The 115,343-nt window shown below is 58.7% G+C and carries 107 protein-coding genes (2 of these 107 running past the window's edge); 39 read left to right on the plus strand and 68 right to left on the minus strand.

Annotated elements, in window-relative coordinates; translation table 11 throughout:
* Nucleotides 1-1,792, plus strand: partial view of a bifunctional proline dehydrogenase/L-glutamate gamma-semialdehyde dehydrogenase PutA gene (gene putA / locus HUW35_RS16620; protein ID WP_181253325.1) — the 3' portion only. Its footprint begins 1,367 nt before the window's first position; only the last 1,792 of its 3,159 coding nucleotides appear in the window; its start codon lies off the left edge, out of view; its stop codon occupies nucleotides 1,790-1,792.
* A 96-nt stretch (nucleotides 1,793-1,888) separates the two neighbouring features.
* Here the strand turns inward: putA and HUW35_RS16625 are convergent, their stop codons facing one another.
* The 9 genes from HUW35_RS16625 to HUW35_RS16665 all read right to left on the minus strand — a co-directional run bounded on the left by HUW35_RS16625 (nucleotide 1,889) and on the right by HUW35_RS16665 (nucleotide 10,733).
* The gene (locus HUW35_RS16625; RefSeq protein ID WP_181253326.1) at nucleotides 1,889-3,739 is read right to left on the minus strand and encodes a metallophosphoesterase family protein; all 1,851 of its coding nucleotides are present in this window, start codon (nucleotides 3,737-3,739) and stop codon (nucleotides 1,889-1,891) included.
* Nucleotides 3,740-3,935: 196 nt separating this feature from the next.
* The gene (locus HUW35_RS16630) at nucleotides 3,936-4,331 is read right to left on the minus strand and encodes a glycine zipper family protein (protein ID WP_181253327.1); all 396 of its coding nucleotides are present in this window, start codon (nucleotides 4,329-4,331) and stop codon (nucleotides 3,936-3,938) included.
* A 134-nt stretch (nucleotides 4,332-4,465) separates the two neighbouring features.
* The gene (locus HUW35_RS16635) at nucleotides 4,466-5,245 is read right to left on the minus strand and encodes a hypothetical protein (RefSeq protein ID WP_181253328.1); all 780 of its coding nucleotides are present in this window, start codon (nucleotides 5,243-5,245) and stop codon (nucleotides 4,466-4,468) included.
* 61 nt (nucleotides 5,246-5,306) lie between these two features.
* Nucleotides 5,307-5,879: a DUF2878 domain-containing protein gene (locus HUW35_RS16640; RefSeq protein WP_181253329.1), complete on the minus strand. Its 573-nt coding sequence runs from the start codon at nucleotides 5,877-5,879 to the stop codon at nucleotides 5,307-5,309.
* A 4-nt stretch (nucleotides 5,880-5,883) separates the two neighbouring features.
* On the minus strand, nucleotides 5,884-7,218 hold the full coding sequence (locus tag HUW35_RS16645; RefSeq protein ID WP_181253330.1) for a cyclopropane-fatty-acyl-phospholipid synthase family protein: 1,335 nt from the start codon (nucleotides 7,216-7,218) through the stop codon (nucleotides 5,884-5,886).
* Between the two features lie 178 nt (nucleotides 7,219-7,396).
* A complete protein-coding gene (locus HUW35_RS16650; RefSeq protein WP_181253331.1) occupies nucleotides 7,397-8,149 on the minus strand; it encodes a DUF1365 domain-containing protein in 753 nt (250 codons plus the stop codon).
* A complete protein-coding gene (locus tag HUW35_RS16655) occupies nucleotides 8,149-9,441 on the minus strand; it encodes an NAD(P)/FAD-dependent oxidoreductase (RefSeq protein WP_181253332.1) in 1,293 nt (430 codons plus the stop codon). Before HUW35_RS16655 ends, HUW35_RS16650 begins: the two co-directional genes overlap by 1 nt.
* Nucleotides 9,441-10,229 carry an SDR family oxidoreductase gene (locus HUW35_RS16660; RefSeq protein ID WP_181253333.1) on the minus strand — a complete coding sequence of 263 codons (789 nt, stop codon included), beginning with the start codon at nucleotides 10,227-10,229 and terminating at the stop codon, nucleotides 9,441-9,443. The genes HUW35_RS16655 and HUW35_RS16660 overlap by 1 nt, the downstream gene beginning before the upstream one ends.
* Before the next feature lie 51 nt (nucleotides 10,230-10,280).
* Complete coding sequence (locus HUW35_RS16665; RefSeq protein ID WP_181253334.1) at nucleotides 10,281-10,733, minus strand: nuclear transport factor 2 family protein; 453 nt, start codon at nucleotides 10,731-10,733, stop codon at nucleotides 10,281-10,283.
* A 245-nt stretch (nucleotides 10,734-10,978) separates the two neighbouring features.
* Between HUW35_RS16665 and HUW35_RS16670 the strand changes: the two genes are divergently transcribed.
* Complete coding sequence (locus HUW35_RS16670) at nucleotides 10,979-11,575, plus strand: sigma-70 family RNA polymerase sigma factor (RefSeq protein WP_181253335.1); 597 nt, start codon at nucleotides 10,979-10,981, stop codon at nucleotides 11,573-11,575.
* A 6-nt stretch (nucleotides 11,576-11,581) separates the two neighbouring features.
* The gene (locus HUW35_RS16675) at nucleotides 11,582-12,298 is read left to right on the plus strand and encodes a ChrR family anti-sigma-E factor (RefSeq protein ID WP_181253336.1); all 717 of its coding nucleotides are present in this window, start codon (nucleotides 11,582-11,584) and stop codon (nucleotides 12,296-12,298) included.
* A gap of 70 nt (nucleotides 12,299-12,368) precedes the next feature.
* Here the strand turns inward: HUW35_RS16675 and HUW35_RS16680 are convergent, their stop codons facing one another.
* Entirely contained in the window at nucleotides 12,369-15,905 is a 3,537-nt protein-coding gene (locus HUW35_RS16680; RefSeq protein ID WP_181253337.1) for an indolepyruvate ferredoxin oxidoreductase family protein, read from the minus strand.
* A gap of 404 nt (nucleotides 15,906-16,309) precedes the next feature.
* Between HUW35_RS16680 and HUW35_RS16685 the strand changes: the two genes are divergently transcribed.
* Nucleotides 16,310-16,792, plus strand: a complete 483-nt coding sequence (locus HUW35_RS16685; RefSeq protein ID WP_078085797.1) for an Lrp/AsnC family transcriptional regulator — start codon at nucleotides 16,310-16,312, stop codon at nucleotides 16,790-16,792.
* Between the two features lie 6 nt (nucleotides 16,793-16,798).
* On the opposite strand, the gene HUW35_RS16690 is transcribed toward HUW35_RS16685, so the two are convergent.
* The gene (locus HUW35_RS16690; protein WP_181253338.1) at nucleotides 16,799-17,005 is read right to left on the minus strand and encodes a DUF2905 domain-containing protein; all 207 of its coding nucleotides are present in this window, start codon (nucleotides 17,003-17,005) and stop codon (nucleotides 16,799-16,801) included.
* Nucleotides 17,006-17,353: 348 nt separating this feature from the next.
* Here HUW35_RS16690 and HUW35_RS16695 point away from each other — a divergent pair, with 348 nt between their 5' ends.
* On the plus strand, nucleotides 17,354-19,006 hold the full coding sequence (locus HUW35_RS16695; protein ID WP_181253339.1) for an amidohydrolase: 1,653 nt from the start codon (nucleotides 17,354-17,356) through the stop codon (nucleotides 19,004-19,006).
* A gap of 113 nt (nucleotides 19,007-19,119) precedes the next feature.
* Here the strand turns inward: HUW35_RS16695 and HUW35_RS16700 are convergent, their stop codons facing one another.
* The 5 genes from HUW35_RS16700 to HUW35_RS16720 form a co-directional block, all read right to left on the minus strand.
* Nucleotides 19,120-21,339 carry a M3 family metallopeptidase gene (locus tag HUW35_RS16700; protein WP_181253340.1) on the minus strand — a complete coding sequence of 740 codons (2,220 nt, stop codon included), beginning with the start codon at nucleotides 21,337-21,339 and terminating at the stop codon, nucleotides 19,120-19,122.
* Between the two features lie 386 nt (nucleotides 21,340-21,725).
* Nucleotides 21,726-22,409 (minus strand): glutathione S-transferase family protein, encoded by a 684-nt coding sequence (locus tag HUW35_RS16705; RefSeq protein WP_181253341.1) that lies wholly within the window; start codon nucleotides 22,407-22,409, stop codon nucleotides 21,726-21,728.
* Between the two features lie 42 nt (nucleotides 22,410-22,451).
* The gene (locus tag HUW35_RS16710; RefSeq protein ID WP_181253342.1) at nucleotides 22,452-23,849 is read right to left on the minus strand and encodes a class II 3-deoxy-7-phosphoheptulonate synthase; all 1,398 of its coding nucleotides are present in this window, start codon (nucleotides 23,847-23,849) and stop codon (nucleotides 22,452-22,454) included.
* A 90-nt stretch (nucleotides 23,850-23,939) separates the two neighbouring features.
* Complete coding sequence (locus HUW35_RS16715) at nucleotides 23,940-25,136, minus strand: amino acid aminotransferase (protein ID WP_181253343.1); 1,197 nt, start codon at nucleotides 25,134-25,136, stop codon at nucleotides 23,940-23,942.
* A 102-nt stretch (nucleotides 25,137-25,238) separates the two neighbouring features.
* Nucleotides 25,239-25,760 carry a MarR family winged helix-turn-helix transcriptional regulator gene (locus HUW35_RS16720; protein ID WP_181253344.1) on the minus strand — a complete coding sequence of 174 codons (522 nt, stop codon included), beginning with the start codon at nucleotides 25,758-25,760 and terminating at the stop codon, nucleotides 25,239-25,241.
* 370 nt (nucleotides 25,761-26,130) lie between these two features.
* On the opposite strand from HUW35_RS16720, the gene maiA reads away from it, so the two are divergent.
* Nucleotides 26,131-26,766, plus strand: coding sequence for a maleylacetoacetate isomerase (maiA, locus tag HUW35_RS16725; RefSeq protein WP_181253345.1), 636 nt, complete (start codon nucleotides 26,131-26,133; stop codon nucleotides 26,764-26,766).
* 9 nt (nucleotides 26,767-26,775) lie between these two features.
* Here maiA and HUW35_RS16730 read toward each other — a convergent pair whose 3' ends face one another.
* On the minus strand, nucleotides 26,776-27,801 hold the full coding sequence (locus HUW35_RS16730; protein ID WP_219932613.1) for a mechanosensitive ion channel family protein: 1,026 nt from the start codon (nucleotides 27,799-27,801) through the stop codon (nucleotides 26,776-26,778).
* Between the two features lie 94 nt (nucleotides 27,802-27,895).
* Nucleotides 27,896-28,813 (minus strand): 2OG-Fe(II) oxygenase, encoded by a 918-nt coding sequence (locus HUW35_RS16735; RefSeq protein WP_181253347.1) that lies wholly within the window; start codon nucleotides 28,811-28,813, stop codon nucleotides 27,896-27,898.
* A gap of 344 nt (nucleotides 28,814-29,157) precedes the next feature.
* Here HUW35_RS16735 and HUW35_RS16740 point away from each other — a divergent pair, with 344 nt between their 5' ends.
* Nucleotides 29,158-29,721, plus strand: coding sequence for an LEA type 2 family protein (locus tag HUW35_RS16740; RefSeq protein ID WP_181253348.1), 564 nt, complete (start codon nucleotides 29,158-29,160; stop codon nucleotides 29,719-29,721).
* A gap of 80 nt (nucleotides 29,722-29,801) precedes the next feature.
* On the opposite strand, the gene HUW35_RS16745 is transcribed toward HUW35_RS16740, so the two are convergent.
* From HUW35_RS16745 to HUW35_RS16755, 3 genes are read right to left on the minus strand one after another with little or no spacing between them, the layout of a single operon-like run.
* Nucleotides 29,802-30,170, minus strand: a complete 369-nt coding sequence (locus tag HUW35_RS16745) for a hypothetical protein (RefSeq protein ID WP_181253349.1) — start codon at nucleotides 30,168-30,170, stop codon at nucleotides 29,802-29,804.
* Between the two features lie 40 nt (nucleotides 30,171-30,210).
* Complete coding sequence (locus tag HUW35_RS16750; protein WP_078085785.1) at nucleotides 30,211-30,765, minus strand: sigma-70 family RNA polymerase sigma factor; 555 nt, start codon at nucleotides 30,763-30,765, stop codon at nucleotides 30,211-30,213.
* Nucleotides 30,766-30,777: 12 nt separating this feature from the next.
* Entirely contained in the window at nucleotides 30,778-31,632 is an 855-nt protein-coding gene (locus tag HUW35_RS16755; RefSeq protein WP_255463356.1) for a DUF6249 domain-containing protein, read from the minus strand.
* A gap of 327 nt (nucleotides 31,633-31,959) precedes the next feature.
* On the opposite strand from HUW35_RS16755, the gene HUW35_RS16760 reads away from it, so the two are divergent.
* The 3 genes from HUW35_RS16760 to HUW35_RS16770 all read left to right on the plus strand — a co-directional run bounded on the left by HUW35_RS16760 (nucleotide 31,960) and on the right by HUW35_RS16770 (nucleotide 33,644).
* Nucleotides 31,960-32,601: a DUF924 family protein gene (locus HUW35_RS16760; RefSeq protein WP_181253350.1), complete on the plus strand. Its 642-nt coding sequence runs from the start codon at nucleotides 31,960-31,962 to the stop codon at nucleotides 32,599-32,601.
* Nucleotides 32,601-33,227, plus strand: a complete 627-nt coding sequence (locus HUW35_RS16765) for a LysE family translocator (RefSeq protein ID WP_181253351.1) — start codon at nucleotides 32,601-32,603, stop codon at nucleotides 33,225-33,227. The genes HUW35_RS16760 and HUW35_RS16765 overlap by 1 nt, the downstream gene beginning before the upstream one ends.
* Before the next feature lie 114 nt (nucleotides 33,228-33,341).
* The gene (locus HUW35_RS16770) at nucleotides 33,342-33,644 is read left to right on the plus strand and encodes a YebG family protein (protein WP_181253352.1); all 303 of its coding nucleotides are present in this window, start codon (nucleotides 33,342-33,344) and stop codon (nucleotides 33,642-33,644) included.
* A gap of 144 nt (nucleotides 33,645-33,788) precedes the next feature.
* Here the strand turns inward: HUW35_RS16770 and HUW35_RS16775 are convergent, their stop codons facing one another.
* The 3 genes from HUW35_RS16775 to HUW35_RS16785 are packed head-to-tail and all read right to left on the minus strand — an operon-like array spanning nucleotide 33,789 to nucleotide 36,970.
* Nucleotides 33,789-34,181, minus strand: coding sequence for an MAPEG family protein (locus HUW35_RS16775; protein WP_255463357.1), 393 nt, complete (start codon nucleotides 34,179-34,181; stop codon nucleotides 33,789-33,791).
* 51 nt (nucleotides 34,182-34,232) lie between these two features.
* Nucleotides 34,233-35,528 carry an amidohydrolase family protein gene (locus HUW35_RS16780; protein WP_181253353.1) on the minus strand — a complete coding sequence of 432 codons (1,296 nt, stop codon included), beginning with the start codon at nucleotides 35,526-35,528 and terminating at the stop codon, nucleotides 34,233-34,235.
* Nucleotides 35,528-36,970, minus strand: coding sequence for an amidohydrolase (locus HUW35_RS16785; protein ID WP_255463358.1), 1,443 nt, complete (start codon nucleotides 36,968-36,970; stop codon nucleotides 35,528-35,530). The genes HUW35_RS16780 and HUW35_RS16785 overlap by 1 nt, the downstream gene beginning before the upstream one ends.
* 211 nt (nucleotides 36,971-37,181) lie before the next feature.
* Between HUW35_RS16785 and HUW35_RS16790 the strand changes: the two genes are divergently transcribed.
* Nucleotides 37,182-38,819, plus strand: coding sequence for a PAS domain S-box protein (locus HUW35_RS16790; protein WP_181253354.1), 1,638 nt, complete (start codon nucleotides 37,182-37,184; stop codon nucleotides 38,817-38,819).
* A 48-nt stretch (nucleotides 38,820-38,867) separates the two neighbouring features.
* Here HUW35_RS16790 and HUW35_RS16795 read toward each other — a convergent pair whose 3' ends face one another.
* Nucleotides 38,868-39,203 (minus strand): hypothetical protein, encoded by a 336-nt coding sequence (locus HUW35_RS16795; protein ID WP_181253355.1) that lies wholly within the window; start codon nucleotides 39,201-39,203, stop codon nucleotides 38,868-38,870.
* Between the two features lie 164 nt (nucleotides 39,204-39,367).
* Between HUW35_RS16795 and HUW35_RS16800 the strand changes: the two genes are divergently transcribed.
* From HUW35_RS16800 to ppnN, 3 genes are all read left to right on the plus strand, one after another.
* The gene (locus HUW35_RS16800; protein ID WP_181253356.1) at nucleotides 39,368-39,763 is read left to right on the plus strand and encodes a YchJ family protein; all 396 of its coding nucleotides are present in this window, start codon (nucleotides 39,368-39,370) and stop codon (nucleotides 39,761-39,763) included.
* Nucleotides 39,735-40,592, plus strand: coding sequence for a pseudouridine synthase (locus HUW35_RS16805; protein WP_370464604.1), 858 nt, complete (start codon nucleotides 39,735-39,737; stop codon nucleotides 40,590-40,592). Before HUW35_RS16800 ends, HUW35_RS16805 begins: the two co-directional genes overlap by 29 nt.
* Nucleotides 40,593-40,682: 90 nt before the next feature.
* Complete coding sequence (gene ppnN, locus HUW35_RS16810) at nucleotides 40,683-42,056, plus strand: nucleotide 5'-monophosphate nucleosidase PpnN (RefSeq protein ID WP_181253357.1); 1,374 nt, start codon at nucleotides 40,683-40,685, stop codon at nucleotides 42,054-42,056.
* A gap of 58 nt (nucleotides 42,057-42,114) precedes the next feature.
* Here the strand turns inward: ppnN and gcvP are convergent, their stop codons facing one another.
* The 5 genes from gcvP to glyA are packed head-to-tail and all read right to left on the minus strand — an operon-like array spanning nucleotide 42,115 to nucleotide 49,279.
* Nucleotides 42,115-45,009 (minus strand): aminomethyl-transferring glycine dehydrogenase, encoded by a 2,895-nt coding sequence (gene gcvP / locus HUW35_RS16815; RefSeq protein WP_181253358.1) that lies wholly within the window; start codon nucleotides 45,007-45,009, stop codon nucleotides 42,115-42,117.
* A 24-nt stretch (nucleotides 45,010-45,033) separates the two neighbouring features.
* Complete coding sequence (gene gcvH, locus HUW35_RS16820) at nucleotides 45,034-45,408, minus strand: glycine cleavage system protein GcvH (RefSeq protein ID WP_181253359.1); 375 nt, start codon at nucleotides 45,406-45,408, stop codon at nucleotides 45,034-45,036.
* A gap of 40 nt (nucleotides 45,409-45,448) precedes the next feature.
* On the minus strand, nucleotides 45,449-46,564 hold the full coding sequence (gene gcvT / locus HUW35_RS16825; RefSeq protein WP_181253360.1) for a glycine cleavage system aminomethyltransferase GcvT: 1,116 nt from the start codon (nucleotides 46,562-46,564) through the stop codon (nucleotides 45,449-45,451).
* A 13-nt stretch (nucleotides 46,565-46,577) separates the two neighbouring features.
* Nucleotides 46,578-47,978, minus strand: a complete 1,401-nt coding sequence (locus HUW35_RS16830) for an L-serine ammonia-lyase (protein ID WP_181253361.1) — start codon at nucleotides 47,976-47,978, stop codon at nucleotides 46,578-46,580.
* A gap of 2 nt (nucleotides 47,979-47,980) precedes the next feature.
* Entirely contained in the window at nucleotides 47,981-49,279 is a 1,299-nt protein-coding gene (gene glyA, locus HUW35_RS16835; protein WP_181253362.1) for a serine hydroxymethyltransferase, read from the minus strand.
* Between the two features lie 93 nt (nucleotides 49,280-49,372).
* On the opposite strand from glyA, the gene HUW35_RS16840 reads away from it, so the two are divergent.
* The 4 genes from HUW35_RS16840 (at nucleotide 49,373) to HUW35_RS16855 (ending at nucleotide 53,053) form a co-directional block, all read left to right on the plus strand.
* A complete protein-coding gene (locus tag HUW35_RS16840; RefSeq protein WP_181253363.1) occupies nucleotides 49,373-50,242 on the plus strand; it encodes a LysR family transcriptional regulator in 870 nt (289 codons plus the stop codon).
* A gap of 34 nt (nucleotides 50,243-50,276) precedes the next feature.
* On the plus strand, nucleotides 50,277-50,759 hold the full coding sequence (locus HUW35_RS16845; RefSeq protein WP_181253364.1) for a GNAT family N-acetyltransferase: 483 nt from the start codon (nucleotides 50,277-50,279) through the stop codon (nucleotides 50,757-50,759).
* 24 nt (nucleotides 50,760-50,783) lie between these two features.
* A complete protein-coding gene (locus HUW35_RS16850) occupies nucleotides 50,784-51,431 on the plus strand; it encodes an SOS response-associated peptidase family protein (protein ID WP_181253365.1) in 648 nt (215 codons plus the stop codon).
* Between the two features lie 167 nt (nucleotides 51,432-51,598).
* Nucleotides 51,599-53,053, plus strand: coding sequence for a sodium/proline symporter (locus HUW35_RS16855; protein WP_181253366.1), 1,455 nt, complete (start codon nucleotides 51,599-51,601; stop codon nucleotides 53,051-53,053).
* 124 nt (nucleotides 53,054-53,177) lie between these two features.
* Here the strand turns inward: HUW35_RS16855 and HUW35_RS16860 are convergent, their stop codons facing one another.
* The 11 genes from HUW35_RS16860 to HUW35_RS16910 all read right to left on the minus strand — a co-directional run bounded on the left by HUW35_RS16860 (nucleotide 53,178) and on the right by HUW35_RS16910 (nucleotide 63,049).
* Complete coding sequence (locus HUW35_RS16860; RefSeq protein WP_181253367.1) at nucleotides 53,178-54,347, minus strand: aromatic ring-hydroxylating dioxygenase subunit alpha; 1,170 nt, start codon at nucleotides 54,345-54,347, stop codon at nucleotides 53,178-53,180.
* Nucleotides 54,348-54,440: 93 nt separating this feature from the next.
* Nucleotides 54,441-55,556: a CaiB/BaiF CoA-transferase family protein gene (locus HUW35_RS16865; RefSeq protein WP_181253368.1), complete on the minus strand. Its 1,116-nt coding sequence runs from the start codon at nucleotides 55,554-55,556 to the stop codon at nucleotides 54,441-54,443.
* Nucleotides 55,557-55,596: 40 nt separating this feature from the next.
* Nucleotides 55,597-56,790 (minus strand): CaiB/BaiF CoA-transferase family protein, encoded by a 1,194-nt coding sequence (locus HUW35_RS16870; RefSeq protein ID WP_181253370.1) that lies wholly within the window; start codon nucleotides 56,788-56,790, stop codon nucleotides 55,597-55,599.
* A complete protein-coding gene (locus HUW35_RS16875) occupies nucleotides 56,790-57,962 on the minus strand; it encodes an acyl-CoA dehydrogenase family protein (RefSeq protein ID WP_181253372.1) in 1,173 nt (390 codons plus the stop codon). The genes HUW35_RS16870 and HUW35_RS16875 overlap by 1 nt, the downstream gene beginning before the upstream one ends.
* Nucleotides 57,963-57,990: 28 nt before the next feature.
* Nucleotides 57,991-58,509 carry a MaoC family dehydratase gene (locus HUW35_RS16880; protein ID WP_181253374.1) on the minus strand — a complete coding sequence of 173 codons (519 nt, stop codon included), beginning with the start codon at nucleotides 58,507-58,509 and terminating at the stop codon, nucleotides 57,991-57,993.
* 19 nt (nucleotides 58,510-58,528) lie between these two features.
* Nucleotides 58,529-59,362: a CoA ester lyase gene (locus tag HUW35_RS16885; protein WP_181253376.1), complete on the minus strand. Its 834-nt coding sequence runs from the start codon at nucleotides 59,360-59,362 to the stop codon at nucleotides 58,529-58,531.
* Nucleotides 59,362-60,261 (minus strand): polysaccharide deacetylase family protein, encoded by a 900-nt coding sequence (locus tag HUW35_RS16890; protein ID WP_181253378.1) that lies wholly within the window; start codon nucleotides 60,259-60,261, stop codon nucleotides 59,362-59,364. The genes HUW35_RS16885 and HUW35_RS16890 overlap by 1 nt, the downstream gene beginning before the upstream one ends.
* A gap of 25 nt (nucleotides 60,262-60,286) precedes the next feature.
* Nucleotides 60,287-61,141 (minus strand): SDR family NAD(P)-dependent oxidoreductase, encoded by an 855-nt coding sequence (locus HUW35_RS16895; RefSeq protein ID WP_181253380.1) that lies wholly within the window; start codon nucleotides 61,139-61,141, stop codon nucleotides 60,287-60,289.
* A gap of 26 nt (nucleotides 61,142-61,167) precedes the next feature.
* Nucleotides 61,168-61,479, minus strand: a complete 312-nt coding sequence (locus tag HUW35_RS16900) for an REDY-like protein HapK (RefSeq protein WP_181253381.1) — start codon at nucleotides 61,477-61,479, stop codon at nucleotides 61,168-61,170.
* Between the two features lie 231 nt (nucleotides 61,480-61,710).
* A complete protein-coding gene (locus HUW35_RS16905; RefSeq protein WP_181253383.1) occupies nucleotides 61,711-62,367 on the minus strand; it encodes a glutathione S-transferase family protein in 657 nt (218 codons plus the stop codon).
* Between the two features lie 16 nt (nucleotides 62,368-62,383).
* Nucleotides 62,384-63,049, minus strand: a complete 666-nt coding sequence (locus HUW35_RS16910; RefSeq protein WP_181253385.1) for a hypothetical protein — start codon at nucleotides 63,047-63,049, stop codon at nucleotides 62,384-62,386.
* A gap of 218 nt (nucleotides 63,050-63,267) precedes the next feature.
* Between HUW35_RS16910 and HUW35_RS16915 the strand changes: the two genes are divergently transcribed.
* The 4 genes from HUW35_RS16915 to HUW35_RS16930 all read left to right on the plus strand — a co-directional run bounded on the left by HUW35_RS16915 (nucleotide 63,268) and on the right by HUW35_RS16930 (nucleotide 66,722).
* Nucleotides 63,268-63,933 (plus strand): isochorismatase family protein, encoded by a 666-nt coding sequence (locus HUW35_RS16915; RefSeq protein WP_181253387.1) that lies wholly within the window; start codon nucleotides 63,268-63,270, stop codon nucleotides 63,931-63,933.
* A complete protein-coding gene (locus tag HUW35_RS16920) occupies nucleotides 63,933-64,928 on the plus strand; it encodes a polysaccharide deacetylase family protein (RefSeq protein ID WP_181253388.1) in 996 nt (331 codons plus the stop codon). Before HUW35_RS16915 ends, HUW35_RS16920 begins: the two co-directional genes overlap by 1 nt.
* On the plus strand, nucleotides 64,925-65,869 hold the full coding sequence (locus HUW35_RS16925; protein WP_181253389.1) for a polysaccharide deacetylase family protein: 945 nt from the start codon (nucleotides 64,925-64,927) through the stop codon (nucleotides 65,867-65,869). The genes HUW35_RS16920 and HUW35_RS16925 overlap by 4 nt, the downstream gene beginning before the upstream one ends.
* 70 nt (nucleotides 65,870-65,939) lie before the next feature.
* Nucleotides 65,940-66,722 (plus strand): GntR family transcriptional regulator, encoded by a 783-nt coding sequence (locus HUW35_RS16930; protein ID WP_181253391.1) that lies wholly within the window; start codon nucleotides 65,940-65,942, stop codon nucleotides 66,720-66,722.
* Between the two features lie 6 nt (nucleotides 66,723-66,728).
* Here the strand turns inward: HUW35_RS16930 and HUW35_RS16935 are convergent, their stop codons facing one another.
* Together HUW35_RS16935 and HUW35_RS16940 are read right to left on the minus strand one after the other, a co-directional pair.
* Nucleotides 66,729-67,478: a hypothetical protein gene (locus HUW35_RS16935; protein WP_181253393.1), complete on the minus strand. Its 750-nt coding sequence runs from the start codon at nucleotides 67,476-67,478 to the stop codon at nucleotides 66,729-66,731.
* On the minus strand, nucleotides 67,475-69,172 hold the full coding sequence (locus HUW35_RS16940) for a carbon-nitrogen hydrolase family protein (protein WP_181253395.1): 1,698 nt from the start codon (nucleotides 69,170-69,172) through the stop codon (nucleotides 67,475-67,477). The genes HUW35_RS16935 and HUW35_RS16940 overlap by 4 nt, the downstream gene beginning before the upstream one ends.
* 131 nt (nucleotides 69,173-69,303) lie before the next feature.
* Here HUW35_RS16940 and HUW35_RS16945 point away from each other — a divergent pair, with 131 nt between their 5' ends.
* Genes HUW35_RS16945 through HUW35_RS16965 form a run of 5 tightly spaced genes read left to right on the plus strand, consistent with a single transcriptional unit; the run spans nucleotide 69,304 to nucleotide 74,695 of the window.
* The gene (locus tag HUW35_RS16945) at nucleotides 69,304-70,101 is read left to right on the plus strand and encodes an SDR family oxidoreductase (protein WP_181253397.1); all 798 of its coding nucleotides are present in this window, start codon (nucleotides 69,304-69,306) and stop codon (nucleotides 70,099-70,101) included.
* Between the two features lie 51 nt (nucleotides 70,102-70,152).
* A complete protein-coding gene (locus HUW35_RS16950; protein ID WP_255463359.1) occupies nucleotides 70,153-71,487 on the plus strand; it encodes an MFS transporter in 1,335 nt (444 codons plus the stop codon).
* Nucleotides 71,488-71,496: 9 nt separating this feature from the next.
* Complete coding sequence (locus HUW35_RS16955; RefSeq protein ID WP_181253399.1) at nucleotides 71,497-72,309, plus strand: hypothetical protein; 813 nt, start codon at nucleotides 71,497-71,499, stop codon at nucleotides 72,307-72,309.
* A gap of 33 nt (nucleotides 72,310-72,342) precedes the next feature.
* Nucleotides 72,343-73,209: an oxaloacetate decarboxylase gene (locus HUW35_RS16960; RefSeq protein ID WP_181253401.1), complete on the plus strand. Its 867-nt coding sequence runs from the start codon at nucleotides 72,343-72,345 to the stop codon at nucleotides 73,207-73,209.
* A gap of 13 nt (nucleotides 73,210-73,222) precedes the next feature.
* Nucleotides 73,223-74,695, plus strand: a complete 1,473-nt coding sequence (locus tag HUW35_RS16965; protein WP_181253402.1) for an aldehyde dehydrogenase — start codon at nucleotides 73,223-73,225, stop codon at nucleotides 74,693-74,695.
* A 27-nt stretch (nucleotides 74,696-74,722) separates the two neighbouring features.
* On the opposite strand, the gene HUW35_RS16970 is transcribed toward HUW35_RS16965, so the two are convergent.
* From HUW35_RS16970 to HUW35_RS17040, 15 genes are all read right to left on the minus strand, one after another.
* Entirely contained in the window at nucleotides 74,723-75,169 is a 447-nt protein-coding gene (locus tag HUW35_RS16970) for a DUF2141 domain-containing protein (protein ID WP_181253404.1), read from the minus strand.
* Between the two features lie 62 nt (nucleotides 75,170-75,231).
* Entirely contained in the window at nucleotides 75,232-76,149 is a 918-nt protein-coding gene (locus HUW35_RS16975) for a hydroxymethylglutaryl-CoA lyase (RefSeq protein ID WP_181253405.1), read from the minus strand.
* A 54-nt stretch (nucleotides 76,150-76,203) separates the two neighbouring features.
* Nucleotides 76,204-77,403 (minus strand): CaiB/BaiF CoA-transferase family protein, encoded by a 1,200-nt coding sequence (locus HUW35_RS16980; RefSeq protein ID WP_181253407.1) that lies wholly within the window; start codon nucleotides 77,401-77,403, stop codon nucleotides 76,204-76,206.
* Between the two features lie 185 nt (nucleotides 77,404-77,588).
* Nucleotides 77,589-78,479: a hypothetical protein gene (locus HUW35_RS16985; protein ID WP_181253408.1), complete on the minus strand. Its 891-nt coding sequence runs from the start codon at nucleotides 78,477-78,479 to the stop codon at nucleotides 77,589-77,591.
* A 254-nt stretch (nucleotides 78,480-78,733) separates the two neighbouring features.
* Nucleotides 78,734-81,337, minus strand: a complete 2,604-nt coding sequence (locus HUW35_RS16990; protein ID WP_181253410.1) for a TonB-dependent receptor — start codon at nucleotides 81,335-81,337, stop codon at nucleotides 78,734-78,736.
* Nucleotides 81,338-81,574: 237 nt separating this feature from the next.
* Nucleotides 81,575-82,351 (minus strand): Asp/Glu racemase, encoded by a 777-nt coding sequence (locus HUW35_RS16995; RefSeq protein ID WP_181253411.1) that lies wholly within the window; start codon nucleotides 82,349-82,351, stop codon nucleotides 81,575-81,577.
* Between the two features lie 73 nt (nucleotides 82,352-82,424).
* Complete coding sequence (locus HUW35_RS17000; protein WP_181253413.1) at nucleotides 82,425-83,633, minus strand: MFS transporter; 1,209 nt, start codon at nucleotides 83,631-83,633, stop codon at nucleotides 82,425-82,427.
* 51 nt (nucleotides 83,634-83,684) lie between these two features.
* Nucleotides 83,685-84,518 carry an Asp/Glu racemase gene (locus tag HUW35_RS17005; protein WP_181253414.1) on the minus strand — a complete coding sequence of 278 codons (834 nt, stop codon included), beginning with the start codon at nucleotides 84,516-84,518 and terminating at the stop codon, nucleotides 83,685-83,687.
* Between the two features lie 68 nt (nucleotides 84,519-84,586).
* A complete protein-coding gene (locus HUW35_RS17010; RefSeq protein ID WP_181253415.1) occupies nucleotides 84,587-85,801 on the minus strand; it encodes an NAD(P)/FAD-dependent oxidoreductase in 1,215 nt (404 codons plus the stop codon).
* Nucleotides 85,802-85,847: 46 nt separating this feature from the next.
* The gene (locus HUW35_RS17015; protein ID WP_181253416.1) at nucleotides 85,848-86,468 is read right to left on the minus strand and encodes an isochorismatase family protein; all 621 of its coding nucleotides are present in this window, start codon (nucleotides 86,466-86,468) and stop codon (nucleotides 85,848-85,850) included.
* Between the two features lie 49 nt (nucleotides 86,469-86,517).
* Nucleotides 86,518-87,384, minus strand: coding sequence for an alpha/beta fold hydrolase (locus HUW35_RS17020; protein WP_181253417.1), 867 nt, complete (start codon nucleotides 87,382-87,384; stop codon nucleotides 86,518-86,520).
* Nucleotides 87,348-88,790 carry an aldehyde dehydrogenase gene (locus HUW35_RS17025; RefSeq protein ID WP_255463360.1) on the minus strand — a complete coding sequence of 481 codons (1,443 nt, stop codon included), beginning with the start codon at nucleotides 88,788-88,790 and terminating at the stop codon, nucleotides 87,348-87,350. Before HUW35_RS17025 ends, HUW35_RS17020 begins: the two co-directional genes overlap by 37 nt.
* 6 nt (nucleotides 88,791-88,796) lie before the next feature.
* Nucleotides 88,797-90,071: an acyl-CoA dehydrogenase family protein gene (locus tag HUW35_RS17030; protein WP_181253418.1), complete on the minus strand. Its 1,275-nt coding sequence runs from the start codon at nucleotides 90,069-90,071 to the stop codon at nucleotides 88,797-88,799.
* Nucleotides 90,072-90,140: 69 nt separating this feature from the next.
* Nucleotides 90,141-90,887, minus strand: a complete 747-nt coding sequence (locus HUW35_RS17035) for a hypothetical protein (RefSeq protein WP_181253419.1) — start codon at nucleotides 90,885-90,887, stop codon at nucleotides 90,141-90,143.
* 108 nt (nucleotides 90,888-90,995) lie between these two features.
* Nucleotides 90,996-92,717 carry a nitrilase-related carbon-nitrogen hydrolase gene (locus HUW35_RS17040; protein WP_181253420.1) on the minus strand — a complete coding sequence of 574 codons (1,722 nt, stop codon included), beginning with the start codon at nucleotides 92,715-92,717 and terminating at the stop codon, nucleotides 90,996-90,998.
* Nucleotides 92,718-92,916: 199 nt separating this feature from the next.
* Here HUW35_RS17040 and HUW35_RS17045 point away from each other — a divergent pair, with 199 nt between their 5' ends.
* Nucleotides 92,917-94,242 carry an MFS transporter gene (locus HUW35_RS17045; RefSeq protein ID WP_181253421.1) on the plus strand — a complete coding sequence of 442 codons (1,326 nt, stop codon included), beginning with the start codon at nucleotides 92,917-92,919 and terminating at the stop codon, nucleotides 94,240-94,242.
* A gap of 85 nt (nucleotides 94,243-94,327) precedes the next feature.
* On the opposite strand, the gene HUW35_RS17050 is transcribed toward HUW35_RS17045, so the two are convergent.
* Together HUW35_RS17050 and HUW35_RS17055 are read right to left on the minus strand one after the other, a co-directional pair.
* Entirely contained in the window at nucleotides 94,328-94,999 is a 672-nt protein-coding gene (locus HUW35_RS17050) for a hypothetical protein (RefSeq protein ID WP_181253422.1), read from the minus strand.
* A 36-nt stretch (nucleotides 95,000-95,035) separates the two neighbouring features.
* Nucleotides 95,036-95,842, minus strand: coding sequence for an SDR family oxidoreductase (locus HUW35_RS17055; RefSeq protein ID WP_181253423.1), 807 nt, complete (start codon nucleotides 95,840-95,842; stop codon nucleotides 95,036-95,038).
* Nucleotides 95,843-95,953: 111 nt separating this feature from the next.
* On the opposite strand from HUW35_RS17055, the gene HUW35_RS17060 reads away from it, so the two are divergent.
* The 4 genes from HUW35_RS17060 (at nucleotide 95,954) to HUW35_RS17075 (ending at nucleotide 99,799) form a co-directional block, all read left to right on the plus strand.
* Nucleotides 95,954-96,598: a hypothetical protein gene (locus HUW35_RS17060; protein ID WP_255463361.1), complete on the plus strand. Its 645-nt coding sequence runs from the start codon at nucleotides 95,954-95,956 to the stop codon at nucleotides 96,596-96,598.
* A 142-nt stretch (nucleotides 96,599-96,740) separates the two neighbouring features.
* Entirely contained in the window at nucleotides 96,741-98,192 is a 1,452-nt protein-coding gene (locus HUW35_RS17065) for an FAD-dependent oxidoreductase (protein ID WP_181253424.1), read from the plus strand.
* Between the two features lie 112 nt (nucleotides 98,193-98,304).
* The gene (locus tag HUW35_RS17070; RefSeq protein ID WP_181253425.1) at nucleotides 98,305-99,276 is read left to right on the plus strand and encodes a hypothetical protein; all 972 of its coding nucleotides are present in this window, start codon (nucleotides 98,305-98,307) and stop codon (nucleotides 99,274-99,276) included.
* On the plus strand, nucleotides 99,266-99,799 hold the full coding sequence (locus HUW35_RS17075) for a flavin reductase family protein (RefSeq protein WP_181253426.1): 534 nt from the start codon (nucleotides 99,266-99,268) through the stop codon (nucleotides 99,797-99,799). The genes HUW35_RS17070 and HUW35_RS17075 overlap by 11 nt, the downstream gene beginning before the upstream one ends.
* 144 nt (nucleotides 99,800-99,943) lie before the next feature.
* Here the strand turns inward: HUW35_RS17075 and HUW35_RS17080 are convergent, their stop codons facing one another.
* Nucleotides 99,944-100,897, minus strand: a complete 954-nt coding sequence (locus tag HUW35_RS17080; protein ID WP_181253427.1) for a hydroxymethylglutaryl-CoA lyase — start codon at nucleotides 100,895-100,897, stop codon at nucleotides 99,944-99,946.
* A 142-nt stretch (nucleotides 100,898-101,039) separates the two neighbouring features.
* Here HUW35_RS17080 and HUW35_RS17085 point away from each other — a divergent pair, with 142 nt between their 5' ends.
* From HUW35_RS17085 to HUW35_RS17100, 4 genes are all read left to right on the plus strand, one after another.
* A complete protein-coding gene (locus HUW35_RS17085) occupies nucleotides 101,040-102,251 on the plus strand; it encodes a CaiB/BaiF CoA-transferase family protein (protein WP_181253428.1) in 1,212 nt (403 codons plus the stop codon).
* A gap of 73 nt (nucleotides 102,252-102,324) precedes the next feature.
* Nucleotides 102,325-103,014: a Crp/Fnr family transcriptional regulator gene (locus HUW35_RS17090; protein ID WP_181253429.1), complete on the plus strand. Its 690-nt coding sequence runs from the start codon at nucleotides 102,325-102,327 to the stop codon at nucleotides 103,012-103,014.
* Nucleotides 103,015-103,169: 155 nt separating this feature from the next.
* A complete protein-coding gene (locus HUW35_RS17095; protein WP_181253430.1) occupies nucleotides 103,170-104,357 on the plus strand; it encodes a class I SAM-dependent methyltransferase in 1,188 nt (395 codons plus the stop codon).
* A 38-nt stretch (nucleotides 104,358-104,395) separates the two neighbouring features.
* Nucleotides 104,396-104,791: a hypothetical protein gene (locus HUW35_RS17100; protein ID WP_181253431.1), complete on the plus strand. Its 396-nt coding sequence runs from the start codon at nucleotides 104,396-104,398 to the stop codon at nucleotides 104,789-104,791.
* A 5-nt stretch (nucleotides 104,792-104,796) separates the two neighbouring features.
* Here HUW35_RS17100 and HUW35_RS17105 read toward each other — a convergent pair whose 3' ends face one another.
* From HUW35_RS17105 to HUW35_RS17135, 7 genes are all read right to left on the minus strand, one after another.
* Nucleotides 104,797-105,618 carry an enoyl-CoA hydratase/isomerase family protein gene (locus HUW35_RS17105; RefSeq protein WP_181253432.1) on the minus strand — a complete coding sequence of 274 codons (822 nt, stop codon included), beginning with the start codon at nucleotides 105,616-105,618 and terminating at the stop codon, nucleotides 104,797-104,799.
* A gap of 22 nt (nucleotides 105,619-105,640) precedes the next feature.
* Nucleotides 105,641-107,005: an amidase gene (locus HUW35_RS17110; RefSeq protein ID WP_181253433.1), complete on the minus strand. Its 1,365-nt coding sequence runs from the start codon at nucleotides 107,003-107,005 to the stop codon at nucleotides 105,641-105,643.
* 28 nt (nucleotides 107,006-107,033) lie between these two features.
* A complete protein-coding gene (locus HUW35_RS17115) occupies nucleotides 107,034-108,434 on the minus strand; it encodes a phenylacetate--CoA ligase family protein (RefSeq protein ID WP_181253434.1) in 1,401 nt (466 codons plus the stop codon).
* A gap of 77 nt (nucleotides 108,435-108,511) precedes the next feature.
* On the minus strand, nucleotides 108,512-109,906 hold the full coding sequence (locus tag HUW35_RS17120) for an MmgE/PrpD family protein (protein WP_181253435.1): 1,395 nt from the start codon (nucleotides 109,904-109,906) through the stop codon (nucleotides 108,512-108,514).
* On the minus strand, nucleotides 109,899-111,260 hold the full coding sequence (locus tag HUW35_RS17125; RefSeq protein WP_181253436.1) for an MmgE/PrpD family protein: 1,362 nt from the start codon (nucleotides 111,258-111,260) through the stop codon (nucleotides 109,899-109,901). Before HUW35_RS17125 ends, HUW35_RS17120 begins: the two co-directional genes overlap by 8 nt.
* Entirely contained in the window at nucleotides 111,257-111,907 is a 651-nt protein-coding gene (leuD, locus tag HUW35_RS17130) for a 3-isopropylmalate dehydratase small subunit (RefSeq protein WP_181253437.1), read from the minus strand. The genes HUW35_RS17125 and leuD overlap by 4 nt, the downstream gene beginning before the upstream one ends.
* Nucleotides 111,904-113,340, minus strand: a complete 1,437-nt coding sequence (locus tag HUW35_RS17135; RefSeq protein WP_181253438.1) for a 3-isopropylmalate dehydratase large subunit — start codon at nucleotides 113,338-113,340, stop codon at nucleotides 111,904-111,906. Before HUW35_RS17135 ends, leuD begins: the two co-directional genes overlap by 4 nt.
* A gap of 102 nt (nucleotides 113,341-113,442) precedes the next feature.
* Between HUW35_RS17135 and HUW35_RS17140 the strand changes: the two genes are divergently transcribed.
* The 3 genes from HUW35_RS17140 to HUW35_RS17150 all read left to right on the plus strand — a co-directional run.
* Nucleotides 113,443-114,327, plus strand: a complete 885-nt coding sequence (locus HUW35_RS17140) for a hypothetical protein (RefSeq protein WP_181253439.1) — start codon at nucleotides 113,443-113,445, stop codon at nucleotides 114,325-114,327.
* 66 nt (nucleotides 114,328-114,393) lie between these two features.
* Nucleotides 114,394-115,167 (plus strand): hypothetical protein, encoded by a 774-nt coding sequence (locus HUW35_RS17145; protein WP_181253440.1) that lies wholly within the window; start codon nucleotides 114,394-114,396, stop codon nucleotides 115,165-115,167.
* Between the two features lie 98 nt (nucleotides 115,168-115,265).
* Nucleotides 115,266-115,343 carry the beginning of an NAD(P)-dependent oxidoreductase gene (locus HUW35_RS17150; protein WP_181253441.1) on the plus strand. The gene runs 789 nt beyond the window's last position, so the window shows 78 of its 867 coding nt (coding positions 1-78); it begins with the start codon at nucleotides 115,266-115,268; the stop codon falls past the right edge of the window.

Here is a 115,343-nt window from a genome sequence, read left to right on the forward strand (position 1 = left end):
GGTCTACGCACCGGTGGGCGCACACAAAGACCTGTTGCCTTACCTGGTCCGCCGTCTGCTCGAAAATGGCGCCAACAGCTCCTTCGTCAACCGCTTCATGGACGAGAAGACCCCGGTCAATGAACTGGTGCGCGATACCCTGAAGCTGAGCGAAGCGTGCAACCCGTACCGCCACCCGGAAATCCCGGTACCCGCGGACATCTATATCGGCCACGAAGCCCTGCCGCGTAAAAACTCCCACGGTATTGAGCTGACCGACCCCGTCTCCGCGGAGCCTCTGATGCAGGCGGTATCCGCATCTAGCGGCGCCTCCTGGAAAGGCGGCCCGATCATTGCTGGAGAATCCATTTCCGGCGACCAGCCCGTGCTCAACCCGGCCACTGGCGAAACCGTGGGCCATACCACCGATGCTGATCCGGCATTGATCGAAAAAGCCTTCTCCTCCGCGCAGCAGCACCAACGCGCCTGGAACCGTCTGGGTGGTGACGCGCGCGCGAAGATTCTCGACAAGGTCGCCGATCTGTACGAGCAGCACCTCAACGAACTGGTTGCAATCATCTGTCGCGAAGCCGGCCGTACCCTTAACGACGGCATCTCGGAAGTGCGCGAGGCGGTGGACTTCTGCCGTTACTACGCCAACGGCGCGCGCAAGCACTTCAGTGAGCCCACCGTACTGCCCGGGCCCACGGGCGAGACCAATGAGCTCAGCCTCTGCGGCCGCGGTGTATTCGTGTGTATCAGCCCGTGGAACTTCCCGCTGGCGATTTTCACCGGCCAGGTTGTGGCGGCCCTCGCTGCCGGTAACGGCGTACTCGCCAAGCCCGCAGAACAGACCCCCTGTATTGCCCACCGCGCGGTACAGCTGATGCACGAAGCCGGGGTACCCCGCGAGATTCTGCATCTGGTAACCGGCACCGGTGCCGCCATTGGTAAACCGCTGCTGGACGACCCGCGGGTTGCCGGCGTGGCCTTCACCGGCTCCACCGAAACCGCCAAGCACATCAATATGCAGCTGGCAGCCAAAGACGGCCCCATCGTTCCGCTGATCGCCGAAACCGGCGGCCAGAACGTGATGATCGTGGACTCCACCGCCCTGCCCGAGCAGGTCGTGGACGATGTCATCCAGTCCGCATTCCTGAGCGCCGGCCAGCGCTGTTCCGCACTGCGCATCCTATGCGTACAGGACGTGATTGCAGACAACCTGCTGAACATGCTGAAAGGTGCCTGTGACGAACTGACCCTGGGCGATCCGTCCAAACTGGAAACCGATATCGGCCCGGTGATCGACGAAAAAGCGCTCGGTCTGCTGCAGAAGCACAGCGAACGCATGCAACAGGAAGCCAAACCGCTGTTTGCCTTTGACGAAGCCAAGCGTCCGCAGAACGGCACTTTCTTCGGCCCGCAGGTAGTGGAGATTGAGGACTTCAACCTGTTGAAGCGCGAAGTGTTCGGCCCCTTCCTGCACGTGGTGCGCTTCAAGGCGGAAGAGCTGGAAGATGTGGTGCACCGCATCAACGCCACTGGATACGGCCTGACCTTCGGCCTGCACTCCCGTATCGAGGGCCGCGCCGGCGCCATCTTCAAGCGCATTGACGTGGGCAACTGCTATGTAAACCGCGATATGGTCGGTGCTGTGGTCGGGGTCAACCCGTTCGGCGGCATGGGTCTGTCCGGCACCGGCCCCAAGGCCGGCGGGCCGCACTACCTGTTCCGTTTTGCCAACGAGAAAACCAAGACGGTCAATATCGTGGCGACCGGAGGCAACACCCAGCTGTTCACCCTGGGAGAGTAATCACCCTTAGCGAACCTGCAAAAAAGCCCGGGATTCCCGGGCTTTTTTGTATCTGAGCAATTAAGCATCTGCTGCCGGGTATCGGCCCGACGTCTGTTAACGTTTTGCCTGTGTGGTGGTCAAAGGTTTTTGCAGGGAAAACTGATCGACGGTATTACCCTCATCATCAATCGCCCGGTAATTGAGCGAGCCCGACAGCGGATCGATGTCGATCACCTGGTAAGTGCGGGTATTGACCGCGCCAAAGGCGGCAAACTCGGGTAACGCCTGCTCGTACATTTTTGTACCGGATACCGAAACAAGGTAAACGGTCCCCTGTTCCCCTTTGGCTACCGGTTCATTGCCGCGCATGGGCACTGTGCGCATGTAGGCGTGGTCGTGCCCCTGGAAAGCGATATCCACGTTGTGCTTGTCAAAAATCGGCCCCCAGGCATCCCGTATCATCTTGTTGTCGCGACCTTCGCGGGAGGCGTAGAACGGGTGGTGGTATATCACCACTTTCCAGCGCGCATTGCTTTCGTCCAGCACGCGATCCAGCCAATCCACCTGCAACTCGGGTTCAACCAGGTGGTAATTGGAGTCCATAACCACCACCAGCAGGTCCTGGTAGGTAACGTGATAGGTACGACCGGGATCCAGCTTGCTGCTGCCATTACCCAGCAACGCAAACTGCTTCAGGTACAGGGTGGGATGACCGCCGTGGCTGTCGTGATTACCGAGCGCCGGAACCACCATGGAACGGTCGAATACCGAGCTGCCCTCGTGGAAGAACTGGTCCCAGTTGTCCTGCTCCTGGCCGTGATCGATCAGATCTCCGGCGATCATGTAAAAGCGCGCATCGGGAAATTCAAAGTCGGCCTGGCGAATCAGCTGGCCCCAGCGGTCCAGGCCATTCTGCGGGTCCCCCAGATAGACGAAGGAAAACGGCTCCGAGGGCGAACTCGCGGCGGTGCGAAACTCGCGCGGAGCCGACCAGCTTTTACCGTTGTCCGCGCTGACCGCATACAGGTAGTCCGTTGCCGGCGACAGATTCTCAAGCGCCACCCGGTGCAGGCGCACCACCGGATCGTTGACCACCTGCAGGCTGTGTAACTCGGTATAGGTGGCTTTCTTCCGCTGCACTGCCTTGCCGCCCGCACTGAAAAACTGGTCCCTGGGAGCAAACCAGAGAATTGCATTGTCGACGCTTCCATCCGTGCGCCATTGCACGGTGGCAGAGCTCGCCGGGTCTCCCTGCCAGGTCAGCTGCAAGTGATCGGGTTGTGCCGAGGACGGATAGCGGGTTTCCCGAAAATACCCAACAAAGCGGGACACCAGCTCCCAGCTCTCGAAGCTACGCAACACTGGGAGGCCGACAAGCGCCTGCGGCAGAGTATTGAAGTAATCGTTGTCGTCGACAAACGGCAGGCCACCTACTTTCGCAACTGCCACATCCACGCCGGATACCAGCGGTGTTATCTCGACAGCCCGCTTGCCCTCTGCGGGCGCAGCAAACACCAGATAGGGTTTGAGCTCACCGGAAAGGCTGGGCACGCCCAGGTTGATCTCGCCTGCGTGCACGCGCTTAGACCAGACGTGGTAAGGATCTTCCTCGTCCACAATAAAATCGAGGGACCTCGATCGGGTAAACCCCTGGTCGGCGAGCCAGAATGGTGTCTCGCCGTATGTGGAATCAAAAGCGACATGAATGACAGCGGGACGGTCTACACGGAAGCGGGAAAACGCCGTACCGAGATATTCGCGCTCATCCCGTGACAGAAATGCAGTGGCTGACTCCGGTGTCAGGGCGATACGCTCCGCCGGGGACAGCTCCCGTGACATGCGCTGAATAATCTCAGTCACACGCTTCTCCAGCGCCCCGTGTACATCTTCTGAAGTGCCGGCGGTGGCGAAAGGAATGGTACATACCAGCAGCGCGGCCAGTATCAGATTGGAAAATAGTCGCATTAAACCCCCCTATATTTTGCGGGAGATTTTAACGACATAAATTGGCAGGTGGCGTCAGGGAAATGAATTTTTGGTGACAGTTTGATGACGAGCGCCGATCTTGCGTGCGGGGCCAAAACCTGGGAGCACAAAAGGAAACGCAAAAAAGCCGGGCCAAAGCCCGGCGCAACATCCTGTGGTTTGCCGAATAATTCTGCTAATTCAACACCCGATAACCCCGACCTCGCAGGCAGTTGCGGGCGATGTAATTTTCTTCAGCGTGCGCACTGCCCACGCCACTCACGCCGCCGATCAATGCGCCGGCGCCGGCGGCGGCTGCAGCCGCACTACTGGTATCGCCAATGATCGCGCCCAGCGCACCGCCCAGCAGTGCCCCGCCCGCAGCGCGGGTCACCCCGCGGCGCCCGGCATCGTTGCGCGCCGCCATCGCCATGGTTTTGCAGTCCGCAAGATCCAGCTGGTATTGCCGCATGTTCACGCCGTAGGTATCAATCACGATATTGCCTGCACCGTATACCTGTTCCTGCTGGTAGGCGCATCCAAATAGGGTTGCTGCACTTAGGCCCACAGCGGCCACGATCTTCGATCTCATTGGCGCTCCTCACCACATTTGTCGCCCGTGTCTACTTAGGTTTAGACGATGGTGGAGAAGCGCGCCAATGCGTGTAGAAATAACGAGGGATTGGCTAGGAACGGATAGTTAGGATATATGCCTCAGACCCGGACTCAACGATAGAAGTAGTCCAGCTGCAGGCGCTGTGGCTCGCCGGCATTGTTCAGCAGGTTGGTAACGCCGACAAATCGCGTCAACCTGGCGGAACCCGGCTTGCCGTCTGCGCCGGCAATATATTCAAGGTCGATCTCCCCTCCGGCAATCCAGCGCAAAAATGCCTGCGCAAGCTCTACACGCAGGCAGAGATCCGACTCTGCTCGCGTACAGGGGATCGACCTGGCTCGCAGCTTGATCGAGCGGCCGTGCACCGGGGAGGCGAACTGGAACTGCACAGTCTCCCCCGCCTTTAGCTGCTGCCAGTGTTGGCGGACATACGGGTCAAAACCGGCATCGATCACATCCAGCTTATCCATGGGCAGAGTAGATTCGGTAAGGCGGGACTTCCGGTCAGCCCGATAGCGCATTCGCCACCCGGTTTCGGATCGAGTAACCTCCCGGACTTCCCCGAGTCGGAAATCTTCCTGGGAAATCTGCGGACGAGTGGACAGCAGCACCCCCGACTCATCGATAACGCCGTTGATCCGCTTCTCGGCAAGCTTGCTACCTTCGAGACCATCCGGTGCGTAATACACCACGCGTATATTGCTCGCATCCCCATTGGTCTGCGGCGCTCCCTGGGGCTCCAGAAAGTACTCGCAATAGCGCACTTGTGGCGCGCTGCCTGCGGGCTCTACTAACTGCGCCCTTCCTATCACGGCTGCCTGCGCGGTCACCGATTCAGGTGCGCTACAACCGGACACCACTAGAGTAGCCACCGCCAACCAGATACCCATGACCACCTCCGGGAAAATTACTCAACGGGTAAATTCTTGAAAACACCAACGATTTGAGAGTTTATTGGCGAAACAAAGGCGCCCTTGCGCACCGCATCACTAACGGCAGATAGACAGTCCAGAGTCCTGCAAGTATCGCCAGCGATAGCCCAAGCGGTTCAGCGAGACTAACGGAGCCATTGATTTTCGCCCCAACCAGGTAGCTTGCAGGTCCGCCAAACGCGCCAAACAGGGCTGCCATCCACAACTTACGCTGCAAGAAATGAAACGCAAACCTCAGTGCCAGGGCAAAATTCACCCAAAGCAGCAATAGCCAGGCAGGCAAAAACACGACTTCCGTAGAGGTCTCGAAAAGCCCAAAGCGGAAGAGTAGCGAGTCCATCACACAGCCGGAGAGCGTCACAGCCGCTACCCATAGCAGGGTACGCGCAGCCCCCCTGGCACCGTGCGAGCCAGGGCCTGAGAGGTCAAACAACCATACGTGAAACAACAGGTTACACAGGGTGACAACAGCCACCAGTGCAGTCCCTGGCGAGACCACACACAGAAACCACACCACTTCAAACAGCAAGCCACTAAGCAGTAGCTTGCCGAAATTGCGCGGTCGGGATTGCACGCTGGCTACAGAATCCATCAGCTTAATTCAGGGAGGGCAAGGTATTGCATCGGGGCTTGGCAAAGGTGAACTGCGCAGTGCTGATCACCCGCTCGAGGAAACCACCTTCGCAGTAGCAGAAGTAGAAATCCCACATATTGATAAAACGCTCGTCAAAGCCCTGCTGACGCACTTCATCAATCCTCTCAAAGAAGGCTTTTCTCCACGATCGCAGCGTCATCGCATAGTCGAAGGTAATATCGTCCAACCCGACAATCTGCATATCCGTGTGAGCCGCAATATTGTCCGCAACGACCTTGTTGGAAGGCAGGCAGCCTCCTGGGAAAATATACCGCTGAATAAAGTCGACACTGTTTTTGTACTGCTCGAAACGCTGGTCCTGAATGGTAATGGCCTGCATCACCATCAAACCGTGCGGTTTCAACAGTGCGCTGCAACGCGAGAAGAAGTCTCGATAGTACTGGTAACCCACTGCCTCGACCATCTCGATGGAAACCAGCTTATCGAACTGCCCTTCCAGTTCCCGATAATCCTTGAGCAGCAAGGTTACCCGGTCCTCAAGTCCCTCGCGCGCTACCCAGGCTTTTGCGTACTCATACTGCTCTTTTGAGATGGTGGTGGTGGTTACCCGGCAGCCATACTTCTTGGCCGCATACACCGCCATCCCACCCCAGCCGGTGCCGATTTCCAGCAGGTGATCCGTTTCCTTGAGCTGCAACTTGCGGCAGATTCGCGCCAGCTTGAACTCCGACGCCTCGGCGAGGCTCGCATCTTTGGACGGGAACACCGCCGAGGAGTAGAGCATTGTCGGGTCCAGAAACAGACCAAAAAAGTCGTTCCCCAGGTCGTAGTGGGCAGAGATATTGCGACGGGAGCCGCGCAGTGAATTGCCGTTCAGTGCATGCAATGCTTTAAGGGCAATTTTATTCAGGAAGTTCCATTTTGAATCGAGGCTTTCCAGCAACGCCATATTGGCGGTCATCAAGCGGATCACCTGCACCAGATCTGGTGAGCGCCAGGCACCATCCATATAGGCCTCGCCAGACCCGATTGATCCATTGAGCACCACCTGCGCATACAGGGTCGGATCTGTCACAACGATATGCGCTTCGATATGAGAAGTACCGGCGGGTGCACCAAACACCAGTGGACCACCGGATTCGGAATGGTTCCCTTGATTTGCCGAGGCCAATGCATACTGCTCGTGCACGAACAGTGTCCCCACGCTCACGCTCTTTAGCTTTTCCAGGAGCAGCCATCTGCACAGGCGCTCGAACCGGGATATCGGGGTTGTACGGCGAGCGCTGGAAAGATTGTCCTGCTCGTTCGCGGCATCAAGTACAACACCTGTTTTCATCCCCGCTTGCCCCGCGACGTTTTCTGAAAGTTCCCTGTTCGCTTGGGCGAGGAAATCTGCCCCGCTGGCAGGGGCCGATTTGTATCCAGACTTCATATCGATTGCTCTCCGGCTCTAAATTGATATTCGATTGCGTCACAGCTAGTGGGCACTCTTGCTTGCTGCCCAACAATAGCAGCTATAAAGGCCGCTTCTTCCCCGGATGGGTAAACAGGGGAATACGCTTCACCAGAAGCTTCAGTGCCTGCCAGTATATTGAGATGATGATTTTTACGGTGTGAAGAGGAAACTGGATCAGTTTTTTGCGCAGCGCCGCCCCACTGATCTCCTCGCGCTTCAGGGTCATACAGGCGTCAAACACCCGCTCCTGCCCCTGCACGGATTGGATACGGATGGAAAGCCTGTCACCGGGCAGCGTGCTTCGCCACAGGTAGCGCTGGTCCAGCGGCATAAACGGGGATACATGCAGTTCCTTGCGGAATTCGGTCTTATGCACCCCCTCCTGGGACCGCACGTCCAATACGTAGCCGTGCCGCTCGTTCCAGGGCGTGTTGTGCACATCCACCAGCAAGTATTCCACCGCCTGACCGGCACGATCAAAGCAGTAATACACGCTGATGGGATTCATGTTGTAGCCGAAATAGCGCCAGTTCGCGAGTAGCGCAATGGGACCTTCAGGGCGCACACCACTCTCTTCATACACCCGCGCCCGCACGGCCTGCTCCAGCGGGACAGACGGGTCTCCGTAGAAGTCACCCCGACAGAATCGCGCCGGCGCTCCGGGCTTGTCAGACCATAATCGCGTTTGCGCAAAGAGCATTGGCAGTTCGTCGAGAAACGCATACACCATAAAGCCCCGATAGCGGAAGCTGTGCTCCCGGGGCTGTATGCGTCTGTGCTGGATCCAGCCAGTGTAAAGTCCACTGCGCACTAGAAATCGACTCCCAATCCTCTTGCCACACGAATCGCACTTACCACCCCGTCCTCATGGAAGCCATTGGCCCAGTAGGCGCCGCAGAACCAGGTACGCTTGACACCATTAATTTCCGACCAGCGGGACTGTGCATGGGTGCCATCTACCGAAAACTGGGGATGGGAGTACTCGTAGCGGCCAATGACTTTTTCCGGGTCAATGGCATGGTCCGCATTCAGGGTGACGCAGTAGGTTTTGTCTGTATCCAACCGCTGCAGGATATTCATGTTGTAGGTGAGCGCCGGCAGGCTGTCGTGGGCACCCTGCAGCCGGTAATTCCAGCTTGCCCAAGCGCTGCGGCGACGGGGCAACAGGCCGATATCCGTGTGCAACACGACGGAATTTTTCTCATAGGGAATCTGCCCGAGGATGTCCTGCTCTTGTGCATCAGCATCGCCAAGCATTGCCAGCGCCTGGTCGGAATGACAGGCAAATATCACCTGATCAAACACCTCCTGTCGGGATTCACCCAGGTCGTTCCGATATTCCAGGATCACCCCCTCCTCCTGCCGGACCAGCTTCTGCACCGGCGAGGACAGTCGGATACGGTCAGAAAATCCACGCACCATTGGCTCGATATAGCTTCGAGATCCCCCCTGAATCACGCGCCACTGCGGCCTGTTGAATATGTTCAGCAAACCATGGTTGTAGAAGAAGCGGATAAAGAAATCCACGGAGAAATCCAGCATCCGGGACATACTCGCAGACCAGATGGCCGATCCCATAGGCACCAAATAGCGCGAAGAAAATTCAGCCGAATAACCGTTGCTATCAAGATAGTGACCCAGGGTCATCGACGGGCTCAATTCACCATCGCGCCAGTCACTCACCGCGTCGCGGTTGAAGCGCACAATATCCTTGAGCATCCGCCAGTGCCCGCCATCCAGAAGATTGCGGCGCTGGGCAAACAGGGAATTGAGGCTATTACCCGCATACTCAAACTCGCGTCCACCCTGCTCTTTGCCCGCCTCATGTAATTGCGGTGTCGACACACTGAAGCCCATATCCGTAGGCTGGGATTCCACACCGAGCTTGTTCATCAGCTTGATGAAATTCGGGTAGGTCCAGTCGTTAAAGACAATAAAACCGGTATCTATTGCGAGCGTCCTGTCACCTTCGCTCACATCAATAGTGGCGGTGTGCCCGCCGAGGCGGTCATCTGCCTCGAACAGGGTGATGTCATATTTTTCGTGTAACAAATGTGCCGCGGTCAATCCTGAAATACCACTGCCAACGATGGCGATTTTCATCAACCTCTCCTCAATTTTTTAATTCTGGTCATACGAGGCGCACACACAGCAAACCACACGGGCCGCAGAAAACCCAGTAACCGCAAGGGCCAACTCATTCGACGGGGAAAATCGATCACACTCTTGCCACGCCTTATTCCGGAAAGAATCCGACGGGCCGCCTCGTCTGGCGCCATCAGGAATGGCATCTCGAAGTCATTTTCTCGGGTCAAGGGTGTATCGATAAAGCCGGGGCGAACCAAAACGGACCGCAGGGCAACATTTGATGTATCCGCGCGCAGCGCATCCATAAAATATTGAAGTGCCGCCTTTGACGCACCATAGGCCTCAGCACGCGGAAACCCCACCACCGATGACAGACTGCCCAGCGCCACAAATACGGGCGCTCGCACATTGTTAAGTAGCGGCAAAGCCACACGCAGAGTATTCACTACGCCAAAGAAATTACTGTCGAACACCCTGCGGTAGCTCGCAATATCCAGGGATAGATCGTCGTCATACTCGCAGGTGCCGGCACAGGCAATCACCAGATCAAGCTGGTCCGTAATGTCTCTCAGCAATGCGCCCGCTTCGGCCATGGAAGCATCATCGCCCACATCACAGGGCAAAACCTTGACCAATTTGGGAGCCGGCTTCTGTAGCTCCAGCAGTGCGTCGCGATTCCGACCGCTGATGATTACAAAATGCCCCTCACCGGTCAGCATGTGTACCAGCGCAGCGCCAATACCCGAACTTGCACCGGTAATCCAGATAGTCTGCTTGTCAGCAGGGTGAACACTTTTAGGCATAAGTGCACCTCCCGCGGCCATCTCTCAGCGGTTCATGATGTAGATGGCCGGTCATTGGCTTTGCGCTCCATTACCGCCGGCGATGCCCCGCTTCACGTAGCGCAGCACCGATCCCAGTAGTGGCACCTGCTCGTACACCATGGCGCCGAGATCATAGATATCTTCGTGTGCCAGCACGCGATCCTGCTCCAGGTCCAGGCGCAACAAGGATGCGCCCCTCAGGCTCAGCAGCTTGCCGCCACTCAGGCGGGGATGGCGATAATGCATGGTCCACCAGAGATTCAGGGTATTGCCTTCGATCAGGGTTTGATCGAATTCGAACCTGCACTCCTGCAGGTTCTTGGCGACACCTGCAAAATACCCCTGCATGTCACCAAGCCCGTGAATTCGATGAACCGGATCAGAGAACTCCACATTTTCCGCGTAAACTTCGGCGATTGAGCCGGGATCTGCCGCCAAAAAATCGGAGTACAGCCTTTTAATGCGATTTACCAGCGATGCCATATTGCCCCTCCCGGGCGTCACGTAAGGACGAGTACCTTTGATTACGCCGCCAAATGCCAATCAGATTACCACCCGGTCACAATATTCCTGCGCCCGATATCGGCCCCGGGAGCTGGGCTTGGTAAAGAGTGTGACCCGCAATTGATCCAAACCGGAAAATGCTGCGTAGAACACCGTGAACAGTAGGTAAGCCAAGCAGCTGAAGACCATTGTCAGTACAATGGTCGAAATGGAACACATAAACAGTGAGTCAAACAATAGTGCAGGCTTCTGATCAGGCCAGAAATGACGAGTGGAGCAAACTGCTGATCCGCGTTGGGCGACATCGAGATCGCGCAGCGTTCGAGCAGCTGTATTGCCATTTCTCTCCCTTGATAAAAGGGTTCCAGTTCAGTCGCGGAGGGCAGAGTTCAGCGTCGGAAGCGGCGGACGAACTTGTGCAGGAGGTGATGTTCAAGGTGTGGCGTAAGGCACCGAGCTTCAATCCCGACAAGGCCGCTGCGAGCACATGGATATACACCATCATGCGCAACTGTCGCATCGACGCGTTGCGTCGCCATGGCCGGCAGCCAGATACCGATGAAAGCCTGAACGTAGAGGATATTTGGGATGACAGCCAGGACGACCAGCCCCTGATCTACCTGCAGCAGTCACGCAGTGAAAGCGCAGTAGCAGACGGCTTGCAGAGCCTCCCGCCGGAGCAGAGCCATGTGATTGAGAAAGCCTATATAGAGGGCAAATCACACAGTGAGATCTCCGAGGAACTGGGTCTCCCCCTGGGCACTGTAAAGTCGCGAGTACGACTGGCCCTCAAGAAACTACAAAGCACCATTGTCAGGTAGGTCACTATGATTCATCACCATCCAGACAACAACATGCTCCTGGAATACGCCAGCGGAAGCCTGAACTGGGCCCACAGTATCGTGGTAGCGGCCCACCTGCAGCTGTGCCCGAAATGCGCAGCCGATCTCAAGCTTCTCAATGGTATCGGCGGCAATTTGCTGGCAACCAGTGCGCCCGTGCCTGCCAGCGCCCCGGATCAGGAAAAACAATCTTTCGAGCAGCTGATGCGCCGGATCGACTCCGATAACCAGTCGTCCGAGCCGTCAGAAGCACCCAAGGAAAAGGCACCGAGACCCGCCCTGCCCCGCAAACTGGCAAAAGATCCGGTGTTCGCATCTGTTCCCCCGGTAGTCGGAAAGTTGCTCGGGCAAAACTCAGCATTGCGCTGGCGTCGCCTCTCCAAGGGGTTGAAGGAAGCGCGCTTGAAAACCGGACAATGCCAGCACGAAGTCGCCTTCCACCGTATCGCGCCGGGTAATAAGGTGGCCGAGCACGATCACCGCGGCACGGAGATCACTATGGTGCTTTACGGCAGCTTTTCTGATGCCGATGGCATTTATTCTCCCGGGGACTTCCTGGTACGCGAGCCGGGCGAAACCCATCGCCCCACCGCCACCCAGGATCACGAATGCCTGTGCCTGTCCGTGGTAGAGGCACCGGTGGCACTGACCGGGCTGATGGGAAAACTGGTCAACCCGTTTCTCTCTTTCCGGCCGCAGTAGCCGCGAGTCAAGAAATTCAGCAGGCAAAAAAAATCCCGGGGTCTACCCGGGATTTTTTATTGCATTCGCGTTAATTCATCTCTGCCAGTTCAACGCCACTACCACTGCTGCCATTGCGCTGGAAGCGACTGCGCAGGGTATCCCAGCGCTCGCGCACCGCGTCCAGCTTTGCCGCACGCACATGGCCAAAGCCCCGCACCTGTTGCGGCAGTGCCAACAGCTCCGCGGCAAGCTCCCTGTTGCCAGTGCCCAGACCTGCAGCCACGTCCAGCACGGACTGACGCACTTCCCGCGCCCAGCTGCGCTCCTGACGACGCTCCTGGGTATAGCCGAACACATCCAGCGGGGTACCGCGCAAGACCTTGCCCCTGGCGAGCATTGGTAACAACTTGGCCAGCCAGGGCCCAAGGGCGATTTTGCGAATGCGCCCACTTGAATCCGGACGCGCAAGCAGCGGCGGCGCCATCAGGAATTTCAGTTTGTAGTCACCGCTGAAGGTTTCGCGCAGCTGACGCTGGAACGCCTCGCCACTGTACAATCGCGCCACCTCATACTCATCCTTGTAGGCCATGGCCTTGAACAGGCTCAGGGCTGCGGTGCGGGTAAGCGTATCTCCGGTCACCGCACTCCCGGACGCCATCAGCTTGCGTTCGGCGGCGTGTAACTTTTCGATCACCGCGGTGAAACGGCGGGCATAAGCGGCATTCTGGTATGCAGTCAGCTCTCCGGCCAGGCGCGCCACCAGCTGGTCGACGCCCTCCTCGGGCTCCACCAGCTTGACCACCTGTGCAGGGCTGAGCAGCTGCTCGATGGCCTGCGGGTTTTCCACCAGCAGACGGCCGGCGCGGAATGCGCGCAGGTTGTTTTCAACCGCCACCCCATTCAACTCCACCGCGCGCTCGATGGCATTTTGCGATACCGGCAACAGCCCCTGCTGGCAGGCATAACCCATCATCATCAGATTGGCCGCCACCGTATCGCCAAACAGCGCTTCCGCGTAGCGGTTGGCATCCAGCGCGTGGTATTCCCCAGCCACAGACTCAATGCTCTGTGCAGTTTCATCGGCGGGGAACGCCAGTTCGTTGTTGCGCACAAATGCCGCTACCGGAACTTCCGCAGTATTCACCAGCGCCTTCATTCTGCCGCTGGCAAATTTGGGACGCTGCCCGGCCGCAGTCACCATATCGCAACCCAACAGCAGGTCGGCCGCGCCGTCGCGAATACGAGCCGTGGTGATATCTTGCGGGCGGTTACCCACTTTGACATGAGCAACCACCGCGCCATTTTTCTGCGAGAGCCCGGTGAAATACAGCGTGGTGCTGCCTTTTTCCTCGAGATGGGCCGCCATTCCGAGCAGCGCGGCCACGGTGAGCACTCCGCTTCCGCCAATACCTGCCACCAGAATGCTCAGCGGCTGATCCAGTTGTGGTTTCGGGGCGTCGGCCAGTCCTTGACTGGCCTCGTCGATCGATTGCGCCAAAGATTTCAGCGCCGGCTTTTTCAGTTCGCCGCCTTCCACACTGACAAAGCTGGGACAAAATCCATCCGCGCAACGCATATCCTTGTTACAGCTGGATTGATTCACCTGACGCTTGCGCCCGAACTCTGTTTCCAGTGGTTCTACGGCAATGCAACTGGACTGAACACTACAATCGCCACAGCCCTCACATACCCGGTGATTGATCAGCAGGCGCTTGGCAGGATCTACCATCTGCCCTTTCTTGCGACGGCGACGCTTTTCCGCTGCGCAAACCTGTTCGTAAATAATCGCCGTTACGCCTGCGGTATCACGTAGCTTGCGCTGCACTTCATCGAGGTCATCACGGTGGAAGACCTGGACCTCTGCCGGTACCAGGTTGCGATGGGAAGCCCAGTAATCGGGATTTTCGCTCACCAGGCAAACCTGACCCACGCCCTCTGCCAGCAACTGACGGGACAGCGTGGGCACGGTGACTTCCCCATCCGCGGGCTGACCACCGGTCATGGCGACTGCGTCGTTAAGCAGAATCTTGTAGGTGATATTGATCTTGCTTGCCACCGCCTGACGGATGGCAAGCAGGCCGGAGTGGTTGTAGGTACCGTCGCCCATATTCTGGAAGATGTGCTTGTCGCTGGAGAAGCGGTGCAGCCCCACCCAGTGAGCCCCTTCGCCACCCATATGGGAGTAGGTATCCGTACGCAGGCCCTTGCCCAGCGCCATGATGTGACAGCCAATGCCCGCACTGCCGGTACTGCCCTCAGGTAACTTGGTGGAACTGTTGTGCGGGCATCCGGCACAGAAAATCGGCTCCCGCGCCAGCAGGCCGCTGGCCTTTTGCAGAACACCGCTGCCCAGCTTTTCCGCCAGCGGAATCAGTTTCGCCGCCAGTTCGGTGTCCGCCAGCCAGCGGGTGATGGCCTTGGCGACCTGGTCGGGTCCAAACCCCCAGATCGCCGGCAGCAAATCATTGCCGTCGAGGTCTTTCTTGCCGATCACTTTCGGGCGTTCACTGTCCGGCCAGCTGTAGAACAGGTTCTTCATCTGGTCTTCCACCAGCGGACGCTTCTCCTCGACTACCAGTACACGCTCCATACCACGGGCAAACTCACTCATGCCCCGCGGTTCCAGCGGCCAGCTCATGGCCACCTTGTGAATCGAAATACCCGCTTCGAGCAGATCCCGCTCGCTGAGGTCCAGCAGTTTCAGCGCTTCCAGCAGATCCCCGTGGGCCTTGCCCACCGTGACGATACCGAAGCGTTTCTGTGGAGCATCCACGATGGTTTTGTCCAACCCGTTGGCATAAGCGAATGCCTTTGCCGCGGGCAGCCGCTCCTCGAGCATACGGCGTTCGTACTCCATGCGCTCGGCGGGCCAGTTCAGGTGTGGATCGTAGTTGAGACCGTGTGCGGGAATCGGGAAGGATTCCGGCAAGACAAAGTTGGGCAGCGGCGGCACAACAATGGAAGCACCGGATTCCACGGTTTCGGTAATCGTCTTGAATCCAACCCACAAACCCGAGAACCGCGACAACGCGATCCCCGCAAGGCCGAGGGTCAGGTATTCATCGATGGTCGCGGGAAATAGCAACGGCATCATGACCGACTCGAATATCTGGTCGGTATTGTGGGAGAACATGGAGGATTCCGCGGTGTGATCGTCACCACAGAGGGCAAGCACGCCGCCGAGCCTGGAAGTACCCTGAATATTTGCCTGGCGGAATACGTCGGCACTGCGATCCACGCCGTGGCCCTTGCCGTACCAGATGGAGAAGACCCCATCCCGTGTCGCCTGCTGGCGATAGTGGTCCAGCAGCTGGGTCCCCCAGATATTGGTGGCACCAAGGTCCTCATTGATACCCGGTTCAAAATGGATATCCCGCTCCGCCAGCAGCTTTTTGTGGCGCCACAGCGTCTGGTCGTAACCGCCGAGGGGAGAACCGCGGTAACCGGAAATAAAGCCCGCGGTATTCAAACCAGCCTGCTCATCCAACTGCTTCTGCATCAAGGGCAGGCGTACCAGGGCATCAATACCGGTTAGGAAAACGCGTCCGGAGTCTCGGGTAAATGCTGCTTTGAGGGAATACTCCCGGTCAAAGCCCAGTTCCTGATCAGTTTCGACCATCGCCATCGGTTAGGACCTTCTCGCAATATCTGGCAAGTACCTGACACGGGTGCGCGGTGCCCCGCAGTGTCAGTTCCAGCGTTATTGTTTTGATGCCAGTAAACTATCACCGGCAAGTCAGGCAGGTCATACCAAAATCACCACAAAAAGTGCACACAGCAGAAAGAATCCACCACACAAGGATAATTTTCTGCAATAATTCATAACTGAAAGCGATTAGGTGAGAATATTTATCAACTTCTGGCCGGACGGCCGCCCGCAGGCCTATAGCGGGACAGGAATAGTGAATTTCTGCTATGTCTTGGTCACATAATGTATTCTTCCCCTGTGCCGCGACCCGCGGTAGATCGCTTAATTTCACTGAATTTGGCACTCTCAACTACAGAGAATCAGGAACACCGGGAAACTATATGGCCTATCTACTGGACGCCATCGACAAACACATTCTGGAGATCCTTCAGCAGGATGCGACCATCCCCAACATCGAGCTGGCGGAAAAGGTTCACCTGTCACCCTCCCCCTGCTCCCGCCGGGTAAAGAATCTGCACGAACAAGGCTTTATCAAGCGCGCTGTCACCCTGCTGGAACCGGATATGGTCGGCCTGCCGGTGAGCGTGTTTATTCAGGTGACCCTCAACCACCAGGTCAAAAAAGAGCTGCAACACTTCGAATCCACCATTGGCCAGTGGCCGGAAGTGATGGAGTGTTACCTGATGACCGGGGACTTCGATTATCTGTTGCGGGTGGTGGTACCCAATCTGCATGCTTACCAGGAGTTTCTGGACAAGAAGCTGACCGAACTCCCTGGAATCGACCACATCAAGAGTAGCTTTTCCCTCAAACAGGTGAGATATCGTACAGAACTTCCGCTGGACCAACTGCTGGAAAAGTAACACGCACTAGCGTCGGAACAAGGACAAAAGGATACTCAGCACCACGCTGACGACGATCATCGTGGTAATAGGGAAATAAAAGCGACTGCGCCCGGATTCGATACGGATATCGCCGGGCAAACGCCCAAACCAGTTCAGCAGCCACGGCGCATAATGCAAGATCAAACCAATCCCGGTCAGCATAATCCCCGCGACAATTAACCACCGCGCCATTACTCCACGCTCCTCTGTTCGTTACTGGATTTGACCGCATTGGACAATTTGCCCCCAGCACATACAGCTGAACCTTTCCTGTAGTACTCACATCCCACTTGCACTTGCCGCCGTGCGGCGATGCAAGACGATGTCGGCCAGGGTAAAGAATAGCTATCAACTGCTATTGACGTTCGGCGCATCAGACCCAGCCGACAGCAAAAAACATGGCAAGCCAGACTCTTCTTTCTACCTGCGTTTTAAGACGGGACATCGATACGTGCAGAAAGTCGACAAATTGGCAGCACCTTGTTGCGCTGATACCATCAGAGCGACCCTCTGACAGACGCTTCTACAAGGCTAATAACTATGCGCCTCTCTCATACCCTCGTTGGCGTGTGCGCTATCCTCGCATCCTGGAACCTCCAGGCCACGACGATCGTACATAACTTCTCCGGTTATCAGACAACCGAACGCGACCTTAACCAGTTCAACACGTTGGTGTTTGACCAGGGCAAGGTACTGGCCACCGGTGATTTCGCCGCACTCAGTCAAAAATACCCGCAAGCGACAAAAGTCGATGCCGGCGGCAAGGTGCTGTTACCGGGTTTAATCGATGCCCACGGCCACGTTCTGGGACAGGGAAGACTGCAGCAGCAACTGGATCTGCGTGACCTCGACCTCTCGAAGACACTCGATGCGATCAAACAATTTTCACGCAATCAACAATCCGGCGATTGGCTGATCGGACGCGGATGGAATCAGGTCCTGTGGCGCGGCAAGCAATTCCCGACACGCCAACAACTCGACGCACTGGATATCGACCAACCGATCTGGCTGCGCCGTATTGACGGACATGCAGGGTGGGCCAACAGCGCGGCAATGGAGCGCGCGGGAATCACCCGCCAGTCAAAGGCGCCCGCAGGCGGCGAGATCATTCGCGATAAAAACGGCGAGCCGACGGGTGTACTCGTGGACAATGCAATGGCTCTGCTGGAAAGGGTAATCCCGCAGCCAGACCTCCAGGAAGAAAAAGCAGCTCTCGGCACCGCATTTGAACTCGCCCTCTCCCTTGGCTTGACCGGCGTCCACGACGCTGGTGTTGAAAAGCAGACACTGGAAGCCTACCGCCAACTAGCCGCGGAAAAAGCGATCCCGCTACGCATATACCCGATGATCTCCGGCGACGACAAACACCTGCCGGAGCTCCTTGATGCTGGTTATGTCGGCGCGCCCGATGAAAAGCTCTATGTGCGCAGTATCAAGGTCTATGCCGACGGAGCGCTGGGCAGTCGTGGCGCCGCCCTGCTCCAGCCCTACCATGATCGTCCGGGCGAAAAAGGCCTGCTGATCCACCAGAAGGATGCGCTGCTAAAGCAAATCAAAATGGCCGCGGACAACAAGTTCCAGGTGAACGTGCATGCCATTGGCGATCGCGCAAACCACATTGTGCTGGATATATTCCATACACTGAATAAGGAAAATGACCAGAAGCCATTCCGCCACCGCATCGAACATGCCCAGGTTCTGACGCTGGAGGATATCGAGCAGTTTCCCACTTTGAACCTGATCGCTTCCATGCAACCGGTGCACGCAACCAGCGACAAGAATATGGCCGGAGATCGCCTCGGGAAAGAGCGTCTTGAAGGCGCTTACGCGTGGCGGAAATTCCTCAATCAGGGCACCAAAATTGCTTCCGGCTCGGATTTCCCGGTAGAGCCCGTGAACCCACTATTCGGACTACACGCCGCAGTCACGCGACGCGACCGGCAAGGGCAGCCCGAAAAAGGCTGGCACGTGGAAGAAGCAATGACAATGGAAGAAGCACTACGCTCTTTCACCCTGGACGCTGCCTACGCCAGCCACCAGGAGCAGTTCATCGGCAATCTGGAGCCTGGCAAGTTCGCAGACTTTGTTCTACTAGATCGCGATATTTTCAAGATTGACCCGCAAGAGATCTGGAAAGCACAGGTACTGGAAACCTGGGTGGAAGGTGAAAAGGTTTACGCGCGACCCGAATAACATTCAAATATCATCCGTATTTGCCCCCCGTATCTGAAGCGAGGGAATAAAAAAAGCCGCACTCCGAACGGAGCGCGGCTTTTTATTTTACACCTGAGCTATAAGGCTATCTTTTACTCACCCGTCACTGCGGCGGTGCCTTCCTCGCCCGGCACCGGGAAACCGCGGTCGCGCATCAGCGGTTCGATGCCCGCATCACGGCCGCGGAATTTTCGATAGGCTTCAGCCGGATCCATTGCGTTACGCGGTGCAAACAGGTACTTCACCAGCTTGCCGGCCACTTCCTTATCGTAGAAACCACCTTCGGCTTCGGCAAATGCTTCAGAAGCGTCGGAGGTCAGCACATCCGCCCACATGTAGCCGTAGTAACCCGCGGAGTAACCTTCACCGGAGAAGATGTGTCCGAAGTGCGGCGTGCGGTGACGCATCACCAGCTCAGACGGCATACCCAATGCATCCAGGGTTTCACGCTCAAACTTGTCGGGATCGATACCCTCAGGATTCGTGGTGTGCAGCTTCATATCGACCAGTGCCGACGCCAGGTATTCGGTAGTTGCGAAGCCCTGGTTGAAGTTGGCGGCCTTCTTGATTTTGGCTACGAGCTCTGCCGGAATCGGCTCGCCAGTTTTGGCGTGCACCAGGTAGTTGTCGATGATCGGGTCGGTGCTCAACCAGCGCTCCAGCAACTGGGACTGGAATTCGGTGTAATCGCGCACGCCACCGTTCAGGGTCGGGTAGCTCACATTGGAAGCCAGGAAGTGCAGAGCGTGGCCGAACTCGTGGAAGAAAGTCTCTGCATCATCCCAACTAACCAGGACGGGCTCGCCGGGTGCACCCTTGATGAAGTTCGAGTTGTTGGAAGCCAGTACGGTTTCCTTGCCATCAAATGTGGTGTGATCGCGATACATGCTCGCCCAGGCGCCGGAACGCTTGCCGGAACGCGCGAACGGATCCAGGTACCACAGACCAATGTGCTCACCGGTGGTCTTGTCTTTCACTTCCCAGACTTTAACGTCTTCATGGAAGACCGGCACACTGCCCTCTTCTACCGGCGTAAAGCTGAAATTGAACAGCTCGCCGGCAACGTAGAACATGCCTTCACGCAGCTTATCCAGTTGCAGGTACTGCTTCACTTCATCGGAGTTCAGGTCGTACTTCGCCTTGCGCACTTTCTCGGCGTAGTAGCGGTAGTCCCAGGGCTTGATCTTGATGCCGGCCTTTTCCGCATCGGCAACGGCCTGCATATCCGCCACTTCTTCATGCACACGGGCAACAGCCGCCGGCCACACCGCTTCCATCAGCTCGATGGCATTTTCCGGGTTCTTCGCCATGCGGTTCTGCAGGCGCCACTGGGCATAGTTGTCGAAGCCCAGCAATGCTACACGCTCATCGCGCAGCTGCAGGATCTCGGCGATGATTGCATTGTTGTCGTGCTCACCGCCGTTGTCGCCGCGGCTGTAGTAGTTGGTCCACACCTTCTCACGCAGCGCGCGGTCTTCGGAGTAGGTCAGGAACGGGTCCATGGAGGAGCGGGTGTTCTTGATCGCGTACTTGCCCTTCTGACCTTTTTCTTCAGCCATGGAGGCAGCCGCTTTGACGAAAGATTCGGGCAGTCCTGCCAGCTGATCTTCGGTCAGGAAAATATCGTAGCCTTCCTCATCCGCCAGCACGTTGTTGGCAAACTTGGTGTGCAGTTCGGCCAGGCGGTTATTGATTTCCGCGTAGCGCTTCTTGTCTTCACCAGACAGGGTCGCACCGTTGGTCGCGAATTCGTCATACACCAGCTCGACAACGCGCTTCTGCTCGGCGTTCAGATCGGAATCGTTGCGAGACTCGAACACTGCCTTCACACGCTGGAACAGTTTGTCGTTCTGAATAATCTTGGAGTTAAAGGCGGCCAGTTTCGGGGCCATTTCCGCCTGTACGGCACGGAACTCCGGAGAAGACATGTTGCCACTCCAGATACCCCAGTAGGTGAATACCTGGCTCAGCGCTTTGCCACTGCGCTCCATCTCTTCGATGGTATTGGCGAAGGTCGGCGCTTCCGGATTGTTGGCTATCTTGTCGATTTCGGCCAGATTCTGGGCCATGCCGTATTCCAGGGCTGGCTTGAGGGCTTCCACATCCATCTTGTCGAATGCAGGAACACCGCCGTATGGGCCTACCCACTCCGCCAGCAAGGGATTGCTTTTGGCAACGTCCGCAACGATTTCTGCAGAAGCGGATACCTGCTCCGCCGGTTTCGCGGCCTGGACTTGTTCGGGCTCTTTACTGCAACCGGCAACCGTTGCCAGGGCAGCAGCGATGGACATCGCGATCAGTGTTTGACGCATCGACTCGATCCTCTAGTAGTTTGCTTAATTAGAATTATGAGTGCCCGGAGTGTACCGCGGGGTGCTAGATCCCGCTATGCACTGCGCACCACCCCAAAACTTCCTGTCGCGAAGTGCATTGCCCGCAGCACTATCCCCCACCGCTGATCAACCTTTCGGAGGATTTGGCGAGATGGCATTTTTTGCGCCATTTGATAACGACTTAATAAGTGCATAGTTTCAATGCAGATGCAGAACCCGCAGCAGACTGCGCGCTGCGGGAAACCGTCGAATGAGGAATGCTTAAGGGGAGTTGTGGAACCAGGGACCAGAGGGATTGAGGAGTGGAGAGATTAAGGAGCGGAAGATTCATGCGCGTCCGCGGCGCAATAGATACAACCGGGCCATCAGGCCCGGCGCCGGTCCTCTACGACACTGCCAACCGCGAGTAATTCTTCTTCGTGCTCTGTCTCCCGCCAGGGCTCATCCAGAGCCGCTTCAATCCAGGACTGCACAGCGGGAAGTGCGAGGATTCTCTGGCAATAATCCATTGCCTCGCGCCCCAGAGAGAGCTGGTAACCGGTAATGCGGATTACTACCGGTGCAAAGAATGCGTCCACGGCGGTGAACCCCTGCCCCGCCAGAAATGGGCCACCGAACCGCGATAAACCCTGCTTCCACAGCTCCTCAATTCGATCCAGGTCTTTCTGCAGAGCCTGATCCACCTCTTTGAGAGCAACGGTGACCCCGCAGCTCATGCTGCACTGATTGCGCAGCGCGAAGAATCCGGCGTGCATCTCCGCAGCCGCACAACGCGCCCAGGCCCTCGCCTGCTTGTCTTCAGGCCAGACTGCGGGATGGGATTCGTAGAGATACTCGGTGATGGCAAGGGAATCCCACACGGTGGTATCGCCATCGACCAGACAGGGCACCAGGCCGGTGGGGGAAAACTTGCGGAATTTGTTCCAGCTGCCGCCCTCGTCGAAGGGCACCAGCTGCTCTTCAAAGGGAATGTCCAGTTCGGTCGCAAGCAGCCACGGGCGCAGAGACCAGGATGAATAATTTTTGTTGCCGATAAATAACTGATACATCCCGATCTCCCTGTTCGGTGGATATTACTGAGTGCGGCCCGATTAATTGCCGCCGTTACGCCCGTCACGCAGCATTTCGGAAATACAGAAAGCCAGCTCAAGGACCTGATCCGCATTCAGCCGCGGGTCGCACTGGGTGCGGTAACAGCTGGCCAGATCGGCATCAGAGATCTTCCACGCGCCGCCGGTGCATTCGGTCACGTGCTGTCCGGTCATCTCCAGGTGAATACCGCCCGGATGCGTACCTTCGGCGCGGTGCACCGCAAAGAAGTCACGAATTTCCCGCAGGATATTATCGAAGTTGCGGGTCTTGAAACCGCTGGATGCTTTCTCGGTATTGCCGTGCATGGGGTCGGTACTCCATACAACGGAGCGCCCTTCCCTCTCCACGGCGCGCACCAGAGCGGGCAATTTGTCACCCAGGGTGTCGGCGCCCATGCGGGTAATCAGAGTCAATCGCCCGGGCTCGTTGTTCGGGTTCAGGCGGTCGATCAGGCGGATCAGCTCATCGGTATCCATACCGGGGCCAACTTTGACACCGATGGGATTCCAGACTCCGGAAAGAAACTCGATATGCGCGGCATCCAGCTGGCGCGTGCGCTCGCCGATCCACAGCATGTGTGCGGAGCAGTCGTACCACTTGCCGGTGAGACTGTCGGTACGCGTGAGTGCCTGCTCGTAATTCAGCAGCAATGCCTCATGGGAGGTGTACAGCGTGGTCTCGCGGATGGCCGGTGTATTTGACGAGTTCACCCCGCAAACCGCCATGAATTCCAGCGCGTCCTGCAGACGCTCAGCCAGCTGCGCGTAGCGATCCCGCTGCGGATTGTTTTCCAGGAAACTCAGGTTCCAGGCGTGTACCTGGTGCAGATCCGCAAGCCCACCCTGGGCAAAAGCGCGCAGCAGGTTGAGGGTTGCGGCAGACTGATTGTAGGCAGTCAGCATCCGCTGGGGATCCGGCACCCGGGCTTCAGCGGTAAAGTCGATGCCGTTGATGATGTCACCGCGATAACTTGGCAGCTCGACACCATCCACGCTTTCCATGTCCGCAGAACGCGGCTTTGCATACTGCCCGGCCATGCGCGCCACTTTCACCACTGGCAGACTGCCGGCAAAGGTAAGCACCACCGCCATTTGCAACAACACCTTGAAAGTGTCACGAATCCGGTTCGCATTGAAATCCGCAAAAGATTCCGCGCAATCCCCACCCTGTAGTAAAAATGCTTTCCCCTGAGCCACGTCAGCCAGGTGGCTGCGTAAATCTCTGGCCTCCTGGGCAAATACCAGCGGCGGATAACTGGCCAGCTGCTGCTCAACTGACTCAACCGCTGCCGCCTGCGGATACTTGGGCTGCTGGTGCGCCTGCAATTTGCGCCAGCTGGCGGGATCCCAGGGTTTGACTAGGGGCTCTGACACGGGCTTTTCTACCTCAACTTCCATTTTCGGCTCTACATCAAAATAGTTACACCAGTGCGCTGCAATTCAGCAGCGCACTTTACTGGCATTTCGCGACTGTCGCCGCGACTGCCATCAGGACTCCAGTACCTCTGCCACGGATTTGCAGAAATACGCCATGTTGCCCTGACTCAGGCCAGCAATGCTGATACGGCTGGAATCTACCATATAAATGGAATAATCCTGCTGTAGCTTTTGCACCTGCTCCGGAGTAATTCCCAAGAATGAGAACATGCCCTTCTGCCGCTGGATAAAGCTGAAATCTCCAGCGGCACCAGCGGCCCGCAGGCTTTCAACCACGCCACTGCGCAGACTGTTGATACGCTCGCGCATTTCGGTCAGCTCTGCTTCCCAGTTGGCGCGCAAGCTGGCGTCGGTAAGGATGGATTCAACAATGGCACCACCGTGGTTCGGCGGCATGGAATAGTTGCCGCGCACGACGTTCAGCAGCTGGCTCTGGCCGCGATCTGCCGCCGCCGCATCGCTGTAAATCACCATCGCCAGCCCCACGCGCTCACGGTAGAGACCGAAATTTTTGGAGCAGGAAGCCGCAACCAGCATTTCGGGCACAGATTCTGCCATCAGGCGCAGGCCGTACGCATCCGCATCAAGACTGTCACCAAAGCCCTGGTACGCCATATCGATAAACGGTGTAAAGCCCTGCTTCTGTGCCATTTCCGCCAGTACTTTCCACTGCTCACGGCTCAGGTCCGCACCGCAGGGGTTGTGGCAGCACGCGTGGAACAGAACGAGATCTCCCTCGCCCACCTGCTTCAGGGTTTCCACCATGGCATCAAACTGCAGGCTGCTGGTGGCGCGATCGTAATAGGGATAGCTCTTGATCTGCAGGCCGGCATTGCCCAGCAGGGGCACGTGGTTGGCCCAGGTCGGGTCGCTCACCCAGATGGTTGCACCCTCTTTGGCGCGATTGGAAAACTCTGCCAGCACACGCAGTGCACCACAGCCGCCCGGTGTCTGGGCGGAACGCACCCGATTACCCACCAGTGCCGCATGTCCGGCACCCAGCACCAGTTCCTGCATGGCGGTGTTGAAACCGGGTGTACCCGCAGGTCCGACATAGGCCTTGGTATCTTCGCTCTGCAGCAGGCGGGTTTCGGCCTCTTTTACCGCTTGCAAAACCGGGGTGTGGCCTGCTTCGTCTTTATAAACGCCCACCCCCAGGTCGATCTTGTTGGGGTTTTCGTCGGCGCGGTAGGTGGCCAGCAGGCCGAGGATGGGATCCGCAGGAAGGCTGCTCAGGTGGTCAAACATGGTAACTCCTGGTAATTCGTGCAGGTGCACTACGCAGGGTGCACCGGTCGGTAAAATCCAATTCAGTGATTATGGGATGAAGCGTGGCAGAAGGTTCGGGAATCAGTCGATCAGGCCGCGATTGGCCCAATCCTGGGCGCGCGCCATCAGCTTTTCGATAATGCTATCGAGCTGATTGCGCTCCTCCGCGGACAGCGACCCCATGAGATCGTTTTCGTACTGCTGGGCCAGCGGCACAATGCGTTCGTAGACGTCGCGGCCGAGCTCCGACAGGTTCAGCACCTGGCGACGACGGTCAGCCAGATCTTCACTGCGGGTGATGTAGTCATTCTTGATCAGAATGGAAACGGCGCGACTGATGGCAACCTTGTCCATTGCCGTCCGCTCTACCAGCTCAGCGGCTGAGAGATTCGGGAAGCGCCCGAGAATGGCCATTACCCGCCAGGCAGGAATGGTCAGATCGAATCGCGCGCTGTAGGCATCAGCGATCGCATTACTGACCCGGTTGGAAAGCACAGACAGACGATACGGCAGGAATTTCTCCAGGCGCAGATCGTCCGGACGCACTGCATCGATCGGATCAGAAAACTCAGTGATATCGCTCTTGGTATTATCTATTGTCATCGCGGTCCATTCACCTGCTGCTGGACGGGTTGTACCAGGTTTCAAATGTAACTAAGATTGGTTTCAATTGTAACCACTATTGCAGGAAATTTTTGGCAGCCTTGGGGATTGGGTAGCTGCCACCGATGAAACTTCAAGCATCGGGTACGCCTGTACAACTACAGGCGAGATTGGGCGCGCATTATACGGCGTTTGACGCCATTTTTGTTACCCTCTGAGGGTTTCTACGAAAACTATTTGCGCGCTGAGCGCGCGCTCTCCCGGAGCCTCCCGTAAAAGTACCCACCCCCAACAAATTTTCACACTTTTCGCGCGCCCCCTTGCCCGACACCCCCGGCGTAACGGGGCCACTCCATACAGGGAATCATTTATGGAACTACACGGCTACTTTCGTTCATCCGCCAGCTATCGCGTACGCATCGCACTGAACCTCAAAGGACTTAGCTACGACTATCATCCGGTAAACCTGCTGAAAGGGGAACAAGTAGAGGCGCGTTACCGCAGCCTGAACCCCCAGGGGCTGGTTCCCGCATTGATCGAGAGCGGCCATGTGTTTACCCAGTCCCTCGCCATCCTGGAATGGCTGGACGAACAGCACCCGGAGCCTGCACTGCTACCCCACGACGCCCTCGGCAGAGCCCGTGTCCGTGCCCTCGCCTACAACGTCGCCTGTGATATCCAGCCGGTGCAGAACCTGCGCGTGCTCAAATATATCCAATCGGAACTGGGTGCCAGCGATGAACAGAAAGTGGAGTGGATTCGCCACTGGGTTACCGGCGGCTTTCAAGCGCTGGAAACCCAGCTGGATGGACAGGGCGGCACCTTCGCTGGTGGTGATACGCCCGGACTGTTTGAATGCTGCCTGATTCCGCAAATCTACAACGCGGAACGTTTCGGCGTGTCACTCGATGCCTTTCCCCGCATAGCGACAATCGCAAAAGCCTGCGCGGAGCTTCCCGCCTTTGAACAGGCGCGCCCGGAGAATCAGCCGGACAGCACCATCTGATCGCGAGCGCTACTCACCCTGCGAAGGAGCCTCTGTGGGATCACCCGCAATCGGCAGGGGCTCTTTGAAGGTAAGCGTGCGGTAGGGAAAGGGAATCTCTATACCGGCTTCATCCAGTGCCCGCTTCACTGCGGTGACCACCTCGCCCCGGGATCGACGCTCCTCAAACGGTGTCGAGCCCGCCCACCAGGTGACCTCGATATCGATACTGCTGTCGCCAAAAGCCTGCGGGAACACCTGAATCGGCTCGTCATCCCGCACGGTTTCGCACTCGCCAACCGCCCCCTTGATCACTTCCACCGCACTGGCAACGTCTTCACCGTAGGCGACACCGGCAATGATGGTGATACGACGCTTGTTGCGATCGGTGAGGATTTCGCAGGGATTTTTGAACAGGAACAGGTTGGGCACGATCACCAGCTCACCGGTGGTGCGGCGAATCGTGGTATTGCGCACTTCCACTGCCTCTACCCTGCCCTCAACGTTCTCACACTTGATAACGTCGCCCGCCTCGAACGGGAACCGCCACAGGATCAGGATACCGGCAAAGAAATTCTCGAAAATATCCTTGAATGCGAACCCTACCGCCACCGATAGCAACCCCAACCCTCCCAGCGCCTTGGCGGGGGTCAAACCAGGAAATAACACCATGGCGGTAAACAGTAGCCCGATCAGCCAGATAAAGATTCTGGTCAGACGAACCATCAGATCTTGCAGGGACGGACGCGGGGTAGTCTTTCTTGCAAATCGGCGGGCAAATTTTCCCGCTACGGTAGCGATTCCCCAGGTCACCACCAGCATCAAAACACTGGCAATAAAGAATGGAATATGCGCGAGAAACCCTTCCCAGATATTGCTCAGGGAAGCCATCACTGTTTCCACCACACTGCTCAGCGAGGATGGATCGGCCTTGGCAAGCTCCAGCGATTCCGCCAGCTCTTTCGCCTTATCAGTGTCTACTGGCAGAGTGGGATTGGACTGTATCGACCCGCCAGTGGAGAGCAGATCGGAAGCAGACAAAGAAAGGCGGGTCACAAACATGGCCGGTTACAGTCGCGCTCAGATTCAGTCGAACTTGTACCAGCCTAGCAAATTGCCAGCCGGGGGCATTCAGGTCGGGGCGGGTAATTCACGCCTCGTCACACACATAGTCCTCGAGCCTCAGCCACTTGGTGGCGATCCACTTCTCACCAGCAATGACGGGACTCCCTCCATGTAGCGTTCGCTGGTCCAGCTCCCCGTGCTCGTTGGCGTAAGAGAAAAACAGCCCGCAACCCTTTCTGGGGAGAACATCCAGCGAGACCCGCGGAAACACCGTCGATCCCCCCGCCTCTACATCATTCAGATACATGATCATGGTACCAACGCGCTGCCCGCCCCTGGACAACACCCGCTGGTTACCCGCTCTCTCGGGATTGAAGTAATCGAAATGTGGTCGGTATTCGGCACCCGGCTCATAGTGCAGGATCTGCATCGACTCACCGCGGCTTGCCGGTATCCCCAACAGCCGTTCAATACGGGATTCGATACCTGCGATCAGTGGATTGGCGCCTGGCCGGTAATAGGTTCCGGAACTGGTGCGCGCCGCTTCCACGTCATAGGTGCCGCGATCGGCGTTAACTACACGGGAGGGGGTGAGCTTTGCCCGCGACATCTCGATCAGCGCGTCGCACTCGATATCCGATAACAGACTGCCGAACATCACGATATTGGGTTGCTTGATCGAAAGCAGGACTTCTACCTGGCGATCGCCAAGGTCGTAGAGGTTCTTGGTGGGCTCAAACAGGCGAAAGCGCTCTCCGTCATCCGACTTGCCGGTAGCGCCGGGGGCACTTGTGGTGTCTACCCCTCCGCCGGACACTAAAGGTTGCCGAGTAGCGGGCTGCGCCGCCCGATAGTCAGCAATACACTGCTCCACTGCATCCGCAATGGATGTTTGATATCCCGCCTTCAGCAGCGCATCAATCATCGCGGACTGGCTCTGGCCTCGCCTGACCGCATCGCGCATCCACTGCTGAAGGTCCGATTGAAGCTCAGCAAACTCCACAAGACACTCCTTTGTCTTCGTTTCGGCTATACGTCACCTTGACGATAGAGGTCAATTTTCGACCTCAGTATAGTTCTATCCCGTCGGCCCATTTCCCCAGGGCATCGCGAACATTTACAGCACGAAGCCCGAAAGATTCCGGGGTTGAACCCACTGCTGCCACAGCTGTCTATCGGTGGGCACCATCTTCGGAAAAAGTTCGTGCCACATGTGAACTGGGGCAACAAAAATTCCGTGAGGATCGCGTCGATTCAGAATAACCTTTGTTTAAGAAAAATTGTACCGGCGTCTAATTGACCGCCAAACTGCCCATCTACTGACCATGCTACTCGAGGGGAACCCGCTTGATTTACTCGCTCCGTCACTCATTTCACACCCTGTCCCGCAAACGGCTTCGCAATCGCCAGCAGCCCGGAAACTCCCCGGCAACGGGCAAGCGGTTGTGGGCTGCCCTCCTCCTGCTGCTCCCGCTGGCGGTGCTCCCTGGGTGCGCCGTACTGTCGCCAGACTTTGAAAAGCCGGAGGTACAGGTAACTGCACTGGAACCCCTGCCCAACAACCACAGTGGCGATCTGCGCTTTCGTATCCACTTGCGTGTATTCAACCCTAACAATAGCGAGCTCGCCCTGTCCGGCCTCTACTACACCCTGAAGCTGGCCGGCCACAAAGTGGTCACCGGCACCTCCAGCAACCTGCCGGTGATTCCCGCCTACGGTCAGCAGGCGATCAGTGTCGACGCGTCAGCAAATCTGATGGGGTCATTTATGGCGGCCGCAGAGTTGCTTCGACTACAGGGGAACACAGTGCCCTACGAGCTGGAGGCGAAGCTGGGCCTGCAGCGGTCCATCCTGCCGGCGATCCGGGTCAGCAAGCAGGGGAACATTCAGCTGGGGCAATATCAGCGCTGATGCGCAGGAAGTGAGATCAAAGGGAAAGTGCGGGCCGGTGGAATCACCGGCCCGCAGAAACAGGACAGGGCTAGCGGGCGCTAGCCGCGGCGTGCAGCCAGGATGCCCCCGGTCATGGCGGCCATGGAGCTGACAATACCAATTCCCACCAGGCTGTAGAGACTGATGCTCTGCGCAGCCATCACGGTGAGGACTTCTTCCAGGGGAAACTGCCAACAGACTATCGCCGAGGCCGCAACCACTGCGCCGTACTGGTAGCGGTTCGCCCTGCGCTCAGCCCGCTTGGCCGGCGCCGGCGGCAACTCCGCCATCACCCGTTCGCAGAAGCCGTCATTGTCCAGGTGTGGCTCATTGAACTGCAATTGCTGAGACAACCAGGTGTCAAAGTCCGGCTCATCACCCCCAAACGTATCGGGAGCGGGCCTTACAACACCGTCTGTAATTACCATACCTGTAATACCTGCAGTATCACTGTTCGAATTTCGGGAATCAGCCACTGGCTACCTCCTCTCGCCAGGCCTGCAGTAGAGTCTGCAATTTGGCCCTTGCGCGATTTACGTGGGATTTTACCGTGCCCAGCGGCAACTTCATAATAGTGGCCGCTTCCTCGTGTGAAAAGCCGCGCTGCATACACAGATGCACCGCCTGTCTCTGGGCGTCACTCAATTCCCCCATTGCCGAATTCAGATCCCTGGCCATACCCAACTGCTGTGCTTCTTCGACACTCTCCTGGGCTTGCGCGCGGTCCACTGCCTCCTGATCCACATCTGGTGCATTCTTGCGCTTGTGGCTCATGACCAGATTGTAGGCGATGCGGTACAACCAGGTACTGAAACGCGCATCCCCACGAAACGCAGGCAGCGCCTTGTAGGCCTTGATAAAAGCCTCTTGCGCCATGTCGTCGGCGAGTCCCTGGTCGCCATTGCACAGCTGGCGGAGCGAGAAACGCAGCTGTGACTGATAGCGACGAACCAGCTGGGCGTAGGCCCGCTGGTCCCCGTCGTCGACGACGCGCTTGATCAGATCCTCATCATTGAGGTCCATGGATGGCTGTCCTTAACCCGCTTGCTGTTGGTCGTGCTTCCAGTTGATATAGCGGGCGATCCCGATAAACAGGGGGATCAACCCGAGACTACCGACACCAACACCCGCTGAGGCAGACAGCCAGATAAAGATCGCGGCGCCGATGGCAATCAGGGTGATCCCCCGGTCCTTGGTGGTAGCCGTGCTCTGACCATCCAGGGCATCCAGCAGTTCCGGCGGGATATCGCGTCCCTCAGACACCATACGGTTGATGTTTTCCATCACCAGTTGCTTCTTGCGATAGCTGTTGCGCGTCACCAGCCACACGATCAGGATCGGGGTACCAAAGACCGCGAGAATCGCGACAATCCCGATCAGCCAGTCCATATCCGGCCCCCTGGAGCGACCACCGCGCTCTTGTGACACGTGGATTTCGTGGGTGCGCTCGTGCATACGCTCGGCACGTTCCTTAGCGCGCTCGGCCCGTTCCATATCGGCATTGATCCCGATGCTGATATTGCGCGGCACCGACTCCAGCGCCTCTTCGACGACCACTCCCGTGTCGTCGAGCACACCTTTCTCCACGAGCTGCTCGTAGATGCGACGAGTCACTGCACCGCCAAACTCCTCGCCGAGGTCGATCTCCACATTAGCGCTCTCGCCGTGCTCATCCCGCGTATGAATCCGCAGGCGGCCATCTTCCTGGCGCAGAATCCGCACCTGTTTGGTCACCTTGTCCTTCGCAGGAGGCTCCGGCGCCACCGCGGGGGCCGGCGGCTCGGGTGGCTGCGGCGCTACGGCGTCCTCCTGTGCCAGCAAAGTGCCAGAGACTCCCATCGCCAGGGTCGCTGCGATCGCGAGCGCCCAGCCGGGCAGTCGGTTACGCACAATTGATTCTTTCGCTCTCATTGGTGTTATCTCGCTCTTACTAGTCTGACCCGAGGTAAACTGGCCCCTTGCAGGGACCCGGGACCTTTCTCGCGTCAGAGTGTACCTTTTTCGAGCACCCTGTATCAGGGGCACAATCCGGGTTACCTTACTGACTGTGACTTGGCCGGGCTTTACCCTTCCCCTGATGGACGCCGGAGATGCGCCCTTTGGATGCAAAGCCGGCGCAAATAATTCAGCGGGCCCGGAATCACGACCGATCTGCCAGGCAGGTGACCGGGCCTGAGGCCGGTCAATCGCCGCAACATAGCCATAAACGGGGTATTCATGACTTCAGACGCGCTCACCGTCACCTCAATCACCCACCCTGCCGACATTCTCTCTTTCTGGTTCGGCAGCCCTGCGCTGGACGGAGAAACCCCGGAGCAACAGCGCGCCCGCTGGTTCCAACGCAATGACGAATTTGACCGTGAGATCCGCAATCGTTTCGAAAAGGCCATCGACGCAGCACTGGCTGGGGAGCTGGTCAGCTGGAGCGACACCGCCGAAGGCCAGTTGGCCCTGGTCCTTCTCTGCGACCAGTTCACCCGCAATATCTACCGAGGTTCGCCCAAAGCCTTCGCCGGAGACCCGATTGCGCTGGAGATCACCCAGGCAATGATTCGCAACAATCACCAGTGCAAGCTGGGGCTGCACCAGCGCGCATTTGCCGGCATGCCACTGGAGCACTCGGAGCTGGCTGAGGTACAGGCCCAGTCGGTGGCCTACTTCGACCAGTTGCGCACGGATTACAGCGAGGACAACGCCGGCCCGCAGGCCGCCAAGCTGGCCGGGGACTACTATCGCTTTGCCGTGGCCCACCAGAAAGTCATCGAGCAGTTCGGACGCTACCCCCACCGCAACGCCGCGCTCGGCCGAGAGAACACTCCGCAAGAGCAGGAATGGCTGGACAGCGGGGGTGGTTTTTAATGGACTGGTTAGCCTGGCTTTCTCTCGCTGGCGTCTGTGCCCTGGGTGCCATGTCCCCGGGGCCGAGCCTGTTGATCGTGGTGCGCAATGCCAGCACCGGTTTTGCCCACGGGGCCGCCTGCGCCATCGCCCACGGTGCCGGCATTGGCGGTTACGCGCTGCTGACGGCCCTGGGACTAAGCCTGGTGCTGACGAATTCCCCGGTACTGTTCACCGGCCTGCAATGGGGCGGCGCCCTGTTTCTAGTGTATCTGGGCTGGAAGTCCATACGCGCGCCCGCGCCAAAGGCGTCTGACGCGGCGACTTCGGAGACCGACGTCCCCCGTCAATCCATTGCTGCAGCCGCAGCACAAGGCTTCGGGATCGCCCTGTTCAATCCCAAGGTGGCGCTGTTTTTCGCAGCCCTGTTCAGCCAGTTTGTCGGTGCCGAGCAGGCCACGGCCACCAAGTTCGCCATGGCCGGTGTGGCCGCAGGTATCGATACACTCTGGTATTTGCTGGTCAGTGCGGCCATCTACTTTGGCCGCCGCAGGGGCATGCGCCCCGGGCGCTGGAGCCATCGCCTGCAGCAGCTGTTCGGCATTCTGCTGATTGCCCTCGCCGGTCGTCTGCTGTGGCAGATTTGACGGTTGACACTGGACAGGCATACAGATACTGTACATTCATCCAACTCAATAACAATTTACGGTTATTGTCCGGATTCAGCCCGGAATCACTGTATAAGACAACAGGAGGCCATTATGGCGGTAGTAGCGGTTTGGAAATGCGATAGAGACGGAGCCATGTTCGACAACAAAAAAGATGCCGAAGAACACGACAAGATGCTGGAACTGGCTGCCAATATTACTGCGCTGATCGAGCGCAATATTGAAGGCGTTTCGGAAGAAGCCAGCGAAGAAATCGGCCTGATGCTCGCCAAGCGTCGCGAAGTGCTGGCCAAGGCCTGTAAAGGCAAGCCGGAAGAACTGCTCGCCGCAGAAGAAACCAGCGAGCAATCAGATAACAGTGGTGAAAACGTCACCCCGCTCGCTGCCAACCAGTAATTCTGGCAGCTCGCGCAACCGGCGCCCCCACCGGTTGCGCATATTCCCCAGAAATTCCATCCCTGTACTCTGCCCGGCTTGCCGGGCTTTTTTTATACTGCGCCAGGCAGTCTCTGCCTGGCGCGTTCAGCCGGAATAGCTGGTTTAGAACACTGCACTTATATCGATCACCGCGAGGATGATAATGACCAGCCAGGTCAACGAGGTGCCGATAAAACGACCGGGGTGATAGCCGCCGCTACCCGCAGACAGGCCGATTGCATGCAACAGACGGCCAAATAACAGCGCAGCGCCCAGGCAGTGCAGCCACAGATGAGACAGGCCGTTGATTTCCGCAATCAACATCAGGATCAGGGCCAGCGGGATATATTCGACCGCGTTGGCGTGGATCCGCACCGCGATCTCCCCCTGCTTGTCGCCGCCCGTCCCCAACCCCACTTTCTTGCCGCGACGAAACGCGACCACCTTGAACGCCAGGGCTATGACCAGCAGCGCACAAAGTCCTGCGTAAAGTGCGGTTACATCAATACTCAACATATGCTCACCATTTCGCTTGAAACTCCTGTTAACGTTTTTTCGGATTGATCGTTATTTTTTGTAACCGTGTCCGGTACCGGACTGTGGATGCAGATAACGGTCGCGCAGGCGCGTCGAGCGGTTCACCAGGGATTGTGGCTTGCCATCAATCACCACCAGCTCTGCGTAGCTGGTGACCTCGAGGGGATCTCCGCTCCACAATACCAGGTCGGCGACGCCGCCCGGTGCCAGCACACCGCCCTCGAGGCCGAATACCGAAGCCGCGTTGGCGGTGATCGCACGCACCCCTTCTTCAAAGGGCAGGCCATACGCCACCGCATTGCCCGCCCCCTGTCGTGACAGATAGCTGTTGTGGGACCCAGCGTAACCTGGCCCACTGATCACCACCGTCACACCCGCCTTTTGCAACAGCGCTGCGTTATCCATACGCGCGCCCAGTTTCTCAAAGGCATCCGGGGAATTCCCCATGACATCCACGATCACAGGTACCCGTGCTGAAGCCAGTTGCTCAGCCACCATCCAGCCCTCGGCAGCGCCCTCCACAATCAGTTTCAGTTTGTACTGCTCTGCAAGCGCGAGTAATTGCAGGATATCACTGGCCCGGTTCGCCGTGATCAATAGGGGCTGCTCTCCCGTCAACAGTGGCTGCAGGGATTCAAGATCATCAATGGAATAATCCAGTTCGCGCCACTCTCCGCGACGGATAGCATCGCGGTTATCGGCATATTCTTTCGCCTGCGCCAGGGCGCCTTCAATCTGCGCATAGGCCCGGGCCCGACTGCCGCCTGCCAGCTCCGCCCCGTACTCGCCGAAATAGACTTTCTGCACCAGCGCATCGTTGATAATACTGTCGAATTCACCGGTGAGCTTGATAGCGAATCCCTGCCCGGCAAATATCTTCTCCTGGCTGCTCGGTACCACAACTGCGCGGGTGACGCCGCCGGCGCGATTGAAGGGGATCAGGGTAGAGTGCGGGTTAAAAGCCACCGATGGATTGAACCCGGCACCGATGGATACGTCCTCGATCGCGCTGTCGTTGGTGGAAGCTGCCGCGCCGATTTCGGTAAGCCCCAGTTCACTGCTCGGGGCAATGATGCCCGGGGTCACCACCTTGCCGCGGCCGTCGATAACCAGGTCTGCATTCAGATTACCGAGGTCTTCGGCCACCTGCTCGATACGCCCGTCTTTTACCAGCAGGTCCCCCATCTGCAGGGTGCCCTGATCGCCCAGGGTGATAACCTTGGCGTCCTTGATGAGCAGTGTCTGTGCAGTTGCCAGTGGTACAGCAACCACCGCAGAAACCAGAGAGGCGACGGCGCCAATTTTGAATGCCTGCTTAATACCCATTAGCGCTGCCCTCCTTCCGGCAGGCGTTCGCCTTCCGCGTTGAGAATACCCAGTTCAAAATCACTGTGCGGCTGTCGCTCGGGGTTGTCCCGGTCGTACATCAGCACACCGTCGATAAACACTTTTTCCGCTTTGCTGTACACACTGAATGGGTTGCCGGACCAGACCACCACATCGGCCATCTTGCCTTTCTCCAGGCTGCCGGTAACTTCATCGACGCCGAGCGCGCGCGCAGGGTTCAGGGTCATCCAGGCCACCGCATGGCGGGGTTCAATATGGAAGCCGGCGCGCTGACCAGCGAGCATGGCTTTGGCGGTTTCTTCATTGAGGTGCTGGATACCGATGGCGGAATCCGAATGGATCATGGCGCAGGCCTTGGCCTGGTCGACGATAGCGATATTGGCTTCGGTCATATCAAAGGCTTCGTGTTTGAAGCCCCACCAGTCTGCCCACATCGCTGCACACACTTTGTTTTCGGCGAGCAGATCTGCCACCTTGTAGGCCTCGACCGCGTGGTGGAAGGTGGAGATCTGGAAATCGAACTCCTTGGCAATGTCCATCATGATGGCCATTTCCTCACCGCGATAGCAGTGGTTATGCACCAGGATATCGCCGTTTAATACCCCCGCCAGGGTCTCCATCTGCAGGTCCCGCTCCGGCTCCTCACCGCCGTTCTCGTGGTAACTTTCCCACTTGTCGCGGTAGGCGGCTGCGGAGATCCAGGCCTGTCGATAGCCCGCCACATTTCCCATACGCGTGGAGGGCAAGGTGCCCTTGCCGCCATATACGCGTTTCGGGTTCTCGCCGCAGGCCATTTTCAAGCCGTAGGGCGCACCGGGAAATTTCATATCCTGCACACTGCGCCCGGGTACATTCTTGAGGGTCACCCCGCGGCCGCCAAACAGGTTGGCTGAACCCGGCAGGATCTGCAGCGTGGTAACGCCTCCCGCAAGTGCCAGTGCGAACTGGGGATCCTGGGTCCACACCGAGTGCTCGGCCCACACCTGTGCGGTGTTCGGTGCAGTCATCTCGTTGCCGTCCTGGGAGGATTCAATGGCCGGCGCCGGATAGTCGCCCAGGTGGGAGTGAACATCGATAATACCCGGGGTTACCCATTTACCGGCACCTTCCACCACCATGCCTTTTTTGGGCACTTTCAGCTCTTCACCAACCGCTGCGATTTTTCCGTCCTTCAGCAGCACATCGGTCTTGTTCAACTGCTCCCCAGTGCCGGTCAGCAGCGTAGCACCACGAATCAGGACCGGACCGGCTTCGTCCGCTTTATAAGTAGAGGGGAAAGCATCCTGCCGGGAAAAATCAGCCCCTTTTGACTTGGCTTCGTCATCTCCCCCGCAGGCAGTCAATGTCAGTGCCATAGCTGCACTGCAGGCCGTTGCCAACAGACGTCGCACCACCTTTGTCGATTCCAGAGCTGGCCGCATCGCCCCTCCTACTTGTTTTACTGTTATTAGGAAATTTTCATAAACAGATCCCATGCTATCAGCAATTCAGGAATCCGCCAGTCTGCCAACTGGTACTGCCCAGTGAATTCTATTTGCGCTGCAGGTCACAGAATGCACGAGAACCCGCCCTAGACAAGGGCAAACCACCATGATGCAATTTAGATTCTCTCCTTGAATCCAGGATGGGCGGATGGAAAAACCAATAAATACAGGCGCAACTCAGCCTGCGGTGCACACTGGACAACCCGGTTTACAGGGAGATTCGCGAGAAGTATACGAAGCACTGCGCAAAAGTGAGGAGCGCTACCGGGAACTGGTGGAACACGCCAACTCCATCATCCTGCGTTGGGATAAAAACGGTGTCATCAGCTTCTTCAACGAGTATGCGCAGAATTTTTTTGGATTCAGCGAAGAAGAGATCATCGGTAAACACGTGGTTGGGACTATCGTCCCCGAGAGTGAAAGCACCGGCCGCGATCTGCGCCCTCTGATGGACCATATCTGCAATCACCCCAACGAACACCGCTACAACGTCAATGAAAACATTACCAAGGACGGCTCTCGCGTCTGGGTAGCCTGGACCAATAAAATCCTCACCGATGACACAGGTAACGCCATCGGTGTACTCAGTATCGGCAGCGACATCACCAAACAGCGACAGCTGGAAGAAGAATTGCGTCAGGCCCAGAAAATGCAGGCCATCGGTGAGCTCGCCGGGGGGATCGCCCACGACTTCAACAATATGGTGCACGGTATTGCAGGCTTTGCCGAAGTCATTCACCAGATGACCGTCGATAAAAAGATTGCACAGTACGCCAGCCAGATCCTTACCACGGCACACCACGCCGCGGAACTTACCAAGCAACTGCTCACCTTTGCCCGCAAAGGTTCCTACCAGCTCAACGACTGCAATACCCACGATATCGTGCGCGACGTGTGCGCCATGCTCAAACGCACCATTGATCGCAGAATCGTCATCCGACAACAGCTGTCGGCAGGGCTGCCCCATATCAAAGGGGATTCCGCGCAATTGAAGAGTGCCCTGCTGAATCTGGGAATCAACGCGAAAGATGCCATGCCCTCAGGAGGTGTGCTGGAATTCAGTACCCGCAATATTACCGTGAACGAGCCCCTGGCGATCTCCGACTTTCAGCTGGAGCCGGGCCAGTATCTGCAGATCCATGTAAGTGACAACGGAATGGGTATGACGGAAGAAGTCCGCCAGAGAATTTTCGAGCCGTTTTTCACCACCAAATCCAGCGGGCGCGGTGCCGGATTGGGACTAGCCGCAGTTTACGGCACCACTCACATGCACCGGGGCGCCATCCAGTGTCGATCCGAAATCGGCAAAGGCAGTAGCTTTGATCTCTACCTGCCCATCAGCAAGGATTGCAGCAAACACCTGAAAAACAAACAGGACAACGAGATACCGGAACGGCCCATTCGCATGATGGTCGTGGACGACGAAGCAATCGTACGCAGTTACTCGAAAACCCTGTTTGAAATGCACGGCCACCACGTGGACACCTTCGCCACCGCCAGTGAAGCCATCGCATTCTATGGGCATAATTATGCGGAAATTGACCTGGTGCTACTGGACATGATCATGCCGCATATGGACGGCCAGCAGTTGTTTGCCGAATTGAAGCAGATCAACCCGGATATCAAAGCCATGCTGGCCACCGGGTACAGTGTGGAAAGTAAGGTACAGGAAATTGTCGAAGACGGAATCCTCGACTGCCTGAAGAAACCCTTCACCTACGATCAGCTGCAGCGGAAAATCACTGACATGCTGTCTGAAGGGCATCTACAGGCAGCACCATCCTGAGTCTGCGGTGGATGAATGGGAGACATGGAATGGCAAATCGATCAGCCGCTAGTAATGCATGATCTTGATGACTTTTTCACCGCTGTCGCACTCCCCCACCACTTCCGGTTCGGTAATCTTTGATCCGAGCTGGATGACCTTGTTGGACGGGTAGGAGACAAAACACGCGTAGTTGAAATTGACCGCCCAATTGCAGCGTATCAGCCCGTCATCCTCCTCGTAGAATCGCTCCTGACAGAAACTCAGATACGGGCTCTGCCCACCCCCCAATTGCGTCTGGCCGGGATCTTCCGTCTGCGCCAGGGCGTACCCGGCAGCGATCAGTACCCCGGCAATCAGCGTACCAACGCTGATGGCTCCGGGAATTCGATTACAGCGACTCATCTCAACACCTGAAAAGTGCCCACTACTCCCTTGAGACTAGCAGCTGCGGCGCCTGTTTCCTTGCCTTGTTTAACCAGAATGTTTGACCAGCCAGTTCCCCCCTTCCGCTGTTATCATACCCCCAGCCATTCCACGCCCACGAAGTACGGACCCCCTCAACGACCATGTCAGCCTCCTGTTACTGCTGCTCCGGCAAGCCATTCAGCCAGTGTTGTGAGATCTATCTCTCCGGCAAGGCCTATCCCAACACCGCCGAGGCGCTGATGCGCAGCCGCTACAGTGCTTACGTGACCGGCAACCTCCCCTACCTGCGCAAGACCTGGCACCCCGACACCTGCCCCGAGCTGGACAGCAATGACCTGCAGACGCGCTGGACCAGACTGGAAGTCATCAAGAGTAAACAGGGGCTGAAAAAGTCCATCGTCGAATTCAAGGCGTGGTTCAGTGACGAGCGCGAAGGAGGTGCTGGAAGTGAGGAACGTGCGCTGCATGAAATCTCCCTGTTCAAACTGAACAAGAAGCGCTGGGTCTATGTGTCACCGCTGGACGCGTGGCCGTGAGTCGCCAATTGGCCGTTACCGGGTGCGTATCGACATGACCAGCCACCTCGAGCCCACAATCCTGTTTGAGGATGAACACCTGCTCGCCGCCTACAAGCCGGAGGGCTGGCTAGTGCACCGTTCGGGGATAGATCCCCACGAAGACCGAATCCTGCTCCAGTACCTGCGGGATCTCGCCGGCGCTCACCTGTACCCGGTCCACCGCCTCGACAAGCCTACCTCCGGCGTTATCGTGTTCGGTAAAACCAGCGAGGCCGCGGCGGGCCTGCAGGCACAACTGGACAGCGACAGCTCGGTCAAACACTACCTGGCCGTCTGCCGCGGCTACTGCCCGGAAGAGGGAGTAATCGACCACCCCCTGCCGCCGGTGGCGGACTTCAAACACCAGCGCAAACGCCCCAAAAGTGAGCTGCCCCGCCAGGACGCGATTACGCTGTTCCGCCGCCTCGGTACCGTCGAACTGCCCTACCTCGTGGATCGATATCCCACGAGTCGCTACTCACTGGTGGAAGTACAACTCAAGACCGGGCGTCGCCACCAGATCCGACGGCACTTCAAGCATATTTCGCACCCGCTGATCGGGTGCCCGAAATACGGGAAGTCCACCCATAACCACTTCTTTGCCGCTCAGTTTGGCTGCGCCCGATTGCTTCTGCATGCGCACAGGCTGCAACTGGAACACCCGGTAACCGGCGAGGCCATGCTGTTGCAATCCGAGCCCCAGGGCTGTTTTCAGCAGTTGATCCAGCAGTTTGGCTGGACGCTTACACCGGAAATTTTGGCGCCAGATTTCACCGCCGGGACGCGCAAAATCCCGCCAGTGTCGTAAGGTTAAAGCAAGCGCAATCAATAATTTGGTTATAACAGCTGTACAGCAATGATTGCGCCGTAGAAGCTTACAGCGCCGCTTGAGGCTTGCATGTCTACAGATCTCGTTGATGCACAGGTATCCCCCACCGGACAGTTCGATATCCTGTCCAAATACGAAATTCATAAACTGACCCGCCACAGCCACGGCCCGCATTACCAGACCTTCCGCAATTGCTCCCTCGCCGTTCTGAACTGCGGGAACTACATGGATGACGGCAAGGAGCTGCTGGAAAAGTACGCAGACTTTGACATCGCGGTGGTGCCCACAGAACGCAGTGTCAAACTGGAGGTGAAAAACGCCCCCGCGTCGGCGTTCGTCGATGGCAAGATGATCCAGGGAATCGCCGAGCACCTGTTTGCGGTGCTGCGGGACATCATTTACGTCAACAGCGAAATTACCGGCGACCCGCGCTACGACCTGGTATCCGCGCAGGGTGTTACCGATGCGGTTTTCCATATCCTGCGCAATGCCGGCACCTTTGATGGGGACCGCACCCCCAGGCTGGTGGTGTGCTGGGGCGGTCACTCCATCTCTCAGGAGGAGTACGACTACACCAAGCGCGTGGGTTACCAGCTGGCGTTACGGCATCTGGATATCTGCACCGGCTGCGGTCCCGGTGCCATGAAAGGCCCCATGAAAGGCGCCACCATTGGCCACGCCAAGCAACGCTACCGGCACGGGCAGTATCTGGGAATCACCGAGCCCGGTATCATTGCCGCGGAAGCGCCCAACCCGATCGTCAATGAACTGGTGATCATGCCGGATATCGAAAAACGCCTGGAAGCGTTTGTACGCACCGGCCACGGCATCATTGTATTTCCTGGCGGTGCCGGTACCGCCGAGGAAATCCTGTATCTGCTGGGCATACTCCTGCACGAGGACAACCGGAACCAGCCCTTCCCGGTTATTTTTACCGGGCCGGCCAGTGCCGCTGACTATTTCATCCGCATCGACCAGTTTATTGCCTCCACCCTCGGGGAAGCGGCCCGCTCCAAGTATCAGATCATCATCGACGACTCGGAGGAAGTGGCCCGGCAAATGGCGAAAGGTATCCAGGCTGTGCGGCAATACCGCAAGGAAGGGGGTGATGCATATTACTTCAACTGGCAATTGAAGGTTTCCACGGAGTTCCAGAGGCCTTTTGCCCCCACCCACGAAAACATGCGCAACCTGGCCCTGCACACCAATCAGGAGCCCTACCTGCTGGCTGCGAATTTACGCAGGGCTTTTTCCGGCATTGTCTCGGGCAATGTGAAAGACGAAGGTATCCGCAATGTTGAGAAAAACGGTCCCTACGAGCTGTATGGGGACCCGGAGTTGATGCGCAGTATGGATACCCTGCTGGAATCCTTTGCCAAACAGCACCGCATGAAACTGCCAGGCAAGGAGTACGTACCCTGCTATCGGATTACCCGCGACTGATCACTCGCGGCAAAAACAAAAGGTAAAAAAAGCGCAGCCCGAGGGCTGCGCTTTTTTTTCAGTCTTCCATGTAGTCCGCCATCGGCGGGCAGGAACACACCAGGTTTTTATCCCCGTAGACATTATCCACCCGCCCCACCGGTGGCCAGTATTTTCGCTGGCGCAGGCTTTCCAGCGGAAACACCGCTTCAACACGGCTGTAGTCATGCTCCCAGGACTCCGCAGCCAACACTTCCGCAGTGTGCGGTGCGTTGACCAGCGGATTGCTGTGTAGGGACCACTCGCCCCGCTCCACCCTGGCAATCTCCTCGCGAATCTGAATCATCGCGTCACAGAAACGGTCCAGCTCTTCCACCGACTCACTTTCCGTAGGCTCGATCATCAGCGTTCCCGCCACCGGGAATGACATGGTGGGCGCGTGGAAGCCGTAGTCGATCAGGCGCTTGGCCACGTCGTCGACGGAAATACCACTGCTTTCCTTCAGCGGTCGCAGGTCCACGATGCACTCGTGGGCCACGCGGCCATTGGCACCGCGATACAGAATCGGATAGCTGTCCTGCAGGCGCGCGGCGATATAGTTCGCGTTCACGATCGCCAGCTCGGTAGCCTTGCGCAATCCATCGCGCCCCATCATGCGGATATACATCCAGGTAATCGGCAGGATACTCGCACTACCTGCAGTGGCTGCGGAAACCGGCGCGCCGTTGCGACCGGCCTGGGCCATGCCCTTGCTGCTGGCGGATACCGCGCCCGGCAGGAATTCCGCCAGATGCGCACCAACCGCCACCGGCCCCACGCCCGGACCACCACCACCGTGGGGAATACAGAAGGTCTTGTGCAGGTTCAGGTGGGAAACATCACCGCCAAACTTGCCCGGCTGGCACAGGCCCACCATGGCGTTGAGGTTGGCACCGTCGATATACACCTGGCCACCATGGCTATGTACGATCTCGGCGATCTCGCTGATGCCTTCCTCGAACACGCCGTGGGTGGACGGATAGGTGACCATGATCGCGGCCAGTCGCGCGGCGTGTTCACTCGCTTTCGCGCGCAGATCTTCCAGGCTGACATTGCCGTTTTCGTCACACTTCACCACCACCACGCGCATACCACACATCTGCGCGGAGGCCGGATTGGTGCCATGGGCAGAGCTGGGAATCAGACAGATATCGCGCTCCGCTTCGCCGCGGCTGGCGTGATAGGCGCGAATCGCCAGCAGCCCCGCGTACTCCCCCTGGGAACCCGCATTGGGTTGCAGGGAAATGGCATCGTAGCCGGTGATCTCACACAGCATGGACTCGAGGCTATCGATCATCGCGCTGTAACCATGCACCTGCTCTGCGGGCGCAAGCGGATGCACGTTGGCAAATTCAGGCCAGGTCACCGGCAGCATTTCTGCGGTGGCATTCAACTTCATGGTGCAGGAGCCCAGCGGGATCATCGAGCGATCCAGGGCGATATCCCGATCCGCCAGGGTGCGCAGGTAGCGCAGCATTTCGGTTTCGGAATGGTAGCGGTTGAACACCTCGTGACTGAGTAGCGAACCGCTGCGCAGCAGGTTGCCCGGCAGCACCGGTGCTTCGCGGGCCTCAATGGCGTCGAAGCTCAAGCGGTTATCCGCATCAAACAGCGACCACAGCACTTCGACATCTTCGCGGGTTGCGGTTTCATCCAGGGAAATCCCCACGTACTCGCCGTCGATATTCCGCAGGTTGAGCCCCCGGCTCTTCGCTGCTTCGTGCACCTTTGCGCTGCCGGCTTGAACACGCACAGTAAGGGTGTCAAACCAGGTATCGTTATCCAGCTCGAATCCGAGCTCCTGCAATCCCAGCGCCAGCACGCTGGTCAGGTAATGCACCCGGGCGGCAATGGTACGCAGCCCCTTGGGACCGTGATACACCGCATACATGGAAGCCATTACCGCCAGCAGAACCTGCGCGGTACAGATATTGGAAGTGGCCTTTTCACGGCGGATATGCTGTTCACGGGTCTGCAGGGCAAGGCGGTATGCCGGTTTGCCATTGGCATCGATGGACTGCCCGACCAAACGACCCGGCAGCGAACGCTTGTAGGAGGCGCGCGTCGCCATGTACGCCGCATGCGGGCCACCAAAGCCCATGGGAACACCGAAACGCTGCGTGGAACCGACAGCGACATCCGCACCCAGCTCGCCCGGCGAGGTGAGCAGCACCAGGCTCAGGATATCTGCCGCCATCACCGCCAGGCCGCGCTGCTCGTGTACCGCGTCGATCACCGCGCGGTAATCGCGCACTGCGCCACTGGCACCGGGGTACTGCAACAGCACACCAAACACGGAACTCGCATCCAGTTCTGTGGTGGGGTCACCGACAATCACCTCAATGCCCAGCGGCTCCGCGCGGGTCTGCAGCACTTCGATGGTCTGCGGCAGGCAATCGCGATCCACAAAGAATACCTGCGCCCTGGATTTCGACATACGCTGACACAGGGTCATGGCCTCGGCCGCGGCAGTGGCTTCATCCAGCATTGACGCATTCGCCAGGTCCATACCGGTGAGATCACTGACCATGGTCTGGAAGTTGAACAGCGCCTCCAGCCGGCCTTGGGAAATCTCCGGCTGGTAAGGCGTATAGGCTGTGTACCAGGCGGGATTCTCAAGGATATTACGCAGCACAACATTGGGCGTGCGGGTCCCGTAATAGCCCTGGCCGATAAAGGAGCGGAATGGCTTGTTGTCACTTGCCAGCGCGCGCAACTCGGCCAGCGCTTCGTGCTCGGGCATGCCCTCTTCGAGCGCCAGGGCGCCCGACATACGGATACCGCCGGGCACCACCTCATCGATAAACGCCTCGAGGCTGTCGTGCCCCAGCGCTTTCAGCATGTGCGCAAGATCGCCGTCCGCAGGGCCGATATGACGATGGGTAAATTCATCGCGACGCTCCAGGGCGCGCAGGGTTTGCTTGGCTTGCAACATTTGGGTCTCCTCCGCTCCGGGAAATTACTCGCCGTCGATCAGCGCGGTATAGGCATCCGCACTCAGCAGCTGGTCCAGGTCCGCGGGGTTTTGCGGGCGCACACGCATAAACCAGCCCTCGCCCATGGGATCGCTGTTGACCAACTCCGGATCGTCCGGCAGTGCGCCGTTGATCGCGACCACGGTAGCGGCGAATGGCAGGGATATATCACCTGCGGCTTTTACCGATTCGATCACCGCGACCTCATCACCGGCCGCCAGCTCGGCGCCCTCCTCCGGCAGCTCCACAAATACCACATCACCCAGCTGTGACTGGGCAAAATCGGTAATGCCTACGGTGACTTCATCGCCGTCGACGGAGAACCACTCGTGGCTTTCGGTGTATTTCACGTTACTCATGTTCTTTTTCCCTGAAATTCAAATGTGATGTTGCAGCCGCTTAACCGCGGTAGTAGCGCTGGGGTACGAAAGGCGTCTTGGTCACGACGATCGGTACCGTCTTGCCGCGTACCAGGGCCTGCAGGTCGGTGCCGACTTTCTCGTAGCCGCGATCCACATAACCCATGCCGACAGCAGCACCCAGGGTGGGGCCGTATCCGCCACTGGTGACCTTGCCCACGACATTGCCGGCCTCGTCGATAATGTCGGCACCGGCGCGTACCGGGATCTTGCCCTGTACCGAGAAGCCCACGCGCTTGCGCGCAACGCCGTCGGCAATCTGCCCAAGTACGACCTCTGCGCCGAGGAAACCACCCGCCTTGGCGCCGTCGGCGCGGCGGGACTTGGCGATGCTCCACAGCAGGCTCGCTTCTACCGGCGTTTTGTCGCTGTCCATATCGTTGCCGTACAGACACAATCCGGCTTCCAGGCGCAGGGTGTCGCGGGCACCGAGACCAATCATCTGCACACGACCATCTTCCAGTAGCTTGCGGGCAACTTTTTCCACGGCACTGGCAGCAACGGAAATTTCAAAGCCGTCTTCGCCGGTGTACCCGGAGCGCGTCACATAACAGTCTTCGCCAAACAGCTCGACGCGCGCACCGTGCATAAACGTCAGCGCGCGGGTTGCCGGTGCCAGCGCGCCGATCAGCTCACCGGCCATGGGGCCCTGAACGGCGAGCAGTGCCTGCTGGCCGAGCACGCGGATATCACAGCCGCGCAGGTGTTGCTGCAAGTGTGCGATATCCGCTGCCGCGGTGGCTGCGTTCACCACCAGGAAAAATTCATCATTGCCCCAGCGGGTAATAATCAGGTCATCGAGAATCCCGCCCGTTTCCGAAGTCATCACGGCGTAGCACTGCTGGTTGATCTCCAGGGCCTGCACGTCGATCGGCAATAGCTTTTCCAGCGCGCTCGCCGCATCGCTGCCGCTGACCACCAGCTGGCCCATATGGGAAACATCGAATACACCGACCGCTTCGCGGGTGTGCAGATGCTCCTGGACGATACCGGCGCGGTATTGAACCGGCATGGCGTAGCCGGCAAACGGCACCATCTTGCCGCCAAGTTCCTTATGCAGGTCGTACAAGGGAGTCTTGCGTACTTCGTTATTCATGGTTCTCTAGTCCTTAGCATTCGATAACGCTGACGGGCAGATCGATGGCGTTCACCGCCAGGCCACCGCGCGCGGTTTCTTTGTATTTGTCCTGCATGTCGCGACCGGTATCGCGCATGGTGCGAATGACTTTGTCGAGGGAGATAAAGTGTTCGCCATCACCGCGCAGGGCCATGCGCGCAGCGCTGATCGCCTTTACCGAAGCCATGGCGTTGCGCTCGATACAGGGCACCTGCACCAGGCCGCCCACCGGATCGCAGGTGAGCCCCAGGTTGTGCTCCATGGCGATTTCCGCTGCGTTTTCCACCTGTTGCGGGGTACCGTCCAGCACCTCTGCCAGCCCGGCCGCAGCCATGGAACAGGCGGAGCCGACCTCGCCCTGGCAACCCACTTCGGCGCCGCTGATGGAAGCGTTCTTCTTGAACAGAATGCCCACCGCGGCGGCGGTGAGCAGGAAGCGGATAACATCCTCTTCCGTGGGATTTCTGGAAAAGCGCATAAAGTAATGCAGCACCGCCGGAATAATTCCGGCCGCGCCATTGGTGGGAGCGGTGACGATGCGACCCCCCGCTGCGTTTTCTTCATTCACTGCCAGCGCATACAGGGTCACCCAGTCCAGTGCCGACAGGGGGTCGGACAGACAGGCTTCCGGGCGGCTGCGCAGCTGCTGGTAAAGGTTGGCCGCACGGCGTTTTACCTTGAGGCCACCGGGCAGGATGCCCTCGTTGTGCATACCGTTGGTCACGCAGTCCTGCATCACCTGCCAGATTTTCATCAGCCCCGCACGGGTGTCCGCTTCGCTGCGCCAGGCGGCCTCATTGGCCAGCATCACGTCGCTGATCTTGAGGTTTTCCCGCGTACAGATCGCCAGCAATTCTTCCGCAGTATCGAACTCGTACGGTACCGCCAGTGCCTGTTCCAGCGCATTCTCCGATTGCGCCTCGGCTTCAGTCACCACAAAGCCACCACCGATGGAGTAATAAACTTCCTCCGCCACAACCCGCTCGCGCGCATCCAGCGCGGTAAAGCGCATGCCATTGGCGTGCAGCGGCAGTTCTTCCTCACCGATCAGCAGGAGATCCTGCTGCGGGTCAAAGGCGATTACCCGTTCACCGTCCAGATTCAGGCTGCAGCACTGCTCTATCGCCGCAACACGCTCATCGACGGTATTGGTATCCACCAGCTCCGGTTGCTCACCTTCCAGCCCCAGCATTACCGCCTTGGTAGTGCCGTGGCCGACACCGGTGGCACCGAGAGAGCCGAACATGTGTGCGGTCACCCGGGACACATCCGCGAAGCAGCCCCTGTCGCGCAACAATTGCAGGAACAGGGCCGCCGCCTTCATCGGCCCCACGGTGTGGGAACTGGAGGGACCGATACCGATTTTGAACAGGTCAAAGACACTCAGCGACATGTTCAGCCCGCTCCGTCAGTCTTCGCGGGATATACCGGGAAGCGTGCACACAGTGCCTGCACATCGGACCGCACGCGCGCCTGAACTTCGGCCAACGCCGCTTGTTGCGCGTCTGTCTGCTCGAGTTTTTCGAGGATGTCGCACATCCAGTCCGCCAGCTGTTCCGCCTCTGCGGTGCCCATGCCACGCGCGGTAATCGCGGGCGTACCAATACGGACGCCGCTGGTAACAAAAGGCGACTGCGGATCGTTGGGTACCGTGTTTTTGTTGACGGTGATATGTGCCGCGCCCAGCGCTGCATCCGCGGCCTTGCCGGTCACGCCGCGCTTGCTGAGGTCGATCAGCAATAGATGGTTTTCGGTACCGCCGGACACGATGTCAAAGCCACGCCCGATAAATACCGCTGCCATGGCTTTCGCGTTATCAATCACGCGCTGCTGGTACGCCACGAACTCCGGTGCCAGCGCCTCCTTGAGGGCCACCGCCTTGGCGGCGATCACGTGCATCAGCGGGCCGCCCTGGATACCGGGGAAGATCAGCGAGTTGAATTTCTTACCCAGCCCCTCGGGATCGCGGGCCAGAATCAGGCCGCCGCGGGGGCCGCGCAGGGTTTTATGGGTAGTGGTGGTGACCACATCGGCCACCGGTACCGGGTTCGGGTACAGCCCCGCTGCCACGAGGCCCGCCACATGCGCCATATCCACGAACAGATAGGCGCCGACCTTGTCGGCGATGGTGCGGAAACGGGTCCAGTCCATCACTTGGGAATAGGCAGAGAAGCCCGCCACGATCATCTTCGGCTTGTGTTCCAGCGCCAGCCGCTCGACTTCGTCGTAATCGACTTCACCGGTCTCCGGATTGAGACCGTACTGCACCGCGTTGTACAGGCGGCCGGAGAAATTCGGCTTTGCGCCATGGGTCAGGTGGCCACCGTGATCCAGGGACAGCCCCAGGAAGGTATCCCCCGGCTGCAGCAGGGCCATGTAGACCGCGGCATTGGCCTGGGATCCGGAGTGCGGCTGCACATTGGCGTACTCGGCACCGAACAGCTCGCAGGCGCGGTCAATGGCCAGTTGCTCCACCACATCCACGTGTTCGCAGCCACCGTAGTAGCGCTTCGCCGGATAGCCCTCGGCGTACTTGTTGGTAAGTACCGAGCCCTGCGCCGCCATGACCGCCTGGCTGGTGTAATTCTCGGAAGCGATCAGTTCAATATGTGCTTCCTGACGCGCGCGCTCGGCTTCGATTGCGGCAAAAACCTCGCCGTCGACGGCTTTGAGGTGGGTCTCTACGGGGTCCATGGCTCTCTCCTGATTCTTATGTATTGAGCGATGCTAGCCCCGCCGATAGAATCTGTTAAATTTATACTTCTGATCCTCCTATAAGATTTTCTTATGCAACTCTCCCACAAGAACCTCCCTACCGAATGGCTGCGCACCCTGGTCACTGTGGTGGACTGCGGCGGCTTCAGCCAGGCAGGGGAACTGCTCGCACGCACACAGCCTGCGATCAGTCGGCAGATCAAGGAGTTGGAAGAACGGCTGGGCAGACAGCTGCTGCTGCGCTCGGGGCGCACCCTGAACCTGACCGAGAGCGGCCTGCGGGTCTACGACCAGGCGAAGAAGATACTCGCCCTCAACGACGAGCTGGTATTCGAGTTCAGCGGCGCCTCGGTAACCGGCAAACTGCACCTGGGGATTCCCAGTGAATTCGCCTCGGTGCTGCTGCCGCGCATTATCGGCCAGTTTTCCCAGAGCTACCCGGAAGTATCCCTGGAAGTCACCAGTGACCTCAGCCGCAACCTGCTGGCCAAAGGACACAGGGATACGTTTGACCTGATACTGGCGCTGCAGGAAAAACCGGACGCCGCAGAGGGACAGCTGGTAATACGCGACGACCTGGTGTGGGTCGCCAGCCACAAGCACTCGGCGCACCTGCTGAAGCCGCTGCCACTGGTACTGGCTCCCGAGGGGTGTATCTATCGCAAGCGGGCGCAATCGGTGCTGCAGTCTGCGGGTATCGCGTCGCGCAATGTATTTACCATTCCCGACCTGAACGGTATCCAGTCAGCACTGGAAGCGGGACTCGGGATCACGGCTCTCACCCGCAGCACCGTGCCGGAGTCCCTGCGTATACTCCGCCCCTCCCGCGCCCTGCCGAAACTGGGAGAGATATCCATCGGGCTCCACTTCAAGAACCGCCGTCCCAGCGAGGCCGCGATGCGGCTTGCGGAGCACCTGCAGAGTGGGCTTAGCCTGAGCTAGACAGTCATTAGCATTTACGCCCTACAATAGACATATGCCAAATCCGACACCTAACCACCAATACTGCTGGTCAACCTTCGATGAGCTGACGACCTGCCAACTCCATGAAATCCTGCAAGCACGCCAGGAAGTCTTTGTCGTAGAACAAGACTGCGCTTATCAGGACGTAGACGGCAAAGATCCCGTTGCCTGGCACCTCGCCTGCTGGGACGGCCATGCCGATACCCCCAGCCTCCTCGCCTACCTGCGCGTGGTGATGCCAGGGAGAAAATATACCGAGCCCTCTATCGGCCGCGTGCTGACACGCAAACACGTACGGGGCGCAGGCGTCGGCAGAGAGCTGATGCGACTGGGAATTGAATACACCCTGTGCGAACTCCCACGGGCTTCTATCCGTATATCCGCGCAGTTATATCTGAAGCGCTTTTACGAAGAGCTTGGCTTTGTACAAACTTCAGAACCTTACGACGAGGACGGGATTCCGCATATCGAAATGTTGCGTACCGAGTCCGAGTGAGCGCAATCCTTAAACAGGACTATCATGTGCAGCCTATTTGACGCAGATGACGATGCCGGCCTGGAGCGATTTATTGAAGAGCACGGCATCCACCACCCGCAGCAGATGATATTCGGCCGCCGGCGGCGCCCTACGTCCAAAATCAGTATCGTCACCGCTCGCCACGGAGAACCCGCGGTGGAGAACGCCATCTGGCACCTCTATCTGCAGCGCGATGGCGATGGCTGGAAACCCCACAAGAAATACTGGTCCATTAACAGCAACTGGAAAAAACTGGGCCAGCGCCCGGAATACCGAAAATCCCGCTGCCTGATTCCCGCCACCGCCTGGGTAGAAAGCCAGCATGGTAAAAACCCCGTTGAATTCACCTTTGGCGATCACAAACCATTCTTTTTCTGCGGGCTGTATAAAACCTGGGGCGAGACCCTGAGTTGCAGCATCATCACCCTGGATGCGCATCCGGATACCGCCAGGTACCACGAAAAGAGCTTCCCGATGATCGCGCCGGATAACGAAGAATTTATTGCGCGGTGGCTGGGGCCGGATGAGGACACCCATCCATTCGAACCCTATTTGCGTCCGGATACCACGGCGGGCGGCGCCCCGCTTTACGTTCAGCCCGTCACGCGCGCGACCGCGACGGAATACACCGGTCCCCGACTGCAGGTTTGAAACCGCTGGTACGCAGCTTGGGACGATATCCGCCTCGGCCTCAGTCACTACGTTGCCGCGCCTACTCTGCAAACGACCCCGCCACAATAAATCTATTGTTATATCTATAGATTTTTTATACCTTTCTGACTCAACCCTCTCTCACGCTATACAAGTGGGGAATCCCCATGGACGTTTCCGTTGCTGTATATACCCTGATCATCTACAAGATCATTCTGATATTCATCGGCTTCTGGAGCCAAAGACGTACCAGGGATACCGAAGACTATTTTCTCGGTGGGCGAAACCTGGGACCGGTAGTGGCAGCCATCAGCTACGGCGCCAGCAGTGCCTCTGCGTGGACGCTACTCGGGATGAGCGGTGTTACCTACATGCTGGGCCTACCCGCCATCTGGATAGCCGCGGGGGCAATTTTGGGCTGCGCTGTCGCCTGGATCTGGATCGCCCCGCGACTGATGCAATATACCCGCGCCAGGAACCAGATTACCCTCACGGAATTTCTTGCTGAGAACCCCGAACAAGCTTCAACAGGGAATTCAGCACAGGTCGCCAAAATTGCGTCTGCAATCATCCTGCTCTCATTCATTTTCTACATAGCCGCACAATTCCAGGGCTCGGCAACCACCTTTGCGAACGTGTTCGGACTGCCACTGGCAGAAAGCCTGATTGCAGGTGCAGCCATCATTACCATATATACCTTTCTCGGCGGCTTCTGGGCCGCCAGCATAACGGACACATTGCAGGGTGGATTGATGCTGATCGCCGCCATTCTGCTGCCGGGTACGGCGTTTATCTATCTTGGCGGCTGGGAGTCGATACAGGGTTACAGCATTTTCACTGACCAGTCTCTGACACTCACAGGAGAGAACGCAGGGCTTGCCGCCGCAGGTTTCATCGCTGGCAACCTGGCGGTGGGGATCGGCACGCTCGGCCAACCACACTTGCTGAACCGCTTTATGGCGCTGCGGGATCAGCGCGCGCTTAAAACTGCGCAGGTACTGGCGATTGGCTGGATATCGCTGATGTTCCTCAGCATGTTCGCCCTTGGCCTCATGGGTAAAGTCCTGTTACCGGACCTGGCAGATCCAGAGGCTTTATTCTTCGAGCTATCCAGCCAGTTGCTCCCTCCATTTATCGGCGCGATCCTGCTGGCCGCGGTTCTATCCGCCATTATGTCTACCGCCGATAGCATGCTTCTCGTGGTTGCCGCCACCATCTCCAATGACCTGCAGTTCCAGCGGTTACTACCGGGCCGGGAGCTGTTGCTGTCGCGCGTGTCCATGGTCGCCGTTGCAACACTGGCAGTGCTGGTGGCCATGTTTTTACCAGCGACGATATTCGAACGTGTGCTATTTGCGTGGATTGCCATCGGATCTGCGTTTGCGCCGACGATTCTTGCACGGCTCTCGGGTATACCGATTTACCCGAAAGATGTCACACGCTCCATGATTACCGGGTTTGTGCTCGCAGTGGCCTTTTACCTGCGCCCCAACACCCCTGGTGACTGGGCTGAGAGGCTCGTCCCCTTCTCCGCTGCGATGGCAGTTTTGCTTGCACCCATGTTATTCCAGCGCTTTCTCAGCAGACTCCGCACTCGTACCACCTCGGACCCCGCCAGATAAAACAACCATAAAGGTCTCCACCGGGCTCTGGTTGGACAGCAGGAAGCCAAATAAAAAGCCGCGCATAAAGCGCGGCTTTTTATTTCATCATCTTTGGACCTTTTTCAGGTCCACTGCAAAACGATCAGGTAGTCTCCGGCTCAGGCTCCACCTGTACATTCACCGGACGTCGGGTCGGCGCCACCAATGGCACCGTATCCAGTGCCCATTTGAAATGGGGATTGGTTCGACGCGCGGGAGAAGGAATGGTAAACACCTTTTCACCTTCGAAAGGCCGCATGGCTTTGGTATCGATCTTCCAGCCTTTCTCTTCGATATGCTTCCTGCGGATCATACGCCAGGCGCCCATAAACTTGTCCTGCTCCACAGACACCTCGTTCTCGAGAGACTCGGGCAGGTAGTTGGGGGAAAGTTCCGCAACAATCTCGCCATCTTCCCCAAAGACTTTGCTGGTGCGCTTCTTCGCACCCTTATCAAATATCGACCACTTGAAGAAGTTCCGCACCTGTACCGCAAACGAGCGAGTGGTGTTTTCATCTACCGGTGTATTGGCGTCAAAGATGATCATCTCCATCCAGGAGTTCACTTTGATATGCAGGCGCACACAGTGTCCCGGCAGATAGAAAGACGGCGTCACATACGTCGCTTCCTTGTCGCGACGGAAGAACTTCATCAGCCCGAAATTACCCTGCAGCTGCGGCGGATAAAGTACGTTGTCAGAAGAGCCCCAGTACTCACCGCGATCCACCTTCAGAATCTTGTTTTTATCGGCCATTTCCTTGTAGCCGAAGCCGGGGTGCACGAAGGAGGTATGCGCGATATCGATACCGTTTTCGACCACCCGATCAACCGAACCCTTCCAGTTGTATTCGACTTCAACCGGGCGCCAGTTGGCCTTGTCTTCGTACTCAGGGAACTCGGGAATCGGGTAGCGCTCTTCTTCCGGGAGATCACCAAGGAACACCCAGATCATGCCGTAACGCTCTTCCGTGGGATAAGCGTCAATACGCGCGCGCTCCGGGATCGGCGCATCCTCACCCCGCGATGGGATGAACTTTACCTTACCTTCCGCATCAAATTCCCAGCCGTGATAAGGACAGGCCACACAATCGCGCTCGGTGGTCCAGCCTTTGGACAGTGCGCCACCGCGGTGAATACACACATCACTCAGGCAGTTCACCTTGCCGCTTTTGTCGCGAAACAGAACGAAATTCTGTCCCAGCATTTTCACCCGAACGGGCTTGTCTTTTACCGCCTTGGACCACTCTGCTACATACCAAAGGTTAGTCAGCATGATTACCACCTCAGTGCGTTATTGATCTAATCTGTTTACGTTATATGGCAACAGCAAGATCACTTATTTTGTATTTATAAGTAATTTTTTCTGTCATATTTCCTGACCCGAGGCCAAAAAACTCTGATTGTGTTCACCGAGTTTCGGCAAGCAGGTATTTACCTGTGCCGGCTCGTGTAAAAACTTGATCGGCACCCCGAGATGCCGATTACCTGCGTCATCTTCAAAAACCATTTCCCGAACGCGCAGATGCTCTTCTTTCAGGGCTTCATCGAGAAGACGAACCGGCGACCAGCAGACATCCAAGCCTTCGAACCAATCGCTCCACTGAGCGAGTGTACGGCCGGCAAATTCCTTTTTCAGAAACTCAATTGCCTCTTCCTGATCGCCGGGCGGACGCTCACAGGCAGCGGCCAATTCGGGTCGACCCAAACGGGAAAAGAGGTTTTTGGCAAATTTGATTTCACTGCCACCCAGTGTCAGATGCCGCCCGTCCGCCGTACGGTAGATACGGTACATGGCATTGCCGCCCCAGGAGCGTTCCTGCTTGACGACCGGTGAGCGATTTTCCGCAAACACAGGGCCAAGCGCGTTGGGCAACCAGGCCACCAGGCTGTCCTGCATGGAGATATCCAGGTAGTCCCCGCACCCGGTTTCGTTCCGCCGCAGTAACGCCATCAGTATGCCCGAAAGCCCCATCAATGACGCGGCCATATCTGCCACCGGCATCGCGGGAGAACAGGGTTCCCCATCGGCGCCCTCATTGAGAAATACCGTTCCGGATTCAGCCTGGATACTGAGATCATGGGCGGGCTTCTGACTTTTGGGGCCGGACTGGCCAAAGGCGGAAATGGAGCAGTAAACCAGGCGGGGATTGCGCGCACTCAATGTGGCGTAGTCGAGCCCCAGACGGGCCATGGCGCCGGGGCGGAAGCCCTCGACAAACACATCGGCCTCATCAATCAGGGCCAGTAGCTGGGCCTTCTGCTCTTCATCCTTGAGATTCAGACAGAGACTCTTCTTGCCCCGATGGGTATTGCGAAACCAGACGGCCTCGCCATTTTTGCGCAAGCCGATGTTGCGGGTAGGTTCTCCGGAGGGAGGCTCGACCTTGATCACCTCCGCGCCGTGGTCCGCCATCATCATGGTCAGGTGCGGACCGGGCAGGAACAGTGAAAGGTCGACGACACGTATGCCTTGCAGCTTCATTGGGCGAATTGCCTCCGGTCAGAACAGAGTGACGCCCAACTTAGATAACCTGCCCGTTTCTCCACGCGGCAATTTCCGCCGCGGAATAACCGAGCCCGAGTAGCAGGTCCTCGCTGTCCGCACCAAGCGCTGAACAGCCAGTTCCAGTGGGCCTGTTTCCGTCAAATTTTAACGGGCTTGCGAGCAGCCTGAATTGACTATTGTCAACATGTGGCAGTGACTGCAGCATGCCGGTCTGGGCCAGCCAGGGATTCTGCATGGCCTGGGCGAAGCTGTTCACCGGGGCCAGCGGCAGACGCCCCGCAAACACACTCACCCAGTGGGTGTTCGGCTGTTTGGAGAACTCGGCATCCAGGATTTCCGTAAGCACCTCCCGGTTCTCACGGCGCAATGCGACCGTTCTGAAGCGCGCATCGTCAAGCAGGTCCACTCGCCCCAACCCTTCGGCAAGGATCTGCCAGAACTTCTCCGTCATGGCCATCACAAACACCCAGCCATCGGCACTGCGATAAATCTGGCAGGGTACCGTTGACGGATGGCCGGAACGGGGAACACGGGTGGTCTCGTGATCGCGATTCAGGTACCAGGTAGCCGGGTATGTCAGCTGGGTAGCCGCCACATCGAACAGGTTCACATCCACATCGCGACCGGCACCGCCGCGCAAAACGCCGACAAGCGTACCGAGCACGGCCATGGCAAGCGTCACCCCGCTCATGAAGTCCACCATCGACAGGCCAAAGCGTGCGGGCGGTGTGCCCGGCTCTCCGGTGAGGTCCATAAAACCCATCTCGGCCTGCATCAGATAATCGTATCCAGGCCAGGTGGCGCGATCATTGTCGCGGCCGTAGGCGGAAAGGTGCCCGCAGATGATTTCCCGCTTTACCGCGCCCAGACTGTCGTAGTCCAGACCCAGTTTTGCGGGCTGATCGCCGCGCAGGTTATTCATCACGATGTCTGCGCTCTGCACCAGTCGCTCGAAGATTTTCCGACCTTGCGCGCTCTTGAGGTCCAGCGTCAGGCTCTTCTTGCTGCGATTGAAGGTCTGGAAAAAATCGCTGTCGTTATCCCCCAGAAAATAGGGACCGGACTTTCGGGCGATATCGCCACCAGTAGCCGGGTTCTCTATTTTGATGACCTCAGCCCCCATATCCGCAAGCTGCATGGAGCCGAAAGGTCCGGCCCCGTACTGCTCCACGGCAATAACGCGGATTCCCGCCAGTGGCTTATCCTGCATTACAGATTCGCCTCGCGCGCTGCCAGCTGCTTGGCAATGATGATGCGCTGCATTTCATTGGTACCCTCACCCACGCACATCAACATGGCATCGCGATAGTAGCGTTCAATTTCATACTCAGTGGAAAATCCGTAGCCGCCAAAGATACGCATGGCTTCCTGGGCACAGAAAACACCGGCCTCACTGGCGAAATACTTGGCCATGCCCGCTTCCATATCGCAGCGCTCACCGCTGTCATACATGCGTGCGGCCTGATCTACCAGCAGTTTGGCCGCCTCAACTTTCGCTGCCATTTCGCCAAGTTTCAGCTGGATTGCCTGGTGCTGGATGATCGGCTTGCCAAAGGTTTCCCGTTCCGTGGCGTAGCGCACGGCCAGCTTCAATGCGCCCTGAGCTATACCGGCACCGCGAGCGGCAACATTGATACGACCGAGTTCCAGGCCGCCCACCGACATATGGAATCCACGGCCTTCTTCGCCACCTATCAGGTCATCAGCGGAAACGCGGAAATCCTCGAATACCACCTCCGCCGTATCAATAGCGCGATAACAGGTCTTCTTGATCTTGTTGATAGTGATACCCGGCAACAGGTTACCGGCATCATCTTTGGTGCGGATGGCAAACAGCGACATGCCGCGATGTCGGGGCTCTGCATTGGGATTGGTTTTGACCAGCAGGCCGAGACAATTGCCATTGACCGCGTTGGTGATCCACATCTTGCTGCCATTGATCACGTAGCTGTCGCCATCGCGTTTTGCCACGCAGCGGATCGCCTGCAAATCGGAACCGGCATTGGGTTCAGTCAATGCGATACCGCCGCGCAATGCGCCCTCAGCCATCAGTGGCAGAAAGCGCTGCTTCTGCTCTTCGGTGCCAAAGCGCTCCACTGCAGCGGCCATGATCAGGTGGGAATTGAAAATGCCACCCGGGGCCATCCACACCGCAGAGATTTTCTGCACAATACGTGCATAGGTGCTGGCGGAAAGCGCCAGTCCGCCATAGCTTTCACCGATGGTGGCACCAAACAGCCCCAGGGACTTCATGGTTTCCACCAGCTCGTGGGGATACTCGTCGGCGAGATCCTTTTCCCGCGCGATCGGCGCAACATCGTTGGCCACAAAGCGGTCTATGGTATCGAGGATCGCGGCCTCATCTTCTGCAGTCCAGCTCATTACTGTCTCCTGTTACTGCTCGCCTGGATCAATAGTTCACCTTGTCTTCCATTTCCGACCCGCGCTTCCACACCAGGACCTTGCGCAGAAAGGAACATACTTCGGTGCCATCCTGCTTGGTGCCACGTGTGCGCACGGTGACGATGCCCTGGTTGGGACGCGACTTGGATTCCCGCATGTCCAAAACCTCAGACTCGGCGTACAGGGTATCCCCCACAAACAGCGGCGCGGTCATGCGGATATCGTCCCACCCCAGGTTGGCGATCGCTTTCTGGCTGATATCCGTCACACTCATACCGACCATCAGGGCCACAGTGAACGGACTGCACACCAACGGCTTGCCGAACTCGGTGCCCTCCGCGTATACCTTGTCGAAGTGCGCGGGATGGGTATTCATAGTCAACAGGGTGAACCAGGTGTTATCGGTTTCGGTGATGGTCCGCCCCGGTCGATGCTCATAGGTATCGCCCACTTTGAAATCTTCAAAGAAACGTCCAAAGGTCTCACGGTAGCGGTTTTCACCAACCTGCTTTACTTCTCCAGCCATAGCAATTTTCCACTGCGGTTTACACAAATTCTTTTTCAGTATTTCCACGGGCAATCAGCCTGCGCGCGCTGTCCACGATGGGCTGATCCACCATGCGGCCGTTCACCACCACGGCGCCGCCACGGGCCTGCTCAAAGGCATCGACAATATCCCGGGCCTGGCGCAGGGCCTCGGCGGTTGGGGCAAAACCCCGATGAATCCCGTTAATCTGCGCGGGGTGAATGGCGGCCTTGGCGGCATAGCCCAGCGCGGCGACACGGCGCGTTTCAGCCTCCAGCCCCTGGGAGTCCCGCACATCCAGGAACGGCACATCAATTAGCGGCAGGCGGTAGGCAGCGGCAATCACAGCCATCTGCGAACGCGCCCACAACAGAGGCTCCCAAGCGAATTCCGCGCCCAGCTGTGCGGCGAAATCACCGCCGCCAAACATCACCGCATCGAGGGTGCTATCGCGGCAGATCGCTTCCATAGCCAGCAGTCCCGATGCACTTTCCACTAGTGCGATCCACCCCACGGGCTGGCCCAGCAAGGTTGCCGCGGTGGCGACATCGCCAGCGCTTTCGGTTTTCGCCAACATCAATCTCGCGGGCAATCGGGCTTTGGAAAGCGCGTATAGATCTGCCCTACCCTCATCACTTTCTGCAGCGCTGACGCGAATCACAATGCGCTGAAGCAGAGACGGATCACATCCTTCGAGAAAGTCGCACACCAGGCTGCGTGCATCCGCTTTCTGCGCCACTGGCACAGCATCTTCCAGATCAATGCACACCAGGTCGGCATCGCTGTCCAGTGCCTTCTCAAACCTATCGGGACGGTGCCCGGGAACGAACAACAGGCTGCGTGCGTTAAACATCAGAAGCGCTCCCAGCCGCGCAATGGTTCGCGCACCTGACTTTGCGGCACCTTCTCTGCAAAGGCGTCGGCGATACTCGCGCGCGTGGTAAACCAGACACCGTCCTGGGCGGCGGCGTAACGCAGGAATTCATCCAGCGCACCGATCCTTCCCGGGCGACCGATAATGCGCAGGTGCAGGCCCAGCGACATCATGCGCGTCCGGCTTGCGCCCTCGGCCAACAGCGTATCCAGTGTGCGGCAGGCGTAATCAAGCCAGGCCTGCGGGGTCAGCGATGGCGCTGTCCAGAATTTCATATCGTTGGAGTCGATTGCGTACGGCAGCACCAGCATGGGTTTATCCGATCCCTGCACCGGGGCCCAGAAGGGCTCATCTGCACTGTAGTCGTCCATGTGGTAATCAAAGCCCTCCTCCTGCAACAATCGGCGTGTATTGTCCGTATGCAGGTAGCGGCTGAGCCAGCCACGGGGGCGCTGCCCGGTGGTTTGCTTGATCGACGCAATGGCATCGCGGATAAATTTCCGCTCTTGCTCTTCGTTCATGGAGAACTGGTGTTGCCAGCGATAACCGTGGCTGCACACTTCGTGCTCACCCTCGGCAATAAAGCGTGCGATCTGCGGAGCCCGCTCCAGGGCCACTGCTGCCGCGCAGAAAGTGGCCGGTACCTGATAGCGTTCCAGCAACGCCTGAATACGCGGCCAGCCTTCGCGAATCCCGTATTCATAATTGCTTTCGTTGGCGTGGGCGCGAATCGGCTTGCGCGGCGCCACACCCAGCTCGTCCACGGGCTCCGGGCCGCGATCCCCGTCGAGCAGTGTGCTCTCGGAGCCCTCTTCCACATTCACCACAATCGAGAGTGCAAGCCGGGCATCTCCCGGCCAGTTAACGCTTTTCCTCATGCCCGGTATTACTCCGTTTACTGGCTCAGTGATATTCCTCACCGCCCGAGACATTCATCGCCTCGCCGGTGATGTAAGACGCTTCATCGGAACAGAGAAAGGCGCAGGCCTTGGCGGTATCGTCCTGCAATCCCGGGCGCCCGAGCGGAATACGCGCACGCATGTCTTCCATATACCGATCGTGGCCCTTACCGGTTACCTCGGAAAAGTGCGCGTTCTGCCAGGCTCCCAGGCCCGTGGTCACGTGGTTCGGGCAGATGGTATTGACGGTGATACCCGCAGGCCCCAGCTCCTGTGCTGCAGAGCGGGTCAGGCCGATGAGCCCGTGCTTGGATGCGGTATAAGCAGATGCATGGGCAAAACCGGATTTGGATGCCTGGCTGCCGATGTTGATGATGCGGCCACCGCGCCCCTGGCGCAGCATGATCTCGGCGGCGTACTTGATACCGAGGAAGGCACCGCGGAGGTTGACCCCCAACACCGCATCCCACTTATCAACGCCCATGTCCACGACCGGATCCATCAGGTAACCGATTCCGGCATTGTTGACCCAGATATCCAGGCTACCGAAATGCCCGAGGGCGAATTCCGCCGCAGCCTGGACCTCCTGCGCATCGAGTACATTGCAGGCAACCGTGGCAACATCGCCACCGGCTGCGCGGATTTCCGCGGCGATCTCTTCCATCTCGGCAGATGTACCCACTGCCTGCTCCGGCAGGTTCTCGCCAGCGGCGTGACCGATATCGGTCAGCACTACTTTTACGCCTTCCTGTGCCAGGCGTTTCGCCATGGCTTCTCCCAATCCCTTGCGTCGCCCGGCGCCGGTGATCACCGCCACCTTGCCAGCCAGCTCCGGATACTTGCCCTGCACTTCTGTCATGCTGCGCCTCCTTGAAACGGGTCTGGTTAGATGGCTTCGGTCAGCATGAATTGCGGGTTATCCGCAAACTGCTGAAACTCCGACGCAACCTTTTGCATGGTCTCGCTGGACACATCCGCACCCAACTGCTGCATATCCTTCACCACCAGCAACTCGACGTACTGGTATGGCGCCGGCGCCTCCACGCCCAGGAGACCGGTGGTACGCAGTACGGAAAAATCGTCGATGGAGTTCAGCTTGCGCACGGTAGGAAGGTCGGTGGTCTTCGCCCACTCCTCGTAGTCAGAAGGGCTAACGCCCGGCTTGAGGTTGAACAGCACAACAATAGTGGTAGTCACGATAGCGCCTCCGCCTGATGGTCATTGATGTAGCCATCCTATTCTTGAGCTAATGTTATGTCAATATAACATTTAACGCGACACGTACATCCTGGAGTTCAACGAGAGACCGGTTACTGCGGGCATACACGCAGACGGCTGAAGAAGGGAAGGAATCCGAAAGGGGGAAACGCAGCCGTGTGCGCCCGAGAGCGCACCGGCGTTGAGAGAACAGGGAAGAAAACGGGAGCGTCAGGCCTTGGCGGCAAGCCCCTCGACAAAAGCGTGGTAGGCAGTGCGCACCTCCTGCAACACGTCCCGCACTGGAGCAAAGCTGTTGACCCAGGCCCACCAGGCCCCGAGACCGGGAAACTCTTCCAGCGGCTCCGCCATCTCCACCAGCGGCGCCAGCTCCTGCAAGTACAGCATCGTGGGCGCCAGAGCGATATCCCCCAGGTTCAGCGGACGCTCGCCACCACCAAAACTGGCCAGCAACCGCTCGCCTTTGAGCAGCTCGGCACGCAGGCTTTGGGCGATCTCCGCAGTATCACCTGCAGCCCCGATGGCAACACGGAACAGAGGGAAAAGCGCATTTGTTGCAAGATGAAGGTCGGCGTATCGGCCCAGCATACGCATCTGCGCACGGCCCAGCGCACTCTCCGGAACCAGTGAACCGCCGTTTGCGATCCCCGCCTCAGAAAGGTACTCCATGATCGCCCAACTCTCGGCAATGGCTTCTCCGCCGGAAAGCTCCAGCACCGGCACCTTACCCAGAGGAAAACGCTGCATAAACGCCTCGGTACGCAGCGGTACTGGCGGCGGCAGAATTTCCAGCGGCAGCCCCTCAAGACGGGCCTGGATTCGGACCCGCGCGGCATACGGGGAATGAGGAAGGCTAAACAGTTTCAAGGGCTCTCTCCCACAGTCAGTAAATCAGGTGCAGTCCGTAAGCCGCATTGGCCAACAGCCCCACCCAGATGGCGTAGACAAACGGGCGACAGGACGCGATGGAACTGCGAATGGATCGATTCACAGAATCACTTTCGTCACCGGACATCAATTTCCCCCAGGCCGCACCAAACGATTTCAGCCTCACCCGGATCATCAGCCCGCACAACACCAGCAGCGCAAAGATTCCGAGCTTGATGGCCAGCCAGTCCGACGGGAAGATGACGTTGCTGATCAGCGCGTAGACTGCCAGCGACAGCAACAGGACGATAATACCTACACGAAAGTAGAAATCGAACCGGGTCAGCGCCGGCACAAACGACTTTCCATGGGCGAAATGCAAGGTTGCCACCATGAGCAGCCACCCCAGGGAAAAGGCCCACGCCAGCCACAGCCATCCCGCGGCCACCGTGAACTGTCCGCTCATATGTGCCATCTGCAATCCCAGCGGCAGTATCAATGGCATACAAAAACGTGGCCCCTGGTCACACCCCATCATGATCGTGAGCGCGGTATTGCGCGCCTGCGGCGAAAGGTCGGAACGGGTCACATAGCGACTTGCATAAAAGGTGCCGAGATCTCCCCCCAGCCAGTAGACAAAGCACAGATTGTGCAGGAGCTTTACAAACAGATACGTACTCATGCTGGTTAATTCTTATCAGTTGAGGTAACAATATCGAACAGACGGTATTGCGTTAACGATACCGGCAAAAGGCGCCCAACGCACCGACCACGAAATCACCCGAAGTGGTCGGAAGCAAAAGCCGCGCTGGAGCCACATTGCCGCATTAGTTATATTGATATACCATTAGAACAACAAATACAATAGCAAGCACCGCCAGTCATTGCTCGGGAGCCCCAATGGAAACAACAACAAAAACAGCCAAAGAACTCTACCTGGAAATCAAAGCCAATCCGGCGCGCAAGCGGTTTGGATTCGGCCGCAAGGCCGTACTGGTCAATATCGACCCGCAAAAGGCCTACACCCGTACCGATCTGTTCAAAACTGCCTACGAGACCGACCCCAACCAGCTGCACTATGTCAACGAGCTGGCCAAGGGCTTCCGCGCCCGGGGCTGGCCGGTGGTTTGGACCCATGTCGCGTACATGGATTCCGGGGAGGATGCCGGTATCTGGGGAACCCGCACCGATACACCGGACTCCCTCCAGAACATCAAGTTTGACTCCACCCGCAGCGAGTTCGACGATCGCCTGGAGATCGACCGCAAACGCGATGTCATTTACTGCAAGAAAATGCCCAGTGCATTTTTTGAAACCCAGTTGCAATCCCTGCTGGTCTGGCATCAGGTGGACACGGTCATTCTGACCGGTGGTTCTACTTCCGGCTGCATCCGCGCGACAGCCGTGGACAGCCTCTCCCGGGGCTACCGAACCATCGTTCCCGAGGAGTGCGTGGCCGATAAGCACGAAAGCTACCACTACGCCAACCTGACCGATCTGTCACTGAAATATGCCGACGTCGTCGATGTGGCCGAAGTCTTCCAGTGGCTGGAGCGAGGCGAATAATGACTGCGGATACCCCCCAGAAACCCGACCCCGGTTTCTACGACTACTGGCCCTATCACCAGCGCCCCAAGCTGACCTGGCCAAACGGTGCCAAAGTGGCTTTCTGGGTCGCGCCCAATATCGAGTTTTACGAACTGAACCCGCCGGCCAACCCCCACCGCAAAGCCTGGCCACAGCCGAGCCCGGCGGTGCCGGGATACAGTATTCGCGATTACGGCAACCGCGTCGGCCACATGCGCCAGATGGCATTGCTGGACAAATACGGCGTGCGCGGCTCCATCTCCCTGTCCACCGCCCTGTGCGACCACCATCCGGAAATCATTGAGCTGTGTCGCGAGCGCCAGTGGGAGTTTTTCAGTCACGGGATTTACAACACGCGCTACACCTACGGCATGTCTGCCGAACAGGAGCGCAGCATGATCCGCGACTCCATGGAAACCATTTATCGCCATACCGGGCAGAAGTGTGCCGGCTATCTCGCGCCGGCACTGTCTCACTCGGAAGAGACCCTGGACCTGTTTGCGGAGGTGGGCACCGAGCTGTTCGGCAATGACGCCGGGTTTTATACCTGCGACCTGTTCCACGATGACCAACCCACTCCCATCAACCTGCGCAGCGGTAAGCGCTTTGTTTCGGTGCCCTACTCGCTGGAGATGAACGACACCATCGCCTACGTGGTGAACAAGGTCGAGCCGCGCCGCTACGGACAGATGCTGAAAGAGAATTTCGACCGGCTTTACCAGGAGGGGGCAGAGAGCGGCACCGTAATGTGCATCCCCACCCATAACTACCAGGTGAGCTGCCCGCATCGAATGCGCGCGTTCGAAGAAGCGCTGGAATACATTACCGGCCACTCCGATGTCTGGGTGACCACCGGCCGTGAAATCGCCGAATACTATCTCCAACACTATTACGATGCCGCGCGTGCGGATATTCAAACAAAGAGCCAAAGCACCCAGAGGGAACCGGCCAGCCCGGAGGTAAGCTGCCCATGAGCAAACAGAAAGGCCTGGGGGCCGAACATCTGGAATATCCGCAACGCCACTACGGCATGGATCACGACCACTATCCATGGCAGATGCTCACGCAGCGGCAACCGGTACAGTGGGCCGAGGGAAAGCTCGCCCTTTGGGTGAATGTCAGCCTGCAGTTTTTCCCGCTCAACCAGCGTGGCAAACCCTTTCCACCACCCGGCGGCATGACCATGCCCTACCCGGATTTACGCCACTTTTCCCTGCGGGACTATGGCAACCGGGTGGGCATCTATCGCATTTTGCGTGCGCTGGACCGGTACGGCGTGCGCCCGACGTTTGCGGTCAACGGGGAGCTCGCACAGCGCACCCCGTACCTGATGCACATGCTGCGCGAACGCGGCGACGAGATCATTGCACACGGCTGGAACATGGACTGCCCCCACTACGGCGGCCAGCCCCTCGATGAAGAAAAAAACCTGATGGGTAAAACCCTGGACGCCCTGCGAAAGGAAAGCGGACAAGCCGTTACCGGCTGGCTGAGTCCCGGCAAGGTTCACAGTGAAAATACACCAGCCCTGCTTGCAGAAAGTGGGGTCGAGTACTTCTGTGACTGGGTCAATGACGATATGCCCTACCGCTTCCACACCGGCAGTGGAGACCTCTGGGCCATGCCGCTGTCCACCGAGCTGGAGGACCAGTTCATCCTGCGCAACAACCTCCATTCGGAAACGTCCTACGCGGAGCAGATAGAAGATGCCTGTCGATTCCTGCTCGCGGAGGCGCGCCAGCAGGGAGGACGGATCCTCGCGCTCAACGTCCATCCGTGGATGCTGGGGCAACCGCACCGGATCAAATATTTCGAGCGCGTGCTGGAGTTCATCACCGCACAGCACGATGTGTTCAGCGCACCTGCGAGCACACTGCTACAACAGTGTTCACAGCCGGAACTCGAGCCCGCATAAAGTGCCACTGGCATTTGACATAGAATGATATATCATTATGCGCTTTCGACCGGGCGAAGGACACAATGCTATGGATGCGGTAAAAACACTGTTCAGTAAACAGCAGCTGGAATCACTGACAGAAGAGTCGCACGCGCCACTCTACTATCAACTGTATGCCCTGCTGAAAAATGCCATTCTGAACGGCACGCTCGAGCGCGGCGATCAGATGCCGACCGAGTTACAACTTGCTGAAGCTTTCGGTGTTTCCCGCATCACCGCCAAGCGCGCCATGGATGAGCTGGCGGGAGAGAGCCTGGTGGAGCGACGCCGCGGCAAAGGTACTCACGTTATTTATGAGTACAAGCAGCAGCCGGTAAAGGCTCCGCTGGTAGGCATGCTGCAGGAAATCGAAAGTATGGCGCGGCACTCCGACGTGGATGTCCGCTCCTGCGAGATGTTGCAACCACCGGCAGAAATTCGCGAGGAACTCGGCCTCGGCACAGGCGAGACTGCGCTACTGCTGGAACGTACCCGTTCCCGCGACGGTGCCCCCTTCGGTTACTACGTGAGCTGGACGGCAGGGTTGACCCGCAAGGTATCTGCCAAACAATTTGCCAAAACGCCGCGACTGGAAATTTTCCGCAAGCAGGGCCTGCAAATCACCCACGTCACCCAGACTCTCAGCGCCGAGGCGGCCACCAGTGAAAGCGCACGCGAACTGGCGACCACAGTGGGGGCACCGTTACTCAGCCTGACCCGCCGCTCTTACAGCAAGGTGGACGGCAAAGAGCAACTGGTGGATCTCCTTCATGTGCTCTACCACCCCGACCGCTTCAAATACCAGATGGATCTGAAGGCAGACGAAATCTGATTCCGGTCAGGTAACAGTACCTACCGTTGAGGGTGAGGAAGCAATGGCGTGTGGCCAGAGCTGCTCACCCGGCCAAATCCCCTCCAGTTTTTTCAGACGGACAGTCCATTCACTGCTCCCCTGCCGCCAGCAGTACTCCCGCAAAAGCCCCTGTCGCAAGCGATAAATCACACCGTCTTCATAGCGACCGCCCGAGTATTCGAAACAGTCCAGTGACTCGCCAGCGTACTCACCGGCTTCAGTGTTTAGATAGCGCACACGACGCCCGGAGAACTCAGGTGTAAATATTTTTTCGGTCTGTGCAGGCTCCCGGATCCAGGGAACCAAAATACGTGCCTCGCCGCCGTCCTGTGCCATCATTTTTCCCAGTAACTGCCCCGCAAAAATACGCAGCAGCGGGAAATACAGCGCCCCCGTAATCGCAATACTTCTAGACGGGCTTCCGGCACTGCGAAAACGGTAGACGCCATCGTTATGGCACCCTTCCCCGGCACGGTAGCAAGCCATAGCGACACACGCCTTACGCCCAACATCAAGCCAGCGCAACACACAGCGCTTGATCTCCCCACCAGCCACCTCAGCATGCGCGGATATCACCACCGACAGGGCCGGTATCTCGCGCTGACTGCTAAGCCGGAACCCGCCGGCCTTGCGAGACAGCGCCCAGGATTCACTAATCGGCACAGGCACACCATCGCACAGGTATTCATATTCCCCCCGGGCCAGCACATCACCTTCCCCGCCGCAACGATTCAAAGCGTCGCTTCCTCTGTCACCAGCAGGCGTGCGGTAGATTGGTGCGCGCGACTGCGCAGCAGGTGCGTATTAGCGGAGATCATTTTGTTGGCGGCTGCCTGCGGATGCAGGCTCCCGATGGTGACTTCGCCGGCTTGCAAAGTGACCAGCGGCTTGTTGATATTGCCATCGAAGCGGCGCTCCGGCCACGGTGTCATCAGGGTAAATTCCCGCTCCAGACTGGCAAGCATTCCCCCCCTACCACCGAGAGCCGAGGAAGCCAGGCAGACGCGATTTTCCGCAGCGCGCGCGGAAAACAGTAACGGTAAATCACGCAGGCGTCCTGCGCGACCCGCAGCCTCTGGCGACAGTGGCGCCAGTAAACAGTGCGCCCCTGCAAGGGCCGCCATACGCGCCAGCTCCGGATAAAGACTGTCGTTACCCACCAGGATCGCCACGCGTCCCCAGGACAAATCCACCACCTGAAGCTCGCGGCCCGCCGGTCGCAACCCGAGCGGACATCGATGAATCTGCGGCTGCGCCATTCGGCGGCCACCACCATCCAGTAACACCCCGGTATGCTGCCAGCCATTTTCCCCCCGCTCGATAATAGTGGTGCATACCTGGATGTCCTTTTCCCGGCAGACTTCCACGATTTGCGCTTCCGCTTCACGGCACAGTGCCGCTGTCAGGGCCCAGTCGTGCGCAGCGCTGCGCACCGGGAATATCGCGGGCAGCAAAGCCAGCTCGACGGTTTGCGGTAGCGCACGCAACAGGTCTGTCGCACGAACAATCGCCCCAAGCCCCTCGCCCTCAGGGTCCAGCAGGGCAACCTCAATGTACTGGGCGGCATCAGAAGCGGGATCACAGGCCTGCCCTGCGAGCGGCTCGTAGAGCGACGGTCTGCGGCGAGCCAAAGCCCCCAGGCTCAACTGTTGACGCTCACCGCGTTCGGGCAGGTCTGCATATACCACTGCCTCCTGACCGCGCGCACTCGCTGCCAACGCATTGCCGTCGGGCCCGACCACCTGACTCTCGCCTGCCCCGTACAGCAATGCCTCAGGGATCGCCGTCATTACACTCACTGATGGAATCTCCTCGGCGGGAACCAGCGGCCCCACCTTGTTGGCCGCCACCAGGAACAGGCGATTTTCAGCAGCCCGGGCCCGCACATGCAGGCTGGCTTCGTCGAAAGCAAAAGAATTGAGGGAATTGCACAGCAGGTCGGCCCCCGCCAGTGCCAGGCGTCGCGAAGGTTCAAAGCTGATGCCATCGCGGCAGGCAATAAAGCCGATTTTTCCGAGCTCCGTATCCACTAGCCCACCTGCACGGGTAGCCGGGACAAAAAAGTCATTTTCATGCCCCATCAGACTCTGCTTGTCCGCTTCACCAAGCAGGCTCCCATCGGGACCGTACAGCAGAGAGGTGACGGTAATTGCGGGAGCCTCTCGTCGCAGGGAAACGTTGATCAGTATGTAGCAGCGATAGCGCTGTGCGCGCTCGGCAATAGCGCTTAGAAAATCACCTTCCAGAGTAACGGCGCAGTCCCACGCCTGCTCCTGGTCTCGATACCACGAAATGTGATTACAGAATTCCGGCAACACCATCAGGCGCGCACCTCCTGCAGCGGCGACATCGATCATACGCAAACAGGTGTTGAGGTTGTCGGTGATATCCGTACCCGTCGCGAACTGCAATGCAGCAACCCTTGGCATAGTTTCCCCCATTCGATGATTGCGTAAAGGAACCGCGATATTTACTATCAACCCAACAATTGTACTATTGTTATATCTTTATTACACTAGCGAAAACACACCCCTCCACTACGGCATCGGGAACCCGCAATATGGCAAACATCGTCATCACTGGCAGTACCAAGGGTATCGGTTTCGGCCTGGCCAAGGCCTTCCTCGCAACCGGTCACAAAGTTGTTATCAGCGGTCGCAGCGAAAAGAGCGTGCGCGATGCCCTGGAGCGCCTGCAAACACCGGCCTGCAAGTGTCAGGGGTTCGCCTGTGACACCAGTGACCCAGAACAGGTAAACGCTTTGTGGCAGTTTGCACACACATCCCTCGGCAGCGTGGATATCTGGGTCAACAATGCAGGCCTTGCGCGAACTGGCTGGTCAATCCTGGATATTCCCCAGGAAGAAATTTCGGCAATGGTCCACACCAATCTGATGGGAACCATCAACGGTTGTCGTGTAGCGGCAACCGGCATGCAGCAACAGGGGCACGGCAAGATTTTCAATATGCTTGGCGGCGGCAGCGACGGGGAATATTTTCCGGGAATGGGCATTTACGGTAGTACCAAGCGCGGGCTGGACTATTTTACCGATGCCCTCGCCAAGGAGCTGAAACCCAGTGGCATACTGGTGGGGAAAATACGCCCGGGAATGGTCGTCACCGAAGCGATCATCCGGGAAGCCAAGGCCAATCCGGAGCGGTTTGCCCGCTCGCGGAAATTTATGAACAACCTGGTGGATCAGGTAGATACCGTTGCGGCCTATCTGGCCGGGAAAATACTCGACTGCAACAAGAGTGGTGAAAAGATCCGCTGGCTGACCGGTGGGAAAATGGCCGCACGCATGTTGGTAGGCATGGTACGCAAGCGCGAAGACCAGTTCGCGCGGCACGGACTGTAACCGGCAAAAATAACACTCGGGCAGCATCCCGCACACATGAGGCAATCGACGATGGCTCAACCGCACTGGCTTGGTATCCAACTAGCGTCGGGGGTTTCCCGCGGCAACTTTGCCACCTACTTGTTTGCTGTATTCATTTCCTCGGGGTATGCCGGCGCACTCTCGGTACTACAGCCCGGGCTGTTACATGTCATGGGGATCGCGGCAGATACCCAGGCCATGCTCACCGGTTATCTGGGGGCGCTGCAAGAGCTGGTATTCATTCTTTTGCTCGGCGCCGCAGGTGCGCTTTCCGATCGCATTGGCCGCCGCCCGGTTTACGTTTTTGGCCTGGCCGTTACCGGTATCGGCTTCACGCTGTACCCCCACGCCAGTTCCATTACACAGCTTGTCGTGTTCCGCCTGCTCGTAGCGGTCGGTAGTGCGGCCATGATCGGCATGATGGTGACAGTGGTAGCGGACTACGCTGCCGAGCGCTCCCGCGGGCGCGCCAACGGGCAACAGGCGTTGGCAGCCACCCTCGGCGCCTTTATCCCGCCGGTGCTCGCAAGCTTGCCGAAAGTATTCAGCAGCCAGGGATTGGATGAACTCGCCGCGCAGCAGTGGACCTTTGCGGTGGGCGGTGCGCTGGGCATGGTTGCCGCAGCTGTGGTCCTTGCGGGTCTGGCTCCGAAAGTTGTACAAGCAACGACCACAGCACGGGAGTCCTTCAAAAACACAATACTCGGTGGTCTGCGGGCTGCGCGTGATCCCCAAACTGCTCTTTCTTACGGCGCGGCGTTTATATCCCGCGGCGACCTCGCTGTGACCGGCGCGTTCATCTCTTTATGGCTGGTGCAATACGGCACCCGCGAACTGGGACTCACCGCCAGCGAGGCGATGTTCCAGCTGGCGGTACCGCGGGTACTGGCAACCGTAGCCGGCGCCCTGCTCGGCTCCCTGATCATGGGACGCATCGCCGATCGCACCTCCCGCGTGACCGCTGTGGCCATGGCCTCGGGGCTCGCCGCCGCAGTGTACAGCGCCGTGTTCCTGATTTCCGACCCTTCCGCAGACTGGGTAATCGGCCTGCTATTTGTCATGGGTATTGCCGAGATCAGCGCCTTTGTCAGCAGCCAGGCCCTGGTTGGCCAACAAGCACCGGAAGCATACCGCGGGGCAACCATTGGCTTCTTCGGCGTTGCCGGCGCCTTCGGGATTCTGTTGGGCACCTCTGGCGGCGGTGTGCTGTTTGCAAAAATTTCTCCAAGTGCCCCTTTTGTACTATTCGGTGCACTCAATTTTGCGGTATTTGTATGGAGCATGTGGCTTCGCAAAAGACTGAACAATAAAACAGCGGAACCTGCCCAGGCTCCCGCATCAGCAATATCAACCAGCCAAATATGAGTTATTGATATGGAAAACGCACAAAATCTCACCAAAGAATTCGCCGCGCATCTGGGCGGTGATACGCATATCGATACCAGTGACATTTTCAACACAGTCATGGCGACCCGCGACGCCATCTGGGAAATGATCCAGAACAGCCTGTCATTAAAAGAGGACCTGCGCTGCCAGGACCTGCACAATTTTGACGATCTGAACGGTGAACATGTCGGCCGCGTACGCACCTTCACCGGTGATGCCTCACCGGTGGACTGGGTGATTCACTCCAATATCGGCACACCGCAGAAAACGTTCACCAATATTCACCTGACAATCTATATGGATGACAGCGTGGATATTCCCCATCTGGGAATGGCCTTCGGCACCCTGCCCGATGCGTTTTTCTACATTGACCCCATGCCGCGCTATGAGCCGCTGTCCTACCCGGACTATCTGCAGAAATACCTCGCGCCGCTCAACAGCATTTACATGGAACTGCAGAACGATCTGTTCGAGGCCGGCGTCAAGCCATTCAACGCCGCCATGCCGTTTATCCGCTCATCCCTGTCCCCGGTAGCGCTGGCCGGTGTCGTGCCGCTGGATTTCTATCGTGAAAAGGTAGAACCAAAGATTTTTGCCTATGTTGAGCACTGGCTGGGCCTGGTGCACGCAGCCAAGCCGGTTGAGTCCGCAGAAGTACGTGCGCAGTTGAAACAACGGGACCAGCTGATCCGCCGCAATATCGTACACCTCGACCCGGCCAACCCGATCGCCGAACGTCTCGTCGGCAAACCCCTGGCCGACCGCCTGGTGCGCATTCTGTGTGCAGAAGAGCGTTCTTGATGCAATTTTTTCCACCACGGCGGGACCTGCATAATGCCTGATACGCTGCCCCAATTACTCGCAAGCGGCACCGTGCTCTCGGTGCCAGGCATCTACGATGGACTCAGCGCCCGGCTGGTGGAGCTGGCGGGCTTTGAGGCTGCCTTCCTGTCCGGTGCCTGCCTGTCGTTTGCACGCTTCGGGCGCCCGGATATGGGACTGGTCAGTGCGTCAGAGGTGGCGGACACCGTAGCCGTCATCCGCGAGCGCACGGAGCTGCCACTGATCGTGGATATGGACACCGGCTTCGGCAATGCGCTCAATGTAAAGCGCACCGTTGCTACGTTTGAGCGCGCCGGCGCATCCGCTCTGCAGATGGAAGACCAGCTGATGCCCAAACGCTGCGGGCACATGCAGGGCAAACAGGTGATCAGCTGTGGAGAAATGGTCGGCAAGATTCACGCCGCCCTGGATGCACGGCGCAGCACCAAAACGCTAATTTTCGCGCGTACCGACGCCCTTGGCGTCAACGGCTTTGACGACGCGCTGGAAAGGGCCGAACGCTATCTGGAAGCCGGCGCTGATGCCATCTTCATCGAGGCGCCCAAAACCGTGGAACAGATGCGGGCCATCGGCGAGCAGCTCGGCGGGCGCACGCCACTGATTCACAATCTGGTCGAGGGGGGAAACTCTCCAGTACAGACCCTGGAAGAGTTGCGCGCGCTGAACTATCGCATCGCCCTTTACCCCGCCTCCCTGCTGCACCTGTTCATTCCGGCTGCACAGGACATGCTGGCGGAACTGCGCCACAGCGGGCACCTGCAGGCCAGGCGCAAGCAGATGATCGATCTGGCGGCCGTGAACAATCTCCTTGGCGCCGATGAACTGCTGGCAGCCAGCGAAGAATACCAATACGAATAAACGGTACCGATTTATGAACCGTGACTACTCATTGCCCGAGCTCACCAATTACATCGACGGTGTATTCAGCGCGCCCACCACAAGCCGCGGATATTACCTGTGCGATGCCAATTCCGGCGAACCCCTGCAGGAGCGGCGTAACAGCGACGCTGGCCAGGTGTCGAATGCTCTGGAAGCGGCAGACCGGATCCACGCCGAAGCCACATGGGAAGAAACGCCAGCCCATGAACGCGCTACAGTTCTGGAAAACATCGCGGAAGAGCTCAGCGGTGAGACTTATGCGGACACCATCAGTACCGCCGATAGCCTTACCTCCGGCGCCATCATCCGCACCACACGCAAAATGGCCAAAATTCTCCCGATGGTATTTCGGGGCGCTGCAGCCTATCTGCGCGAAGGACACCTGGAGCAAAAGGTACCCGGCCCCTGTGGTGAAGTGGAGTATCTGCGACGCCCCTGGGGGCCTGCCCTGCTGATCGCTCCCTGGAATGGCCCCACTGCCATCGCCTCCCACAAGATTGCCAGCGCCCTGGCAGCGGGTGCTCCCTGTATTCTGAAGCCATCGGAATTTACCCCCCACTCCGCAGTGATGATGGCACGGGCCGCGCATCGCGCCGGCCTACCCGCAGGCGCATTTCAGCTGGTACTGGGGGATCGAACAGTGGGCGCAACCATGGTGGAGGATCCGCGCATCAAAGCGGTGTCGTTCACTGGAGGACTGGCCGGCGGTCGCGCTATTGCCCGCGCCTGTGCCGACGACTTTATTCCCACGCAACTGGAACTCGGCGGCAACAATCAGCTGGTGGTATTTGAAGATGCGGACCTGGATAAGGCCGCAACCGGCATCGCCTACGGCCTCACCAACCTCAATGGTCAGTGGTGCCGCGCACTGGGGCGACTGCTGGTGCATGAATCCGTAAAGGACGCCCTGCTCGACAAGGTGCTGAGCCTGCTATCCAGCTTGCGCCTCGGCCACTCTCTCGACGAACAAAGCGATATGGGGCCACTGGTGCACCGCGGCCACTTCGAGCAGGTACAGGCCGACATTGAGCGGCTACAGGCGAAAGGCGGACAACTGCTTTGCTCCACCCCGCTGCCGGACCTGAAAGGCAATTTTATTGCCCCGACCCTGGTGGATGGGTGCCAGCCAGCGGATACCCGCGAGGAAATATTCGGCCCCGTGGCAGCGGTACACACCTTCCGTAACGACGAGGAAGCCCTGGCGCTGGCAAACGGTACCGACCTGGGACTGGCGGGCTATGTGTACAGCGAAAATACCGAGCGCGCCTTCGCCTTCGCCCGGCGCATGCGCACGGGTGGTGTGAAGATTAACGGCTACAGCCTGCTGAGTATTGGCCAGGGCACCCCGCGCGGTGCCTGGGGCCTGTCAGGGCTCGGAGAGGAAGGTCATGCCCAGTCGATCGAGTTCTTTACCGGAGCACGGGTAATCGGCATATCGCCACAGGATGCACTCGGGGGACGCTGAGGCGTCTCCCCTGGTACGCCGCTGGATTTAATCGACCAGCGAGATCTCTTCCAGCTGCTGAGGCTGTGCAATCTGAATCACCGCCTTGGAAAATTTCGGTGGACCGAAGCGGGGAACATGGCCATTGGAGAGGCCCACCGGCTCCTTCGGAATGCCGATAAAGTTGCGATCCATTTCGCCATTGGCGTTGTTGTCATGATGCACACTAATGGCGTATTGACCGTACGGCAGGCTCAGGTCCACGGCAAGTTTTCCATCCGCGAGACTCTCAAGCCCCACCTCCTGCGCGTAGAACTTGGTCTCACCGAGAAACGTATCTTTTGAGTCGTATACAGCGATATACAGTTTCCCGACCTGGGACTGGATATTCGAAACGGTCAGTTTGATATTCGCCGTTTCGGCACTGGCAAGCACCGGCCCGCAGGTGAACACCACAAGTACAGCACGGAAAAAACGCAGTATTGGATCATTCATCGGTCAGCTCTCCTTTCAGGCCGAAACAGCGCCATTTTTGTTGGTACGTACATCCGGTGTACTCAGATGAGCGGCGACTCTTTTTCAAGCTGCAAGCGACGCCAGGTATCCGCGCGGCCACCGGTGGTGACACCCAGCATCTCACCCACCAGCTGGCCTGCCGCCATCAGTGCGGGCAGATCAATTCCGGTATCGAACCCCATCTGCTCGAGCAACATCACCACATCTTCACTGGCTACGTTACCCGTGGCCCCAGGGGCAAACGGGCAACCGCCGATACCGCCAATAGAACTATCGAATTTGCGGATGCCCGACTCGAGCGCCGCATACACATTCGCCAGGCCAAACGCACGGGTATCATGGAAATGACAGGCCAGCTTTCCAGCGCCGTACTCCTGTGCCAACGCGCCCATCAATCGCCCCACTGCCCTCGGGTTCGCAGCACCGATCGTATCGGCAATGTTCACATCGTCCGCCCCCATGGCGAACAAGCGCCCCGCCAGGTCCAGCACCCGGCCCGGTTCGGTCGCCCCCTCAAAGGGACAACACCATGCTACCGCAATGCAGGCCACCACGCGCACGCCGTCGGTTCTGGCGGCGGCGCAAATTTCCTGTGCCTGCGCCAGTGATTCCTCAATCGACATGCGCACGTTGCGCTGGTTCATGGTTTCGCTGGCGCATACCACCAGCACAACGGTGCCGGCACCCGCATCGCGTGCCAGTGTGTATCCTTTGAGGTTGGGAATGAGCACCTGAAAGTCCACCCCGGCATCCGCCGACAAACCGGCGAGCACCGCATCGGTGCCAGCCATTGCCGGCACTGCCTTTGGCGACACAAAAGCGCCCGCCTCCACCGATCGCACACCTGCCTTGAGCAGTCCGCGAATCAGTTGTACGCGCTGGTCCACAGACAGTACTCGGGTTTGATTCTGCAGCCCGTCGCGCGGGCCCACATCATTGATCAGTATCTTTTCACGCATACCGTAATCCCTATCTTGCGCCCGTTACCTGCGCACGTTAAAAGCCGTTTACCATCACGCCGCGTCGCCGCCTTGCTTGAGCGCCTCGATATCTGCGGATGTATAACCGCAGAGCTCACTTAGAACCTGATCGGTATGCTGACCAATATGCGGCGCCGGCGAGAAGGAATCCTCGTGGGTGCGGGACAGTTTGATAGGATTCCCCGGAGCCTTGGTGGTCTTCCCGTTCGGGTGGGCAATATCCACCACCATGTTGCGGTGCAGCACCTGCGGATCGCGCAGCGCTTGCTCCAGATTGTTGATCGGCGCACAGGGAATACGCTGGGCTTCAAGCTGTGCCAGCCAGGCATCAGTGGTGTCGGTGGCGAAAACCTCCGCCAGCTTGCTGTCGATAAGGTCCTTGTCCGCGAACCGCCCGGGCTGTCCGTCGTACTTGGGATCATCAAACTCCGGCACATTCACTACCGGCTTCAGGTTCTGCCAGAAGTTGTCGGTAATCACCGCAATGATGATGAAACCATCGGAAGTCGCGTAGCTGTTGTAAGGCACATGCACAAAGTGCGCGTTGCCGATGGGGTACGGGTTTTTACCACTGAGGAAATGCATGGTCGCCATGTAGTTCAGCATGGAAATCTGGCAGTCAACCATGGAGATATCGACGTGCTGGCCGCGATTGCTGGTGGCGCGCTCGGCAATCGCCGCGAGAATCCCCATCACCGCAAACATGCCACCGCCAAGGTCCCCGATGGGAATACCCGCACGCACCGGGTTGGAGGGGTCGTCACCGGTAATCGACATACCACCGCCGTATGCCTGGGCCACCTGATCGAATGCCGGGCGCTTGGCACCGGGGCCATCTGAACCGAAGCCGGAAACACAGCAGGTAATAATGCGCGGGTTGATCTCACTCAATGTGTCGTAATCAATGCCCAGGCGCTCGGGAACACCGGGGCCAAAATTGCTGATCACCACATCCGCCTGTTTTACCAGATCGTAAAATACCTGCTGGCCGCGCTCGCTTTTCAGGTTGAGTGCCACACTGCGCTTGTTGCGGTTGAGGGTCAGGTAATAGGCACCGAAGCCATCAATGGAGTTCTCCGGATCATTCGCAAGTAACTTGCGAGTGCCCTCTCCGGCCAGCGGTTCGACCTTGATCAGATCTGCCCCCAGGTCAGCGAGAATCATCGCCCCATAGGGCCCGGACAACATATGGGTAAGGTCCAGTATTCGAATGCCATTCAGCGCCTTGTTCATTGGCCACTCCTTCCTAAATCAGCGATCAGACCACAATAAAGTATATTGTTATAATTTTAATACTTTATGGCGCACTCGGATAGAGTCAGCGGCGCGATTCGCTGCGGAAATCAGCATCGGAAAATAAAAAGACCCGCGGCGGCAAAAGCCGGCACGGGTCAGCGAGAGAAAATCGACGTTGGCAATCAGATGGACTTGCCGGTTTCCGGGTTGACCGGGGTCTTCCAGAACAGATACATGAGCGCAAAGTATCCCACCAGGATGGCTGTTGCCGTAACGGGATATTCCAGATAAAACACCCACGGCTCCCGGAACCAGCCCCACAGCACCGCCTGCTCGGGCAGATACCAGAAAACCCCACCTACCGCGATCGCATAGCGGATCGCCAGACCGGCCTCTTTCTGCTTGAGCTGTTTGGCGATAATGATTGCCGACCAGATGGCGACAGCACCAAACGCAATATAGTTGGCGATATGGTGCAGGCCGACAATCCGCTCGTCGTTCACGATCAGCATCAGCGTGTACATAAACCAGTTAACAAAAAACAGTTCGACTGCCGCCACGCGGGCATACTGGGGCTTGTAGCCCTTGGTCGGCTTACCAGGCCGCAGGCCAAACAACTTGCGCACCCACAGAATCAGGCGGCAACGCACATCCTGGTTCAGACCCATGTAGATCATCAGCATAAAGCAGAACAGCGTACTGCTCTGCAGGAATACATGCGCCCCCATAAAATAGGGCCGGGGAATCGAGGTGTCACCGGAAAATAATGCTGTGACTTCCGCTTTACCCAGATACTGAATGCCAGCGTCCGTCTGCGCCAGCGCAAAATTATTCTCAGCACCAATAAAGTGCAGGTACATCTCAAACCAGAACACCCAGATCAGTGATCCACCCACAAATCCCATCCAGGTGCCCCGGACCTCATTGTGTTTCAACCCCCTCCACACAATGACCAATCCCAGCAGGCCGATCACAAACGCCACCGCGTATGAGATTGCCATGGGAATGCCCGCATAGATGAGTGTCACCAGGTAGATGTGGGCGATCATTTTTTCCAGCACGATCCATGTCAATGCCAGAAGACCAAGATAGGGAGCACTGTAAATTCGGGATTTTATTCCGGAGGGATATTCAATCGCGGCGACGGCCATTGTCGTTACCTCTTTATCTTTTTACTTATTTTCTAATTTTTCTTAGCGCTATCAGGTCATAGCCACTGCATGTGTTTTTATTTTGCGCAGTATCTCAATGAGCCAAAGCCGCTAAAGCGCACTGTCTTTCTATACGTGAAACGCCCGCGACACAAGGTCGCGGGCGGCCATTTTCATCAGAAGTTATAGCTGACCCGCAGGCCCGCTGTGCGCGGTTCCGGCAAGAAGAGCTCAACGGTCTGCGGTGTGATAGCCCCGCCCGGCAGGAAGCCGTAATCCACGTTGCTCAGACCGAACTTGACCTTGTCGTCATCCAGAAGGTTATCGACGTAGAACACCAGGTCGAGGCTGTCGAACCGCACCCCACCCTGGAAATCCACCAGCCAATAGGACGGCAGCCAGGCGTTGTTGCCGCGATCCAGGTAACGCTTGGATTCATAACTGCCGATCAGCTCGGTGAAGTAGCCCGCGCCAGTGGCGAATTCACCGTCGTAGCGGATAGACAACAGCCCGGCGTGTTCGGCGGAGTTCAGGAACTGCGTGCCGGAATAGTCACCATCCTCGGTCTGAGTCCACAGTTTGTCGAACGAACTGACGTTACCCACATCGCCTATTGTGAAGTCCTGAACCTCGGTATCGCTCAACACGTAGCTGGCGCCGAAGGTCCAGTTGGCGGACGGGCGGTAGATCGCGCTCAGCTCCATACCGCGCAGTTCACTCTCCCCTGCGTTGGCAACCGCGGCATTGGTAGTACCGGTCTGCGGGTCCGTCACAAAATGGGAGATCTGCTGATTGCTGTAATCGTACAGGTAGAAGGCACCGTTCAACTGCAGGCGGTTGTTCAGCAGATTGCTCTTGAAGCCGGTCTCGTATACCGACAGTTCTTCAGGCTTGTAATCACCACTTGAGATGTCGCCATTGCCATCGGCTGTGGACATACCGCCGGGCTTGAAGCCTTCCGCGTAGGAGGCATACACCATCAGGTTGTCCATCATCTGCCAGTCCAGGCCTACCCGCGGCACAAAGGAACTGTCTGTGCGGGCGTACGTCTGGTACTCAGCCGTCGTTGGCATGAACGTCATCGGGTCCAATACCGGGATACCCATCAGGCCATTGAATTGCGTACTCAGCGGCAAGCTGACGTATTCAATATCCTCTTCAAGGTAGCGCCCTTCCGCCGTCAAACGCCAGTTGTCCGCGAAGTTGTAGTTGATGGAGAATGCGAGAGACACGTGGTCAGTATCACGAGTCATGGGAATGGGCAGAGGTGTAGGACCCGTCTGGTGATTCACCAGGCCAAATCCACCCATCCACTGATCGAGGTACGCATCCCAGAATTCTTTACTGACACCGTCGCGCAGCCACCACTGCTGATCCATGACGGCGTCCATGGTCTCTGTCCAGTAGAGCGCACTGGCAAGCCAATCCACCTTGCCTGCAGTGCCGGTCAAACGAAATTCCTGACTGAACTGCTCGACATCGAAGCTGGTGTTACTGTTGGCGTTCACACCGTACTGGGTGTAATCGCCAGGGAAGCCCGGGGGAATAAACATCCCGGAACCCGGCCCCAGCGTCTCAACCGTGAAATTGGTGCGATCAAAGTCTGACTCCGTCTGGGAGTCGTTGTAATGAACGCCGGTCAGTGACAGGAATTCAATGTTGCTGAGATTGTATTTCAGCTCCAGCGTAGAGCTCACAGCGCGCACTTCGGTACCCGCAAAGTCTTTGCCGGTCAGCGGATTGGGAGAGAGATCGATCTCGCTTTCGCTCGCGCTACCCAGCTCGCCCACGAGCACGGCACCACAGGCCGCAGGCTGTCCAATCAAATAGCCGTAAGCCGGTGCGGATGCGCAATCTGCTGCAGTGGTCCCGGTGCCTGCCAGCGGACGAATTTCCGCATTGGGACCAACCGACCCCATCAGGGAAAAATCACCAGGAGCGGAGCCGGTGTGCAGGACAGCGTGGCGCTGCACCACTGGGCGCTGGGAATATTCGGCCTCGCTGTACTCACTGCGCCAGTAGGCTGAAAAATCATTATTCGGCGTCCAGTAAACCGCCGCAGCAATCCCGTCAGAATCAACCGAGCCCAGGTCACCGCCGGTATTGGGGTTCTGGTAGAAGCCGTCGAACTCGGTTCTGGCCACATTCATTGACGCGGCAAGTACCCCAGGCACGATCGGCAGACTGCCACTGGCCTGGAATTTGTTGTAGCCGGCATCGGTAACGTCCATGGACAAGCGGGTTTCCACCGTATCGCCAGGGCGCTTGGTGATGTAATTGACCGCACCGGCAAAGGCAGAGCGGCCGTACACCGCACTTTGCGGCCCCTTGACCACCTCGACCCGCTCAAGGTCGAACAGGTCCATATTCGGCCCATTGCCGCTACCGCCCGTGGTCATGGATTCCGAAGACACATCCACACCATCAACCAGCAGCGCCACGTTGGAACGACCGCGGGTACTGGAAAGTCCGCGCAGGGATATCCGGGTATCGTTGGGCATCAGGCCGGTTTCGAAATCTAGCCCGGCAGTGTAGCGGGCAACATCTTCCAGTGCCGCTATGCCCTTTTCTTCCAGCTGTGCTGCGGTCAGAACGTCCACAGCCACCGGTACGGTTTGCAATGACTCTGCGCGCTTACGCGCCGTCACTACGACTTCTTCAATCGCAAAGTTATCGCCGCGTAGCGCTTCGACTTCCCGATCCTTATCACTTTGTGCCACAGCGCCCTGCACAGCAACGCAGGTGGCGACAGCGAGAGAGAGTTGGTTCTTGGTAAACATGGCCCCTCCAATATTTTTTATTCGATTACCGCTAGTCACCTGGCAAATCGGATACAGCTTCGATCGGCCATCCATTCGCGAGCGCCGGATGGCGATCACTGAAAAGACATTATGTTATACTTTTATATCTTTTCAAGATTTTTTTGAGCTTGCTGATCCAAAATACAATCTGCCGCGTACACTGCCCCGTTATGGCCCCAGTTTTGGCTTTCTTTCACCAATTTTGCGCACCATTATCTAGAACTCTTCCAGCAAACGGCCCTTCCCCGTAATGCGATCGTCAATGCCACAGGCCCGCAATGCATGCCAGACTGTTGCAATATTGATCGGGATCAGGGGTTTCTGGAGGCAGTGCTCCAGCGTCGGGAATAGATCGAGGGTAGAGAGGTTGGTACCGCATTGAATGATCGCGTCAACATCATCGCCATCAACTTCCTTCACAGCATCTATGACGTTCGGGATCGAGGTTTCTGCAATTGCGGTAGCGGACGGCCGGTTCATTCCCTTGACCTTGACCACCTCGAAACCGATATCTGAGAAGAAACGGCGGACGTTATCGTCCCCAACCTGGGGGTACGGCGTGATCACCGAAATGCGCTTGGCGCCGAAGCAGTTTAACGCGTCTTTGGTAGCCCCGGCGCCGGTTGTAAGCCCCAGGTCGCCAATCTGGTCGCGAATCTCCCGCTCGAACGCGATATTCCCTTCCAGCCCACCCCAGAAAGTTTCCGCCGACATGCCCAACATGATGTGGGATACCTTGGCCGAAAGAATGTTACGAATTGATACAGGAATCTCGCCGCGCATGATGTCGAGGAAGCGCTCGAACACGGTGTTTTCGTCATCTCCACTGCGGGAGACCTCATCGGACCAGTTGCGCAACTCGATCCAGAAGCGAGAGGGATGCCAGGTCACGCCGTCTAGACGTAACTGCTGCAGGTCGTACTCGACCCCGGTGTTGGTGGAGGGAATGATGACGCCGATCTGCGCTCGGCGGGCGATTTGATAATTATCCATATTGACTCCCGGATGTACTTCCAGAAGTTATACCGGCCCCTCAGGGGGGCCGGCATGACAATTATCAAGAATCTCAGGTGACCGCTTGCGAAGAGACAGGCTCTGCAGTCTCTGCCCGCGGAGTGCGTAACATAAAGGCGATCAACAGCAGCAACCCCATCAGGGCTGCGCCAAGGTAGTAAGGGGAATGGACACCAATACCCGCAAAGGCTGCGCCGGTCAGCGCCGTACCCAGCCCCCGCCCCAGGGTACCCAGTGCATTGTAAACCCCCATCACGGCCCCCCGATTACCGGCCACCGCTTCCTTCGAGGTCAGTGACTGCATCGAGGTCAACACCAGCGCCGCACCCACCGCCTGCGCCACCAGCGCTGCCGCTACCGCGGGCACACTCGCAATTGAGCCCGCCAGGGTCACCAGAATCACGGAGATACCAAATACCACGGCACCGGCCCGCATCAGGCGGCGCTCACCGAAGGCGCGGGTCAGCGGCCCGATAAGCCCGCCCTGCACGATCACCATGGCAATGCCTGCGGCCAGCAGTACCGGCACCAGGTCCTTGGGCCCGTGGGCAATGTCCGTGGCATCCGCCCAGATGGGGAACACCGACTCGACAAACCCCGCGGCCAGGTTGTACACCAGAACCGCTGCCAGCAACAGGCAGAGACTGCGCCGGCCCCCAATCCATGACAGCACTTCCTTCGAGGACGGCGCAGAGCGAGGTTGATCTCCGCCGTCAGGCAGACTTTCCTTCAGGAAAAATATCACCACTAGCAGTGCAGCCAGGGACAAACAGCCGGACACCATCGCCGGCAATTGCAGATTGGCATCGGCGAAGCTGTCTCCCGCGAGATAGCCCCCCAGAGCGGGGCCGACGATGAAACTGATCCCGAACGCCGCCCCCAACATACCCATGGCCTTGGCGCGGTCCTGTTCGGTGGTCACGTCGGCCACATAGGCCTGGGCAACCGACAGGTTTCCGGCCATCAAGCCACTGAACAGCCTGGACACCGCCACCATCCATACAGCGGTGGCAAACCCCAACAGGACGTAGCCGAAAACGGCACCGGCAAGGCTGATCATCAGGATCGGCTTGCGCCCGTAACGGTCACTGAGACGCCCCCACACCGGGGTGGAAAAAAACATCCCGATCACATACAGCGCCATACAGAAGGTCGCCATACCGGGGCTCGCCCCCAGCTGCAGCGCGTAATACGCGAGGATCGGCAACATGATGGCAAAGCCGATCATGTCGAGCAGAACAATAAACACGGCGATCATCATGGTCGCTTCGCCTCCTGGCGATGATTAATACGGGGCCAAGGCAGGTACGGCTCAGTGCTCTTCCAGCAACCAGCCCATATTGTCGAAGCGATCGTGAATACCGCAGCTGCGCAGGGCGTGCCAGCAGGTGGCCACATTGATCGGCAGCACCGGTTTCTGCAGCATTTTTTCCATCGCCGGAAATACCCCCAGCGTGGAGAGATTGGTCCCCACCTGCACGATGGCATCCACATCGTCGCCGTCGATTTCGCGCACGATATCCAGCACCTGCGGCTCCGGCACCAGCGCGATGGCATCGTGGGCGTTGGCACAGCGCAGGCCGACCAGGTGCTTGATACGGTAGCCCGCATCCTCGAAAAACAGGCGCACGTTCTTGTCCCCTACCGGCTGGTAAGGCGTCAGAATGGAAAGTGTCTTGCCCGAGCCCTCGGGCAGGCCCAGTGCATCGAGTGCCGCAATCACTGCATTGGCTCCGGTAGTCAGCCCGGTGTCTTCACCCACCAGTTGCTGGATGCGGTCCACAAACCCGTCATTGCCCTGAATCCCGCCCCAGAAGGTTTCCGCGGACATACCCATCATTACGTGATCGGGTTTACAGGTCATCAGGCTCTCGATCGAGTCGCCGATGGTCTCGCGCAGCCGTTCCAGGAAGCGCATAAAGTTGGCATCGTCGCTGAGATCGGGGTGATCGATCATAAATCGGGTGGTATGCCAGGTAACCCCACGTGGCAACAGACGCTGGCAGTCATACTCCACCGAGGTATTGGTGGAGGGAATTACCACGCCGATCTTGGCGCGGTGACCAATATAGTTATCGCGATGACCGTTAGTCAGCTGCGAACGCTCACGGGTTTTTGACAGATCGATCTGGGTTGGAAATGACATTCACACACTCTCCGGGCCGAAGACAGAACAGCGGAATAATCCGCTCGTATTCAGGGTTTCCTGGCGCCTCACTGAACCGCCAGACTCTCGCGCACGCAATTGATCATTGACCGCTCCAACAGGAAGGCCCGCGCCCGCTCCGGGTCCGCGGCGGTTTCCATCAGCATCTGCTGACGCTTGCGCTGGATATCGGGATCGCGCGCCTCCATCAGTTTTTTGTTTTCGATGGTATGGCGCTGCACAAACTGCACCGCGAGCTCGCGGCGCTGCCGGTCATAGAGGGCAAAAGCCGCTTGCGGATCCGCGCCTTCCTGAATGACTGCGCGCAGCTTTTCTGCCAGATTGAACGCATCGTGCAGTCCACCGTTCATCCCCATGCCGCCCAGGGGATTGTTGATATGGCAGGCATCCCCCACCAGCAACGCACGCCCCTGCACATAGGTCTCGGCCACACGCTGGTTGACCGCGTAAATACTGCGGTGGTGGACGTCGTAGTCGACACCGCGATCGTGTAAGCGCTTAAGCCGCGACTGCACAAATTCGTCGGAAAGGTAGTAGGCTTCCTCTTCGGCGCTGGCGGGAAATACTGGCACCAGTACCCGCCAGAGCTTGTCGGTGCGCAGGATTACGCACCACTCTTCCGGGTCCGACACATAGTTTACGTAGGAGAAATCCTCGAATACTTCCTCGAATGGAAAGCTGGTGCTGACCACGAGGAATTTTTCATCGTAGGTAAACCCCATAAAGCCGATGCCGGAACTTTTGCGCACCACGCTGCGCGCACCCTCGGCGCCAATCAGGTAGCTACCCCGCAACTGCTGTTCCGCGCCGTCACTGCTTACGGTTGCGGTGACGCCGTCGGCGTCCTGCGCATAACGCAGCAGCTCGCAGCCGAAGCGCACTTCCGCGCAGTCGTAGTCTTGCAGAGCCTCACACACAAAACGGGTCAGCTCGTACTGTTCCAGTTGCAGGCGGAAAGGAAACCGGGTTTCGTCGGCAATCTGTGCCATATCGAAAGTGGCCACTTCTCCGGTAGCGCGATCCCGATACTGGTAGCGGTCGGCATGGAGCCCGCGCGCGAGCATTTTTTCGATAATTCCATCACCCAGATCCGCGATCATTTCCAACGACGGCGGGTGAAAAGTTGAGGCGCGCAGATCAATGGGGAGACTTTCGCATTTTTCCAACAGCCGCACAGGAATACCCTGCTTGGCAAGCGACAGAGCCAGCACGCAGCCACTAGGGCCGGCACCAGCGATAATCACAGGTTGCTGTGTAGACATAACGACTCGCCTATCTTCAATAGTATTTCACTGACTGACGGTTTCGTCAGACAGTTTCAGCCCGGTTTTCAGGCTGGAATTCTGCTAACAGTCCCAACACGTCCGATAGCGCCATTACGTCGGCGTACTTGGCATGCATATCGAATAAATTTGCCCGGTGCGCTTCTGCATTGCGGTCACCCACCGCTTCTTCTGGCACCACTACCGGAAAGTCGTACTGCAGGCCGTCCACCACCGTTGCGCGCACACAGCCACTGGTAGTGAGACCGGTGACCACCAGCGAGTCCACGCCCTGCTCCCGCAACCAGCTGTCGAGGTTGGTGCGGTGGAAACTGCTCGCCCACTGCTTGCTGATCACCGGCTCGCCGTCGCGCGGCGCCAAACGCGGGTCGATCTGTACCCACTCCGAATCTGGCGTGAGCAGGTTGAGGTGTTCGATCCTGTCGCGAAATACCCGCGCCTCGCGATCGTGGTGGTACACCACCGTGGTATACACCACCGGCAATCCCAGGGCGCGGAAGCGATCCAGCAAAACCCGGTTGGCCTCAACCACGTCAGGACAATCTGTACCGAGTGGACAGCGACTGCTGGTAAAACCCACGACCATATCCACCAGCAGCAGCGCCGGGCGCTGGCCGAGACCGAGACTGTTTCGCTCAAGATCCATGTTCCGCTCGCACCTTTTTTATTGGGTTTATTGGAGGCCAGTGTCTCCGTCAGCCTGCTTTGGCGACGTCGAGAAAAAATGGGCGCAGCAAGTCGGCAACCGCAGCGGGCTGGCGATCGCATACGTAAGTACCCGCGTCCTGCGGCAGGGTCGCGGCCCTGCCCTCCGACAACAGTCGCACCGACGGGGAAACCGCCGAGCGCAAAACATCCTGACCGCCGGCAAACACCAGTGCAGGACAATGAATTACCGCCATCTGTCCGGCAACATCCTGCTCTACCACGGCGCGATAGGACGCCTCGTAATAATCGCCACAGGCAAAGGCGGAAAGGGTCTCCCGCAAGCTGAGGGCAAGCTCCGCTTCCGGGTCTTTGCCCCGCAACCGCTGCCACATGAGAAGCCAGTGATTGCCATCGGCATCCGCCGGTATGGTTGCCGCAGCCTTGGGCAGCGCGGCTTTCTGTTCATCGCTCAACAGGGTTGGGCCACTGAGCGCCAGCGCACGCACAAATGCGGGCTGGTCATACGCAAGCTGCACCGCGATTGCGGCACCGGTGTGATGACCAAAAACCAGTGCCGGGCGATCGAATTGCCCGCTTACTGCGGTGTAGATGGCTTTTGCAAAGCCGGCAATGGACACCACACCCGGCAGCGGATCACTGCTGCCAAATCCGGGGGTGTCCACCGCCAGTACAAAGAAATCCCGCGCAAGCAGCGGCATCAACCGAACGTACATTGCAGAGCAACTGGGCGTCTGGTGCAGTAACAGTAAGAGTGGTCGGTCTTCATCACCGCAGCTGCGAAAATGCAACTGGATAGATTCGCCGTCCACTTCCGCATCGAGATAGCCGCGGCGAATGGTGCCGCGCTGCACCGCATTCACCGCGGCAGGCTCCCGACATCCGCGCTGATCCACTTCACCTCGGTAAATTCCTCGGTACTGTAGTGGCCACCGCTCCGCCCCATGCCCGACAGGCCAACGCCGCCAATAGGCGCCAGAGCGTTGCTTTGAAATGTATGCATACCGACATGAACGGCACCGGAAGCGATGCGTCGGGCCGCATGCAATCCCCATTGCAGGTTGTGCGTCAGCACTGCCGCAGAAAGACCGTATTCGCTGTCGTTGGCGAACTCGATCGCCTGATCAAGATCGTCTGCGGCCACCACGCTGGTGACCGGGCCGAAACTCTCTTCGCGCCAGGCGCGACTGTTGCGCGGCGGCTCGAGCAGCACCGTCGGCTTTACCACCAATCCGGCCAGCTGCTCGCCACCGGTGAGCAACTCAGCGCCGCCGTCGATGGCCTCGCGCACATGCTCCAGCACTTTTTCCACCGCACGCGCATTGATCAGTGGCCCGTAAACGGTGCGCTCATCGCGCAGATCGCCGAGATACAGGGATTCCGCTTCCGCTTTTAGCGCAGTGATAAATGGCTGGTAAATTTCCCGCTCGACCACAATGCGTGAGTTCGCCATACAAATCTGGCCGGCGTGGGTGAATATGCCCTGGGCGGCGATCTTCGCTGCCTGCTGTGGATCTGCGTCCCGCAGCACCAGCAGCGCACTCTTGCCACCGAGCTCCAGCTGCATACGCCGCATCTTGCCCAGCGCCGACTGCCCCACCGCAATACCGGTCTGCGTGGAGCCGGTCAGCGCAATACAGCGCACGCGGGGATGATTGATCAGTTCTGCGCCGCATTCGGCACCGTATCCGGTGACCACATTCACCGCCGCCGGCGGTACGCCCGCATCCAGTAACAACTGGCCAAACGCCAGCGCCGTCAGCGGTGTTTCCTCTGAGGGTTTGATTACCAGGCTGTTGCCCGCCGCCAATGGGAAAGCACACATTTTCGTGAGCAGGGAAAGCGGTGCGTTATAGGGTGAAATCACCGCAACCACGCCGAGGGGCTCGCGAAACACCATGGAAATCCGCTGCGGATCATCGTTGGGAAAGGTTTCCCCGTAAAGGCGGCGAGCCTCGCCAGCGGCGGTGCGCAGAAGGTCGACCGTGTAGGCGATCTCGCCCCGGGCCTTGCTAATGGTGGAACCGCTCTCGTCGATCAGGGTATCCAGGAATCGCGCGTGACCTTCCCGGGCCACCAGGTCCGCCGCACGCAACAGCGCGGCTTCCCGCTCTGCCGGACGCAACCGGTACCAGTCTTCGAAACCGCGGGCCGCCGCGTTTACCGCGCGGTTCACATCGATCGCGCCGGCACGGGGAACTTCCGCCAACACTGCGCCCGTTGCCGGTGCCGTGACCGCAAACCGGGTACCGCTCTGCGCGGATACCAGCTCGCCGCCGATCAACATTTTTGCGTTTTCCATAATGGTTCAGCCCGGCTGTTTTTCTGCAACGCCAAACAGGTTCTGTTCCGCGCCTTCCACTTCCATCTGTGCCGCCATCAGGCGACCGCGCTCCGCCGGGAAGGCTTGCACAATTCCCATGGCCAATTCCCGCAGATAGCGCGCCGGATCACCCATGGTTCCGGAAGTACCACTGGCCTTCAGTGCGTTGGTGGCAATACTGAAACCGCATTCGGCCACCACGCCTTTGCACAGACGCCACTGCTTGACCACTTCATGTTTGGAGGCAATGGGCGGCTCGCTGGTTTCCAACTGCAACTGGCGGCGCAACCACAGGATCGACGTCTGCAGGTCCACCATCATCTTGCCGATCAGTTCCTGCTGGTAAGGTGCAGTACCGATGGGCTTGCCGGTATCCGCAAACTTTTTCTCGGTCAGGTGTTGCAACACGGTCTGGTAGGCGGTGTGGGCGGAACCCGCATAGCCACAAACCGCGGCCATCTGGTTGCCGACAAAACTGCCGCGACTCATCTGCATGCAACGGGTAAACGCGCCGGGAATTGCCAGCGCCAGTTCATCCGGAACAAAATAATTTTCCAGCACAATACCGCCGGAGCTGGTACCGCGCATACCAATCGCATCCCAGGGTGCGCGCGGACGTACGCCCTCACCATCGCGATCCACAAAAAAGGTGCACAGCCCTTCTGCCGTGTCGTAACCGGCAAGACTGGCGGTCACCAGATACTTGTCCGCAACGCCGGTGCCAGTACCGAAAGACTTGACCCCGTTCAGCAGGTAACCGCCTTCGACCTTGCGCGCCTCGGTGCTGATGGTGACCGCGGACTTTTCCGACTTGACCGATTCGCTGGCAAAGTTGGCAAACCAGAAACCATCGCGCCCCATGCCGTACAGCACCTGCTCGGCAAACCGCCGAACAACCGGGGCCTCTTCTTCGTCGAACAGGCCCGCTTCCAGTGCCTCCATGGCGAGCAAACCGCGCGATGCAGCACTGCAATGGAAAAAGAACGCGAGTGCGGTCGACGGACAGGCGGAACCAATAGCAAAACAGGCCGCTGCGAGATCGCGCAGCCCACCGCCGAGACCGCCATACTGTGTGGGGATAATCAGACCGAGCAGACCCGCCTCACTGAATTGACGTACGTGCGGCATATGAAACTGGGCATTGGCGTCGACGTCGCGCGCCGCCTCCCGCACCGCCGGCAGTACCGACTCCACCACTTCCGCACGAGCGCGCTCGGCCTCGTTCATATCTTCAAGCAGTATTTCACCGGTCAGTTTCATCGCCATCCCCTACCTGTTGATCCCTGTCTTTTTGTTGCGAAAGTTCCGGCCCACTGGGACCGGGATTTTTCACGCATTATTTTTCAGTAGTGCCCGCAGTGCGCTGCCGCTCTCGGCGCCGATAAGACCGCCAATCTGGTTCCAGACCTTGTCTACCAGCGGGTCGAAAATAATCGCCCGGTTGCGCCGGTCGCGCTCTGCCAGCCGCACACTGTCCACGTCATCCAGCGCCGCGTCACTCACACCTTTTTCCAGCAAGGAGAACCAGTGCTCGAGGTAGGCATCGACGGTGCCGTCGATATTGGCAAATGCTTCTTCAGTTGCGCGGTGCGCCAGCATCCACGGTGACATTATTGCCAGCTGGCGAGGATCGAGCTGTGCCTCACTAAGGCCCTCGATCGCGCGGCCAGACTTGCAGGCTTCGGTCAAGGGCGTGAACACCTCATCCATGTAGGCGAGGTTCGCACCGAGATCCACGCGGGGAATCAGGTCGAGATGAAACGCCCAGTGACCGCCCGCACCCACTGAGTCCAGGGTGAAGTGCGGCACCGGGCTTTCACCGGGGGTAAAGGCAAACAGCATGTGCGAGTCGAGGCCAATCTGCGGCACCACGATCGTACAGGTGATCATCTGCTGCAGCGGACCGCCGGCATAAACCCGGACCTCGCCCACCTTGTCCTGCGCCATGGGCGCATGGCTTTCGAGAGTCATGTAAGGTCCGCCATCGTCTCCCGGAAGCTCGGTCAGCCCGAGTTTTTCGATGACCCGATCACGGGTTTTGTATGCCAGCGCCTGCGGCCGTGAAGCTGCGCTCATGAAGGACTCCGGACGTTGTTATTCTGTTGAGTTTGATTGTCGGCAAGTGACGCCGATACCACATTGATAATTCTCAATAAGGTCGTATCCAAACATTCTCTGCCAAGACTATTCGGACAATGTCGCGCTTATTGCCCCGCACAGTTTCCACGGCCGGTTGGCCACCAGGTCGGTGTTGCGGGAAACCTCCTTGTTTTGCGCTGCCGCCGGATACAAGGTCACTTCCAGCAACTTGTCACCGGCCGGCAAACGACAGCACTCAGGCTGGCTCAGCAACCCATCGAAGGGTCGCTCCTGCCACGGTGTCATCACAGTAAAGTCTCGCTGCAACGCCGTGGCAAAACCCTGCCCCAGCGGCGAGCCGATAGCGGCAACCAGCAAGTTGATGCGATTTTCCGCGGAGCGCTCCAGCAGCCCGGTACGCAACTCCCAAGCTTCCACCGGCTCCAGCGGCACTACCGCGGTATCGACGCCCGCCATCGCCAGCAAGCGGAAGCTCTCGGGGTAGATACTGTCGTCGGAGGTCATTACCGCGAGACGCCCAAACGGCAGCTCTACACTCTCAAACCCTTGCGCTGGCGCCGACCAGGCATAGCGCGCGCTGGAGTGCACCTGCCCCTGGGACAGCAGCACACCCTCCGCACCAATCACCAGTGCAGAGTAACGGGACTCTCCGTCCTCGCCGCGCACCGGCAACGAGGTGACCACGAAACTGTCTGCCGTGCAGCAATGACGCAAGGTTTCAATGGCTTCACCGGCAAAGTCCAGCGCGGCGGGCAGGTCTGCCGCAATGGCTTGCGCATCCAGCAACGGCGGCACCGCGACCAACACGGCGCCACCGGAGATGGCCTCCGCTACCAGGGAGCGCGCCTCGCGCAATCCATCCCGCCCAATCAACTGCGGATCGACCACCGCTGCGGCAAGCTCGGATGCGCCCTTCCATGCAGGGTAAGACTGGTTCGCGGGATCCTCGGCGATCGCCCGGTAGAGTTCCGGACGGCGGCTGGCAATCACATCGGTACCGTCGGCGCGATGCTTGTCATCGGCTGCAGAGGGATCGATATCCGCATAGACCACCTCCTCCTTATCCGTAGAGGCACAAGCCAGTACAGTGCCGTCCGGTGCAACGATCTGGCTCTCACCCGCGCCATTGAGAAACTTCAGTGGAATCCCGGTTGCCTCACTGATCGGTACCAGAATCGGTTCTGGCACCAGTGGCCCTACCTTGTTGGCCGCAACGATGAACACCCGGCTTTCCGGCGCGCGTACAGGAACGTGCAGTGACCCCTCGTCACTGGCAAAGGAATTCAGGCTGTTGCAGAGCACCTGTGCGCCGCGCAGTGCCAGGGTGCGGGGAGGCTCATTGATCACCCCATCCATACAGGAATAGAGACCCAACCGCCCCAGTGATGTTTCCACCACCGGTCCCGGAGTACGCGCGGGCTGCAGGAAATCATTCTCGTGACCGATATAGATTTGCTTGGTATTGTCCGCGAGCAACTGCCCTTGCGGGGAGTACAGCAGGCTGGAACCCGTGATGGAGCCGTCGTCCCGCAACACGGTACAGTTAACCACCACGTGCAGGTTCAGCGCTTTGGCTTTGGCGGCAACCGCCGCCAGAAAGGGGCCATCAAGGGTCACCGACACGGCCGCGCAGTGTTCCTGATTTTCGTACCAGGAGAGGTGGTTACAGAATTCCGGCAGCACGACCAGGTCCGGGCTTCCCTCCGCCGCCCGGTCCAGCATGCGCAACACCGTCGCCAGGTTTTCATCAACGTCGGTACCAATGTGAAACTGCGCCGCGGCCACGCGGATGCTTCTATTGCTCATTTTGTAATCCACCTCCAGGACTAGCTGCTCCCCGCCCAATGCGGAAGCACCGCCCAGTTATCCTCATGCATTTGATATAAACTACTATCATTATATCATTTCGACAATAATCCAAATAAGATCCTGCATCGTAATACCAGACTCAACGCTCATCTCAGATAACAAAAACGCATTTATTGCGCACCAGGGAGACACAGCCATGGCCAGTCAACAGGAACGTAGGTTTCTCGGCCTGAATCTCGCAGAGAACGTCAGCGGCCCGAATGTGCTGACTTTTTATTTCGCCTGCCTCGCCGCCATCATGTTCGCCTCGTTCATTCCCCAGAGCCAGCCGTTTCTGCTGACAGAATTCCTCGGTATTCCGCAGGAGCGGCACGGGATGGTCAGCGGGCTACTGAACTTCTGGGCAGAAATTGCCATCATCATTGCGGTCGCCATTTTCGGCCCGCTCTCGGACCGCTTTGGCCGCCGCCCGGTCACCGGGCTTGGCTTCCTGCTGATGTCGGTCGGTATCGCGCTCTACCCTCACGCCACCAATATCAGTGAGTTACTGGCGATGCGCCTGGCCTATGCGGTCGGGCTTGCCGCAGTGACCACCACTATCGTCGCCCTGGTCGCCGATTACGTGCGGGATGAAAGCCGGGGCCGCGCCACCGGTCTTCAGGGGGTGATGAACGGTGTAGGTGCAATGATCTGTGTGTTCCTGCTCCTGCAGTTGCCAGCCATCCTCCAGAGCAGTGGCGCCACTGCCCACGAAGCGGGCATCCAGACTTACAGCCTGGTGGCTGCAATCTCCTTCATCACCGGCCTGCTGATGTTTGTCGGCCTCAAGCCCGGCAGCCGCGCACCGAGTGAACATAGTGAGAGCCTGCTGGTCATCGCCCGCAACGGCCTGCACGCTGCACGGGATCCGCGCATCGCACTCGCCTACGGCGCCTCGTTTGTAGCCCGCGGCAACCTGATGATCGTCGGCACCTTCTTTACCCTATGGGTGACCAACTACGGCACTGCGGAAATGGGAATGAGCCGCGCCGACGCGCTGGCCCGTGCAGGCATGATCGTGGGCATAGCCCAGGGCTGTGCCCTGCTGGGCGCTCCCCTGTTCGGCATCATGGCTGACAAGATCACCCGGGTGCGCGCACTGATCATCGCCCTGCTGGTGTCCGCCATTGGCTACGGCTCAACCATATTTATCACCGACCCCTTTACCCCCGGCATGATTCTGTGCGCGGTACTGATCGGCCTCGGAGAAATCGGCTGTATCATCACCAGCGGTGTGCTGGTCGCGCAGCAGGCCCCCGAATCCCACCGCGGGGCAGTCATCGGCTTCTTCACACTTTCCGGTGCGGTGGGCATTCTGGTGGCGAGCGTGGTGGGCGGCTATCTGTTCGATGCCTGGCGCGAATCAGGCCCCTTCGTCTTTTTCAGTATTGTCGCCGCCCTCGTACTGGTGTGGGCGATCATCCTCGAACGCCGCTCCGCAGGCCACGAGGCACAATCACCACTGGTGGTCGATGTCGCGTAAGCGGTACCGAGAGGTATATCCAACGCAAAAAAAAAGCCCGCAATCGCGGGCTTTTTTATGTTTGGGCTGCAAGCCGGCGAGGCCATCAAACCGCTGTTAACGACTCCGGCCGTTCAATATCGCCGGGTTTCCCAACCGCATTGAGGGTAACCCACAGGCTGAACACAAAAAAAAGCTCAGCACTGTTGCCCACCACAAAACCCCACTCGCGCCCCGCACTGAAGCCATTGAGCAGAAAAATCTGCAGGGCCCCAAGGAATAACCAAGGCCACTGCGCTACCCGCCACAACCAGATACCGGCGACAACCACAACGATATTAACCGCAATGGTAGCGAGCGGAAGCTGGGCATCAGCAGCGACCAGTCGGGGGTAGTAATCGGCCGCCACCAGATCGAGTGCAGCGAGGTCGGTGACATAGCCATAGCCAATGGCAATACCCGCCAGAGCCCAACCGAGACGCGGCAGCCAGGTTCGCAAACGTTCGCCGCTTACATGCTCCTTCAGCACATGCGCAATAAATACCAGCAGCAACGGAAGCAGGATCGCATGCACCCAGAAACGCAGCGCACTCATCAACTGATATAGAGGCAGCTCTATCATCAGTGGACCCAGCGCAATCACCAGATTATCGAATGCCAACGCCAACAGCAGGCAGCGCAGAAACCCCACAGGAAAACCCGCGCCGGGTTGCCGCAGACTCCATATCAACAATCCCAGATGGGCCAGGGAAAATACGAAAAATACAGAACCGAGCATGTGGCCTCCGTTTCTTTACATGACTGCGCGTTATCTTCAGGCAGGGCTCGAGTCGTAAGCCGCAAACAAATCGCGCTTGTTGAAGCCTGCCGTGAGGAATCGCCAGAAGGCCTTGCGCCCGGTCAACCAGGCAACGCGGCTACCGCTTTTCTGCGCACTCAGCACACCGCGCACAAGATACGGGGTTACGGTGTCGACGGTGTCCCCCAGAATATTGAGAATCTTGCGGGTTTTCTGCCACTCGCTCGACGTGAGATCGTAATCACCGATCAGAAGATCCGTCACCACGATGCCCGGGCTCAGCGTATTGACCTGCACCGCCGTCCCCTTCACTTCTTTCTGCAGCGCCTTGTTGAGATAATTGAGCGCGCGCTTGGTGGCTCCGTAAGCTGCCATGCCCGGTGCGGTCTGGCCCGTACTGCCGAACCCTTCCATATTCCAGATCTGGCCGTGACCCTGTTGCTGCATACCCGCCAGGGCCACCTTGCAGGCCAGCAGCAGCCCGGTGAGGTTGGTGTCGACGATACGACGCAGGTCATCGGCAGACTGCTCTGCCAGCGGCTTGCGCACAATGCTCATACCGGCATTATTGATCCAGTAATCTACCGGCCCGCGTTCGCTGGCAAATGCCCACAATTCAGACAGCTCCTGCTCGGACGTGATGTCACAGCGCAGCCCCGCCACCGCGTCGGCACCGTATTTCGCCTGCAGCCCCACAACGGCTTCATCCACCTTGTCCTGCGAGCGCGCACTGACAATAACCCGACAGCCGCTGGCCAGAAAATTTTCAGCCAGTCCGCGGCCTATGCCGCGGGTACTTCCTGTAATCACAACCGTTTTCATCAAATCCCCTCCTCTTTGCAAAGCTGGATATCGAGCGACAGCACTAGCTGCCCCCGCAATTTTGAGCTATTGTTATAACATTGACACTTTTATTGCAAGACGATACCCAAAATGCCCGAAACCCTTGCCGACAACCCCGTTTCCACCGACAGCTACCCCACCTTCCCCATCGGCTCCGTGGGCTACAACCTGATGATGATGCGCGGGACCTGGCACGACCAGGTAGAGCTGTTCCACCTCGATGGCCGCCCCCTGGAAGACGATACTGCCGCGGGCAGTGGCACACCGGGCCCGAGCCCGTTCGACAATCTGGTCTACCTGGATTTCGACGGCCACCGGCTGCAACTGACCAATGTGCACTTTCGCGGCCGCACACCCACCGCAAAAACCTTTACCGGCCAGCTGCGCGACAACCTGCTGGTGTTTGATCCGCTGGGACCGGGCGCCTATGAAAACGTCGGCGTCTCCGGCGGTGTCGGCATTCTCACGTTCAACGCGTTGCGCCTGGACGAAGCCTGCAACGTGTACATGGAACCGGACTTCATCATGCTCACCGCACCCGGCCAGCGCGTGCGGCATACCGTGCTTTACCGGGATGGCGTCGCCACGCGCACGCTGACTGCCCGCGGTGTGCGACTATCGCCGACCTGCGACCGGCGCCATGCACTGGACCCCCGCGGCCTGGAGGGCCCGGTGCATGAAGCTCCGTTCAGCGCCTCCATCTGGCAGCATCTTGTGCAGTCCCCCGCAGAATGATGCCGAGCTCGATGCTTACTTTGATACCCGCTTGATAATTGTCATCCACTGCTGAAATACACCTTTTTATGCTGTACGCCTCACCCCCGGCAAACTGCCGGGGCTAACCGACAACAAAGTAATAACGATCGGGAAGCGACACATGCAGGAGTATCGAATCTGGGAATGCCTGGTTTGCGGCTGGGTTTACGACGAGTCGAAAGGCGCACCGGAAGATGGCATTCCACCGGGCACCCGCTGGGAAGACATTCCCAAAGACTGGCAGTGCCCGGAGTGCGGTGTGGGCAAGGACGACTTCGAGATGATCGAGGTTCGCCGCATTGCCGCCGAGACTGATGAAGGCTCGGCTTCCCCGGCAGCGGAAGAGCCAGCAACGGAAGAGCAAGCAGTGCCCTCTCCCATTGCGGCATCACTGGCAGTGGATCACGCGCGCGCACCGGTGGTTATCGTCGGTACCGGTCTCGCCGGCTACCATCTGGCCAGAGAGTTCCGCAAGCTGGACCAGCAAACACCCCTGATCATGATTTCCGCCGACGATGGCGCGCACTACTCCAAGCCACAACTGAGTACGGCGTTCCACAAACAGCGCTCACCCGAGCAGCTGGTTGGCAACAGCGCACGAGAAATGGCCGAGTCCCTCGGTGCACAGATTCTTACCTTTACCCAGGTCACGGCCATCGACAGCGCCACCAATACACTGACCCTGCAAACCGGCACGCGCGAACAGCGGCTGCCTTACGGCAAGCTGGTACTGGCGCTGGGCTCCGACCCCATCGAAGTACCGGTCGCGGGTGCGGCACAGGGGTGTGCCTTCAGCATCAATGACCTGCAGGACTTCCAGCGCTTTTACACCGCACTGCCCGGTGCGCGCTCCGTGCTGGTGATCGGCGGTGGCCTGATCGGCTGCGAATACGCGAACGACCTGATCCAGTCGGGATTCGAGGTGCATGTAGTCGAACCACAGGCACAGGTGCTCGGCAACCTGGTACCAGAGGCCGCGGGCCGCCTGGTGGAGAAATCCCTGGCGGACGCGGGGGTGCAATTCCATCTGGGAACGACCGTGGAGCTCTTAGACTATGCGGACGGCGGCATCCATGCCAGCTTGGCCGACGGCCGCGAGCTCCAGGTAGACCGGGTCATCAGTGCCATTGGCGTGCGCCCGCGCATCGCACTGGCATCGCGCAATGGCATCCACACCGCCCGCGGCATTGTGACCGACCGGTACCTGGCCACCAGCGCCGAATCGATTTATGCCCTTGGAGACTGCGCGGAAGTAGACGGGCACAATCTGTGTTACGTGGCACCACTGCTGGCCGGCGCACGGGCACTGGCACAAACCCTGGCGGGTAGCCCAACCCCGGTGCGTTACGGCAATATGCCGGTCAGCATCAAGACCACCCTGTGCCCGGTGACCACCTCGCCCCCTCCGCGGGATGCAGAGGGCGAGTGGCAGTATGAACGCAACGATACCCAGGGCGTTGCCGCCCGCTTTATTGACCGCAACGGGCGGCTGCTGGGCTTCTCCCTTGCAGGGGACGCCAGCAAACAGGCCGCCGCGCTTAGCGAACAGACCGTGCCTGTCATGGAGAATTGATATTTGGCAAGGCACGCAGGTATCTGCAGGTTAGGATGACCAGCAGATATCGTCGAATAATGTCCATGCGCAACGAGATGAACGCGCATGACGCAGAACCGGTAGAACATGTATGAGCAACGATAAAAAACCCAGTAACTGGCAAAAAGCGATTGAAGGCGAATGGCACGGCATCCCGTCCCTGTTCGAGGCCGACGGCACCCACGTGGGGTACAACAAGGTCAGCCGTGCCAGCGAATTCGAAGATGGTCGCACCACCTACTGGATGAACACCCGCTTCGATGCCACCGGCCCGCTGAATGACCGCTTCGAAATCGGTACCCCGTTCCGCTTTGGCGTCATCGATTCGGACCAGGACCGTATCTATACCGGGCCGGACTTTATCGGCAGCGGTCGCCCTTACGGTCTGCTGGTGGACTCCAACTATTTCTCGCCGGGCTGGAACGTCAACCTGCGCACCATGAACCACGTGGTGCCGGAACTGGGTATCCAGGTGTATTCCTCGCAGCTGTTTGAGGCGGACACACTGGTGGGCGTTTTCAATGGTCTCTATGTGGTCACCCAGGACCACGAAACCAACCCGGCCACCAAGAAGCGCGTCGAAGCCTTCCTGGAAAAAGAAAAGCAGGACGCCAAGCGTCCGTTCAACCTGCCGGTCAAACACGCGGGCACCTTCTCCGGTCGTTTCGAGGTGTATAACGACAAACAGGAGCTGGTTGGCCACAACGATGTGGTCATTCATCACAAGCCTCTCAACCTGCTGCACTCGGAGCAGACTATCGAGATCAGCGGTGTGGTGAATGCCAAGTGGACCGCGATGCGCACCCGCACCGGCAACCATCACCAGTACCACGGCCCCGACATGTTCGGCAATGGCATGTCGTACGGACGCTACCTCTACTCCGTGCGTCACGTCTTCGGCGAAGCCTTCAAACTCTGGTCGCGGGAAACCCAGGTGGACGAGGATTACACCCTGGTGTGCGCCTGGCAGTTCATGCAGTCACAGAAAGAAAAATACACCACCTTCGGCGTGCTGCGCTGGGAACAGGGTGACCTGATACTGGGAGCAAACCATGTCGATTGAAGCGGAACTGCTTAGAACCCCTTTAACTACCGCACCAAGTACGCAGCAGCACGCCCTTGAGCCACTGCAGCTGCGCCAGGTATTCGGTCAGTTCGCCACCGGCGTAACCATTATCACCACGGGCAACGAAGCCGGTGAGCCGGTGGGCATGACCGCAAGCAGTTTTAATACGGTTTCCCTCGAGCCGCCGCTGATTCTCTGGTGTATCGGAAAAAATGCCGGTTGCTTCGACGCTTTCAATCACTGTGAACACTTTGCGATTCATGTGCTGAGTGAAGAGCAGGAAGCGCTCTCAACGCTGTTCGCCAAGCGCGGCGTTGACCGTTTCGCGAGCGTGGATTACCAGACAAACAGCAACGGCGTTCCGCTCCTGCAAAAATTCTGCGCGCGCCTGCAATGCAGCGTTGCCGCGCGCTACGATGGCGGCGACCACCTGATCATGGTCGGCAGAGTTGAGACCATGCACTCACAGGATCGCACACCGCTGATCTTTCACCGCGGCCGTTACGCGCGTATTGCGTGATACTAGTTTTCTCTTGATGTGAAACTTTGCCGGCGGGATTACCGCCGGCTTTTTTATTTCTCACAGACAAAAAAATGCCGCGCAATTTACCGAAGACCAGTGTCTTCACAATCGCGCGGCACCTGGCAGTCATTCAGAAAACCATCAGGCCATTTCCGGCTGCGCAACCTGTGCGCGCTGAAACCCCTTGGGCAGTCCCGCATCCGGCACAAAACCGTAAAGCGGCTCGTCCGGCAGTGCTGAAGCGAGAATCTCGCGCGCTGCAATCAACTTGTCGAAGTCCACTCCGGTGCGGTAACCCATGGCCTCCAGCAAAAATACCAGGTCTTCGGTAACAATATTGCCGCTGGCACCCGGGGCAAACGGACAACCGCCAATTCCACCCATGGAGGCATCCACCGTTGTAATGCCTTCCTCTACCGCCGCCAGTACATTGGCCAGCCCCTGGCCGCGGGTGTTGTGCAGGTGTATCCCGTGCAGCGCGTCGCGCCCCAGGTGCTCCCAGACCCGACGAATCACCCGTCGCACCTGTACCGGGTTGCCGTAACCGGTGGTATCCGACAGGCCGATCTCATCGCAGCCAGCTTCCAGCAACGCCTCTCCCAGTCGCAGCACCGCATCTTCCGCTACCGGACCTTCCAGGGTGCAGCCGAAACAGGTGGAGAGACTGCCCTCAAAACTTGGCCGCTGCGCCGCCGGCAACTCGTTAAGCAAAGCGCGGATTCCGCGCACCTCTTCCAGCACCTGCTGGTGGGTCCGGCGCAGGTTCTTCAGGCTGTGGGTTTCACTGACCGACAGAGGAATTGTCAGTTTGTGCGCACCGGCCGCCACTGCATTCTGTGCGCCGCGCAAATTGGGCACCAGCACCGCTACCGCAAGCCCGGGGATGGTGCGCGCAAACTGTACGATCTCCGCGGTGTCCGCCAGCTGCGGCAGTACTTTTGCCGGCACAAAGGAACCGACTTCAATTTCCTGCAGACCGGAGGCGGCAAGCGCCGCGATCCAGCGCTTCTTGTCCGCGGTCGGCATGATACGGCTGATACTCTGCAGGCCGTCTCGAGGGCCTACCTCACTGATCTCGATATCGATATCACTCACTCGCACACCCTCTTCTGTTTGCGCTTGGGTTCACCTTGGCCAACCCGGCGAGCGAACTCGTCGGCTTGACCTATTGTTATATTATTATATCATATCAACCAGTAGCTGCACGGATAAAGCATTTCAGTGGAGAGCCCAGTCAATGGCGCATCAGGAAGTATTGCCGCTCGCCGGCATCAAGGTTGTCGAATTCACCCATATGGTCATGGGGCCCGCCGCCGGCGGCATCCTCGCCGACCTGGGCGCAGAGGTCACCAAGGTCGAGCCCTTTCAGGGGGACAACACCCGCCGCCTACAGGGCTCAGGCGCGGGGTACTTTGCCATGTACAACCGCAACAAGCGCAGCCTGGCACTGGACCTGAAATCCCCGGAGGGCCGCGATCTCGCCCTGCAACTGGTGGGTGAAGCGGATGTGGTGATCGAGAATTTCCGCCACGGCGCCATGGATAAGCTTGGCTTCGGTTACCCGGCGCTAAGCGCGCGCAACCCGGGCCTGATCTACTGCTCCCTCAAAGGGTTTCTCAGCGGCCCCTACGAGCACCGCACCGCGCTGGATGAAGTGACCCAGATGATGGGCGGCCTCGCCTATATGACCGGCCTGCCCGACCGTCCACTGCGCGCCGGATCTTCGGTCATTGATATCACCGGGGGCATGTTCGGAGTCATTGCAATTCTCTCTGCACTGCAGCAGCGCCACAATACCGGGCGCGGCCAGCACGTAACCAGCTCCCTGTTCGAGACGACCGCATTCCTGGTCGGCCAGCATATGGCGCAGCAGGCCGTAACCGGAGAGGAACCACCGCCCATGTCCGTGCGCCGCAGCGCCTGGTCGGTTTACGACATCTTCCACAGCGCCGAAGGTGACCGCATTTTCGTCGGCGTTGTCAGCGACACCCTGTGGCGGGCCTTTTGCGCGGAGTTTGAACTGACGGAATTTGCCGCCGACTCGAGCCTCGACAGCAATGCCGGTCGCGTCGCCGCCAGGGGCCGGATTCTGCCGCAGATCAGTGCGCTGTTCGCCAGTTTGCCAAAAGACGAGCTGGAATCGCGGCTGGATCGCGCCGGCATTCCCTTTGCCCCGATCAACAAACCCGCCGATCTGTTCGACGACCCCCACCTAAACGCCGCCGGCGGACTGGTGGAAGTGACCCTGGAGAACGGTGTGCGCGCACGCCTGCCAGCACTACCCGTGGAGTTCGACGGGCACCGCCCCGGCCTGCGCCGGGACCTGCCGAAGGCCGGCGAACACAGCGCTGAGGTGGCGCGCTCACTGGGTCTGAGCGAGGGCCAGATCGAGGCCCTGATGGAACACGGGGTGCTGCGGGGTAGCCGCGTTGAAGCGACAGAAAGCTGACCGCGACCGACATAGACAGCCGGCACCTTTGCGATTAGTCTGCTGGAAGATCAAATTCTGAGGACAGGCCCCAGTGAACAGCCCTGCGCTGAAACCTCCGGAAACGTTTTTCCATTCCAAGCTGTTTCGCGGCCTCGGCAGCGCGGAGCTGGCAGAGCTGACTACCATCTGCCAGCGTCGCCGCCTGCCGTCCGGCGAACAGCTGATCCGCCAGTACAGTACGGCGCAGCACGTGTATGTGGTGGTCGCCGGCACCCTGATGATCGAGCGCCTGTCGCGCTCTGGTCGGCGCCAGGTCATCGCGTTTTCCTACCCCGGTGACTATATCGGCTTCACCAATACCGAGGACTACGAGTACAGCGTGGTCTGCCTGCGCGAGGCCGAGTTACAGGTGTTCCCGCGCCGGGAATTCCTGACCCTGGTGGACCGCTTCCCTGCCCTCAAGGCCAACGCCCGTCAGGTGGGAGGCAATGTACTGGCCCAGACCCTGGACCAGCTGTTTGCCCTCGGTCAGAAAAAGGCCCACGAGCGCCTGTGTTTCCTACTGGCCCAGATCGGTCGCCGCCAGTGCGGCGCGCAGAACGCCGATATCGAGCTGATCATGAGCCGCCAGGATATCGCCGACTATCTGGGACTGACCATTGAGACCGTAAGCCGCGCCTTTGCGCGCTTGAAGTCCATGCAGTTGATCGAAATTGTGAGCGCACATCGTATCCGCGTGCTCGACCGCAGCGTACTCGAGGAACTGGCCAGCGTGCACTGATCGCTGGCTGCTCCGCAAAATCTCTCCAACCTCCCCTGCTTCCGTCCCGTACAGGTCCGCGCCTGTACGGGTGCTGCGCAAGTTGACAATTATCATGGGCACTTTATGCCGCGCCGCTAGACTAGCGAAAATTCTCGCAATTTGCGGAGCTAGCCATGGCAGAGACAGATCGGCAGGTGCCGCCCGCCTGGAACGCGGTTGGGCGCCACGGTGTATTCCCGGAAGCCAGTCACGATGAAATCGCGCGCTTCAATTTTCTCACCAACCTGAATATGCACCTGGCATCCCGGGTCCTCCCCGGTGTGCGCAAGGCGTATGAAAGCCGGGTGGAAAACGGTTCCGCACCCGCCAACCGCCGCGAAGTGGGCGAGCTGCTTAAGCGCGAGCCCACCTACCAGCTGTGGAGCAGCCTGCGCCGCAACACCATGGAAATGCGTCAGCAGAACAGCCGCGCCATGGTGTTTCGCCAGCTGCCAGAACTGGTGGAAAAAGCCCGGCAACTGAACCGCGACAGCAACAAACTTCAGCTGGATGCCTCAGTGGAAATCCCCCGCTATGTCAGCGCCGTGGATACCCATTGCATGCCCGGCAGCTACCATACCGAGTACTGCGAGGACGATATCGCCGCGGGCGCCAACTACGACAGCGGTATTTTTGTGACCACCGCCGGTATGCTCGGCCGCTACAGTGACGGCGGCGGCCAGGCACTGGTGGAGTGGCTGCGGGAAGAAGCCAAATCCGGCTTCCGCCCCAAGCGCATTCTGGATATTGGCTGTACCGTCGGCCACAACATCGTACCGCTGGCGCAGGCCTTCCCGGAGTCCGAGATCGTCGCCATCGATGTTTCCGCGCCGGTACTGCGTTACGCCCATGCGCGGGCGCGTTCGCTGGGCATCGACAATATCACCTTCCGCCAGGAAAACGCCGAAGCCATTGCCGCGGAAGATGGTAGTTTTGACCTGATCATCACCTCCATGTTTCTGCACGAAACCTCGAGCCGCGCGCTGCCACGCATTCTCGCGGAAACCCATCGACTCCTCGCCGATGGCGGCAAGGCGATACACATCGAACAACCCCAGTTCACCCCGGAAATGCCCCCCTACGAGCAGTTCATGCGCGACTGGGATACCCGCAACAACAATGAGCCTTTCTGGGGCACGTTGCACGATCTGGATCTGTTCGAAGCGATGGAAAAAGCGGGATTTGCGCGGGAAAACATTACCACCCGCGGCCTGTTTGCGGTGGTGGATGAAACCCTGTTCCCCAGTGCCGCGAAAGCCGCTGAGGACAGCGAAGACTACGGACGCAAACCAGCCTGGCACACCTACATCGCCAGTAAATAGCGGTTAACCGCAACGCAAGCATCAAGCGGAGAAATGCCATGACATTTGACCCGATCGACATGGCGGGCAACAAGGCCCGGGGCAAACGCCCGGTCTTTTTCAAGGATACGGATACCGACCGACTGCTGTCGATTCTGATGGCCGTTGCCGGGGAATTGGCGGTCGCCCGCGAGCGCGTCGACACCCTGGAGCGCTTACTGGAAGCCCGTGGCATTCTTGAGCGCGCTGAGATTGAAGGCTACGAACCAGACACCGCTGCGGCGCGCGAGCGCGGGCTCTGGCACCAGGAATTTATCGCGCGCATCCTGCGGGTTATCCAGCAGGAAATCGAACAGTTCGACGAGGATCGCGAGGCACAGCAACAGGCACGCAAGGAAAATGTCAGTGCGACCACCGAGCTTGAGGAGCTTATTGAGGAGTTGGCGACCAGCTGAGCCCGTTACTTTTCGGGCCAGCGAAATCCCGGGCGGCGCCGCTCCAGAAAAGCTGCACTGCCCTCTTTGAAGTCGTCACCAGAAAAAGCGTCATCAAACGCCTGCTGCAACGTCTCTACACCCGATTCCAATTCCGCCCCGTTCCCGCCCAGATAACCCAGCGTGGCCTTGGTCCAGCGCAGGGAGTACTGGGAGTTTTGCAGCAGGCTCTGCACCAGCTCACCCTGCACCGCTTCCACATCCGCCCCTTCGGCAAGGTGCTGCACCAGTCCGATCTGTTGCGCCCGCGCTGCAGATACCGGTAAACCCGTCAGCAACAAATCCCGTGCATTGGCCGCGCCAACCACATTGACCAACCGCCGGGTGTCCAGCAGGCTGTAGAGAATTCCGAGCTTTGCCGGTGTAATAGCAAAGGTCGCCGCACTGTCTGCCAGGCGAATATCACAGGCCAGCGCCAGGCCACAACCGCCCCCATAACAGGCACCGCGAATGACCGCCAACGTTGGGCGCGGCAACTGCTCCAGTTGCAACTGGACATCGCGAATCAGTGTATTCTGCCGGCGCATTTCTGCCGGATCCTCCATTGCAGCCGCCAGTTCATCGATATTGGCACCGGCACAGAATGCCCGTTCGCCAGCACCGGTGAGTAACACCGCGCGGATACTGTTGTCGGTCGCCACGCGATCCAGTGTATCCGACAACTGTTCCCACATGGCTACGGTCATGGCGTTGCGCTGCGCGGGATTGTCGATAGTGATCCGAGCCAGTCCGCCTTCGACGGCAAAGCCGATATGCGCTGTCGCTGCCTGAGCTGCTTCCGTTGTCATACTGTTTTCTCCCCGTCCATCATCACGCCATTTCATGGCTCGAATTGGATTTACAGAGCAGCCACGCTTCAAGCGCAACACAGGTATCCAGCAAGGTGGTTTCGGCACCAGCCCTGGCAATGATCTGCACCCCGAACGGCAAGCCCTCGCTGGATATTCCCAGCGGGATACTCACCGCCGCCAGCCCCGCCATATTCACACACGCGGTGAGATTGGCCTGATTGACCGGGGCCGCCTGGCTAAACGGAAATGCGGTCTGCGATGTGGTCGGTGTCAGTAAAAAGTCCGCGCCCTGCAACTGCGTATTCAGCCAGTTGGCCGCCGCTTCCACTACATCCTCGGCTCGTACCAGATCCGGTGCGCTGCGCGCTGCGCCCCATTTCAGCAGACGCTGTAATTCTTCGGAAAAAAGTGCCGGGCGCCGGGACAATTTTCCAGCGAAAGTCACATTGGCCTCCGCTTCGCACATCAATAGCCCGGCGCGGCGGATGGCCGAAAAATCCGCATCGGCAAATTTTCGCTGAAGCTGGATTGAACCGGGTAGTGTCGCGACAAACTGCTGGAATGCGGTAGCAATGTCGGCATCCACACCCAGTGGCTCGCAATCGGCTACAAGTGCCCAGCGTGTCGATGCCAGGTCCGCGGGCCCAACAAGGCGGTCTTCGCGAGCCGTCTGCCGCAGCAGAGGCCACAGGCCACGCAGATCCCGACTCGAGCGCGCCAGCGGCCCGAGAGTGTCCAGCCGCCGGGACAATCGGGTGACACCCTGGGCGCTTACTGAACCCCGCCCCGGTTTGAGCCCACTGACGCCACAGTAACTGGCCGGTATACGCACCGAGCCCATGGTGTCGGTTCCCAACGAAAAGGCACAGAGCCCCGCAGCCACCGCCGCCGCCGAGCCACCACTGGAGCCTCCGGGGGTATAGCCTTCGCGCAACGGGTTTTCACAACGCCCCCAGTGGGGGTTGTCGTTGGTGGCGCCGAGGGCGATCTCGTGCATGTTCAGTTTACCCAGCGGGATCAGCCCGGCGCTGCGTAACCGAGCCACCGCCTCCGCATCCCCTTCGGAAGTTGGGGCATCGCCGCGATAGCCAAGCCCATTGGCTGTGGGCATCCCCTTTACCGCAATATTGTCCTTTACCGCAAAGGTGAGACCATCAAAGCTGGACAACAGGTTGCCTGCTTTGCGACGCGCATCGGACGCACGCGCTGCGCGCATCGCAGACTCACGATCGACGAACACATAGGCATTCAACCTGCTATGGGTCTGTTCGATGGCGGCCAGGGAGTGCGCCGTGAGTTGCTCGCTGGAGCACTCACCGCGCTGTAAACGTTGCGCCAGAGCGGTGGCATCCTCGTGCAAGTGGCTGTCGCTGAGCTTAAGCATGAGTAATCTCCCGGAAATTGCCGCCAGTTCAATCGAAACGTCGGTCGATCAGGCGCAGGGGTTTCTGGCGCCGGTCAATTTCGGTCCACTTGGCGGTCGCTCCCGCGGCCACCGGCTCCACCCCCACCTCGATACCCAGCTTGCGCTTGAGCAGGTCCGCACAGCGCGCGGCAATTGCAGGATGCTCATCCACGGCTGCCCCGAATTCCACCAGTACCGTCATGGTCTCGCGGCCAGCATCATCGCGCTCGGCGATACACACGTATTCACCGGTAAAACTGTCCAGTTCCGCCAGCATGTCGCCGATACCATGGGGGTACACATTGATCCCGCGCAGCTTGACCATGTTGTCGGAGCGGCCGAGAAATCCGCGAATACGCTTGAACGGCAGGCCAAACGGATTTTCCCCGGGAATTTCCGCCGTGATGTCACAGGTATTGAATCGAATCACCGGGTAGATATCGTCCTTGTACAGGCAGGTAACCACCATGTTGCCGCTATCCCCCGCGGCCACCGGTTGCCCGCTGTCGACGTCGAGCAATTCCAGATAGTGGGCGTCTTCCCACACATACAGACCATTCTGGTCCGGCCCCTCGGCGGCGATGCAGCCGGTATCCGCCACGCCGTACCAGTCGTAAAGCTTTACACCACCCCAGGCCTCGCTCAATGCAGCGCGGGTTTCCTGCCCCAGGTGGCCGATGATCATATCGATCTGCAAGTCCTCGCCCGGTGTCATGCCCTGCTCCCGGGCGACACTGGCGAGCTTCTTGATGTAGTCCGCAAAACCCACCAGCACATTCACACCGAAATCCCGCATCAGCTGCACCTGCTGGGCGGAGCGGGTTTCAAGGCCAGTGCCGGCAGACAGGAACATCGCATTGGTATAGCGGGTAACCGCCTCGCGAATATAGTGGCCGCCGTTGATCATGCCGTGGCCGTAGGTGGACTGCACCGTTGCGCCGGGCTTGAGCCCCATAAAGCGGTAGGCCCGCGCCACCAGCATGGCCTGGATCTCGCGTCCACGCGGGCCGAAGATAATCGGCTGCGGTCTGCCGGTGGTGCCACTGGTGGTATGGAACACCACCGGCGGCCGCTGCTCCGGCGCCAATCCTTCGAGCCCGCTGAAATCACCAATCGGCGGAAACTGCTCCACGCTTTGCATGATGTCAGACTTGGAAAATACCGGCAGTTTTTCGATGTCGTCGAGACTGCGAATATCGCCGGGTTCAATCCCGGCCTCGCCCCACAAACGCTGGTAGAAAGGGATCTGCCAACCGCGCGCCATCAACTTGAGAAACCGCTGGTTTTGCAGCTCCCTCAGTGCGTCCCGCGACATACCAGCGTAGGTTTCCAGAAATGCGTCCCCCAGCGGGTAATCCGCCAGCGCCTGCTGCACATCAAAACTCTCGAAATAACTTGGGTAAGGCATGAAAAACTGCGCTCGCTTACTGTGGCTATCAAAAATAAATTGGGTTAGTGCTTTATTGTTGTTGGGCCGTTTTCATTTCAGGTCACAGCCTCGATCGCCTGCGGCTTGGCAGCCAACAGCGCGGTTAGTTCGGTAATGGATTCCAGCTGTTCCAGACCCTCGACGCGGGCAATGATCGCGCGCGATGATTCGCCGTCGAACGGTGTCCGTGCAGAGGCGAGACAACGCTGGAATTTGACCAATTGTCTCGGCCGCGCCAACGGATTGTCCGGATGGCCGAGAATCGCGGTCAGCATCTGGCGGTACTCGGTGCCGCACTTGAGACGCACGCTGACAGTTTGCGGCGCCAGTGCATTGGGATCGTCACAGTCCGACGGCGCCATGCTGATACGCGCAGCCAGGGCCCGACGCTGCGGGTCCGCCAGTGCGGCGGGATCGAAATCCTCCACCCCCACATCCCCGTGTAACAGCAGGGTCGCCGCCACATAACCGATACACAGCCGCGCATAGTTCACGCTCATCTTCGGCTGCACGGGTCTGTCCACCAGGCGCCGCACCAGGGGCGGCGCCTCGATGCGTACCCACTCGATATCAGAGGCTGCAAAGCCGTGTGCACTGCGCAGCTGCATCAGTGCATCGAGAGTGCCGTGCGCGGCGCGCCCGGTGGGAAATGGTTTGTGGCTGACCCGACCGATCTGCCACTCCCGGCCAAGCCGGGAAAACGCATCGGCGGCGTTACCGTCCGATTCCATGATTGAGAAGTAGCCAAATTCACCGCGCAAAAATGCGCGCGGCCCGGTCAGGCCGAACCCGGCCATATCCGCCGCGGTAATGGCATTGCGCGCATTGAAGGCCACCTGCATGGGCAGTACCGCCACCCCCTCGGTGTGCGCCTGCATGGTGCCGCCGGTCTGGCTGTAGGCGATGGACATGGCCTGCAGGATTTGCTCGCGGTCGTAACCGCGCAACCTGGCGAGACCGGCGGCCGCACCGATACAGCCCGCGGTACCGGGGCGGAAAAAACGCATGGGCTTGCTGGCACTCATACCAAGCACCGTGGCCACGTCTACCGCCAGAGCGACCGCGAGTATCAGCGAGCGGCCATCGGACTTGCGCGCTTCGGCTTCCGCCAGCAGTGCGGACAGGATCACCGCCATCGGGTGGACCACCGCGCGCTCGTGCACACAGTCGAATTCCTGGCTGTGAATCTGATAGGCGTTCACCATCGCAGCGTGGGCTACCGGCAGGCGCGCCTCGGTTCCCCACACACTGGCGGTACGCTGGCCGTCTGCGGTGCCCCACTCGCTGGCGGACGCCAATAGCGCTTGCGATAACCCAAGACGCGAACCGCTGATACCGACCCCAATGGAATCGAGAATGAACGTTTTGCAGGCTTCTACGGCCGCGTCATCGAGATGGTGAAATTGCACCCCGGCGACATGCTCCACCAGCTGCCATTCATACTCAGACACGGTGCATCCCCAGTGCGCGCAGCGCGTTAAAAAGGTTGCCGAGATCTTTTTCCTTGACCAGGTTCAACCCGATCTCAATCACATCTTCCGCAGACTCCGCGCTGACACCGCCGGCAGTAAACAGGGTGCGCGCCTTGTCGATAATATCTGCCTGCGACAGCGGCCATTCCGGGTCACCCCACGCGTTTCGCAGCGCCACTTCACGCACACTGTCATCCTGAAAAGTGACCTGGGCGCTGGCACCAAAATGGCCGGGATAGGCACGCTGGTGCTCGTCGTCTTCCTGCAATACAACTTTGTTGCGTAGTGCCACCACTTCCGGCTTGTGCAGGTACGCTTCCTCAAAGTGCGCGATCTCCGGCTTGCCATACAACACCGTAACCGCAACACAATGCTGGACGCTGAAACGCGCCTCCGCCGGTGATTCCGGATGCGGCCGGTCGCAGAACAGCAATGCATCGGAGTAGCTGCCAATCTGCAGGGTGCGAACGTCGGCAGCGGAGATATCACCCAGTGCACGCACAGCATCGATCGCCGGATGGGTGTGGCGGCAGGCCGGCCAGGGTTTGAAACTGCATTGGAAAATCAGCCAGTTGTCGGCGGCGTTGTCGATCACCGCCAGCGGCATTGCCCGCGGCGATGTCGCGGCAAAAAAGCCCTGGGTACCTTCCAGCAAGGTCGACGGCCCACGCAGATTACTGGCTGCAAGCAGTGCCGCCTGCACCCCGGCGTGGCCTGCAGCGGCGTTGTGCAGATGCTTGGTATCTACCGCCTCGTGCCGCATTTGCCAGAAGCCACCGGTGCGGCTACCAGCGTTGGCCAGCGCCCATACGGTCTGCTCCGGATCGAGGGCCAGCAGTTTTGCCGCGGCTGCCGCAGCGCCAAAGCTGCCGCAACTTGAAGTGTTGTGATACAGCGCGTAATGATCCCGCCCCAGGGCGCGACCAATGCGGATCATTGCCTCGTAGCCCACCACAATGGCTTCGAGCAATGCCTGAGGTGTTGCCTGTACCATTTCCGCGGTCGCCAACGCCGCTGGGATAATCACCGGACCCGGGTGCAGTGTTGACGTGCGGTGAAGGTCATCCATCTCGGCAATACTGCCCAGCGCGCCGTGGTACTGCAGTGCGTCCTGCCAGTTGCGGTCAATCCCGTTTAGGCTCCAGCTTTCACCTGCCCCACTCCACTGCACCAGGTAATTACGCAGTTTTGCCGCCACATCGCTGCGCGTGCCGTAAACCGCGCAGCCCAGCCAGTCGAGCAGGTGCTGTTGCGCCCGCTCCAGGGTTGCGCCATCAATATCACGCTCCAGCAGGGTCACCAGCTGTTGCAGCAGCGTCGGGGGAAACTTCACGGTAAAACTCCTTCCACACTTTCTTCCAGCGGTGCATAGGCCCAGCGGTACTCTTCGCGCCGTTTCTGCTCGAATGCATTGATTTCCTTGTGCTGCTGCAGGGTCAGCGCGATGGAGTCGAGGCCATTCAACAGCAGGTAGCGCGCGCTCTCATCCAGCGAAAATGACCACTGCAGGTCTCCGCATTGCACCAGACATGCCTGTAAATCGATGGTGATCCTGTTTTCCTGCGGGTCCTGCTGCACATGCTCCGCCAGTAGCGCAATGTCGCCTTCATCGAGACGAACCGGCAGCACGCCATTGCGGATACAGTTGGTGTGAAAGATGGCCCCAAAGCCACTGGCAATGACCGCGCGAATACCGTACTCCGCCAACGCCCACACCGCGTGCTCCCGGGAGGAGCCGCAACCGAAATTGTCCAGCGCGAGAATGACGGATGCACCCTGGTATTCAGGCTGGTTCAATACAAATGCCGGATTGATTTCACGGCTGCCAGGCAAGGTGTAGCGCCAGCCGGCAAACAGACCTTCACCGAGGCCGCGCTTGGAAACCCGCTTCATTTCCCGCGACGGAATAATCGCATCGGTGTCGATGTTGCGTCGCAGCAGCGGCGCCGCGATACCGGTGTGTTTTACAAAGGGCTTCATGCAATCAGTGACTCGCTGTTGACCAGTGTCTCGGCGGAAGTGATATACCCGGCGACTGCCGACGCCGCCACGGTGGACGGGCTGGCCAGATGGGTACGGGTATTGGGACCCTGACGCCCCTCGAAGTTGCGATTGGTGCTGGAAATCACGCGCTGGTATTCACCGAAGGTTTCACCCCCGGCGTAAAAGCACATGGAGCAGCCGGAGTCCCGCCATTCAAAACCCGCATCGGTAAAAATCCGATCCAGCCCTTCTTGCTCCGCCTGTCGTTTTACCCGGCGCGACCCGGGCACCACCACACCACGCACGCCGGGCGCAATATGTCGCCCGCGCACCACCGCCGCGGCGGCACGCAGGTCACTGATACGGCTGTTGGTACAGGAGCCGATAAATGCCGCATTCACTGCAATATCCGCAATCGCCTGCCCGGGCTCCAATGCCTGGTAATCGAGCGCGCGCTGGGCGGCTTCCCGGCGGTGGGGCTCGGTAAATGCCGCTGGGTCGGGGACACGCTGATGCAGCCCGACCACCTGTTCCGGGCTGGTGCCCCAGGTCACCATGGGCTCAATGGCGCTGCCGTCGATAATCAGTTCGCGATCAAATTCCGCGTTGTCATCACTGCGCAACGTGCGCCAGTAGCTGCACGCGTCCTCCCAGTGCTGGCCTTTGGGCGCAAAATCCCGGGCCGCGAAATAGGATTCGACTTTTTCATCCGGGGCGATGATCGCGGTGAACGCAGAAAACTCCACCGCCATATTGCACAGGGTCAACCGGGCCTCGGCGGACAACTGGCTGATGACCGAACCGCTGAACTCCACTGCAAACCCCGCCCCGCCATTGGTGCCAAAGCGGGCAATCAGGTGCAGTATCAGGTCCTTGGCCGTCACACCGGGGCGCAGTCGACCATCGACAACCACGCGCATGTTCTTCGGCTTGCGCACCCGCAGCGTGCCGGTGGCGAGGGCGTGTTCGGCCTCACTGGACCCGATCCCCCAGGCCAGGGCACCAATGCCACCGAGGCTGCAGGTGTGGCTGTCCGGGCACACCAGGGACAGACCAGGTAGCACCAGCCCCTGCTCGGGAGAAATCACATGGACAATCCCCTGATCTTCGTCATCCACGTCGAACAGGCGGATATTCGCGGCGCGGGTCTCACTGCGGGTGGCGACAATAAAGTCGGTACCGGAGGGCATCAGTGTTTTGTCGCCGCGACCGGGGAAGGTATCGACAATATGATCCATGGTGCAGAACACCCGGCGCGCATCCCTAACCGCGTAACCGGCAGAGTGCAGACTCTGCAGCGCAATCGACCCGGTTCTCTCGTGCAGAAAGACCCGGTCGAGATAGATCAGAGTTTCGCCACTGTCGAGATCACACACGGTGTGATCCGACCACAACTTGTCGAACAGCGTACTTGCACCGGATATCGCCATAATTCCTGCCCTCCTGTACCCTGCGATCAGGCCAGATCTTTTATCTCATCAATTGATATATTATTATAACATTAGATCTTTGAGAACAGTGATTTGCCAACAATGAGCATTACCGAGACAAAAATCGCACTTGGCCCCTGCACCATCGCCACCCTGGCCAGCCCCAATGCAGCGGTACTGGTGGACCAGTACTGCAGCCACCTGCAGTGCCAGGTGCTGGCCAGCGAAACGCTTACCGCGGCGGCAGCCGGGCAATGGGGCTGCCCCGGCCTCGCCGGCACACGCTACTGGCTGCTCGGCAATATCCACGGGCGGCCGTGGTTGCGTATTGTTGAAGACGCGCAAGCACAGCCAATCGCGCCCCTTTCCCGCGCGGGCTGGATGTCACTGGAAGTGCTGGTGGAAGATCCGGATGCGCTGGCGGACACCCTCGCGTCGTCCCCCTTCGAGGTACTGCGCCCTGCCGCCGACCTGGAGCTCAGCGACAAGATCCGTGCGGTGCAGGTACAGGGGCCCTGCGGTGAACTGCTGTATCTGACCCGGATCGCCGACGAAGTGCCGCCGTTCCAGCTGCCACAGGCGCAGTGCGCCGTCGACCACCTGTTTATTCCGGTGCTGGCGAGCCGCGACCGCAGCGCTGCCCTCACCCTTTACGAGGAGCTGGCGCAGCACCAAGGTCTCAGCTTCGACACCAAGGTTACGGTGGTCAACCAGCTGCGCGGACTGCCACTGGAACAACAACACCCTCTCGCCACCCTGCAACTGGCAGACAACACCCTGATCGAAATCGACCAGCTCGGCGACCTTGCCGAGGCACCTCGTCAGGACAATTCCCTGGGGGGTGGTATCGCCATGGTCAGCTTTGAGATTGACCGTCTGCCAGCGGGAGCGAAGGCGCACTGCCATGGTGAAGCGCCCTACCAGGGGCGGCGCAGCTGCACGATTTACGGCCACGACGGCGAACGCATCGAACTGATCGAGCGCTGATTAACGCGCACTCGCGAATCAATATCGCACCCGAACAAACAATAAGACTGTAAAAAAGAGATTCCTATGCCCTACCGCACTATCCGAGGACAAATCCGCTACACCAGCCGCAAACCCGACCGCCTGGGTCAGGAGCGCGGTCGCGAGTTTTTCAGTATTACCCAGCAGGCGGACGGCAATGACGTATTGCAGGCCCACTGCGAAATCGACGACGCCCCCAGCGTCACCCGCGATATTGTGCAGGCACTGCGACACTCGGATTCGGCGCCGCTGGACTGCTCGGTGCGCCTCACCGTGGGCGACCGCTTCGAGGGCACCGGCTGGTTCCGCTTTACCGACAAAGTGGCGGAGTGTGAAACCTTCAACCATCGCGACGGGCGCATCAGCCAACGCATCGAACTGGACGCACCGGTGCAGTGGATGCAGTGCCACCCGATCGCCGGCGACGGCCTGCTGATGCGGCTTTACGATCTCTCAAAAGGCCCCGGCAAACAGCATTTCCCGCACATGATGCTGTCGTCACCGGATCACCGCGGTGCCACCGGCCCGCTGCTGTTCAAGATGGGCTTTTCCCTGGTGTATGTGGGCGAAACAGACATCACTGTGGAAGCCGGCACCTTCCGCGCGCGCCATTTCCAGGTGACCGACACCGCCGCCGACCTGCCGGAAGAGCACCCGCCCTACAACGTGTGGTGCACCGCCGATGACGACTGCCTGCTGCTGCGCGCCGAGGTAGAGGGATATATGCTGACCCGCTACGAACTGGCGGACGTGCAGTATTTCGAATCCCGCGATGGGGTGACCAGCGCACAACAGCCAGCGACGGAAGCGGCTATCTGACGCCAACCCCGGGGCCGGAATTGACAATGGTCAATGCGGCCCCTCCCGCCTCGCCTAGTATCGGATGGGATAACCAAACCACCCGGCGGGAGACAATAATGAAAATACTGATACTGGGCATGGGCCATGTGGGCAAGGCCCTCAGCAGCCGGCTCCGCGAGCAAGGTCACCAGATC

Source organism: Microbulbifer sp. YPW1 (assembly GCF_013367775.1).
Lineage (GTDB): Bacteria > Pseudomonadota > Gammaproteobacteria > Pseudomonadales > Cellvibrionaceae > Microbulbifer.

Bases quoted from the DNA above. Each gene is read 5' to 3' on its own strand.
- HUW35_RS16625 (WP_181253326.1), bottom strand. From the start codon at position 3,739: ATGCGACTATTTTCCAATCTGATACTGGCCGCGCTGCTGGTATGTACC.
- HUW35_RS16630 (WP_181253327.1), bottom strand. From the start codon at position 4,331: ATGAGATCGAAGATCGTGGCCGCTGTGGGCCTAAGTGCAGCAACCCTA.
- HUW35_RS16635 (WP_181253328.1), bottom strand. From the start codon at position 5,245: ATGGGTATCTGGTTGGCGGTGGCTACTCTAGTGGTGTCCGGTTGTAGC.
- HUW35_RS16640 (WP_181253329.1), bottom strand. From the start codon at position 5,879: ATGGATTCTGTAGCCAGCGTGCAATCCCGACCGCGCAATTTCGGCAAG.
- HUW35_RS16645 (WP_181253330.1), bottom strand. From the start codon at position 7,218: ATGAAAACAGGTGTTGTACTTGATGCCGCGAACGAGCAGGACAATCTT.
- HUW35_RS16655 (WP_181253332.1), bottom strand. From the start codon at position 9,441: ATGAAAATCGCCATCGTTGGCAGTGGTATTTCAGGATTGACCGCGGCA.
- HUW35_RS16660 (WP_181253333.1), bottom strand. From the start codon at position 10,229: ATGCCTAAAAGTGTTCACCCTGCTGACAAGCAGACTATCTGGATTACC.
- HUW35_RS16665 (WP_181253334.1), bottom strand. From the start codon at position 10,733: ATGGCATCGCTGGTAAATCGCATTAAAAGGCTGTACTCCGATTTTTTG.
- HUW35_RS16675 (WP_181253336.1), top strand. From the start codon at position 11,582: ATGATTCATCACCATCCAGACAACAACATGCTCCTGGAATACGCCAGC.
- HUW35_RS16680 (WP_181253337.1), bottom strand. From the start codon at position 15,905: ATGGCGATGGTCGAAACTGATCAGGAACTGGGCTTTGACCGGGAGTAT.
- HUW35_RS16685 (WP_078085797.1), top strand. From the start codon at position 16,310: ATGGCCTATCTACTGGACGCCATCGACAAACACATTCTGGAGATCCTT.
- HUW35_RS16690 (WP_181253338.1), bottom strand. From the start codon at position 17,005: ATGGCGCGGTGGTTAATTGTCGCGGGGATTATGCTGACCGGGATTGGT.
- HUW35_RS16695 (WP_181253339.1), top strand. From the start codon at position 17,354: ATGCGCCTCTCTCATACCCTCGTTGGCGTGTGCGCTATCCTCGCATCC.
- HUW35_RS16700 (WP_181253340.1), bottom strand. From the start codon at position 21,339: ATGCGTCAAACACTGATCGCGATGTCCATCGCTGCTGCCCTGGCAACG.
- HUW35_RS16705 (WP_181253341.1), bottom strand. From the start codon at position 22,409: ATGTATCAGTTATTTATCGGCAACAAAAATTATTCATCCTGGTCTCTG.
- HUW35_RS16710 (WP_181253342.1), bottom strand. From the start codon at position 23,849: ATGGAAGTTGAGGTAGAAAAGCCCGTGTCAGAGCCCCTAGTCAAACCC.
- HUW35_RS16715 (WP_181253343.1), bottom strand. From the start codon at position 25,136: ATGTTTGACCACCTGAGCAGCCTTCCTGCGGATCCCATCCTCGGCCTG.
- HUW35_RS16720 (WP_181253344.1), bottom strand. From the start codon at position 25,760: ATGACAATAGATAATACCAAGAGCGATATCACTGAGTTTTCTGATCCG.
- maiA (WP_181253345.1), top strand. From the start codon at position 26,131: ATGGAACTACACGGCTACTTTCGTTCATCCGCCAGCTATCGCGTACGC.
- HUW35_RS16745 (WP_181253349.1), bottom strand. From the start codon at position 30,170: ATGGTAATTACAGACGGTGTTGTAAGGCCCGCTCCCGATACGTTTGGG.
- HUW35_RS16750 (WP_078085785.1), bottom strand. From the start codon at position 30,765: ATGGACCTCAATGATGAGGATCTGATCAAGCGCGTCGTCGACGACGGG.
- HUW35_RS16760 (WP_181253350.1), top strand. From the start codon at position 31,960: ATGACTTCAGACGCGCTCACCGTCACCTCAATCACCCACCCTGCCGAC.
- HUW35_RS16765 (WP_181253351.1), top strand. From the start codon at position 32,601: ATGGACTGGTTAGCCTGGCTTTCTCTCGCTGGCGTCTGTGCCCTGGGT.
- HUW35_RS16770 (WP_181253352.1), top strand. From the start codon at position 33,342: ATGGCGGTAGTAGCGGTTTGGAAATGCGATAGAGACGGAGCCATGTTC.
- HUW35_RS16775 (WP_255463357.1), bottom strand. From the start codon at position 34,181: ATGTTGAGTATTGATGTAACCGCACTTTACGCAGGACTTTGTGCGCTG.
- HUW35_RS16780 (WP_181253353.1), bottom strand. From the start codon at position 35,528: ATGGGTATTAAGCAGGCATTCAAAATTGGCGCCGTCGCCTCTCTGGTT.
- HUW35_RS16785 (WP_255463358.1), bottom strand. From the start codon at position 36,970: ATGCGGCCAGCTCTGGAATCGACAAAGGTGGTGCGACGTCTGTTGGCA.
- HUW35_RS16790 (WP_181253354.1), top strand. From the start codon at position 37,182: ATGGAAAAACCAATAAATACAGGCGCAACTCAGCCTGCGGTGCACACT.
- HUW35_RS16795 (WP_181253355.1), bottom strand. From the start codon at position 39,203: ATGAGTCGCTGTAATCGAATTCCCGGAGCCATCAGCGTTGGTACGCTG.
- HUW35_RS16800 (WP_181253356.1), top strand. From the start codon at position 39,368: ATGTCAGCCTCCTGTTACTGCTGCTCCGGCAAGCCATTCAGCCAGTGT.
- HUW35_RS16805 (WP_370464604.1), top strand. From the start codon at position 39,735: ATGTGTCACCGCTGGACGCGTGGCCGTGAGTCGCCAATTGGCCGTTAC.
- ppnN (WP_181253357.1), top strand. From the start codon at position 40,683: ATGTCTACAGATCTCGTTGATGCACAGGTATCCCCCACCGGACAGTTC.
- gcvP (WP_181253358.1), bottom strand. From the start codon at position 45,009: ATGTTGCAAGCCAAGCAAACCCTGCGCGCCCTGGAGCGTCGCGATGAA.
- gcvH (WP_181253359.1), bottom strand. From the start codon at position 45,408: ATGAGTAACGTGAAATACACCGAAAGCCACGAGTGGTTCTCCGTCGAC.
- gcvT (WP_181253360.1), bottom strand. From the start codon at position 46,564: ATGAATAACGAAGTACGCAAGACTCCCTTGTACGACCTGCATAAGGAA.
- HUW35_RS16830 (WP_181253361.1), bottom strand. From the start codon at position 47,978: ATGTCGCTGAGTGTCTTTGACCTGTTCAAAATCGGTATCGGTCCCTCC.
- glyA (WP_181253362.1), bottom strand. From the start codon at position 49,279: ATGGACCCCGTAGAGACCCACCTCAAAGCCGTCGACGGCGAGGTTTTT.
- HUW35_RS16840 (WP_181253363.1), top strand. From the start codon at position 49,373: ATGCAACTCTCCCACAAGAACCTCCCTACCGAATGGCTGCGCACCCTG.
- HUW35_RS16845 (WP_181253364.1), top strand. From the start codon at position 50,277: ATGCCAAATCCGACACCTAACCACCAATACTGCTGGTCAACCTTCGAT.
- HUW35_RS16850 (WP_181253365.1), top strand. From the start codon at position 50,784: ATGTGCAGCCTATTTGACGCAGATGACGATGCCGGCCTGGAGCGATTT.
- HUW35_RS16855 (WP_181253366.1), top strand. From the start codon at position 51,599: ATGGACGTTTCCGTTGCTGTATATACCCTGATCATCTACAAGATCATT.
- HUW35_RS16860 (WP_181253367.1), bottom strand. From the start codon at position 54,347: ATGCTGACTAACCTTTGGTATGTAGCAGAGTGGTCCAAGGCGGTAAAA.
- HUW35_RS16865 (WP_181253368.1), bottom strand. From the start codon at position 55,556: ATGAAGCTGCAAGGCATACGTGTCGTCGACCTTTCACTGTTCCTGCCC.
- HUW35_RS16870 (WP_181253370.1), bottom strand. From the start codon at position 56,790: ATGCAGGATAAGCCACTGGCGGGAATCCGCGTTATTGCCGTGGAGCAG.
- HUW35_RS16875 (WP_181253372.1), bottom strand. From the start codon at position 57,962: ATGAGCTGGACTGCAGAAGATGAGGCCGCGATCCTCGATACCATAGAC.
- HUW35_RS16880 (WP_181253374.1), bottom strand. From the start codon at position 58,509: ATGGCTGGAGAAGTAAAGCAGGTTGGTGAAAACCGCTACCGTGAGACC.
- HUW35_RS16885 (WP_181253376.1), bottom strand. From the start codon at position 59,362: ATGTTTAACGCACGCAGCCTGTTGTTCGTTCCCGGGCACCGTCCCGAT.
- HUW35_RS16890 (WP_181253378.1), bottom strand. From the start codon at position 60,261: ATGAGGAAAAGCGTTAACTGGCCGGGAGATGCCCGGCTTGCACTCTCG.
- HUW35_RS16895 (WP_181253380.1), bottom strand. From the start codon at position 61,141: ATGACAGAAGTGCAGGGCAAGTATCCGGAGCTGGCTGGCAAGGTGGCG.
- HUW35_RS16910 (WP_181253385.1), bottom strand. From the start codon at position 63,049: ATGAGTACGTATCTGTTTGTAAAGCTCCTGCACAATCTGTGCTTTGTC.
- HUW35_RS16915 (WP_181253387.1), top strand. From the start codon at position 63,268: ATGGAAACAACAACAAAAACAGCCAAAGAACTCTACCTGGAAATCAAA.
- HUW35_RS16920 (WP_181253388.1), top strand. From the start codon at position 63,933: ATGACTGCGGATACCCCCCAGAAACCCGACCCCGGTTTCTACGACTAC.
- HUW35_RS16925 (WP_181253389.1), top strand. From the start codon at position 64,925: ATGAGCAAACAGAAAGGCCTGGGGGCCGAACATCTGGAATATCCGCAA.
- HUW35_RS16930 (WP_181253391.1), top strand. From the start codon at position 65,940: ATGGATGCGGTAAAAACACTGTTCAGTAAACAGCAGCTGGAATCACTG.
- HUW35_RS16940 (WP_181253395.1), bottom strand. From the start codon at position 69,172: ATGCCAAGGGTTGCTGCATTGCAGTTCGCGACGGGTACGGATATCACC.
- HUW35_RS16945 (WP_181253397.1), top strand. From the start codon at position 69,304: ATGGCAAACATCGTCATCACTGGCAGTACCAAGGGTATCGGTTTCGGC.
- HUW35_RS16950 (WP_255463359.1), top strand. From the start codon at position 70,153: ATGGCTCAACCGCACTGGCTTGGTATCCAACTAGCGTCGGGGGTTTCC.
- HUW35_RS16955 (WP_181253399.1), top strand. From the start codon at position 71,497: ATGGAAAACGCACAAAATCTCACCAAAGAATTCGCCGCGCATCTGGGC.
- HUW35_RS16960 (WP_181253401.1), top strand. From the start codon at position 72,343: ATGCCTGATACGCTGCCCCAATTACTCGCAAGCGGCACCGTGCTCTCG.
- HUW35_RS16965 (WP_181253402.1), top strand. From the start codon at position 73,223: ATGAACCGTGACTACTCATTGCCCGAGCTCACCAATTACATCGACGGT.
- HUW35_RS16970 (WP_181253404.1), bottom strand. From the start codon at position 75,169: ATGAATGATCCAATACTGCGTTTTTTCCGTGCTGTACTTGTGGTGTTC.
- HUW35_RS16975 (WP_181253405.1), bottom strand. From the start codon at position 76,149: ATGCGTGAAAAGATACTGATCAATGATGTGGGCCCGCGCGACGGGCTG.
- HUW35_RS16980 (WP_181253407.1), bottom strand. From the start codon at position 77,403: ATGAACAAGGCGCTGAATGGCATTCGAATACTGGACCTTACCCATATG.
- HUW35_RS16990 (WP_181253410.1), bottom strand. From the start codon at position 81,337: ATGTTTACCAAGAACCAACTCTCTCTCGCTGTCGCCACCTGCGTTGCT.
- HUW35_RS16995 (WP_181253411.1), bottom strand. From the start codon at position 82,351: ATGGATAATTATCAAATCGCCCGCCGAGCGCAGATCGGCGTCATCATT.
- HUW35_RS17000 (WP_181253413.1), bottom strand. From the start codon at position 83,633: ATGATGATCGCCGTGTTTATTGTTCTGCTCGACATGATCGGCTTTGCC.
- HUW35_RS17005 (WP_181253414.1), bottom strand. From the start codon at position 84,518: ATGTCATTTCCAACCCAGATCGATCTGTCAAAAACCCGTGAGCGTTCG.
- HUW35_RS17010 (WP_181253415.1), bottom strand. From the start codon at position 85,801: ATGTCTACACAGCAACCTGTGATTATCGCTGGTGCCGGCCCTAGTGGC.
- HUW35_RS17015 (WP_181253416.1), bottom strand. From the start codon at position 86,468: ATGGATCTTGAGCGAAACAGTCTCGGTCTCGGCCAGCGCCCGGCGCTG.
- HUW35_RS17025 (WP_255463360.1), bottom strand. From the start codon at position 88,790: ATGGAAAACGCAAAAATGTTGATCGGCGGCGAGCTGGTATCCGCGCAG.
- HUW35_RS17030 (WP_181253418.1), bottom strand. From the start codon at position 90,071: ATGAAACTGACCGGTGAAATACTGCTTGAAGATATGAACGAGGCCGAG.
- HUW35_RS17035 (WP_181253419.1), bottom strand. From the start codon at position 90,887: ATGAGCGCAGCTTCACGGCCGCAGGCGCTGGCATACAAAACCCGTGAT.
- HUW35_RS17040 (WP_181253420.1), bottom strand. From the start codon at position 92,717: ATGAGCAATAGAAGCATCCGCGTGGCCGCGGCGCAGTTTCACATTGGT.
- HUW35_RS17045 (WP_181253421.1), top strand. From the start codon at position 92,917: ATGGCCAGTCAACAGGAACGTAGGTTTCTCGGCCTGAATCTCGCAGAG.
- HUW35_RS17050 (WP_181253422.1), bottom strand. From the start codon at position 94,999: ATGCTCGGTTCTGTATTTTTCGTATTTTCCCTGGCCCATCTGGGATTG.
- HUW35_RS17055 (WP_181253423.1), bottom strand. From the start codon at position 95,842: ATGAAAACGGTTGTGATTACAGGAAGTACCCGCGGCATAGGCCGCGGA.
- HUW35_RS17060 (WP_255463361.1), top strand. From the start codon at position 95,954: ATGCCCGAAACCCTTGCCGACAACCCCGTTTCCACCGACAGCTACCCC.
- HUW35_RS17065 (WP_181253424.1), top strand. From the start codon at position 96,741: ATGCAGGAGTATCGAATCTGGGAATGCCTGGTTTGCGGCTGGGTTTAC.
- HUW35_RS17070 (WP_181253425.1), top strand. From the start codon at position 98,305: ATGAGCAACGATAAAAAACCCAGTAACTGGCAAAAAGCGATTGAAGGC.
- HUW35_RS17075 (WP_181253426.1), top strand. From the start codon at position 99,266: ATGTCGATTGAAGCGGAACTGCTTAGAACCCCTTTAACTACCGCACCA.
- HUW35_RS17085 (WP_181253428.1), top strand. From the start codon at position 101,040: ATGGCGCATCAGGAAGTATTGCCGCTCGCCGGCATCAAGGTTGTCGAA.
- HUW35_RS17095 (WP_181253430.1), top strand. From the start codon at position 103,170: ATGGCAGAGACAGATCGGCAGGTGCCGCCCGCCTGGAACGCGGTTGGG.
- HUW35_RS17100 (WP_181253431.1), top strand. From the start codon at position 104,396: ATGACATTTGACCCGATCGACATGGCGGGCAACAAGGCCCGGGGCAAA.
- HUW35_RS17105 (WP_181253432.1), bottom strand. From the start codon at position 105,618: ATGACAACGGAAGCAGCTCAGGCAGCGACAGCGCATATCGGCTTTGCC.
- HUW35_RS17110 (WP_181253433.1), bottom strand. From the start codon at position 107,005: ATGCTTAAGCTCAGCGACAGCCACTTGCACGAGGATGCCACCGCTCTG.
- HUW35_RS17115 (WP_181253434.1), bottom strand. From the start codon at position 108,434: ATGCCTTACCCAAGTTATTTCGAGAGTTTTGATGTGCAGCAGGCGCTG.
- leuD (WP_181253437.1), bottom strand. From the start codon at position 111,907: ATGAAGCCCTTTGTAAAACACACCGGTATCGCGGCGCCGCTGCTGCGA.
- HUW35_RS17135 (WP_181253438.1), bottom strand. From the start codon at position 113,340: ATGGCGATATCCGGTGCAAGTACGCTGTTCGACAAGTTGTGGTCGGAT.
- HUW35_RS17140 (WP_181253439.1), top strand. From the start codon at position 113,443: ATGAGCATTACCGAGACAAAAATCGCACTTGGCCCCTGCACCATCGCC.
- HUW35_RS17145 (WP_181253440.1), top strand. From the start codon at position 114,394: ATGCCCTACCGCACTATCCGAGGACAAATCCGCTACACCAGCCGCAAA.